The 82,178-nt window shown below is 60.2% G+C and carries 79 protein-coding genes, 4 tRNA genes, 1 other RNA gene and 3 pseudogenes; 49 read left to right on the top strand and 38 right to left on the bottom strand.

The features are described 5' to 3' along the window. Nucleotides 1–144 precede the first annotated feature (144 nt). Nucleotides 145–612 (top strand): peroxiredoxin family protein, encoded by a 468-nt coding sequence (locus tag NW808_RS00860; protein ID WP_414419974.1) that lies wholly within the window; start codon nt 145–147, stop codon nt 610–612. A gap of 44 nt (nt 613–656) precedes the next feature. On the opposite strand, the gene NW808_RS00865 is transcribed toward NW808_RS00860, so the two are convergent. After that, a complete protein-coding gene (locus NW808_RS00865; RefSeq protein ID WP_414419975.1) occupies nt 657–860 on the bottom strand; it encodes a TIM-barrel domain-containing protein in 204 nt (67 codons plus the stop codon). A 144-nt stretch (nt 861–1,004) separates the two neighbouring features. On the opposite strand from NW808_RS00865, the gene NW808_RS00870 reads away from it, so the two are divergent. After that, entirely contained in the window at nt 1,005–2,195 is a 1,191-nt protein-coding gene (locus NW808_RS00870; RefSeq protein WP_414419976.1) for a PQQ-dependent sugar dehydrogenase, read from the top strand. Between the two features lie 68 nt (nt 2,196–2,263). On the opposite strand, the gene NW808_RS00875 is transcribed toward NW808_RS00870, so the two are convergent. The 3 genes and pseudogenes from NW808_RS00875 to NW808_RS00885 form a co-directional block, all read right to left on the bottom strand. Then, nucleotides 2,264–2,713, bottom strand: a complete 450-nt coding sequence (locus NW808_RS00875) for a hypothetical protein (protein ID WP_414419977.1) — start codon at nt 2,711–2,713, stop codon at nt 2,264–2,266. A gap of 196 nt (nt 2,714–2,909) precedes the next feature. Continuing rightward, nucleotides 2,910–2,981: transfer RNA gene (locus tag NW808_RS00880), tRNA-Val, on the bottom strand. A gap of 502 nt (nt 2,982–3,483) precedes the next feature. Beyond that, nucleotides 3,484–3,765 (bottom strand): annotated as a pseudogene (locus NW808_RS00885) (DUF6679 family protein); the annotation flags it as partial. A 196-nt stretch (nt 3,766–3,961) separates the two neighbouring features. Between NW808_RS00885 and NW808_RS00890 the strand changes: the two are divergent. After that, a complete protein-coding gene (locus NW808_RS00890; RefSeq protein WP_414419978.1) occupies nt 3,962–4,822 on the top strand; it encodes a prephenate/arogenate dehydrogenase in 861 nt (286 codons plus the stop codon). A 31-nt stretch (nt 4,823–4,853) separates the two neighbouring features. On the opposite strand, the gene NW808_RS00895 is transcribed toward NW808_RS00890, so the two are convergent. Beyond that, nucleotides 4,854–5,234 (bottom strand): hypothetical protein, encoded by a 381-nt coding sequence (locus NW808_RS00895; RefSeq protein WP_414419979.1) that lies wholly within the window; start codon nt 5,232–5,234, stop codon nt 4,854–4,856. Between the two features lie 181 nt (nt 5,235–5,415). Next, nucleotides 5,416–6,345, bottom strand: a complete 930-nt coding sequence (rsmH, locus tag NW808_RS00900; RefSeq protein WP_414419980.1) for a 16S rRNA (cytosine(1402)-N(4))-methyltransferase RsmH — start codon at nt 6,343–6,345, stop codon at nt 5,416–5,418. Nucleotides 6,346–6,689: 344 nt separating this feature from the next. Between rsmH and aroA the strand changes: the two genes are divergently transcribed. Together aroA and NW808_RS00910 are read left to right on the top strand one after the other, a co-directional pair. Next, nucleotides 6,690–8,024, top strand: a complete 1,335-nt coding sequence (gene aroA, locus NW808_RS00905) for a 3-phosphoshikimate 1-carboxyvinyltransferase (protein ID WP_414420018.1) — start codon at nt 6,690–6,692, stop codon at nt 8,022–8,024. Nucleotides 8,025–8,038: 14 nt separating this feature from the next. Continuing rightward, nucleotides 8,039–8,371 carry a TIGR03792 family protein gene (locus tag NW808_RS00910; protein WP_414419981.1) on the top strand — a complete coding sequence of 111 codons (333 nt, stop codon included), beginning with the start codon at nt 8,039–8,041 and terminating at the stop codon, nt 8,369–8,371. Here the strand turns inward: NW808_RS00910 and NW808_RS00915 are convergent. Next, a complete protein-coding gene (locus NW808_RS00915) occupies nt 8,368–9,135 on the bottom strand; it encodes a DUF502 domain-containing protein (protein ID WP_414419982.1) in 768 nt (255 codons plus the stop codon). The two genes, NW808_RS00910 and NW808_RS00915, sit on opposite strands and share 4 nt — an antisense overlap. Before the next feature lie 278 nt (nt 9,136–9,413). Between NW808_RS00915 and NW808_RS00920 the strand changes: the two genes are divergently transcribed. The 3 genes from NW808_RS00920 (at nt 9,414) to NW808_RS00930 (ending at nt 12,649) form a co-directional block, all read left to right on the top strand. Continuing rightward, nucleotides 9,414–9,881, top strand: a complete 468-nt coding sequence (locus NW808_RS00920; protein ID WP_414405316.1) for an SRPBCC family protein — start codon at nt 9,414–9,416, stop codon at nt 9,879–9,881. Nucleotides 9,882–9,952: 71 nt separating this feature from the next. Continuing rightward, nucleotides 9,953–10,456: a GNAT family N-acetyltransferase gene (locus NW808_RS00925; RefSeq protein WP_414405317.1), complete on the top strand. Its 504-nt coding sequence runs from the start codon at nt 9,953–9,955 to the stop codon at nt 10,454–10,456. 87 nt (nt 10,457–10,543) lie between these two features. Continuing rightward, a complete protein-coding gene (locus NW808_RS00930) occupies nt 10,544–12,649 on the top strand; it encodes a thioredoxin domain-containing protein (RefSeq protein WP_414419983.1) in 2,106 nt (701 codons plus the stop codon). A gap of 1 nt (nt 12,650) precedes the next feature. Here the strand turns inward: NW808_RS00930 and NW808_RS00935 are convergent, their stop codons facing one another. Then, on the bottom strand, nt 12,651–13,079 hold the full coding sequence (locus NW808_RS00935; RefSeq protein WP_414419984.1) for a Fur family transcriptional regulator: 429 nt from the start codon (nt 13,077–13,079) through the stop codon (nt 12,651–12,653). A gap of 192 nt (nt 13,080–13,271) precedes the next feature. Between NW808_RS00935 and NW808_RS00940 the strand changes: the two genes are divergently transcribed. From NW808_RS00940 to NW808_RS00975, 8 genes are all read left to right on the top strand, one after another. Then, nucleotides 13,272–14,453, top strand: a complete 1,182-nt coding sequence (locus NW808_RS00940; RefSeq protein WP_414419985.1) for a metallophosphoesterase family protein — start codon at nt 13,272–13,274, stop codon at nt 14,451–14,453. A gap of 99 nt (nt 14,454–14,552) precedes the next feature. Continuing rightward, nucleotides 14,553–15,026, top strand: coding sequence for a hypothetical protein (locus NW808_RS00945; protein ID WP_414410504.1), 474 nt, complete (start codon nt 14,553–14,555; stop codon nt 15,024–15,026). Nucleotides 15,027–15,028: 2 nt separating this feature from the next. After that, nucleotides 15,029–15,607, top strand: coding sequence for a leucyl/phenylalanyl-tRNA--protein transferase (gene aat / locus NW808_RS00950; RefSeq protein ID WP_414393747.1), 579 nt, complete (start codon nt 15,029–15,031; stop codon nt 15,605–15,607). A gap of 79 nt (nt 15,608–15,686) precedes the next feature. Beyond that, the gene (locus NW808_RS00955; protein ID WP_414419986.1) at nt 15,687–15,863 is read left to right on the top strand and encodes a DUF3285 domain-containing protein; all 177 of its coding nucleotides are present in this window, start codon (nt 15,687–15,689) and stop codon (nt 15,861–15,863) included. Nucleotides 15,864–15,919: 56 nt separating this feature from the next. After that, the gene (locus NW808_RS00960; protein WP_414393744.1) at nt 15,920–17,053 is read left to right on the top strand and encodes a histidine kinase; all 1,134 of its coding nucleotides are present in this window, start codon (nt 15,920–15,922) and stop codon (nt 17,051–17,053) included. A 231-nt stretch (nt 17,054–17,284) separates the two neighbouring features. After that, on the top strand, nt 17,285–18,610 hold the full coding sequence (gene rodA, locus NW808_RS00965; RefSeq protein ID WP_414419987.1) for a rod shape-determining protein RodA: 1,326 nt from the start codon (nt 17,285–17,287) through the stop codon (nt 18,608–18,610). An 87-nt stretch (nt 18,611–18,697) separates the two neighbouring features. Then, entirely contained in the window at nt 18,698–19,891 is a 1,194-nt protein-coding gene (locus NW808_RS00970) for a cysteine desulfurase family protein (RefSeq protein ID WP_414405323.1), read from the top strand. A 24-nt stretch (nt 19,892–19,915) separates the two neighbouring features. Continuing rightward, a complete protein-coding gene (locus NW808_RS00975) occupies nt 19,916–20,509 on the top strand; it encodes a CPP1-like family protein (protein ID WP_414393738.1) in 594 nt (197 codons plus the stop codon). A 53-nt stretch (nt 20,510–20,562) separates the two neighbouring features. Here the strand turns inward: NW808_RS00975 and NW808_RS00980 are convergent, their stop codons facing one another. From NW808_RS00980 to lysA, 3 genes are all read right to left on the bottom strand, one after another. Then, a complete protein-coding gene (locus tag NW808_RS00980) occupies nt 20,563–21,309 on the bottom strand; it encodes an isoprenyl transferase (protein ID WP_414393735.1) in 747 nt (248 codons plus the stop codon). 5 nt (nt 21,310–21,314) lie between these two features. Next, nucleotides 21,315–22,238, bottom strand: a complete 924-nt coding sequence (cdaA, locus tag NW808_RS00985; protein ID WP_414393732.1) for a diadenylate cyclase CdaA — start codon at nt 22,236–22,238, stop codon at nt 21,315–21,317. 182 nt (nt 22,239–22,420) lie between these two features. Next, nucleotides 22,421–23,791 carry a diaminopimelate decarboxylase gene (lysA, locus tag NW808_RS00990; protein ID WP_414419988.1) on the bottom strand — a complete coding sequence of 457 codons (1,371 nt, stop codon included), beginning with the start codon at nt 23,789–23,791 and terminating at the stop codon, nt 22,421–22,423. Nucleotides 23,792–23,935: 144 nt separating this feature from the next. Here lysA and NW808_RS00995 point away from each other — a divergent pair. Together NW808_RS00995 and NW808_RS01000 are read left to right on the top strand one after the other, a co-directional pair. Beyond that, a tRNA-Tyr gene (locus tag NW808_RS00995) sits at nt 23,936–24,021 on the top strand. A gap of 4 nt (nt 24,022–24,025) precedes the next feature. Further along, a tRNA-Thr gene (locus tag NW808_RS01000) sits at nt 24,026–24,097 on the top strand. Here NW808_RS01000 and miaB read toward each other — a convergent pair. The 4 genes from miaB to NW808_RS01020 form a co-directional block, all read right to left on the bottom strand. Further along, nucleotides 24,097–25,458, bottom strand: coding sequence for a tRNA (N6-isopentenyl adenosine(37)-C2)-methylthiotransferase MiaB (gene miaB / locus NW808_RS01005; RefSeq protein ID WP_414393726.1), 1,362 nt, complete (start codon nt 25,456–25,458; stop codon nt 24,097–24,099). The genes NW808_RS01000 and miaB overlap by 1 nt on opposite strands. 162 nt (nt 25,459–25,620) lie before the next feature. Next, nucleotides 25,621–26,970: an adenylosuccinate synthase gene (locus tag NW808_RS01010; RefSeq protein WP_414393723.1), complete on the bottom strand. Its 1,350-nt coding sequence runs from the start codon at nt 26,968–26,970 to the stop codon at nt 25,621–25,623. A gap of 138 nt (nt 26,971–27,108) precedes the next feature. Beyond that, entirely contained in the window at nt 27,109–28,626 is a 1,518-nt protein-coding gene (locus tag NW808_RS01015; RefSeq protein ID WP_414419989.1) for a S41 family peptidase, read from the bottom strand. Nucleotides 28,627–28,762: 136 nt separating this feature from the next. Further along, on the bottom strand, nt 28,763–29,350 hold the full coding sequence (locus NW808_RS01020; RefSeq protein WP_414419990.1) for a Uma2 family endonuclease: 588 nt from the start codon (nt 29,348–29,350) through the stop codon (nt 28,763–28,765). Between the two features lie 317 nt (nt 29,351–29,667). Between NW808_RS01020 and NW808_RS01025 the strand changes: the two genes are divergently transcribed. Beyond that, a complete protein-coding gene (locus NW808_RS01025; RefSeq protein WP_414419991.1) occupies nt 29,668–29,808 on the top strand; it encodes a hypothetical protein in 141 nt (46 codons plus the stop codon). 174 nt (nt 29,809–29,982) lie between these two features. Here the strand turns inward: NW808_RS01025 and rnpA are convergent, their stop codons facing one another. After that, the gene (gene rnpA / locus NW808_RS01030) at nt 29,983–30,354 is read right to left on the bottom strand and encodes a ribonuclease P protein component (RefSeq protein ID WP_414393714.1); all 372 of its coding nucleotides are present in this window, start codon (nt 30,352–30,354) and stop codon (nt 29,983–29,985) included. 68 nt (nt 30,355–30,422) lie between these two features. Continuing rightward, a complete protein-coding gene (gene rpmH / locus NW808_RS01035) occupies nt 30,423–30,563 on the bottom strand; it encodes a 50S ribosomal protein L34 (protein WP_414393711.1) in 141 nt (46 codons plus the stop codon). 217 nt (nt 30,564–30,780) lie between these two features. Here rpmH and dnaA point away from each other — a divergent pair, with 217 nt between their 5' ends. Next, complete coding sequence (gene dnaA, locus NW808_RS01040) at nt 30,781–32,184, top strand: chromosomal replication initiator protein DnaA (RefSeq protein WP_414419992.1); 1,404 nt, start codon at nt 30,781–30,783, stop codon at nt 32,182–32,184. A gap of 83 nt (nt 32,185–32,267) precedes the next feature. Next, nucleotides 32,268–32,897 carry a hypothetical protein gene (locus tag NW808_RS01045; RefSeq protein WP_414411232.1) on the top strand — a complete coding sequence of 210 codons (630 nt, stop codon included), beginning with the start codon at nt 32,268–32,270 and terminating at the stop codon, nt 32,895–32,897. On the opposite strand, the gene NW808_RS01050 is transcribed toward NW808_RS01045, so the two are convergent. The 3 genes from NW808_RS01050 to NW808_RS01060 form a co-directional block, all read right to left on the bottom strand. Further along, entirely contained in the window at nt 32,894–33,715 is an 822-nt protein-coding gene (locus tag NW808_RS01050) for a class I SAM-dependent methyltransferase (protein ID WP_414405328.1), read from the bottom strand. The genes NW808_RS01045 and NW808_RS01050 overlap by 4 nt on opposite strands. Nucleotides 33,716–33,805: 90 nt before the next feature. Further along, nucleotides 33,806–35,692: an ATP-dependent zinc metalloprotease FtsH gene (gene ftsH / locus NW808_RS01055; protein ID WP_414419993.1), complete on the bottom strand. Its 1,887-nt coding sequence runs from the start codon at nt 35,690–35,692 to the stop codon at nt 33,806–33,808. An 80-nt stretch (nt 35,693–35,772) separates the two neighbouring features. Next, nucleotides 35,773–36,678 carry an SDR family NAD(P)-dependent oxidoreductase gene (locus NW808_RS01060; RefSeq protein ID WP_414419994.1) on the bottom strand — a complete coding sequence of 302 codons (906 nt, stop codon included), beginning with the start codon at nt 36,676–36,678 and terminating at the stop codon, nt 35,773–35,775. A gap of 129 nt (nt 36,679–36,807) precedes the next feature. Between NW808_RS01060 and NW808_RS01065 the strand changes: the two genes are divergently transcribed. Beyond that, the gene (locus tag NW808_RS01065) at nt 36,808–37,806 is read left to right on the top strand and encodes a ribose-phosphate pyrophosphokinase (protein WP_414393698.1); all 999 of its coding nucleotides are present in this window, start codon (nt 36,808–36,810) and stop codon (nt 37,804–37,806) included. Nucleotides 37,807–37,828: 22 nt separating this feature from the next. Here the strand turns inward: NW808_RS01065 and NW808_RS01070 are convergent, their stop codons facing one another. Continuing rightward, entirely contained in the window at nt 37,829–38,809 is a 981-nt protein-coding gene (locus NW808_RS01070; RefSeq protein WP_414419995.1) for a septal ring lytic transglycosylase RlpA family protein, read from the bottom strand. A gap of 239 nt (nt 38,810–39,048) precedes the next feature. Here NW808_RS01070 and purM point away from each other — a divergent pair, with 239 nt between their 5' ends. The 5 genes from purM (at nt 39,049) to NW808_RS01095 (ending at nt 45,047) form a co-directional block, all read left to right on the top strand. Beyond that, the gene (purM, locus tag NW808_RS01075; RefSeq protein ID WP_414419996.1) at nt 39,049–40,095 is read left to right on the top strand and encodes a phosphoribosylformylglycinamidine cyclo-ligase; all 1,047 of its coding nucleotides are present in this window, start codon (nt 39,049–39,051) and stop codon (nt 40,093–40,095) included. Between the two features lie 138 nt (nt 40,096–40,233). Then, nucleotides 40,234–41,244, top strand: coding sequence for an ABC transporter ATP-binding protein (locus tag NW808_RS01080; RefSeq protein WP_414419997.1), 1,011 nt, complete (start codon nt 40,234–40,236; stop codon nt 41,242–41,244). Next, complete coding sequence (locus tag NW808_RS01085) at nt 41,241–42,026, top strand: ABC transporter permease (RefSeq protein WP_414419998.1); 786 nt, start codon at nt 41,241–41,243, stop codon at nt 42,024–42,026. The genes NW808_RS01080 and NW808_RS01085 overlap by 4 nt, the downstream gene beginning before the upstream one ends. Nucleotides 42,027–42,050: 24 nt before the next feature. Beyond that, a complete protein-coding gene (locus tag NW808_RS01090) occupies nt 42,051–43,619 on the top strand; it encodes a GldG family protein (RefSeq protein WP_414419999.1) in 1,569 nt (522 codons plus the stop codon). A gap of 18 nt (nt 43,620–43,637) precedes the next feature. Beyond that, entirely contained in the window at nt 43,638–45,047 is a 1,410-nt protein-coding gene (locus NW808_RS01095) for a DUF4340 domain-containing protein (protein ID WP_414420000.1), read from the top strand. Here NW808_RS01095 and NW808_RS01100 read toward each other — a convergent pair. The 3 genes from NW808_RS01100 to rpsF form a co-directional block, all read right to left on the bottom strand. Then, nucleotides 45,044–45,577: a universal stress protein gene (locus tag NW808_RS01100; RefSeq protein ID WP_414420001.1), complete on the bottom strand. Its 534-nt coding sequence runs from the start codon at nt 45,575–45,577 to the stop codon at nt 45,044–45,046. The genes NW808_RS01095 and NW808_RS01100 overlap by 4 nt on opposite strands. A gap of 112 nt (nt 45,578–45,689) precedes the next feature. After that, nucleotides 45,690–46,085, bottom strand: coding sequence for a single-stranded DNA-binding protein (locus NW808_RS01105; protein WP_414411225.1), 396 nt, complete (start codon nt 46,083–46,085; stop codon nt 45,690–45,692). Nucleotides 46,086–46,154: 69 nt separating this feature from the next. Next, on the bottom strand, nt 46,155–46,445 hold the full coding sequence (gene rpsF, locus NW808_RS01110) for a 30S ribosomal protein S6 (RefSeq protein ID WP_414420002.1): 291 nt from the start codon (nt 46,443–46,445) through the stop codon (nt 46,155–46,157). A 194-nt stretch (nt 46,446–46,639) separates the two neighbouring features. On the opposite strand from rpsF, the gene NW808_RS01115 reads away from it, so the two are divergent. From NW808_RS01115 to NW808_RS01150, 8 genes are all read left to right on the top strand, one after another. Beyond that, nucleotides 46,640–46,888: an acyl carrier protein gene (locus tag NW808_RS01115; RefSeq protein ID WP_414393674.1), complete on the top strand. Its 249-nt coding sequence runs from the start codon at nt 46,640–46,642 to the stop codon at nt 46,886–46,888. 63 nt (nt 46,889–46,951) lie between these two features. Further along, nucleotides 46,952–48,217 carry a beta-ketoacyl-ACP synthase II gene (gene fabF, locus NW808_RS01120; RefSeq protein WP_414410485.1) on the top strand — a complete coding sequence of 422 codons (1,266 nt, stop codon included), beginning with the start codon at nt 46,952–46,954 and terminating at the stop codon, nt 48,215–48,217. A gap of 12 nt (nt 48,218–48,229) precedes the next feature. Beyond that, complete coding sequence (locus NW808_RS01125; protein ID WP_414393669.1) at nt 48,230–48,499, top strand: hypothetical protein; 270 nt, start codon at nt 48,230–48,232, stop codon at nt 48,497–48,499. A 92-nt stretch (nt 48,500–48,591) separates the two neighbouring features. Further along, nucleotides 48,592–51,060 (top strand): heavy metal translocating P-type ATPase, encoded by a 2,469-nt coding sequence (locus NW808_RS01130; protein WP_414420003.1) that lies wholly within the window; start codon nt 48,592–48,594, stop codon nt 51,058–51,060. A gap of 286 nt (nt 51,061–51,346) precedes the next feature. Next, a complete protein-coding gene (locus NW808_RS01135) occupies nt 51,347–51,943 on the top strand; it encodes a DUF4388 domain-containing protein (protein ID WP_414410483.1) in 597 nt (198 codons plus the stop codon). A 105-nt stretch (nt 51,944–52,048) separates the two neighbouring features. Further along, complete coding sequence (locus NW808_RS01140) at nt 52,049–52,618, top strand: GTP-binding protein (RefSeq protein ID WP_414410482.1); 570 nt, start codon at nt 52,049–52,051, stop codon at nt 52,616–52,618. Nucleotides 52,619–52,647: 29 nt separating this feature from the next. Then, entirely contained in the window at nt 52,648–53,076 is a 429-nt protein-coding gene (locus tag NW808_RS01145; protein WP_414393658.1) for a hypothetical protein, read from the top strand. A gap of 161 nt (nt 53,077–53,237) precedes the next feature. Then, complete coding sequence (locus NW808_RS01150; protein WP_414420004.1) at nt 53,238–54,164, top strand: fructosamine kinase family protein; 927 nt, start codon at nt 53,238–53,240, stop codon at nt 54,162–54,164. Nucleotides 54,165–54,215: 51 nt separating this feature from the next. Here the strand turns inward: NW808_RS01150 and glyS are convergent, their stop codons facing one another. The 3 genes from glyS to NW808_RS01165 all read right to left on the bottom strand — a co-directional run bounded on the left by glyS (nt 54,216) and on the right by NW808_RS01165 (nt 59,396). Next, nucleotides 54,216–56,408, bottom strand: coding sequence for a glycine--tRNA ligase subunit beta (gene glyS, locus NW808_RS01155; RefSeq protein WP_414420005.1), 2,193 nt, complete (start codon nt 56,406–56,408; stop codon nt 54,216–54,218). Between the two features lie 103 nt (nt 56,409–56,511). Then, complete coding sequence (locus NW808_RS01160; RefSeq protein WP_414420006.1) at nt 56,512–58,596, bottom strand: cation:proton antiporter; 2,085 nt, start codon at nt 58,594–58,596, stop codon at nt 56,512–56,514. A gap of 200 nt (nt 58,597–58,796) precedes the next feature. After that, nucleotides 58,797–59,396: a superoxide dismutase gene (locus NW808_RS01165; protein WP_414393646.1), complete on the bottom strand. Its 600-nt coding sequence runs from the start codon at nt 59,394–59,396 to the stop codon at nt 58,797–58,799. Between the two features lie 154 nt (nt 59,397–59,550). Between NW808_RS01165 and NW808_RS01170 the strand changes: the two genes are divergently transcribed. Continuing rightward, nucleotides 59,551–59,943 (top strand): hypothetical protein, encoded by a 393-nt coding sequence (locus NW808_RS01170; RefSeq protein ID WP_414420007.1) that lies wholly within the window; start codon nt 59,551–59,553, stop codon nt 59,941–59,943. Here NW808_RS01170 and NW808_RS01175 read toward each other — a convergent pair. After that, a complete protein-coding gene (locus NW808_RS01175) occupies nt 59,919–61,889 on the bottom strand; it encodes a transglycosylase domain-containing protein (protein WP_414420008.1) in 1,971 nt (656 codons plus the stop codon). The genes NW808_RS01170 and NW808_RS01175 overlap by 25 nt on opposite strands. A gap of 149 nt (nt 61,890–62,038) precedes the next feature. Here NW808_RS01175 and tyrS point away from each other — a divergent pair, with 149 nt between their 5' ends. Further along, nucleotides 62,039–63,295, top strand: a complete 1,257-nt coding sequence (gene tyrS, locus NW808_RS01180) for a tyrosine--tRNA ligase (protein WP_414420009.1) — start codon at nt 62,039–62,041, stop codon at nt 63,293–63,295. A gap of 70 nt (nt 63,296–63,365) precedes the next feature. Here the strand turns inward: tyrS and NW808_RS01185 are convergent, their stop codons facing one another. Further along, on the bottom strand, nt 63,366–63,965 hold the full coding sequence (locus NW808_RS01185; protein WP_414405352.1) for a hypothetical protein: 600 nt from the start codon (nt 63,963–63,965) through the stop codon (nt 63,366–63,368). 343 nt (nt 63,966–64,308) lie between these two features. On the opposite strand from NW808_RS01185, the gene NW808_RS01190 reads away from it, so the two are divergent. Together NW808_RS01190 and NW808_RS01195 are read left to right on the top strand one after the other, a co-directional pair. Then, nucleotides 64,309–65,439, top strand: a complete 1,131-nt coding sequence (locus tag NW808_RS01190; RefSeq protein WP_414420010.1) for a peptidylprolyl isomerase — start codon at nt 64,309–64,311, stop codon at nt 65,437–65,439. Nucleotides 65,440–65,546: 107 nt separating this feature from the next. Further along, complete coding sequence (locus NW808_RS01195; RefSeq protein WP_414420011.1) at nt 65,547–66,110, top strand: hypothetical protein; 564 nt, start codon at nt 65,547–65,549, stop codon at nt 66,108–66,110. 78 nt (nt 66,111–66,188) lie between these two features. Here NW808_RS01195 and NW808_RS01200 read toward each other — a convergent pair. Next, nucleotides 66,189–67,709: pseudogene (locus tag NW808_RS01200) on the bottom strand (DNA gyrase/topoisomerase IV subunit A); the annotation flags it as partial. A gap of 108 nt (nt 67,710–67,817) precedes the next feature. Between NW808_RS01200 and NW808_RS01205 the strand changes: the two are divergent. After that, nucleotides 67,818–68,072: a hypothetical protein gene (locus NW808_RS01205; RefSeq protein ID WP_414410472.1), complete on the top strand. Its 255-nt coding sequence runs from the start codon at nt 67,818–67,820 to the stop codon at nt 68,070–68,072. A 60-nt stretch (nt 68,073–68,132) separates the two neighbouring features. Here NW808_RS01205 and NW808_RS01210 read toward each other — a convergent pair whose 3' ends face one another. The 4 genes from NW808_RS01210 to tkt form a co-directional block, all read right to left on the bottom strand. Further along, a complete protein-coding gene (locus NW808_RS01210; RefSeq protein ID WP_414420012.1) occupies nt 68,133–68,822 on the bottom strand; it encodes a hypothetical protein in 690 nt (229 codons plus the stop codon). 3 nt (nt 68,823–68,825) lie between these two features. After that, nucleotides 68,826–69,155, bottom strand: a complete 330-nt coding sequence (locus NW808_RS01215) for a hypothetical protein (protein ID WP_414420013.1) — start codon at nt 69,153–69,155, stop codon at nt 68,826–68,828. Nucleotides 69,156–69,321: 166 nt separating this feature from the next. Continuing rightward, a complete protein-coding gene (locus tag NW808_RS01220) occupies nt 69,322–69,807 on the bottom strand; it encodes a hypothetical protein (protein WP_414420014.1) in 486 nt (161 codons plus the stop codon). A gap of 39 nt (nt 69,808–69,846) precedes the next feature. After that, a complete protein-coding gene (gene tkt, locus NW808_RS01225; RefSeq protein ID WP_414420015.1) occupies nt 69,847–71,847 on the bottom strand; it encodes a transketolase in 2,001 nt (666 codons plus the stop codon). A gap of 300 nt (nt 71,848–72,147) precedes the next feature. Between tkt and lipA the strand changes: the two genes are divergently transcribed. Together lipA and rnpB are read left to right on the top strand one after the other, a co-directional pair. After that, nucleotides 72,148–73,065 (top strand): lipoyl synthase, encoded by a 918-nt coding sequence (lipA, locus tag NW808_RS01230; protein WP_414393624.1) that lies wholly within the window; start codon nt 72,148–72,150, stop codon nt 73,063–73,065. 29 nt (nt 73,066–73,094) lie between these two features. Then, nucleotides 73,095–73,543, top strand: an RNA gene (rnpB, locus tag NW808_RS01235) — RNase P RNA component class A. A gap of 9 nt (nt 73,544–73,552) precedes the next feature. Here rnpB and NW808_RS01240 read toward each other — a convergent pair. Next, nucleotides 73,553–74,221, bottom strand: a complete 669-nt coding sequence (locus NW808_RS01240; RefSeq protein ID WP_414410466.1) for a TetR/AcrR family transcriptional regulator — start codon at nt 74,219–74,221, stop codon at nt 73,553–73,555. 283 nt (nt 74,222–74,504) lie between these two features. Here NW808_RS01240 and NW808_RS01245 point away from each other — a divergent pair, with 283 nt between their 5' ends. Next, the gene (locus NW808_RS01245; protein WP_414393620.1) at nt 74,505–75,371 is read left to right on the top strand and encodes an acyl-CoA desaturase; all 867 of its coding nucleotides are present in this window, start codon (nt 74,505–74,507) and stop codon (nt 75,369–75,371) included. A 90-nt stretch (nt 75,372–75,461) separates the two neighbouring features. Here the strand turns inward: NW808_RS01245 and NW808_RS01250 are convergent, their stop codons facing one another. Continuing rightward, nucleotides 75,462–75,722: a hypothetical protein gene (locus NW808_RS01250; protein WP_414410465.1), complete on the bottom strand. Its 261-nt coding sequence runs from the start codon at nt 75,720–75,722 to the stop codon at nt 75,462–75,464. A gap of 38 nt (nt 75,723–75,760) precedes the next feature. After that, on the bottom strand, nt 75,761–76,579 hold the full coding sequence (gene panB, locus NW808_RS01255) for a 3-methyl-2-oxobutanoate hydroxymethyltransferase (RefSeq protein ID WP_414420016.1): 819 nt from the start codon (nt 76,577–76,579) through the stop codon (nt 75,761–75,763). Between the two features lie 102 nt (nt 76,580–76,681). Here panB and NW808_RS01260 point away from each other — a divergent pair. Both NW808_RS01260 and NW808_RS01265 read left to right on the top strand, forming a co-directional pair. Next, nucleotides 76,682–76,768 (top strand) — tRNA-Ser (locus tag NW808_RS01260). Beyond that, nucleotides 76,768–77,517 carry a phycocyanobilin:ferredoxin oxidoreductase gene (locus tag NW808_RS01265; RefSeq protein ID WP_414411206.1) on the top strand — a complete coding sequence of 250 codons (750 nt, stop codon included), beginning with the start codon at nt 76,768–76,770 and terminating at the stop codon, nt 77,515–77,517. The genes NW808_RS01260 and NW808_RS01265 overlap by 1 nt, the downstream gene beginning before the upstream one ends. Here the strand turns inward: NW808_RS01265 and NW808_RS01270 are convergent. Continuing rightward, entirely contained in the window at nt 77,514–78,341 is an 828-nt protein-coding gene (locus NW808_RS01270; protein ID WP_414410462.1) for a hypothetical protein, read from the bottom strand. The genes NW808_RS01265 and NW808_RS01270 overlap by 4 nt on opposite strands. A 291-nt stretch (nt 78,342–78,632) precedes the next feature. On the opposite strand from NW808_RS01270, the gene prmA reads away from it, so the two are divergent. The 4 genes and pseudogenes from prmA to NW808_RS01290 form a co-directional block, all read left to right on the top strand. Continuing rightward, complete coding sequence (gene prmA, locus NW808_RS01275) at nt 78,633–79,520, top strand: 50S ribosomal protein L11 methyltransferase (protein WP_414410518.1); 888 nt, start codon at nt 78,633–78,635, stop codon at nt 79,518–79,520. Continuing rightward, complete coding sequence (locus tag NW808_RS01280) at nt 79,493–80,242, top strand: 16S rRNA (uracil(1498)-N(3))-methyltransferase (RefSeq protein WP_414393614.1); 750 nt, start codon at nt 79,493–79,495, stop codon at nt 80,240–80,242. Before prmA ends, NW808_RS01280 begins: the two co-directional genes overlap by 28 nt. A gap of 97 nt (nt 80,243–80,339) precedes the next feature. Next, a complete protein-coding gene (hisS, locus tag NW808_RS01285; protein ID WP_414420017.1) occupies nt 80,340–81,599 on the top strand; it encodes a histidine--tRNA ligase in 1,260 nt (419 codons plus the stop codon). Nucleotides 81,600–81,606: 7 nt separating this feature from the next. Beyond that, nucleotides 81,607–82,178: pseudogene (locus NW808_RS01290) on the top strand (hypothetical protein); the annotation flags it as partial.

Below are 82,178 nucleotides of genomic sequence, written 5' to 3' on the forward strand. Positions count from 1 at the left end.
GGTTCTGGGGCGCTGGGCCTGGTGGCCTTGTCAGCGCTTCACTACCCTATCCCACACTCACCCCCACCGTCAAGACCCATAAGGGGCTTTTGGGAACAGGCCACCGCTAGACTGAGAAAGTGAGTTCGGAGGGGATTCGGACAAATGGGGATTGAGATTGGGATGCCAGCTCCCGACTTTAGCCTGCCTGCGGTTGGGAAAGGGGTTCCTAAGGGGGCCCAGATTTCGCTGGGGGCCTATCGGGGCAAGAGCAAGGTGCTGCTGGCTTTTTACCCCGCAGACTTTTCGCCGGTGTGTACGAGCGAGATGCGCTGTTTTCGGGAGGACTGGGGAGCTTTTCGGGCGGCAGGGTGTGAGATCTTGGGGATCAGCAGCGACCCCATCTCTCGACACGAAGCCTTTGCCGAGCAGCTCAAGCTGGAGTTCCCTCTGCTGAGTGACGTGGACAGGAGGGTAAGCCAGCAGTACGGGGTGGATAGCTTGCTGGGGATACGGCGGGCCTATTTTGTAGTGGACAGCCATGGGATCCTACGCTACCAGCATGTGGAGTGGCTGCCCATCTTCAAGCGTGACAACCGCGAGCTGCTGGAAGTGGTGAGGGCAATTGAGTAGGGGCGGGATCCTTACTGGGCTGGACAGAACAGAATCTGCTGTGCCTAGTTGCTGTCGAGCAAGAGGAGAGGGTTTGGGGCCGAGGAGCTCAAGGATCCAGCCTGGTTATCGCCCGTCCAGACGGCCGCCCAGCGCCGGATCCTGGCAAAGCCGGAGCGAGTAAGGACAAAGGGGCACTGGTCGGAGTCGAGCTGTTGTAGACCCTTGCGGGAGGCGTGGGCCCTCAGGAGGCTGTAGAGGTTATGCACTCTTCGAGGAGCTTTGGGAAGTCTCGAGAGGGATCCACAGGTCTAATGGTTTAGGGACAGATTGCCGCCCTCAAGGCTAACCTAAAGCCGGGAGAGAACAACGCCTGCCCTTAGCTCTATTGCGAAAACGAGGCGGCAATCGCCATGAGGATCTCGGTGATAAAGCTTCTCTCCTCACTGCTGCTTTTGGGAGGGCTGTCCGCCCCTGTTGCCGTAGGGGCCTATCCGGTCAGCCCCAAAACGGTCATGTCTCTGCAACGGGGGGATCACGCTCAAGCGCTGCCTAGAGCCAAAACGAAGCAACGCTTTCGGGTGGTAACCTTGGCAACCGGCCTGGAGCATCCGTGGGGGATGGCTTTTCTGCCAGATGGAACCATCCTAGTTACCGAACGCCCGGGCCGCCTGCGGCGGGTTACCGACCGAGGGTTGGATCCCCAGCCCATAGCCGGGGTGCCGGAGGTGTTTGCCCGCGGCCAAGGGGGACTGCTGGATATCGCTTTGCACCCCAACTACGCGGAGAACGGCCGGATCTACTTGTCCTACGCGGCTCCCGGGCCGGGTGGAGGGGGGACACGAGTGGCGCGGGCCCGCCTAGGGAAAAAGGGACTCCAGGACCTGGAAGTGATTTTTGACATGGAGCGCAAGACGCCTGCCCAGCAGCACTTCGGCTCCCGCTTGGTCTTTGACGAAGAAGGGTTTCTCTACATCAGTACTGGGGATCGCGGAGAACGGGATCGGGCTCAGGATCTGGGGGATGCAGCAGGCAAGGTGTTGCGCCTTACCGACACGGGCGGGATCCCGAAAGACAACCCCTTTGTTGGGCAAGCAGGGGCTCTGCCAGCAATTTTCACCTATGGCCACCGCAACATTCAGGGAATGGCCCGCCACCCGGAAACAGGGGCTATTTGGATACACGAACATGGGCCCAAAGGGGGAGATGAGATCAACATCCTCGCTCCCGGCGTGAACTACGGCTGGCCTTTAATCACCCATGGCCGCGAGTACAGCGGCGAACCAGTTGGCAAGGGACTAGCAGCAGCTCCTGGATTGGCTTCGCCGCTGCTTCACTGGACCCCCTCCATTGCTCCCTCTGGCATGACCTTTTACACGGGAGACGTCTTTCCCGAATGGCGGGGCAACCTCTTTGTGGGAGCACTGGCTGGCCAGCATTTGGCACGGCTGGTTTTGGAAGGGAATCGGGTGGTGGCTGAGGAGCGTCTCCTAGAGGGAGCTGTCGGCCGTATCCGGGATGTGCGTCAGGGGCCGGATGGCTTGCTCTACTTGTTGACTGACGCCCCCAACGGATCCCTGTTGCGCTTGGAGCCAAGCTCTTGATTGAGGTCAAATAGCCCTGGTCCTGTAGGATTAGCCCCAACAGGGTTTCCCAACTCTCACTGCCGCCACTACAAGAACTTGACATCTTGCTTGATGGGGAGTGGCTCTCCTGTTTGGGCATCTGTGTTGTGGCAGGCAAAGCACTCCTCCGGAGTTAGCTTAATAACCTGACCTGAAGCCGGAAGAAAAAACATTCTCAGCTCTTTGGTTGGGATCAAGATAGTTTTGCTGTTTGGAGCCCCGCGCTTGTGCTTTTCGTCAGTGAAGGTTCTGACAACGCAAGATATTGGATAGTATTCGCTTTTCCGGAGCTTAGCTTCCAGAAGCGCTCTCCAGTGGGGGCTGTTCCCAAAAATCCATTGGCCCCTAGAAAATTTGAGGTCGAATACCTGGCTCCAAATTCTGCTGTAGAAGGTGATGATAGATGTCTTGACTTCGTAAGCTCTCGTTATCTCCTCTAAGTGGGATAAAAACTCGCTGGCAGTCAATGGCTGAGGAGGATTGGCAAAGGGTTTCATGAATCGATATCTTCTAGCTTCTGGTTACAGCAGTGGGATTCCCGTAGCTGCATAGTCCACCCAGCTCGAAGCACTTGCGCAAAGGGGGGTGTGTCAGAAGTTGCCCGTCAGACAACCAGTGGCCCCTCCTCAAGGGAGCCTGTAGATAGAAGCAACACCTTGCAGGGAAAGCTTGCCCGCCAAAGGGCGAAACTCATGGGCGGTACAAGATTCGAACTTGTGGCCCCTTCCGTGTGAAGGAAGTGCGCTACCGCTGCGCTAACCGCCCTTGCCTTTCTAGAGTTTGCTAAAGCTAATTTCTATTGTACCACTGCTGCTACAACACTCGACAAGAGAGGTGCTCCGCACCGCTGTTGCGAACGAGGACTAAAGCCCTTGACTGGGCGAAGAAGCAGTTGCTCTACAGGCCGAGATCGACCCGCGCGATGGGCAAGTGACCTCCCCTTGTCAGCTAGAGCTCTACGCAGAGGAGTTCTACGGCCTCCTTGCCATTTGCCCCTGTCCAGGACGATGTTGGGATGCCTTCCTGTCGATCTCCGGAAAACTTCAACCTAGTCGTGGTTACCCTCCCGCTGGCCTTCTGGGTCGTTCCGGAACCGATCTACCCGTTTGAGCTCCTCTCCGTTCGGGCGCAGCGGCCTCAGGGACTCCATTCCGCTCTCGCGAAGGGGAGAGGCCTCCCGCTCCAGGTCTTCCCCAAGGCGCTCGCTGCCGGCACGCTCTCCGTTAAGGGGCTCTGCGGCGCGAAGGGAGGGTGGTAAACGGAGAAGTTCAGCAGGAGGGCAATCCTCGGCTGTGGGCAGGTCGGAAGTGCTAAGCACTCCTTTTGGGATGGAAGAGAGGCGCTGGGCAACAGCCCCGATGCTCTCCAGACGAATCATCTCCTCCCAGGAGCAAATCTCCTCTTCATCTTCTGTTTCGTAGCGAACCAGGATGGTGTCCCCCTCGATATCGAGGATCTTGGCTCGTTCCAGCCAGCGTCCCTGATCGCGCAGGTAGATCCACACTTCCTTGCCTTCGCGGCTGAGTTGATAGATCCTACGGTGAAGCACGGTTCCCTCCTGCGATAAAAGATCCGGGCGAACTGTTGTGGGGGTTACCCAGTTCACCCTTCCATCTTAGCGGCTGGATCCCTCCCCTGTATGCCCTTCATGGGGCAGAATTAACTTTCTAATCCGGAAGAAATCCCAAAAGGCAGTCTCCCTCTGCCGCCGGCTTTGGCAAAGCCCTGATCTTCAAGGAGACAGTATGCGCATCGCTATTGTCGGGTTGGGGTTGATCGGCGGATCCCTGGCTCTTAAGCTTACCGAAGCAGGGTACTCCGTCTGGGGGATCAGCCGCAATCCGGCTACCTGTCAAGAGGCCCTAGAACGTGGAGCGGTTCAGGGCTGCGGAACCGAGTTGGCCCAGTTGACGCTTTTCAACCCTCAGGTGGTGGTGATCTGTACTCCCCTGGAGCAGGTGTTGGCCACCCTGGCAGCCCTGGTGCCCTATCTGTCGCCCCAGACAGTGGTAAGCGATGTCGGCTCCGTCAAGCAGCCAATTGTTGGGCCGGCAACAGCGCTATGGCCCCTATTCGTGGGGGGGCACCCCATGGCCGGCAAGACGTCACAAGGGATCCAGGGAGCGGAAGCTAACTTGTTTCTGGGGCGACCCTATGTGCTCACTCCCATTCCCCAGACGCAACCCCAAGCCCTTGCGGTGATGCAGGAGCTAGTGGCAGCAGTGGGTGCCGAAGTTGTCCTTGCCGATCCTGTCCGTCACGATCAGGCAGTAGCTTGGGTTAGCCATCTGCCAGTCATGGTGGGAGCTGGCTTAATTGCCGCCGTCAGCCAGGAGGAGAACTCGAATATTCTGGCACTGGCCCGCACTTTGGCCAGCAGTGGCTTTCGAGATACAAGTCGGGTTGGCGGTGGGATCCCGCAGTTAGGGCTAGAGATGGCTCGTTACAACCGGCAAGCGCTGCTAGCTGCTCTGCGTGGCTACCAAGCTGAGTTGAAGGCACTAGAGCAGCTAATCGAGGGCGAACAGTGGGAAGAGCTGCTCCAGAAGCTGCAGCGAGTCCGCCAGGAATGGCAGCAGTTTCCAGTAAATCAAGGGGCGCCCTAGGTGACTAGCTGCAGCTGCTGCAACTGGCTGCTCAATACCCAACTGGATAAAAGGGGCTAGCTTTGGCTTGCTGGGGGGTGTTTTGACTTTGCCCAGAATCTCTGCGGGTAGGAGCGATGGGAACCTCGATCACCCGCTCTGGCGCTAGAGAAACCATATCGGAGCGCTCGGCAATCTCTCGCAGAGAATTGACGATGGATTCTTGAGTGAGGAGAAACTGCTGCTCATGGCGTTGCAGCCGCTGCCAAACCTGGTAGTGCTGGCTCCATTGGCTTTGGGTACGCACTGTCCAACTATAGACACTTAGCACCGCTAACCCCGAGACGATGGCAATGCCGGTGGAAACCTGGTGCCACCAGATGAGATGCTCTCTCCAGGTGGGATCCCAACGGCGGGGATGGGCGGACTTCAAAGGTTGAGGGGAGCTGCCTTTGTAAGCTGCAGGAGACAGAGCCGTTTCAGAGTGAGGAGAGGGAGCCAAAGTTGCAGTTCTAGGCTGGAGGAGGAGAAAGCTGCAACCACGGCTTGTGTTTTGGCTAACCATAGAGTCTACACCTCACCCACCAAGCACTTGCTGCCAACTGGATCCCACTCTATCCGAGGCGGGCAGCTACTCGCAGTTTGGCAGAGCGGGCCCGGGGATTGCGTTGCTGCTCCCGCTCGGAAGGGCGCAGAGGTTTGGGGGTGAGTACCTGCCAGCGGGGATCGGTACGGAAGGCCCATTTCACTAGACGATCTTCCAGGCTGTGGAAGCTGATTACAGCCAACCTACCGCCGGGCTTTAGCCAAGCGGGAGCCTGGGCCAGCAGGGTTTCTAGGGCTTCCAGTTCTCGGTTCACGGCAATGCGCAGGGCCTGAAAGACCCGCGTAGCTGGGTGGATGCGGCCCCGCCTTGCCGCCGGCGGTACTGCCTGCCAGACTACCTGAGCCAGTTGGGTAGTGGTAAAAAGGGGGCGGGAGCGTTCGATGTGATGGGCAATGCGGCGGGCAAAGCGCTCCTCGCCATAGCGAACGAAAATGTCGATCAAGTCCTCGGCAGGGCGGCGGTTAACCCAATCAGCAGCGGTTTCCTGGGCGGCAGTGGGATCCATGCGCATGTCCAGCGGCCCCTCGGCGCGAAAGCTAAACCCGCGCTCAGGGCAGTCCAGCTGGGGCGAGCTCACCCCCAGGTCGGCCACGATGCCATCGAAGAGGATAGGCCGCCCTTCCTCGTCGCGCCAGCCGTGCCGCTGCGGATCGAAATTGGCGAAGTTGAGGTGCCAAAGCTGGATGCGCTCCTGGGGGATCCCTGCTGCTGCCAAGCGCGCCCGAGCTGCCTGCAAAGCCAGCGGATCCCGATCCAGCCCCACCACCCGTTCTGCTCCCCCCTGCAGTAGGGCCAAGGTGTGTCCGCCTCCTCCCAAGGTTACGTCCAAAAACGTGCCGCCCTGCTGGGGCTGCAGGTAGGCCATCACCTCCTCGGTCAAAACGGACTCGTGGTGATACGGAGAGCTCTCCCCGAGCTGAGTTTCCGGCAGGTCCATGAGGTCAGTGGCTGCAGAGGGGCAACCTCGATGATTCTATCCAGGCTTTTTCCCGGGCCACCAGGCCATCGGGAATCTGCAGGCAATCCTTGCTACCGCGCAGCTGAGCAGCCCAGACAAAGGCAGTCGACCATTTAGCCGAGCCTTACAATTTGGAGGCTTCCCGCTACAGCCTGTTAGATTCCCAGAAAAAAGGCCGAGGCCCGGCCTCAACCGAGAAATCCATGTTGTTAAGCTCATCCTGAAAGAGGAGGGCTGCTGTCAAAAGACAGGCTGTCTTTGCGGCAAGAGCGGTGTGGGTTCAACGTATCATTGAGACTGCCCCTAGTCTCCTTACGGCTGCCGTGCTAACCACTGCTGCTTCTCCCAACGTCCTGACGCTCTCCCCTGCCAGGGGCCTACGCGGCCAGATTAAGGTTCCAGGGGACAAGTCCATCTCCCACCGTGCTCTGATGCTGGGATCCCTGGCGGAAGGGGAAACGGTCATCCAGGGTCTGTCATTAGGGGAAGACCCCCGCAGCACAGCGGCTTGCTTTCGGGCTTTGGGAGTCGAGATCCCTGAGCTCAACAGCGAGTGTGTGCGCATCCGAGGAGTGGGTCTGGATCGCCTGCAGGAGCCGGCAGATGTCTTGGATGCCGGCAATTCCGGCACCACCTTGCGCCTGATGTTGGGGATCCTAGCTGGCCAGCGGGGGCACTTTTTTGCCGTCACTGGGGATCGCTCCCTGCGCTCGCGGCCTATGGGGCGGGTGGTGGAGCCGCTGCGGCAGATGGGGGCTCAGATCTGGGGGCGGGCGGGGGGCAACCTGGCACCTCTGGCTGTGCAGGGGGGATCCTTAAAGGGGATCCACTACCACTCGCCTGTGGCCTCGGCCCAGGTAAAGTCCTGCCTGCTGCTGGCGGGCCTGTTGGCAGAAGGCACCACTCAGGTTACGGAGCCGGTCCTTTCCCGCGACCACTCGGAGCGGATGTTGCGGGCCTTCGGAGCCGAGATCCAGGTCGATGTGGCGACAAAAACCGTGGCGGTGGTGGGGGGATCCCGCCTGGTGGGCCAGACGGTGCAGGTGCCCGGGGACATCAGCTCGGCAGCCTTCTGGTTGGTGGCGGGCTCGATTGTGCCCGAGAGCGAATTGCTGCTAGAGGGTGTGGGCCTCAACCCCACCCGCACCGGGCTGCTGCAGGTGCTGCAGGAGATGGGGGCCGACATTCAAGTGGAGAACCAGCGGGAAGTGACCGGCGAGCCTCTGGGGGATCTGCGCGTGCGCTCGGCCCGTTTGCGAGGCTGTAGCATCGGCGGCGAGCTGATTCCCACCCTAATCGACGAGATCCCGGTTTTGGCGGTGGCAGCAGCCTTTGCCGAAGGAACTACAGTCATTCGCGATGCAGCGGAATTGCGGGTAAAAGAAAGTGACCGCTTGGCGGCCATCGCTCAGGAACTCAGCCGCATGGGTGCCCAGGTAACCGAATATCCCGACGGCCTGGAAATCAAAGGAGGGATCCCCTTGCAGGGAGCAGAGGTGGACAGCCACGCCGACCACCGCATCGCCATGAGCTTGATGGTAGCTGCCCTGGCCGCCCAGGGATCCACCACCCTCAGCGGTGCCGACTGCGCCCGCATCTCCTACCCCGACTTCATTCCCACCCTGCAGCGGCTGACCAACCCTTCATTAGCGTCTTAAGACAACTTTTGCCGATGTCCGACCAGCCTATTGCCATCGAACACCTCTGCTTTCGAGTCCCCCCCGGCGGCCAGATGGCTTTCCTTCGGGAAGACGAGCGGATCTGGGGAGCGGCCCTGCGCCAACAGCCGGGTTTTCTGGGCAAGGAAGTCTGGCTTGACGCCGAGGATCCCGAACTGGTTCACCTCGTCATTCGCTGGGCTAGCCGCGCCGCCTGGAAAGCTTTCCCCCCAGAGCAGGCGGAAGCCTTGGATCGGCAGATGCAGCCCTTCTACGTGCGCCTGGAGCAAGCCAAAGAATACCAGCTCTGGCAGCCCAACCTCCTAGGAGAGGAACCGGCCAGCTAAGAAGCCTCAAAGCCCACCTCGGCAGCCGTTGAGTCCGTCCTAGCAGAGGCTGCCGCCCGCTCTTGTTCCACCAGCTCCCGCAAGCTGGGCATGGTTACCGCCAGACCTCCCTCGCGCCGCTGCAGCCCAGCCTCAAAGGTTTCCGGGGTCACGATCCCACCGGAGATGAGCATCTTAAAAGCATCCTCCACCGGCATGAACACCTCCACCACTTGATCTTCTGGCACGATCGCGTACCAGCCGGTGGTTGGGTTGGGAGTGGTGGGGATAAACACGCTAAGGGAACGCTGGGGCCCGCCCAGTCGGATGGGAGTTTGAATGCTGCCCGTTACAAAAGCCAAAGCCCAGATCCCTGGCCGGGGGTATTCTACCAGCACCACCCGCCGAAACCCCTGGTTGTTGGGAGCAAATAAGACACTGAGCAATTGCTTTAGGGTTTTGTACACCAGCCCTGCCACTGGGATGGCATGGAGCAGCTGCTCGCTTAGGTTGAGCAGCCACTGGCCGACAATGTTGCGGGCCATGAAGCCAATCAGCAAAATAAGCAAGATTGGCGTCAGCAAGCCCACCGCCAGGTTGATGAGGTTAACCAGGATGGGGTGCAGCCCTTGGATGGGGTTAAACGGCTTAGGAATGCTGGTCAGAAAACCGATGCTCCAGGTGGCCACTTCCACCATCAGCCAAATGGTGGTTGCTAGAGGAATCACCACCAGCAATCCCGCCACGAAGTAGTTTTTAAGATGCTGTTTCCACTGAGAAACCATGGTGAGGTCGTCCCGTCAAGTCAAACAGCTGAGTGCAGCGGGCCAATGCAGGTGAAGCTTGCGGGTGGCAATCATGATACCCCCCTTCTGCCTCACCTCATAATAGGCATCGACCGCACTTTGCTGGCCAAAGGCGCAAAGCCCCCGATCTTGCCTTGGGCTGATAATGCTATCTTAGGCCGATATAAAATTTTGTAAAGGCAGGGATCCCCCAGCGGCTTGGTGGCCAGGGCTGAGGGTGGCTTCCCCTTTCTGCTACATCTTGTGTGGGAGGCGCCATGGCGGAGTCAGATTGGTTAGAGCACACCTGTCAGGTGGAGGTGCCGGTTCCCATTGAACAGGTTTGGGAGCTATGGTCCAACCTGGCCCTCATGCCGCGTTGGATGCCGTGGATTCGCTCTGTGGAATTGCTGGATCACGACCTATCGCGGTGGACGCTTGCTACGCGCGGCTTTACCTTCAGTTGGATCTCCCGCACCCACACGGTGGTGAAACACCAACGCATCGCCTGGCAATCGGTGGAAGGGCTGCCCAATCGGGGGGCGCTGCGGTTTTATGATCGCAAGGGTAGTACCATTGTGAAGCTGTCAGTGGCCTACAAGATTCCAGGCATTCTGGGCAAAATTCTAGATGGCCTGTTCGTGGGTAAGGTAGTGGAAAGCACCATCCAGGCGGACTTGGAGCGCTTCAAAGCCTATGCCTTGGAGCAGGCGAGGCTAAGTTCTGACAGCGCCTCGGCCAGCTAGCTCCGCCTGGTTGGGCAAGCTGTCTTCTTGGCTTCTTGCTTGACCACTCTCGCTGCGGCAAAGATTTGAACATGCCCGATCCCCCTCCTCAGCCTCTTGTTGCCTCTTCTTCTCAGCCTGTTGACAACCGCAACATTCGCTTTTCTCTAGAGCGGGGCGAGCTGGACTTGGATCAGCTTCTGCTGCTATTGAACCGCAATGCCTTTTGGGCGCAAAACCGCCGTCGGGAAGAGATGGAGCGGGCCATTGCCCACAGCCATCCGGTGGTCAGCGCCTGGGACGGGGAGCGCCTGATTGGCTTTGGCCGCGCCACCTCCGATGGAGTTTACCGGGCCGTCCTCTGGGATATTGTGGTGGACTCCGACTACCGCCGCCAGGGCATTGGGCGCAAGCTGGTGGAAACCCTAATTAGCCATCCCCACCTGCAGTCGGTGGAGCGCATCTACGTGTTCACCACCCATCAGCGCGGCTTTTACGAGCGGATTGGTTTTGTGGAAAACCCCAGCACCACTTTGGTTCTCTATGGGCGATCGCTGGAGTTTTTAATCCCAGCCGCCAAACAGGAGCAGGTCTAATCCCCGGGGCAAGGGGGGACAGGGGTCTGGCTTGGCCTCGAGGGGAGGACGCGCTAGCCTGAGCAAAAAAGGTGAGAGGGTTTACCTATGGCCAATCGCCTCGCCACGTGTTCCAGCCTCTACCTGCGCAAGCACGCCAGTAATCCGGTGGATTGGTGGCCTTGGATCCCGGAGGCCCTGGAGAAGGCCCGGGCCGAGGATAAGCCGATTTTTCTGTCTATTGGCTACTCCAGTTGCCACTGGTGCACGGTCATGGAGGGAGAGGCCTTCTCCGACCCCGAGATTGCCGCTTTCTTGAATGCCCACTTTTTGCCCATCAAGGTCGATCGCGAGGAGCGGCCCGATCTGGACAGCATCTACATGCAGGCGCTGCAACTCATGAGCGGGCAGGGAGGGTGGCCTCTCAATGTCTTTCTCACACCCAATGACCTGGTGCCGTTTTATGCAGGCACCTATTTTCCCGTGAAGCCCCGCTTTGGCCGGCCAGGGTTTCTAACGGTGCTGCAGCGCGTCCTGCAGTTTTACCGGCAGGAAAAAGAAAAAATTGCGGAGATGAAGGGCCAGATTTTGACGGCCCTGACCACCCTCAGCGACCTAGTGCCAGAGGACCATATTCCACCCGACTTACTGCGCTCCGGGATCGCCAAGATCCAGCCCTTGCTCACCAACGCTGGGGCGGTGCAGCAGTTCCCCATGATGCCCTATGCCCAGTTGGTGCTACGCTCGGCCCGCTTCGACCCGCCGGAAGGGATCGACGGCTTGCCGACAGCTCTGGAACGGGCCAAGGAGCGGGCAATGGCCCTGGTGTTAGGCGGGATCTTCGACCATGTGGCCGGTGGCTTTCACCGCTACACCGTGGATCCCACCTGGACGGTGCCCCACTTTGAAAAGATGCTCTACGACAACGGGCAGATCTTGGAGTTCTTGGCAGAGCTGTGGGCCCACGGCATCCGGGACGCTGCCATCGAGCGGGCGGTGCGCCTGACGGTGGAGTGGGTGGCGCGGGAGATGACAGCTCCTGCTGGGTATTTCTATGCGGCCCAGGATGCCGATAGTTTTGCCCGGCGAGAAGATGCGGAGCCCGAGGAGGGGGAGTTCTATGTCTGGCGCTGGCAGGAGCTGCAAGATTTGCTCGATGAAGAAACCTTCCGCGCTCTGCAGCAGGCTTTCTTCCTGTTGCCAGGGGGCAATTTCCCCGACCGGCCCGGCTGCATTGTCCTCCAGCGCCAACAGGGGGGAGAGCTGCCGCCGGAAGTCGAGACCGCCTTGACCACTCATCTGTTTCGGGCTCGCTACGGCTCCACCGAGCGCAGGATCCCCCTCCCGCCGGCAGTAGATGCCCAATCGGCCCGCCAACACCCTTGGCCAGGGCGGATCCCGCCTGTTACGGACACCAAGATGATCGTCTCCTGGAACGGCCTGATGATCTCGGGGCTGGCACGGGCCTACCAAGTGTTTGGCGACGAGGAGTACCTGCAGTTGGCTCTGGGGGCTGCCCAGTTCATCCTTAGCCGCCAGCGCCATCCCGACACGGGATCCCTGCTGCGGTTGAACTACGACGGCACACCCCAGGTGCCTGCCAAATCTGAAGACTACGCCCTCTTCATCAAGGCCCTGTTGGATCTGCACCAGGCCTGCCTAGGTCGAGCAGGGGATCCCACTTCCCAGTACTGGCTGGAGGCTGCCATCCAGTTGCAGCAGGAGATGGACGCGCAACTGTGGGATACGGCCAGGGGAGGCTACTTTGTCAGTGATGCCCAGAGCGCCGCTGAACTCCTGGTGCGGGAGAAAGACTTCCAGGACAGCGCCATGCCGTCAGCCAATGGTGTGGCCATCGCCAACCTGGTGCGTCTGGCTGCCCTCACGGGCGATCTGGACTATCTGGAGCGAGCAGAGCAGGCCCTGAAAACTTTTGCCCATCTCATGAGCACCCAGCCGCGGGTCTGTCCCACTCTATTCCTTGGGCTAGACTGGTACAGCAACTGGGTGAAGGTGACCCTAGGAGCTGAGCACATTCCCACCTTCCAACAGCGCTCCTGGCCCACTGCCGTCTTTAGCTTGCCCGCAGAAGCAGAGCCCCTGCCGCCAGGGACGGTGGGCCTAGTGTGCTGGGGCAGCAAGTGCCTGGCTCCGGCTAGCTCGCTGGAACAAATCCAGTCTCAGATCAACAGGGGACAAAACCGCTCCTACTGACTTAGCTTCTTCCTGGATTTTCCACACCAAAGAACTCGATGCGATAGCTGTGGATGCGGGTGCCGGTCTTTTGCTCCACCTCAGCCAGCAACTCCGGCGGCAACTCTACCTCTACGTCGAGAATGCGGTTGCTATCTAGACAATTGACATGGCTGTGGGGGTGGGTACACCTGCCGTAGCGGCGCCCATCAGCGCGATCCAGGCACTCAATGATGTTGTGCCTAGCCAGAGCCTCTAGGTTCTGATAGACGGAAGTGTGGCCAATGGGCTTGCCTTGCCGATTAAGACGGTCGTAGATTTCTCGCGCCGAGAGGTGCTCGCCACATTGCCACAAGAGTTCCAAAATGTAGCGGCGCTGCCGGCTAAGACGAAGATTGCACTCCCGGCATCGCTCTAGCGCAGCTTCCAAGGAATCCAGAGGGCGAGGCATGGGAAAACCTCAAGCCATACCGAGTTCGAGATAGCGAATTGCCAATCCAACTTAGCCTAGCATCCGCGATTTGGCTTCTAGAAGCCACCCCAAAGCCTTCAAAAAACTGGCCGTCGACCTCTCCAGGCCGTGGCGCCAACAGCAGCCTGTCCATTTTCTACAATACCGCTGGGGTGTGGAGGAGGAGTTAGGATGCGGCGGCGCAAGCTGCTCCTAGGCTTGTTGGGGTTAGCCGTTAGCAGCGGATGGGCAGGGGCCTACTGGGCCAGTCGGCAGCCCCTGGCTTCTCAGCCAAAGCCGACAAGGGAAGCGCCACCTCTGCTGCCGCAGCCCACCCCTACGGCTGTCTCCCATCCCGAAGCTCCTCGCGGCTTCTACATCCCTCCCCGCCGAGATCTGCGCCTCGTGGTGATTAGTGACCTAAATAGCCTCTATGGCTCGGTGGACTATGACCCAGAGGTGGATCGGGCCATCCGCCTCATCCCCTACTTCCAGCCGGATATCGTCTTGGGAGGAGGGGACATGGTGGCAGGGCAGGATCCCCGCCTTTCTGAAGAGCGCATCCGCGCCATGTGGGCAGCCTTTGACCAACATGTGGCAGCTCCGCTGCGCGCTGCCCAGCTGCCCTATGGCTTTACCTTGGGCAACCACGATGCTTCCTGTGCCCGCAACGCCCGCGGTGGTTTTCTCTTTCAAAAGGAACGAGATCTGGCGCGCGAGTTTTGGAACGATCCCGCCCATGATCCTGGCCTAAATTTTGTGGATCGGGGCGATTTCCCCTTCTATTACACCTTTGAAAAAGATGGGGTTTTCTACCTAGTTTGGGACGCTAGCTGCAACTTCATTCCCTCTGAACAGATGGCTTGGGCAGAAGCAGCGCTAGCCAGCGAGCGGGCTCAACAGGCCAAGCTGCGCATCGTCATTGGTCACCTGCCCCTCTATGCCGTTGCCGTCGGGCGCGACAATCCGGGAGAAGTGCTGCTGGATGCTGAAGCCAAGCGAGCTCTGCTGGAAAGGTACCGCGTCCATACTTACATCAGTGGCCACCACCACGCCTACTATCCTGGCTACAAGGGACAGTTGCAGCTGCTTCACTGTGGCGCTCTCGGCTCTGGGCCCCGCCCCCTGTTGGGCAGCCCCCTGCCACCCCGCAAGACCCTTACCCTCATCGACATTGACTTCGCCTCCCCAGAGATTACCCACTACACAACCTACGACATGCGGGATCTAAGCGTGATCAACCAGGCTGAGCTACCTCGCTTCCTCACCGGTCACAATGGCTTGGTTCTGCGCCGCGATGTCCGCTGGGATAGCCTCACTCCCGAGGAAATTGCCATCTGCCGGGCTCGTCTTGGATCCCTCTGCCGGGATTAGGCCAGCCAAACAGCACCCGGCTGCTCTAGATTACTGGCTGGCAGGAGAGGCTCATCCTGGAAACTCACTAGGGGATCTATTGAAACTCAAGGCAAGAGCATGGCTTCCTTAAAACGACGGCGGCAATTTTGGCTTGTCAGCTGGATTGCGCTGCTGGCTGGCTTGATGGGATCCCTGCTAGCTGGGGTACAAGCGCAGCAGGATCTCACCCCGACCCAGCTGGCGCAGGCTCAGTACGTGCGCAGTTGCGGCACCTGCCACGTGGCGCTGCCCGCTCAGGTGTTGCCCACCGAAACCTGGCAACGGCTGCTGCAGGATCCCAACCACTACGGCCAGCAGATCCAGCCCTTGACCGGTGTGACTTTCCAACTGGCTTGGGGCTATTTACGGCCCAACTCTCGTCCGCTGCGGCAGGGGGAGCCAGTGCCCTATCGTCTAGCCGAGTCTCGCTACTTCCGGGCTTTGCACCTGCAGGTGGACTTTCCTACCCCAGTGCGAGTAAGTGGCTGTGTGGATTGTCACCCCAAGGTCGAGGCGGGGGATTTCGCCACCCTCTCGCCAAACTGGCAATGAGTATGCAGGTAGACATAACCGCCATTGTGGCCGGCTATGCCCAGGGCTACTTTCTCATGGCCGATGAAGAGACGGGATCCCTGGGGTGGTATGGCTGTAGGCAGCATGCGCTAATCCCTCTGGACGAGCGGTTTCACTGTCCGCGCTCCCTGAGGCCCCTAGTGCGCAGCGGTCGCTTTCAGGTGCGCATCAACAGCGCTTTTGAGCAGGTGGTGGAGGGCTGCGCTGCTCGACCAAAAACCTGGATTAGCTCGGAGTTAAAGCAGATTTACCTAGCTCTGCACCAAGCGGGGTTTGCTCACAGCTTTGAGACCTGGCAGGGAGAAGTTCTCGCAGGCGGGATCCTGGGCATTACCTTGGGGGCGGCTTTCATTGGCGAGTCGATGTTTTACCGCATTCCCAATGGCTCCAAAGTGGCGCTGGTGAAGTTGGTGGAACACCTGCGGGAGCGGGGCTTTCGCCTTTTTGACGCCCAGCTAATGAACCCGCACCTGGCCCGCTTTGGGGCTTTTCTCGTGGATGGCCAAGAGTACCGAAAGCTGTTGCAGCAGTGCCTAGGGATCCCTTGCCGGTTTGACTGATGAGCTGGTGGCCGCAGGTGTATTAACGGGGGCAGCTTGAGCTAGGGTAGAGGTACTAGCCTACGTTCCCGACCTCCCAATGTCCCAGCCTTCGCCAGCTAGCTCCTCGCAGAGCGAGAAGGGATCCTCGCCCAGCTATGTTCGCCTGGCCATGCGCAACATGGTGCGCAAAGGCAGAACCTCTCTCCTGCACTTCAGCTTGACCACGGTGGGGCTAGTGGCTGTGCTGGTGGGTCTGGCCTACCTGTTTCGCTAAGCTCAACGGCGTGGAGGGTGAGCTCAAGGTACCCGCCGCCCTTTGGACTTTGGCCTATGCAAACCTCGCTAGATTGCGCTTCTACCCGTTCCACCATTCGGCTGCTGTTGTTTGCCCAAGGCCGAGCCAACGTCGAAGAACTGGCAGAGCAACTCCGTCGGCACATCCAGAGCTTACCTGGCCAATACCCTGCCCATCTAAAAGTGGTGCCGCTAGAAGAGCACCCCTACCTGGCGGAGCACTACAAGCTGGTGGTGACCCCCGCTTTAGTGAAGGCAGAGCCCTTGCCAGCCCAGGTTTTGGCGGGGGAGGACTTGGCGACGCAACTGGAAGTGTGGTGGCCTCGCTGGCAGGGTCAGGCGGCTCTTGCCTCCCACCAACAAAAGGAGGGTCAGGATCCCACCCCTCCTCCCATCACCGAGGCGCTGCTCCAGCTGTCAGAGGAGGTGTTCTTGCTGCGGCAAGAGCGAGCCCAATTGCGGGAACAGCTGGATTTTAAAGACCGCGTTCTGGCGATGCTGGTTCACGATTTGCGCAGCCCCCTGACGGCTACAGCTCTAGCGGTGGAAACCCTGCAGCAAGCGCGCGAGGGATCCCTGGACAAGGCTCTGGAGCGGCAACTGTTCGAGCACGCCCGCCAGCAGTTGCGCAAGATGGACAGCATGATCACCGACATTCTTGAATCGGCCCGCGGCAGCGCTTCGGAGCTAAGGATCCGGGCGGTAGAAACCCAACTGGCTAGCCTATGCCAGCCGCTTATTGAGGAGCTGCAGCCCCGTATCCAGGCCAAGCAGTTGCAGTTTCAAGTCGATATTCCCCTGGATCTGCCCACGGTTCACGTGGATCCCGACAAAATCCGCCAGGTGATCTTTAACCTCCTGGACAACGCCATCAAGTACACCCCTGCCGGGGGATCTATTCGCCTTGCCATCCTTCACCGCACCAGTCAAAAGATCCAAGTGACGGTCAGCGATACTGGCCCTGGGATCCCTGAAGCTGAGCAAGAGAAGATCTTCTCCGAGGCTGTGCGCCTAGAGCGCGATCAGCAGCAGGAGGGCTACGGCATTGGCCTTTCCCTCTGCCGTCGCATCGTGCGTGCCCACTACGGCCAGATTTGGGTGGAATCTATCCCAGGTAAGGGCAGCAGTTTTCATTTCACCCTGCCGGTCTATCGCCTCAGTGGGCACTAGCTGGCCTCCGCTAAAAATTGGTCAAAACCAGGGCGGCCGCACGAGGAGTACCGTGTGATGGTGTGAATAAAGCCGTTATCGGCTTCAGTACCCGCCTGGATACCGAAACCTACGGGCAACTGGGGGCGAGGTTGTGGCCTAGCGTCCTGGGTCAGGGATGGCGGTCGATGCCGATTACTTGCTGCTGCCTGGTGGGGACAACTAAACTGGTGCCGGCGTGGCTCCCTAGGTATGACCCGCTTCCTGCACAGCGCTGAGCCGAAAGTGCCCCCCCGGGCAAGCTGGAAACAGCGCCTGCAGCAAATCTTGTCGCCTTGGCAGGAGTTTGACGGCATTTTGCTAGCTACGGTGCTGACCTTGACGGGCATCGGCATCATTGCCATCCGCAGCGCGGTCTGGGGGCGCCCCGTCAGCCATTACTGGCTGCAGCAGTTGATCATGGCTGGCATCGGCCTGGTGCTCTTGGGGATGGTGGCCCGGATCCCCTATGAGCGGCTGTTGCGCTGGCACTGGCTGACCTACTTCCTAAGCTTGGCGGGCTTGATTGCGGTGCTTTTTTTCGGCACAGCAGCAGGGGGAGCCGAGCGGTGGATCTCCATTGCCGGCGTTCAGGTGCAACCGTCCGAGTTTGCCAAGGTGGGGGTTATTATTACCCTGGCGGCCATTTTGCATCACTGGCCAATCAGGTACTTCAGCCAGATTTGGGTAGCTGTTGCCGTTGTCGCCCCTCCTTGGATTTTGATCTTTCTTCAGCCCAATTTGGGTACGGCCTTGGTGTTTGTGGCTATCTTGCTAGCCATGCTCTACTGGGCTGGAGCCAAGGGCAGTTGGATCCTTTTGCTGGTGTCGCCAGGGGTGGGAGCCATTCTCTACGGCCTGCACACCCGCCCCGAGCTGAGTTGGATGATCTGGGTTTGGTTACTCTGGTGTCTGGGCATGGCAAGCCTAGCCGCTTGGAAGCTGCCTTGGCGGTGGACAGGGGCAGTGACCTTTGGGGTTATTAACCTGCTCTCGGGGCAGATAGGCCAGGTGGCCTGGAACCTCCTCAAGCCCTACCAGCGGCGGCGGCTGGAGATCTTCCTCGACCCCACCCAAGAGCCCTGGGGATCTGGCTACCACCTCATTCAGTCTCGCATTGCCATTGGCGCTGGTGGGCTCTGGGGCCGCGGCCTCCACCAGGGCACCCAAACCCAACTGGACTTCATCCCCGAGCAACACACCGACTTCATTTTCTCCGCCATCGGGGAAGAGATGGGCTTTGTCGGCACCCTGACAGTGTTGATCCTACTTTGGATTCTGTGTGCACGGCTAATTTGGATTGCCCAAGGAGCTAAGGACAACTTCGGGTCTCTGATCGCCATTGGGGTGCTGGCGATGATCCTCTTTCAGGCAGTGATCAACATCGGCATGACCGTTGGCCTAGCTCCCATTACGGGGTTGCCTTTGCCTTTTTTGAGCTATGGCCGCTCGGCTTTGCTAGCCAACTTTCTGGCCATTGGCCTGGTGGAATCGGTGGTTCTGCACCGCCAACCCCCTAGCCTTTTCAGGAAAAAGTAACCTAGCCGTCGCGAGGGAGGACAAAGCCCCAGTAAGCTGCTGCCAACACTAAGATGGGGACAGCAAATCCTAGAAGCTGAGCTGCCCATGCCCAATCTGGATCCCGCCCTGTACTTCGATCACAGCGCCACTACCCCGCCGCGTCCGGAGGTGATCGAGGCCATGCGGCTGGCGATGCAGGAAAGTTGGGGCAACCCCTCCAGCTTGCACGGGTGGGGAGAACGGGCTGCCATGGCCATGGAACGGGCGCGGCAGCAGGTGGCTGGGCTGCTCAACTGTGAGCCGGAGGCATTGGTGTTTACTTCCGGCGGGACGGAGTCTAACAACTTGGCCTTATTTGGGGTGGCGCAGCGCTACTCCCAGCCGCAGCACCTAATCATCTCCAGCGTTGAGCATGCCTCGGTGGAGAATGCCGCCCGCCGCTTGCAGGCCCAGGGCTGGCAGGTGACCCGCCTGCCGGTAAATGCTGCCGGCCAGGTGGATCCCCAAGCGTTGCTCCAGGCACTCCAGCCCAACACCGTTTTGGTCTCCGTTGTCCATGGTCAGAACGAGGTGGGATCCCTGCAGCCCATTGCCGAGCTGGGGCAGATCTGCCGCCAAGCGGGGGTCCTGTTCCACACCGACGCGGTGCAGACGGTGGGGCGGATCCCCTTGGATCTGGCGCAGCTGCCGGTGGATCTGCTCTCCCTTTCTGGGCACAAGCTCTATGGCCCTCAAGGGGTGGGAGCGCTCTATGTCCGGCCAGGAGTAGAGCTGCAGCCGCTGCTAGGGGGGGGCGGGCAAGAACGGCGGCTGCGGCCCGGCACCCAAGGGATCCCTGCCATTGTCGGTCTAGGGGTGGCGGCGGCCCTGGCAGCCCAAGAGCTGCAGCAGGAGACGGCCCGCCTGCGACAGCTGCAACGGCACTTGGCACAATTACTAGCTGCCGTGCCCAGTTTGCGGCTAACTGGCCCTGCGGAGCTGGAGCAACGACTGCCCCACCACCTCAGTTACTGCACTACCGCGATTTCGGGGAACGTGCTGGTGCGGGAGATGAGCCGCCAGGGGATCGCTATCAGTGCCGGCTCTGCCTGCAGCAGCGGCCAACAGATCCCTAGCCGCATTCTCCTAGCCATGGGCTATTCTGAAGCCGAGGCCCTCGGGTCTATTCGCCTTAGCCTTGGCAGAGCCACCACTCAAGCAGCAGTTGAGCAAGTGGCCCAATCGCTGCGGGCGGTGCTCCTTTCTGTTTCCGAGCCAGCTCCCCAACCCCTTCCTGAATTGGCGGCTAGGTTAAGGTGATAGAGAGTTACAAGACTGGTCGCCATGGCTGAGATGAGTCCCTATCAAGTGCTGGGGGTCAGTGAAGAAGCCTCTTTTGAGGAGATCCAGTCGGCGCGGGCACGGCTTCTGGCCAGCTTGGCTGCCGATGAAGAGCAGCAAGAGCGGGTGGAACAAGCCTACGACGCCATTCTGATGCAGCGCCTGCGCCTGCGCAAAGAGGGCAAGATCCCTGTCCCGGATCGCATTCGCTACGCTGAACAGCGTCCTGCTCCTCCCGAGCCAGCGTTGAATTTACCCCGCCCCGTCCAGAAGAGTCGCTGGCTGGACACTCCTTCGGTAGCCGCTGTCCTTTGGCCGGCAGCGATTTTGGGAGGGTTGTTGGGTTGGGTTGTCCTCTCCCCTGAAGAGTATCCCTCCCTACAACTAGCGCTGGGGCTGATGACCTCTACCTATTTCCTGTACCGCAAGGAACGCCGCTTCCTTCGCTCTTTCCTCCTAGCGCTGGCAGCCTTGATCCTGGGGCTGGCGTTGGCCTATGCCCTTGCTTTGCCCCTTACTGGCGGCGATGCTCCTGGCATCCTGTTGGTGGGGATGACGTTTGGGTTGATGTGGCTGGTAACTAGCTTTTTGCGCTAGTGCCGCCTAAAGGAGCTCTCATCCCTCACCTTTTTCCAGAAGTGGGGGTTTTCTCATTTGCCAAATCGTCGCTGGCGCGACTGGTAGCTGAGCAGAGCCTGGTGAAAAGCAGCGCGGTCAAAATCTGGCCAAAGGATGGGGGTGAAGTACTGCTCAGTGTAGGCCATCTGCCAGAGCAAGAAGTTACTGAGGCGCATCTCGCCACTGGTGCGGATTAACAAGTCAGGGTCCGAGAGGCCGTTGGTGTAGAGAAACTGGGAGAAAAGGGCCTCGTCGATCTGATCCGGCTGCAGCAGTCCCTGTTGAACCAGGGTGGCAATGGAGCGGCAAGCCTCCAGAATCTCTTGCCTTCCTCCGTAGTTGAGAGCCACCGTCAAGCAAAGGCTCTCGTTGTGCTGGGTACACTCCACTGCCTGCCCAATGGCCTCCTGCAAAGAGGGGGGCAGGGCTGATAGCTGGCCAGCAAATTGGAGGCGCACCCCTTGCTCCATCATTTCCTCGAGCTCTTGCCACAGCACCTGCTCAAACAAGGTCATGAGAAAATCCACCTCTTCGCGGGCGCGGCCCCAGTTCTCAGTGGAGAAGGCGTAGACGGTCAGAAGGGGGATCCCCCAGTCGTGGCAGCAGCGAACCAGCTCCTTCAAGGCCGCCACCCCCCGCTGATGGCCGACGCTGCGAGGAAGCCCTCGCTTTTGCGCCCACCGCCCGTTGCCATCCATCACCACGGCCACGTGGCGGGGTAACAACTGCGGATCGAGATCGGCAGGCAACTGCAGAAGATGAGCAGGAGAAAGGGTCATGGAGGTTATCCTTTGGGAAGCGTTTTCTTAGGTTTGCGAAAGCGTTTTGCCAGTTCAATCAGGGATCTCCCCCAGCCCAACAGTCCGTTACAAACCCAAGGGTGGATCCCCAGTTTCCCCAGAGGAGCCTCTCGTTTTTTGGCTTGGCGGGAATGGCGCAGCCGCTCCAGCAGCAGCTCCTGTAACCTGGCACTGGTCAGGGGGCGCTCGATGCGTCCACCCTCTGCTAGAGAAATGGAGCCAGTTTCCTCTGAAACCACGATACACAAGCAATTGGCTTGCTCGGTAATCCCCATGGCGGCGCGGTGTCGTGTGCCCAGGTGCCTCCCAGCAGGCCGCTCCGAGACTGGCAGGATTACCCCTGCTGCCCGAATGCGATCCCGATGGATAAGAACTGCCCCGTCGTGGAGCAAGGTCGAGGTCTGAAAAATCGTCTGCAAGAGTTCCCGCGATACTCGTGCCTGAAGGGAGACCCCCTTGTCCGTAAACACCCGCGAGTCAATGGGCTGATCCGGCTCAATCACAATCAGAGCCCCCGTTCGACTTTGGGAGAGCTCCCGCACCGCTTGCACCACCTCCTCCACCAAGCCCTCCTCAGAATCTTCCTCCTCCTCGTCTGGCGAATCTGACCACTCCAGGGGAATGGTCTTTGCCAACTGCTCCAAGAGCTGCCGAAGCTCCGGCTGAAAGAGCACCCCCATGGCCACGGCCGCAGCCAGGAGCAGGCGATCCAAGATGAGGTGCACCAGCGGCAGCGAGGCTGAGGCCAGGTAAAGTACCAACAGTACCGTAAATCCCCGCAGTAGGACACCAGCCCGGCTCTTGCGGGTGGAATAGAGGGCCAAAGCCAAGAGCAGGACAGCCAGAGCCCCGTCCAAGAGGCTGAGAGGGTTAAATTGCTGTAGCCAAGCCCATAAGGCCGCCCGCATGCCGAAAAACCCCGTTCACGCTCCCCTCGTGCTCCAGACCTTCTGCCTGCGCTGTCCTGCAGTGAGAATCTTGCTGGACTTTGGTTCCCTGACCAGCCTACCATTGCTCTCCTCCCTGGCCTCCAGCTCTTCCCTGTTGAGACCAGCGGGCTAGATCCCCCTTGGCAGGTTGGGGCAGCCCCCTAGCGCCGTAACTGCTCTGGTAGGATATCCAGACGGATTAAATCGGCATAAGTTTCCCGCCGCAGGATTAACTGGGCCTTCCCTTGGTTAACCAGCACCGCTGCTGGCCGAGGAAAGCGGTTGTAGTTGGAGGCCATGCTGTAGTTGTAGGCCCCAGTGGCCAACACAACTAGGACTTCGCCGGGCGCTGGGTTGGGCAAAAGCACATCTTTCAAGAGCACATCTCCCGACTCGCAGTGTTTGCCGGCCACTGTCACCCGCTGGGTGGCCTCGGCCTCGGGGCGGTTGGCCAAGAGGGCGGTGTAGCGGGCCCCGTAGGTGATAGGCCGGGGGTTGTCGGACATGCCGCCGTCGATGGTGACGTAGAGGCGGCCTTCGGGAAGGTCGTCGCTGGGCGGGATCCACTTCTTGCCCCCCAAGGTATAGGCGGTTACCGCCGCTGGCCCAACCACAGAGCGCCCAGGCTCGCAGAGCACCTTGGGCAGTGGGATCCCGGCGGCGGTGAAACTCTGCTGCACTGCCATGGCCACCGCTTCCACCCACTCGGAGATGGATGGGGGATCGTCGGACTCGACGTAGCGGATCCCCAGGCCGCCGCCCACATTGAGCTCCTGAAGGGGCAGACCTCTGTCTAGCCCTTGCTGCCAAATGCGGGCCAGCACTCCTGCCAGATCCCGGTGTCCTTGCAGGTCAAAAATCTGAGACCCAATGTGGGCGTGGAGCCCGACGCAGTGCAGTTGGGGATGGGCTGCCAGAAAATCAAACACCTCCGGCAGTTGCCATTGGCCAATGCCGAATTTGCTGTCGGTTTGGCCGGTGCGGATGTACTCGTGGGTGTGGACGTCAATACCAGGGTTAACCCGCACCAACAGACGGGCCGGCCGGTCAGGGGTGGCCAGAGCGGCCAGCTGCTGCAGCTCGTGGAGGCTATCTGCCACCAGAGTGCAGCCTACCTCAAGGGCCATGGCTAGCTCCTCTGCCGACTTGGCGTTGCCGTGCAGGTAGAGATCTTCCCCCTTGGCCCCTGCTTGCAGGGCGGTGTACAGCTCGCCGCCAGAGGCCACGTCCAGACCTAGCCCTTCTTGCAGCGCCAAGGCGCAGATGGCCAGGCAGCTCCAGGCTTTGGTGGCATACAACACCCGATAGCTGCCGGCGTAGCAGCGGGCCCAGCTGTCGCGATAGAGACGGCAGGCCTGCCGCAGGGTCCATTCGTCCAGGATGTAGAGGGGGGAGCCAAACTGGCGCACGAGCTCCACCACGTCACAGCCGCCAATTTCCAGGTGGCCCTGGCTGTTGACGCGGCTGGTTAACGGCTGCAGCGACTGGTTGGGAGAAACCACAGAAGGGGGCGTGCCAAGGGTTGAAACCATAGTTGCCAGCTAAAAGACTGTCTTCCACCCTACCAAGTTTTCTCTCCAGTTTGGCCTCGGGGAGATCCCCTCTACCCCCCTGGGCAGAGATTGCTCCTGGGCATTAGTCTCTTTTTTCTGCTACCATGGAGGACCAGCGTCTATGGGTCGATGCCCGAGTGGTTAAAGGGGGCGGACTGTAAATCCGCTGGCTTACGCCTACGTTGGTTCGAATCCAACTCGGCCCACCATGCCGCCCACGTAGCTCAGTGGCAGAGCACCCCCTTGGTAAGGGGGAGGTCACGAGTTCAATCCTCGTCGTGGGCTTAGGCGCAAGCCCCAAGTTCTGCGGCTTGGGGTTTCTCTTCCCCAGGCTTGGCAATCTCGCCGCTGAGGGAAAAGGCCCGCGTGGCGGTGATGCGCACTGGCACCAGGGATCCCAGCAGTTGTTCAGGATCGCCGTCGAAGAAAACGATGCGGTTGCCGCGGGTACGTCCCATAGCTTGGCGAGGATTTTTGGGGTTGGGGCCCTCCACCAGCACCTCCTGCACCTGGCCCAGCAGGCGAGCGCTGCGGGCGGCAGCCACCTCGGCTACCAGGCGGTTGAGTCGTTGCAGGCGATCGCTTTTTTCCTCTTCCGGCACTTGGTCGGGCCACTCGGCTGCTGGCGTGCCAGGGCGGGGGGAGTAGGCAGCGGTATTGAGGAAATCGAAGCCGATATCCTTCACCAGTTGCAGGGTTTCCTGGAACTGGGCCTCTGTTTCGCCGGGGAAGCCAACGATGGCATCGGCGCTAATGGTGGCTTCAGGTATGTACTGGCGGATGAGCTGGATGAGCTGGCGGTAGCGCTCCTGGGTATAGCCGCGCCGCATCCGCCTGAGGACTTCGTCGCTGCCGGCCTGGAAGGGAATGTGGAAGTGCTCGCACACCTTAGGCAGCTCGGCACAGGTGGCAATGAGCTCTTCCGTGAAGTAGCGCGGGTGGCTGGTGGCAAAGCGGATCCGCTCGATCCCTTCCACTGAGTGGACAAAGCGCAGCAAGCTGGCCAAGTTGGTCTTGGGATCCAGATCCCGCCCGTAGGCGTCGATGTTTTGCCCCAGTAGGGTTACCTCGCGGTAGCCAGCTCGGGCTACGTCCTCCATCTCGGCGCGGATGGCCTGGGGTTGGCGCGATTGCTCCCGTCCCCGCACCAGCGGCACAATGCAGTAGGTGCAGCGCTCGTTGCAGCCGTAGATAACGTTAATCCAGGCTGTTACCCGGCTGTCGCGGCGGGGTTTGGTGATGTCTTCTGGGATCTCGACGGGCTCAGTGGCCACCACTTGGTTGCCGGCCTCCACCTGGGCCAGCAGATCCCCAAGGCGGTTGACGTACTGAGGGCCCATGACTAGATCGAGCTCGGGGACGCGGCGCAGCAGCCGCTCTCCCTCCTGCTGGGCCACGCAGCCGGCCACGATGAGCTTGATAGCGGGGTTTTTCCGCTTGCGCTGCGCCTGGATGCCTAGGTAGGAATACACCTTTTGCTCAGCGTTGTCGCGGATGGTGCAAGTATTAAAGAGAACCAAGTCCGCCTGCAGCGCGTCTTCGGCGCGCACATACCCCAGCGACTCCAGGATCCCGGCCATGCGCTCGCTGTCGGCCCGGTTCATTTGACAGCCAAAGGTGATGATGGAGTAGGTGGGAGCAGCCATGGGAAGACCGGAAGACAGGGCAAGCAATCTCTACCTTTGAGCTTAGCGGATCCTGGTGGGGCAGTAGCGGCAACCTCAAGGGTTCCCTCGACCCCTCGGGGCGGCCCAAGCTGGGGCTGGCTTTGCCAAAGCAGTGCTCCCCAGGGGACTAGCCGCCGAGCCTCAGTCCGGCATGAGGGCGTGAACCTGCTTGCTGCCATTGGGGTAGAGCAGGGCGCGCTTAGGGCCGTGGATGGGATCCTCGACAATGATGGTCTCGTCGCGGCTGGCCCCCAGCGAGACAATGGCAATCGGCACCTGCATCAACTGGGCCAAAAACTTCAGGTAGTCGTAGGCTTCGGGGGGCAAGTCCTCAACGGAGCGGCAGCCTTTGGTGGAGCACCTCCAGCCGGGCAGGGTTTTGTAGATGGGTTTGCACTGGGCAAAGACCCGAGCGTCACTGGGAAAGTGGTGGATCTCACGGCCCTGGTACTCGTAGGCCACACACACCTTGATTTCGTCCAGAGCATCCAGGACATCCAGCTTGGTGATGGCCAGGCAGTCGAGGCCGTTGATGCGCACAGCGTAGCGCCCGATGACGCCATCAAACCACCCACAGCGCCGCTGCCGCCCGGTAGTGGTGCCGACTTCGCCGCCGGCAGATTGCAAATAGGCGCCAATCTCGTCTTTCAGTTCGGTGGGGAAGGGGCCTTCGCCGACGCGGGTGGTGTAAGCCTTGGCTACCCCGATCACCCGGTCGATGCTGGTGGGGCCAACTCCAGCCCCCACGCAGGCGCCGCCGGCAATGGGATGGGAGGAGGTGACGTAGGGGTAGGTGCCATAGTCAATGTCCAGCAGCGTACCCTGCGCCCCTTCAAAGAGGATGTTCTGCCGCTCCTCGATGGCTTGGGTAAGAAGCAGGGCGGCGTCGGTAACATAGGGGCGCAGCCGCTCGGCATAGGCCAGGTATTGCTCGATAATCGGCTCGGGATCTAAGGGGGGCAGGTTGTAGATCTTCTCCAGCAAAACATTCTTGTAGGGAATGGCCCAACTGAGGCGCTCCCGCAGTTGGTCGGGGTACATCAAGTCCACGACGCGGATGCCCATGCGCTCGGCCTTGTCGGCATAGGTGGGGCCAATGCCTCGCCCGGTGGTGCCCAGCTTGTAGATGCCGCGCCGCTCTTCTTCGGCCACGTCGATGAGGCGGTGGTAGGGCAAGGTTACGTGGGCCGTTTCGGCAATGTAGAGGTTGTGGGTGGAGATCCCCAATTGGTGCAGCTGGTCGATCTCGGCCAGCAAGACTTCGGGATCGATCACCGTGCCGCTGGCGATGACGCAGCGCTTATCGGGGTAGAGAATGCCAGAGGGAATGAGGTGCAACTTAAAGGTCTGGCCCCCCACCACCACGGTGTGGCCGGCGTTAACGCCGCCTTGGTAGCGGACGACCACATGGGCTTTTTCGCTGAGGAGGTCGGTAATTTTCCCTTTTCCCTCGTCGCCCCACTGGGCACCAACAACTACAACGTTTGCCAAAGGCTTCTCCCCCAGTCGGTAATGTAAACAGCACAAAAACCCCTCTTCCGGGGCCGCTGCACTAATTTACCCCATTGCTCTGGCTGGTGTTGAGGGCCTTTGACAAAAAGGTTAACAATCGATTAACTTTTTGCTCTCTCAACTCCCCGGCTTGAACAGGCCAATGGCGGTAACCCGGTTAGAGCCCACCGCAAAGGCAAAAGACAGGCCGAGGGCGTCGTAGTTGACATAGTAGCGGTCGTCGCGCAGGTATTCCCGGCTCCCTTTGGGATAGGGCACGACCTCGTTGTAGCCATTTTCCCCGGGGCCGCCGTAGGTGGCAATGACTTCCGAGTAGGTGGAGCCGATGCGGATCCCTTCGCCAGTCATGGCTTCGGGGTGGGTGGTGTAGATGCGGTCGGCAAAAAAGCTATTGAGGACGCCCGGACGGCGGTAGGCAAAGAGGATGTAGTCCTGCAAGTAGAAGATCTTCAGGTCGCTGTTGGGCTGAAAGACGTTGGCCCGTGACTCGGCGGGGATGAGATCCACGTTGCCCAAAAGGTGGGTGTCGACGTTGCGGGTATCCATGCCTAGGACAAAGCGACCGACGCGGCCCTCTTGAACCAGGACGGTGGGGCGGGGCGGGGGGCTGGGCTGGCGGGGGGGTAGGGCCAGGGCCTCTAGAGCGGCCTTTAGCCAAGCGTCCTCATCTCCCTCTACCTTTTGCAGGGGCACCAAGCCCTGGGCTAAGGAGCGTCCATCGCCGGTCTTCCAGGTGGCCACGGCCAGCTCTACCGCTGCGCCAGAAGGAAGGGCAAAGAAGCGGGTCTGGCGCTCGCTGCCTTGGGCGGTCTGTCCCACAATAACGGTGTTGCCGCTAGCTCCCAACTGAGCTGCCAGGAGGGTGGCCCCCTGGCGGGTGTTGCCGTCGACAAGAACGACCAAGGGGATCCCGGCCGCTAGCGGCAGGTTTTCGCTGTTCCAGCGGGTGGACTGACCAAAGCGGTCTTCGGTAACCAGCAGCGGTTGCACGGAGCGAGGCAAAAATAGGCGCGCCACATCCGCTATCACTTGCGGGTCATAGCCCACCGACCCGCGCAGGTCGAGGACAATGCCCTGGCTGTAATCCTGGGTGTAGAGGGCTTGGCGGATCTGCTGGGCAGTGGCAGGGGTGAGCTCCGGCACTGCCAGATAAACCTGGCGCGGGCCAATCTGACGCGCCTGGAGAGGCGGGCGAGGACGGTTGAGCAGGTCCCTGAAGCTTTGCGGATCCCAGAAGCGATCGGCGGGATCCCCGTATTCGCGCAGGATCTCTCGAATCAGCTCGTACTCGACTTCGATAGGCGGGCGGGGATCCCTGTAGGTGCGGGTCAACAGGCGGCTGTAGAGGTCGTTGTAGTTGACCGCAGCAGCTTGCTTGCCCGCTTGCCAAGACTCGTTGATGAACAACTTCACCAGGTAGCGCAGATCCTGGCCCATTGGCGGGGAAGCGGCCGGGATCCTGGAAGCAGGGGACACCTCTGGGGACGGAGGAACTGGATCGACTCTCGGCTCCTCAACAGAGGGGACGACCGGCACCGGCGGCAAGCCTGGCTGTCCCATCACTTTGCCAGGAAGGGCTCCGCTGAGCGCCACGACCGTGCCCCATACCCGAATTGCCCGCGCAAACCCCTTCATGGTGGCCTGCCCTTGTTTGCAGATGCTGTGAATAGGATAAACTCTGGGCAATCTGCTCTACCCCTGTCGGCAGGGCCAAATGCTTGTTTTTTAAGCCATTAAGACACTACCAGTTGTTTCCCCTTTTGCGGATCCCTTAGCTCTCGGCAGACCAAATTTTGCGGATGGGCAGGGTGAAGCCGGGGAGCACGTCTTCTCCCGACAAGGTTTCTGGGTCTTCCACTAGCTCCGGCGCCTGTCCTGCCCGGTAGATCATCACCCGCTTGGCCTTGGGATCCAAAAGCCACCCCAAGCGACAGCCGTTGTCCAAGTACTCCTGCATCTTGGCCTGGGCTTGAACCCAAGAATCGGTGGGCGAGAGGATCTCCACCACAAAGTCAGGACACAGGGGCAAGAATCCCCGGCGGGTCTGGGGATCCAGAGCCTCCCACTTGTCCAGCGGGATCCAGGCCAGGTCGGGAGAGCGGTCGCTGCCTGAAGGCAGAGAAAACCCCGTGGAAGAATCAAAGGTTTTGCCTCGGCCTGATTGGCGATTCCAGAGGGTTAGCTCTGTGGTGATCTCTGCATTCCAGTGGCCAACTTCACCGCCAGTGGGGGACATGATCACCAGCTCTCCTCGGGCAGTGCGCTCTAGCTTTAGCTCAGGATTGGCCGCACATAGCCGGATAAAATCCTCTCGCGTCAGAGTCATCAAGGGGCTGAGATTGAGCGTCAAGGCCGTCATGGCATGAACTGGACATTCCCATGCAAAACTGGATTCCAGAATAACCCCCTGCTGAAGGGCAATAGGAAGCAATTGGGAGCCCTGGCTCTAAGTTTATAAAGTCTCAGTCTGGTTTGGCTCTGATTCAACGTTTTCCAGGTCTTGAGAGTAGGGGAGAGAGTCTTGCTCTGGGCAATTTCCTGCTCGAAGTGTGTCCGGGCTTGAGGATGGATCCCTGCTGCGATGGCTTGCTGCAATACCTGACGACGCACCTCTTCAGTGTGCCTGTCAAGCACCATTCTCAGAGCACAAAACCAGTTGGTGGCAAGCTCGTTGAAGTGGGCCAGCGCTGCTTCGGCAAGGGATCCCTCTGCACCCCAACGGAGGTATCGCACCAGGGTATCGGCGACCATGACCTGCACTTCAGTGCCATTGGGCAGTTGACCGACAACATTGCCTGCAAATACGGCGGGTGTTAGCGGATTGGGATCCCTGGCTGAGACTTCAGCCAGAGCATAGTTTTCGGCAACAACGACTGCGCCGGTTTACACCGGGCATAGGTCGAAGAGCTGGCATTCCAAAATCTCCTGGAAGGGGTTACTCTGCTCTCTAGGACAGCCAGTAGCAGTAGCCCAGCCTGCCCACCCAAGCCCCTAGGAATTCGCCTCTGGGCTAGCGAGTAAATCGGCCTTCTGGAGAAGGTAGCGCACCTCTGCTTGCAGCTCCGGCCACTTGTAGGTAAGCAAATTGGGCTTGGGGATAAACAGCAGCTGATAGCCGGGCTTTAGCTGGGGACAGAGAAGCCGTATGGCCTCCCGTAGGCGACGTCGCAGCCGATTTCGCCGTACCGCCGACTTGTCTACCTTTTTGCTAACCGCCAGCCCCACCTGGCTAGGGATCCCTTCACCTCCTGCCGGCATTGGCTGAAACAGCAGGGTCAAGCCCGCCGTGGAACGCCGCTGACCTGCCTGGTAAAGTGCCTGAAATGCCCGCCGATCCCGCAAGCGATAAGGAGCAGGTAGCATGGTGGCGGCTCCCAGATCCCACCCCAAGTTAACACTTGCTTGTGCCTCTAGCAGGGGAGTTGGGTGCCTCAGCAAGCAGCCAGGCGATAACGCCCCTTGGCCCGCCGCCGCTTCAAGACTCGCCGCCCACCTGGGGTGCGCATTCTGGCTCGAAACCCAGAAACACGAATGCGTCTGCGATTGGTGCCACGAAGGGTACGCTGAGGCATGGTGAGAAACTAACTCGCAACTTCAACACAGCCCACCGCGGCTGGCGAGGGGGCAATCCAGTTCACCTAAAGACAGTCACTGAGAAGCCATGCTAGCAAACCTATCGGAAAATGGGTAGATTGGAGGCCCCACGCCAAGCAGTTAAATTGGGAATCCCGAGAGTGGAGGCACTGCTTAGCTCTCGGGGTTTGTGGTGTGTCGCTCTGGGTGTGTGGCGTGGATATCTCCCTAGATCAGCTCTGGGATCAGGCTCTGGGCCATCTACAAGTGCAGCTCAGCCGGCCAACCTTTGAGGCTTGGATCAAAACAGCACGGCCTGAGTCGTTAGTGGGCAACCGCCTCACCATCTCCACTCCTAGCGAATGGGCACGAGGCTGGCTGCAGAAGCACTATGCCTCTACCATCACCGAGGTGGTGCAGCGGGTAGCAGGGATCCCTTTGCAGGTAGAGTTTTCCGTTGCTCCCCAAGCCTTGGCTGCGGAAGAGCCTCCTTCGACAGTTGAGAGGCCAAGCTCCTACTGCGCTGGCAGTTTCCCGGATTCTGTTCCTCGGGGGCTGGAGGGGGGCAGCAGCTTACCTATGCGGGCACCAGAGCTCAACCCCAAGTATTCCTTCTCGCGGTTTGTGGTCGGCCCCAACAACCGCATGGCCCATGCTGCAGCCCTGGCCGTGGCTGACAAGCCGGGGCGGGCCTACAACCCTCTGTTTCTCTGCGGTGGCGTAGGGCTAGGCAAAACTCACCTGATGCAGGCAATCGGCCACTACCAGCTAGAGGCCAATCCCCGGGCTAAGGTCTTCTACGTGTCCACCGAGCGCTTTACCAACGATCTCATCGACGCCATCCGGCGAGACAGTATGCAGTCTTTTCGGGAGCAGTACCGAGATGTGGATATTTTGTTGGTGGACGACATCCAATTTATTGAGGGCAAAGAGTACACCCAGGAGGAGTTTTTTCACACCTTTAATACCCTCCATGAATCGGGCAAGCAGATTGTGCTGGCCGCCGACCGCTCCCCTCATCTAATCCCGCGGCTGCAGGAGCGGCTCTGTTCTCGGTTTTCAATGGGCTTGATTGCAGAAATTCAGCCGCCCGACATCGAGACCCGTATGGCCATCCTCAAGAAAAAAGCTGAGTATGAGGGGATGAGCTTGCCGCTGGAGGTCATCGAATATATTGCCACCACCTACACCAGCAACATCCGCGAGCTGGAGGGTGCCCTCATCCGAGCCGTTGCCTACATCTCCATTTCTGGCTTGCCGATGAGTGTAGAGACGATTCGGCCCATCCTCAACCCTCCCAGCGAACCCAAGGAAATTACTCCCGATATGATTGTTGATGTAGTCTGTGAGGAATTTGGCATCGACCGAGAGAGCTTATTGGGATCTTCCCGCAGGCGGGACGTCAGTCATGCACGTCAAATCGCCATGTTCTTGATGCGCCAACATACCCGTCTCAGCTTGCCCAAAATTGGCGACTACTTTGGTGGAAAAGATCACACCACCGTTCTCTATAGCTGTGAAAAAATTAGTCAGTTGCAGCGGGAAGATTTGCAACTTGAGCGGCAACTGCAAAACCTGTCGCAGCGGCTGCGGATCATGGCCAACAGCCGAAACAAATAGTTTTCGGCCAGGTGGGGCTGGCAGGGAGGGGGGAAGTGGGCAGAGGGCTTTGCTTGGGTGTGTTGCTCCTTGGAGCTGGACTGATGCCCCGGTGGCCAGCCTGGGCCAATTTGACCTCAACCGCCCAGGGAGATACTTTGGGGCTGGAGGGCCAAATCGATAGCCCCGTGTTGCGCCGCTGGCTGCAAGGCCCGCCCAATCTCCTGGAAGAAATCCGCAATACTCCCGCTTTGCCCACCCGTTTGCAGGCGGGTTTTGAGTCGGCTTCTGCGTGGCGAATTGCCTTGCAGGACTTGCGCTTGGGGGATCGCCTCACCCTCAGCGGCGACTATCGCCAATCTTCTGAGAACCCAGTAGTCCGCCAGTACGGCTTAGAGGTGCGCTACTTTCTTGCCCCTATGGGATCCCGCTTCAATCTAGCCCCCCAACTGGGCTACCGCGCCTTGGAATTGGAACAAGAGAACCGCCGCCTCAGGGGTGTGAGCTATGGGGCCTTCGTTGTCTTGTCCCTAGCTCTCCAAGCTGCCGACTTAACCGCCAGCTACACCTGGCTGACCCCTCAGGAGCCAGGAGAAGTCCAGGTCACCCTGGCGGAGCTTACAGCTGCCTACGCTATCAGCCCTTCCTTTCGTCTTGCTGCCCGCTACAGCCTGCGCCACTCCACCCTAGCGCGGGAATCCAGCTTTGGAGTTGGCCTGGAGTGGATCCCTTAGCGGCGCACCGCCTGCACAAAAGCTACCCAGCCAAAACTGAGATAGCGCTCCAACTGCAGCCCTGCTGCTTCCAGGTGCTGGCGCAGCTCATCGGCAGAGAAAAAGCGGAGTCCTGTCGTCTCCAGCCAGCGCTGCACCACCTGCCCCCACCCCTGAACCTGCTGACTGTGCATGGACACCAGGACGCCTCCGGGACGCAAGATGCGAGCCACTTCCTCCAGACAGGGATCCAACGGCACCTCGTTTAAGGTGGCGCCGCTAATTACTGCCCCAAAGGCTCCAGAGGCCAGGGGAAGCTGCTCCGCCCGCGCCCGCACCAGGCTGTAGTGCTGCCATTGGGGCTGGGCTTGTTGGGCTGCCTCTGCCAGCACCCCCGCCGCATTGTCCAGACCAATCACCGTCCGCTGCGGATCCCTGGCTAGGAGGAGGCGGCTCCAGTACCCTCCTGCCGTGCCTAGGTCCAAGACCGGATCTGCCTCTCCCACCAGCTCGGCCAGCAATTGGCCTTCTCGCTCGCTGCCAAAGCTTTCCCCCGACAACAGCGACAGGGCCCAGGGCCGCCAGAGGCGGTCGTAGCCCCAGGCAAAGCCGGGCAGATGGGCAATGGCTTGGGCTGGAGTGAGGGGCAACGCTGGCGAGGTGGCTAGAAAATCCACTGCCCCGGAAGGGAGGATGGGGTAAACCTGGCCACAGCGAGAACAGTAAACCCGATCCACAGCAAATCCTGGCTCCCGCGCTGGCGGCAGGCTCAGCCCTTCCTGACCACAGCTGAGGCAGCGGTAAAGATGAGCTGGCAGAGCAGACGGAAAAGAGCGCATGAGAGAACCCGACTCAAAAGGGCAGTTGCCAGGCCACGACCCCGACAACTACCCCCTTAAGCTAGTCCATTCGGCAGTCAGAGGGGATCCCTAGGCTGTCTTTGGGCTGGGCAAGCCAATCTTCTCGGGAATGGGAACGTACTCTGCCACAATGGCCCGAAACTCGTCTCCATCCAGGGTTTCCCGCTCCACCAAGGTGTCGGCCAGACGATCCAGCAGGGCGCGGTGCTCGAGCAGGATCTGCTTGGCTTTCTGGTAGCAGCTTTCCAGGATTTGCCGCACCTGCCGATCGATCTTAGCCGCCACATCTTCGGAGTACTCGACGCGGTTCATCCAGCCGCCGCCCAAAAAGACTTCGTTGTTGGGTGGATCCCACATCAGCGGCCCCAACTCGGACATCCCAAAGCGGGTCACCATTTGCCGCACCAGGTTGGTGTTTTGCTGCAGGTCGTTGCTGGCCCCCGTCGTCACTTCCGAGTAGCCAAAGACAATCTCCTCGGCTGCCCGACCGCCAAAACCGACCACCACCCGATCCAACAGCCAGGCGCGGCTGTACATGCCGGAGTCAATCTGCTCCTCGTTGGGCAGTTGCTGGGCAAAACCGCCGGCACCCCCAGAACGAGGGATGATGGTCACCTTGTTCAACGGATCCGCATGGGGCAAGAGGGTCATCAACAGGGCGTGGCCGCACTCGTGGTAAGCAATCAGGCGCTTGCTCTTCCCGTCCAACAGCGGCGGCTTGGTCAGGCCGATGGTGATGCGGTCGAAGGCGTCGTCGATGTCCTGGTTGGTGATGGCCTTATGCTGGCGACGGGCCGCCAGGATGGCCGCCTCGTTGAGCAGGTTGGCCAGATCAGCGCCGGCAAAACCAGGGGTACGGCGGGCAATAGCTTCGAGGCTGACCTCTTCCGCCAGCTTCTTGTTGCGGGCGTGCACGCGCAAGATCTCGTAGCGGCCCTTAAAGCTGGGTCGATCCACCGTGATCTGGCGGTCGAAGCGTCCAGGCCGCAGGAGAGCCGCATCCAGCACATCCGGACGGTTGGTTGCGGCAATAACGATGACACCCGAGTTGCCCTCAAACCCATCCATTTCCGTCAGCAACTGGTTAAGGGTTTGCTCGCGCTCGTCGTTGCCGCCACCAATGCCAGCTCCCCGCTGCCGACCCACGGCGTCGATCTCGTCAATGAAGACGATGCAGGGGGCGTTTTCCTTGGCTTTCCTGAAGAGATCTCGCACCCGCGAGGCCCCCACGCCGACGAACATCTCCACAAACTCGGAGCCGGAAAGGCTGAAAAAGGGCACTCCTGCCTCGCCGGCAATCGCCTTGGCCAAGAGGGTCTTCCCCGTCCCTGGGGGCCCCACCAACAACACACCTTTGGGGATCTTTGCCCCCACGGCCGTAAAGCGCTCCGGCTTCTTCAGGAAGGTGACCACCTCCTGCAGCTCCTCTTTGGCCTCATCGATCCCGGCTACGTCGTCGAACGTAACACCAGTTTTGGCTTCCATTTGGAAGCGTGCCCGCGACTTGCCAAAGTTGATGGCCTGCCCAGGGCCACCCACTCCCCCACCTGCCCGGCGCAGGAGTAAGAACAGGCCCCCTAGAAGCATCAGGGGAATCACCAGGTTGCCTAGAATGGCCCAGAAGGCGCTGCCATCGCGGCTAGGCACCACCGTCACCTCGATCCCCTTCTCAGTAAGGCGGTCTACCAGTTGCGGCACAGTCGTAGGCAGTAGGTTGACCCGATAGCGGGTGGAGTGCTGCGTCTGGGGATCAATAGCCGTAACTTCTGCCACCAGGTTGTTGTCTAGAAGGCGCACATCGGTAACGCGCCCCTCCTCGACATAGCGCAAGAAGCGGTCGTAGGTAAGGGCAGAGGCCAAGGCGGCGTGAGCAGGATCTAGGCTAAAGCCCTGCCAGAGACAAAAGCCCAGCACAAGAGCCATCAACCAGCGCTGGGGGGAAAGCGGCTTGTTCATAAGGAAGAAGGACACCCCATCATTAAAAGTCCTTTAACAAACTTAACCTCTTGCTCCTACCAGGCACAACCCCACAGAGGCTAGGGGATCCCGGCGGCAGTAGGTTCCTTTGCCCTAGCGGGCACCGGGGCCGAGATAGGGAGGCCATAGACACGTCGCCACATAGCGTCAGCTAGAGCGGCCGGCATTAGCCGCATCAGCCCCAGAGCCAACTTGCCGCCTGTAAAAGCAGTGTAGCGGTCGGAAGGATGAGGGTCGGTCATGGCCCGTAGGATCGGCTCTACCACCTTTTCCACTGGCCAGGCCATTCTGTTAAAAGAGCGGGCCAGCTCGGCAGCTTTGCCCAAGATGGCCTTGTAGGGGCCGTTGGGATTGACAACGGCAGCAAAGGTCTCTTCGGCCACGCGGCTAAACTCGGTGGCCACCGGCCCCGGCTCGATCACAATAACTTTGATGCCAAAGGGAGCTACTTCCACCCGCAAGGCATCGCTGAGGGCCTCCACGGCAAACTTGGTGGCGTTGTAGACGCCGCTGAAGGGCATCGAGATCTGGCCAGCCACGGAGCTGAGGTTAAGGATGCGGCCGCTGCCCCGTTCCCGCATTTGGGGCAAGAGGGCGCGGGTAAGGGCGTGCAGGCCAAACACATTGACCTCAAACTGGCGCCGCATCGCCGCCACATCCACCTCTTCCACGGGCCCCATTTGGCCGTAGCCGGCGTTGTTGACCAGGATGTCCACTCGGCCAAAGTGCTCTAGGGCCTTTTGGGCCAGCGCCTCCACCTGGGCGGTATCGGCCATGTCGGTGGGCACTGCCAGCGCCTCTACTCCGTACTTCTCCACCAAGGTTTTGACCTCTTGCAGCAGCTTCGCGCGGCGGGCCGCTAGCACCAGGCAAGCTCCGCGTTTGGCTGCTTCCAGGGCGACGGCCTTCCCAATGCCGGCAGAGGCCCCCGTAATCAGCACCACCTGATTGGCAAGTGAAGGCATGGCTTTCCTCCCTGCAAACTTTCTCCATCCTAGAGGGACTTCAACCTAGTTGCTGAGGGGGGAAAAGCTGATGCTACGATAGCGAAGCATGCCTTCGGGCGCTACTACGGACGAGTTCAACACCGATCTGTGGTTCGCTCTGCCCCCTTTCTTCGTCCCTCCCCGCTGCCGCCTGTTTCTGAGAGCAACCGACTGAAGATATTTTCCGGCAGTGCCAATCCAGCCCTGGCCCAGGAGGTAGCTCGATATTTGGGCTTGGATCTGGGGCCAATCCTGCGCAAGCGCTTTGCCGATGGCGAGCTGTACATTCAAATCCAGGAGTCAATTCGCGGCGCTGATGTTTACTTAATCCAACCCACCTGCCGCCCAGTCAACGATCACCTCATGGAGCTGTTGGTGATCATTGACGCCTGCCGCCGCGCCTCTGCCCGCCAGATCACTGCCGTTTTGCCCTACTACGGCTACGCCCGCGCCGACCGCAAGACTGCAGGGCGGGAAGCCATCACCGCCAAGCTGGTGGCCAACATGATTACTCAGGCGGGAGCCCACCGGGTGCTGGCCATGGATCTGCACTCGGCCCAGATCCAGGGCTACTTCGACATCCCCCTTGACCACGTCTATGCCCAGCCGGTTCTTCAGGCCTACCTCAAGGAAAAGGGCCTGCTGGAGGAAGACATTGTGGTTGTGTCTCCTGACGTGGGCGGCGTAGCCCGGGCTCGGGCTTTTGCCAAAAAACTCAAGGAAGCTCCGCTAGCCATCATTGACAAGCGCCGCCAGGCCCACAACGATGTGGAGGTCATGAACCTCATCGGCGACGTGCGGGGCAAGATTGCCATCCTTGTGGATGACATGATCGACACGGCGGGCACTATCTCTGAAGGGGCAAAGTTGCTGCGCAAGGCGGGAGCCAAGGCAGTTTACGCCTGTGCCATCCATCCCGTCTTTTCCGATCCCGCTATTGAACGCCTGCGGGGTGGCCTCTTTGAAGAGGTGATTGTCACCAACACCATTCCTGTTCCTCCAGAGAAGCAGTTTCCCGGCCTCACCATCCTTTCGGTGGCCAGTGTCCTAGGGGAAGCCATCTGGCGTATCCACGAAGATAGCTCCGTCAGCAGCATGTTCCACTAACTGAGCTACCTTCGCCTCTACTCTAGCGGCGCCGCAGCACTTCCAGGCGCACTGGGGCAAGTCCTGCGCGGACCATGCCCAGGGCTTCTGCCGCCCGCAAGGAGAGGTCGATGATCCGACCTGGGATAAAGGGGCCGCGATCGTTGATGCGCACCACTGCCTGGCGGCCATTTTTCAGGTTGGTTACCCGCACCTCGGTCCCGAAGGGCAGAGTAGGGTGGGCTGCCGTCATCTCCTGCCGAGTGGGGTGCAGGTCGTACCAGGAGGCGATCCCTTCCTGCACTCGCTCGACCGTGAAAAGGGGACCCTGCTGAGCTGTCCTTTGCGGCGGCTGAGCAGCGGCCTTGGCAGGTAGAGTGGCAAGCTGCGGCAAGGCGGGAGCGGGGAGAGGAGGGGCATCCAGCAACAGCCGGCGCAGCCTATTGGCGGCCAAAAGGGCGGTATCCACTGGGCGTTGGCTATCCACCAGCAGCACGCCCTCGTCAATGCGCAACAGTTCCTGGTCGTTGACCTGAACGGCATAGAGGGGATCCCCGCCTTGGAACTCCGTCCAAGCTAGGGTGATGGTGGTGTCTTTCAAGGATCCCTGCGCCATTTGGTTGAGCTGGGCCACAAGAGAACTGGCCCGGAGCAGCGGCGGCTCCAAGCGAGGGTGCTCGATAAAGGTGACGATGGGCAAGTCCCGCACATAGACGGTTACTGCCTGCCGCCCGTCCATTGCGTAGGAGTAGAGGGTGGCAATGGGTTGAAGAGCAGACTGCCGCTGTTCGCCAATCTTGAGGATAGGCTCTGCAGGTAGCGGGGAGAAACTTGCCTGAGGGGAAAAGTCCTGCACGTTCAAGGTGCCAAGTTTTGCGGGAAGGGAAGCCTTGGACTGGGGAGCAAAGACCAGATCGGCGGTAGGGGAGAGCGAAGGATTTTCCAGCGCTAACTCTGTTGCGTGGGTGGGGGCGGATCCCCTGCGGGCTGACGCTTGGGCCTTTGCCTCACTCAGCAGGCCCATGGGCCAGCTCAAGGCTGTGACACAGAGACAGCTAACCAAGCCCAGCTTGGGGGCAGGAGCCAGTCCCTGTCCGAGCCATTTTTGAGTTCGCATGAGGCCGCGCTCCTCTTCAACTCGTCCAACTTCCAACGCGAGGGTTAAAACAACGGAAGTTAATGTACCATGGATTTTTGAGGTGACGGGTTTGCCCGCCCAGGCGCAAAAGCCCAAGCCCAGTTATCACAAGGCCTTTTGGCATCTTGGACTACCGATCAGCAGGGGTTGACATCGCTCGCGGACGCGCTTTTGTCCAAGGGATTCGGGAGCGCGTTGAGCGGTTTGGTGCAGGTTCCCCAGGAGTTTTGGGGGGCATTGGCGGCTTTGCCGGCTTGTTTGAGTTGCCAAAGGGCTACCTTGCCCCGGTGCTGGTTGCCGCTGCCGATGGAGTGGGGACCAAGCTGGAGATTGCCCAGCAGTGGGGGCAGCACCGCGGCGTCGGCATCGACCTGGTGGCCATGTGTGTCAACGATGTGCTGACGGTGGGAGCCAGGCCGCTGTTTTTCCTGGACTACATTGCCACTGGCAAGCTGGAGCTGGAAGCCCTTTGGCAAGTCGTCGATGGCATCTTAGCGGGCTGCCAGGAAGCCGGATGCCAACTGCTGGGAGGGGAGACGGCGGAGATGCCGGGATTTTACCTGCCTGGAAAGTACGACCTGGCAGGATTTTGTGTCGGGATCGTGGACAAGGCAGATATCCTAGACACGGCGCGGGTGCAGTTGGGGGATCGGCTGTGGGCCTTGCCCAGCAGCGGCCTCCACAGCAACGGCTTTAGCCTGGTGCGGCACATTGTGGCCGAGCGGCGCTGGCCTTGGGATTACCAACCCCCTGGCTGGGATCGACCGTTGGCAGAGGTGTTTCTCACCCCCACCCGCATCTATGTCCAAGCAGTGCAGAAACTCCAGGCAGCAGGGGTCAAGCTCCACGGCATGGCCCACATCACCGGCGGCGGCATCCCGGAAAACCTGCCCCGTTGTTTGGCTCCAGACCAGGCGGCGCGGATAGAGCCCCACAGTTGGCAAGTTCCGCCGGAGTTTCTCTGGCTGCAGGAACAGGGCCAGGTGGAAACCTTGGAGATGTTTAACACTTTCAACTTGGGGGTGGGCTACGTGCTGGTGATCCCTCCTGAGGAGGAGAATCGGGTGAGATCCTTGCTCCCCGAAGCCTTCCCCATTGGGGAGGTGGTAGCGGCCCGCCCTGGGGAGAGCCGGGTCTTGGGGCTGGAGGAGTGGGGATCCCTGGCGTCTTGAGTCCCCACCAAAAGGGGGATGGGGATCCCCTGTGCTCCTGCTGAGCGTCGCTATGCTAAGTTTGCAGATGGCCTCGGCGTCTGCCTTAGGCCTTCTAGGCCAACAACTGCCGCTAACTCTCTGGGCGAGGAAGCGCCAATGACCGGTTTACCCACGGCTCCAGTAGCCAGAGCTGCCATTGAAGTGGAGCACCTCAGCAAAACCTACGGCCGCTTTACCGCCATCCGCGATATTTCTTTCCAGGTCAATGCCGGCGAGATCATGGGGTTTTTGGGGCCCAACGGCGCTGGCAAGACCACCTCGATGCGCATTTTGGCAGGGTATCTACCTGCTACGGAAGGAACGGCGCGGGTGGCTGGGTTTGATGTGCACGAAAACCCGATGGCGGTGCGGCAGCGCATTGGATATTTGCCGGAAAACCCGCCCCTCTACCCCGATATGACGGTGGAGGCCTACCTGCACTTTGTGGCCCAGATCAAGCGGGTCAGTGCCGGTGACCGACCTAGGCGAGTAGACGAGGTCATCCGCCGCTGCAGTCTGGAAGACAGGCGCCACACCCTTATCCGCAAGCTCTCCAAGGGGTACAAGCAGCGGGTGGGCCTGGCCCAAGCTCTGGTGCACGACCCGCCGGTGATCATCCTCGACGAGCCCACCATTGGGCTGGATCCCAAGCAGATTATCGAAGTGCGCAACCTAATCAAAAGCCTGGCAGGAGAGCACACCATCATCCTCTCCACCCACATCCTGCCGGAGGTAAGCATGACCTGCGACCGGGTGGTGATTATCAACCGCGGCCAGGTGGCGGCTGTCGGCACGCCCGCTGAGCTGACGGCTCAGTTGCAGGATCGGCAGCAGGCAAAGCTGGTGGTGGGGGCAGCCGAGGAAGCGGCCATTCGAGCAGCCCTGCAGAACCTGATGCACGTGGAGGTGGTAAGTGTACAGCCCTTGGCCGCGGATCCCCCTCGCTGGCAGCTGCAGCTCAAGAGCAATGCTTCCGCAGAGGGCTGGATCCCAGAGGTGGCCAGGGCTCTGGTGCAGGCAGGGATCGACCTCTACGAGATTGGCCGTCCTCAGGCTTCTCTGGAAGAAATTTTCCTGCAGCTCACCACCCAAGAGGAAGCAGCAGGCGCGTTGGAGGAAGCGGCATGAACGGCGTGGTTGCCATTTTCCGCAAAGAGCTGCGCGGCTACTTCACCTCCCCCATTGCCTATGTGGTGGCGGCAGTGTTTTGGGGGCTGGCAGGGTTTTTCTTCGTCAACATCTTGGTGCGGGTCATCAATTTTTCCCAGCAGGTGGATCTGTTTGCCCAGTTTGGCCAGGAGAACCCTTTTGATGCTGCCACCATCCTGTCGCAGCAGTTTCTCAATCTGCTGGGCACCCTTTCCTTATTTCTATTGCCCATCTTCACCATGAGCTCCTATGCCGAAGAGCGGCGGCGGGGCACCATGGAGCTGCTGGCCACTTCCCCCATTACCAACCTGGAGGTGGCCCTGGGCAAGTGGCTGGCGGTGTGGGTGTTCTTCATTACCTTGCTGCTGCCGCCGCTGGTTTACCACGTGCTGGTGCTGAGCAGTTCTAACCCAGCAGTGGACTATCGCCTAACCCTGATGGGCTATGTGGGGCTTGCTTTGCTGGCCGGCAGCGTCATGGCTTTGGGGTTGTTCATCTCTTCCCTAACCGACAGCACCCTCATTGCTGCAGTGGCCACCTTTGGGCTCATCCTGCTGCTCTGGGTCATCGACGCTGCAGCGGGCCAGGAAAACACGTGGATTGCCGCTACCCTGCGGCATGTCTCGCTGCTGCAGCAGTACAGCAACTGGGTGCAAGGGATCCTCAGCAGCAGTAGCATCGTCCTTTTCTTCAGCATCATCCTGCTGGGGTTGTTTGCCACGGTGCAAGCGGTGGAAAGCCTGCGCTGGCAGCAGAGCTAGGGTTGTCCTGGGAGGCGTGCGCCGATGAAGGATTGGCGGGTACTTGCAGATTGGACGGGGATCCTTGGGCTGGGCGTCATCGCCATTGGGCTGGTGGTGGGAGCTGTCCTCACGGGCTGGACGGCTGTGCCGCTGAGCCTGCTGGCAGCAGGCCTGGCCCTAGTGGTGGTGTGGGGCCTTACCCACCAACGGGAAGTCGGCGTCTTCCTGGGCCTGCGCTCTACTCAAACCAACGCCAACATCCTGGTGGCGGTGGCGGCTATGGCCGTCATTCTGGTGCTAGTGAATGTGGTGGCGGTGCGCTACGACCTGCGCCTGGATCTCACCGAGGAGGGCCTGTTTACCCTGTCGCCTCAGACCCGGCAACTGGTGCAGGGACTGGCGCAACCTGTTAAAGTCTGGGCGGTAACCACCGCTCCCGATCCCAACCTGCGGGAACAGCTGGAGCGCTACCGCCGCCTCAACCCCGACCGCTTCCAGTTTGAGTTTGTCGATCCCAACCGCGATCCTCTCACCGTCCAGCGGCTGCAGGTAACCCAGAACAACACGCTGGTGGTGGAAGCTGGAAACAGCCGCCAGCAACTGCCCCAGCCACCCGCCCCTGAGTTGGAGAGTAAGCTCACCCCGGTGCTGGCCAAGGTGGTCAACCGCGGCGAGGTGGTGGCCTATTTTGTCCAGGGACATGGGGAAGTAAGCCTGGAAGCTCGAGAGGGCACCCCAACCCTGGCCCAGGCGGTGGCAGCTCTCAAGCAGGAGGGCTATCGAGTAGAGACCTTGAACCTTGTCCAGGCCGAGATCCCCGAGGAGGCAGATGTACTGGTGTTGGCGGGGCCGCAGCGGGCTCTGTTTCCTGGCGAGGTGGAGAAGCTGCAGGACTATCTCGCCAAGGGAGGGCGGCTGCTGGTCTTGATTGGGCCGCGGGTGGATGCCGGCCTGGATCCCTTGCTGCAAGAGTGGGGCGTGGTTCTAAAGGATGACCTCATCCTGGAGGTCAGCAGCATCAGCCAGCTTCTGGGGACAGGGCCAGCCGTAGCCTTGGTTACGGACTACGGGGATCACCCCATCACTGCCCCGCTAGCTGCCCAGCGGCTGATGACCCTTTTCCCTCTAGCTCGCTCGGTGGAAACCCAGGAGCGGCAAGGGATCCAAGCCACCCCTCTGCTGCGCAGCAGCCCCCAGAGTTGGGGGGAAACCAGCCCCAATCTGGAAGGCGGCCCGCTGCAGTTTGAGCCAGATCAAGACAAGCCCGGCCCCCTAACCCTCGGCGTAGCCCTAACCCGCCGCCTAGATAGCGAGAAGAAGGAGTCAGAATCCCAGGAGGCGCCGCCAGAGGCCCGCTTGGTGGTGGTTGGCAATGTCAACTTTGCCCTCAACGGCAACTTGCGGCAGCAGGGCAACCGCGATCTTTTCCTCAACACCCTCAACTGGCTTGCTGAGCGAACGGAACAAATCTCCATCCGCCCCAAGTCCATTACCGACCGCCGTCTCACGTTGACGGAACAAAACTTCCGCTGGCTGATCCTGGGATCAACAGTGCTGCTGCCGCTGGTGGCGTTGGGATCGGGAGCCGTGCTCTGGTGGCAAAGGCGGTAGAGCGGGAGGAGGACAAGCATGTTCAAGCGCAGCACTTGGATTCTCTTGGGCTTGGCAGTGGCTGCTCTTCTGGGGTATTTCCTCCTTGACAGCTTTCAGCAACTGCGCCAGCAGCAGCAGGCGGAGCGGGCGCGGCTCTTCCACTTTGCCCCCGCCGCCCTTGCCCGCCTCGAGATCCGACAGCAGAAAGACAGCCAGCCAGAAGTTATCCTCCTGGAGCGGACCCCGGAAGGAGAAAAGGGATCCCGTTGGCGCATCCGCCAGCCTATCCAGTCAGCGGCGCTGGACTTCCCGGTGGAGCAGTTGCTCAACACCTTCTCCCGCCTCACGCCTCAGCTAACCTTGGAGGAAGCTAACGATCTAGCTGCTTTTGGCCTGGATCAGCCACGCCAGCAGATTGCCCTCTTCCCCAAAGAAGGGGAGCCCTACCGGCTGGCCATCGGCAATGACAACTTCGACGGCTCCGGCTTCTACGCCCAGCCCGAAGGGGGAAAAGTAGTGCTTCTTGCCAGCAGCCAAAAGGGATCCCTGCTGCCTTCCCTCTTGGCTTTGCGGGACAAAACCCTGCTGAGCTTTGATAGGGCAGCGGTGAAGTCTCTCCAAGTGCAACTAGCCGAGGCAGAGGTTGTCCGTTTGCAGCGGCAGGAAGAGACTTGGCAGATCGTCGAGCCCCGGGTGCTGCCTGCTGATGACCTCAATGTCGACCGTCTGCTCAGTACGCTGTCTCGCCTGCAAGCGGTGGAGTTTCCGGCTGAAACCAAGACGGAGCTAGCTTCCTATGGTCTGGAGCAGCCTTCTGCCCAGCTAACCGTTGAGCTTAAGGACGGCAAAACCCTGAGCGTAGCCTTGGGCTCGGAAAAAGAGGGCCAAGTGTACGTCATCACCTCTGAGCACCCGGCGGTGGCTACCCTCCTCACCAGCACTGCCGACATCCTCCGCGCTGACCTAGAGGAGCTGCGGGATCACCGCCTCGCCCGCCTCAACCCCAACCAGGTAGGTCAAGTTACCCTGGAGTTGCTGGAGGAGCGAGTTACCCTCAACCCTCTGCCCCAGGAGAAGGGATCCCTGGAGGTGCGCTGGGAAAACCCAGAACGGCCCGGCCAGGTAGTCAACCTCAGCTCCCTCTTTGCCAGCCTCAACGCTGCCCGCGCCAAGGAGTTCGTGCCCGCAACCGATCCCGAGGCTCAAAAGGCCCTAGCTGCTCCCGACCTTACCCTTGACATTGCACCCAAGCCTGAGACGGAGCAGGAGCCTTTGACCCTGAGCCTAAGCTCTGCTGGCCTGCGGGCCTACGCTCGCAGCAGCCGCCAGCCCGATATCGCCGTGCTTGACCTTAGCACCTTCAACAGCATTGAAACAGAGGTCAAGCGTCTTCTGGAGGAGAAAGGGGCAGAGGAAGGAACGCCAACCCCCACCGCTTCGCCCTAGGAGGGCGGGGCAGCCACCTGGTTTGCCTGGGGCTGGGATCCCTTCTTCAGGGTCTCCCCCTGGATGGTGAGAACTGAGCAGGGGGCGCGGTGGAGCACGTAGTTGCTGACGCTGCCCAAAAACAGCTCGCTCAGCCCAGAGTAGCCACGGCGACCCACCACAATGAGGTCGGCTTTCCAGGAGCGGGCCAAGTTGCAGATAACCCGGCCAGGGCTGCCGTAGCTGAGGTTGCATTCAGCCCGAACTCCCTCCTCAGTCGCTTTTTCCGCCAGCGAGCGCAGATAGTTCATCTGGTTTTGCTCGAAAATGGCGCACTGCTCCCGGTAGGACTGCCACAGCTCGGCACTGAGAGCAGAGCTGTAATCCATGCCCAGAATCATAGGGGGCTCTGGGGCACCGGGCTCTTCCTGAGACAGAACATGGAGGATCATCATCTCGGCCTGCATGGCTTTTGCCACCTGCAGAGCCCCTTGAAATACCCCTTCGCTCAGCTCCGACCGATCCACTGCCACCAGAATCCTTTTGAACATACCGATTTCCTCGACCGCATGAGTCTCTCTTGGCAATAAGGAGCAACCTATCCTCCTGGGGGGCGGGCGAAACCTAAACCCCCTTACCTAGCCAAGTAGGAGATCCCTAGGGCTAGAACGGAACCTCGTCTGGGTTGAGCGGAGGGGCAGCATCTTCTTCCCCAGGCTCCCCGCTTGACTCGCCCATCTCGGTGAGGGAGAGAACGCGAGCAGAGCTGAGTTGATGAATGCGGCGGGCAGTAATCTCCGCCAGCTTTTCCTTGCGTCCATCTCGCTCCACCACATTCATGTGCAGCTGACCCTCTACCGTGATCTGATCCCCCACCCGACAGGTATCCACCACCCGCTGGGCCAGCTCCCCAAAAGAGGAAACCCGCACCTGGTAGGGCGGCTCCTCTGGGCGCAAGCTGGGGAAGCGCAAGAGCAAAGAGGCAACTGCCAAGTTGTCAGGTGTGTAGCGCAGCTCTGGCTCGCTCGCTACCTCCCCCATCAAAACAATCGAGTTCATAACAAAGCCACGGGAAGTTTGCTAGGGCCTTATATTTCTAGTCTGTGCTCTGGCCGGGATTCTGTCGACTCAATCCAGGCGCAGGGTCATGTAGCGCAGGACGTTCTCGTTGATGCGCAGATTCTTCTCCCAGGTGGCCACTGTCTTCGGCTCGGCCTTGTAGTTGACCTGGATGTACAGTCCTTCCTTAAACTTCTTCATCTCAAACCCGGCGAAGCGGCGCTTGCCACGGTTGGTCATTTCTAGCTCAGTTGCCCCGTTTTCTCGCAAGAGGGACTCCTGTTCGCTAAGGAGTTGGGCGAGGGGTTCCTCCGAGAGGTCGGGGCGCACAATCAGCATCGTTTCGTAAGCGCGCGGCATGGAAGCAGGTTCTCCTTGAGAAGCCAACTTGAGGTGCAGTTGACTATCCTAGCTGCTCTTTCTGGAACCGGAAAAGCCACCTCCCCCCTCTGCGGCCAAAAAAGCGGGTAGAGCTCCCGCAAGAGGAGAGCCCTTCTCCGATACAATAGGGGGTGCTTCGATAGCCATAGCTAAGAGACTCTAGGGTTCCAAGGATGAGCGCCGAGGAAGTTTACCAGCGTGTTCGCAAGATTGTGTCCGAGCAGCTGGGAGTGGAAGACGACAAAGTAACCCTGGAAGCCAATTTCCAGAACGACCTAGGGGCTGATAGCCTCGACACAGTCGAGCTGGTCATGGCCTTCGAGGAGGAGTTCGATCTAGAGATCCCCGATGAGGACGCTCAGGGCATTGCCACTGTGCAGGATGCCGTCAACTACATCCTCTCCAAGAAGAAAGCTGCCTAACCTGCGGGAGGATGGGGACCTTCCCCTGATTTAGCGTTGTCTACAGATCCTGCCCTTGCTCCTATGTCCGTTCCACTCCCCTCCAAGCGTCGCGTCGTCATCACGGGGCTGGGGGCAATAACCCCGCTTGGCAATTCTCCTGCTGAGTTTTGGCAGGGCTTGCTGGCAGGGCGCTCTGGCATTGGGCCAATTACCCACTTCGACGCCTCCCGCCACGAGTGCCGCATTGCGGGGGAGGTGAAGGGGTTTGATCCCCTCGACTACCTAGATCGCAAGGATGTCAAGCGCACTGACCGCTTTGTCCACCTGGCGTTGGCTGCCACTCAGCAGGCCCTAGAGGATGCCCAATTTCGGATTACCCATCTCAATGCTGAGCAGGTGGGGGTGGTGCTGGGCAGCGGCATCGGCGGCATCCGGGTCTTGGAAGAGCAGCAGACCATTTATCTCCAGAAAGGGCCAGATCGCTGCAGCCCCTTTATGGTGCCGATGATGATTGCCAATATGGCAGCAGGCCACGTGGCCATTCACTTTGGCGCCAAAGGGCCCAATTTCTGTACGGTAACAGCCTGTGCTTCCGGCTCCAACGCCATTGGTGATGCCTTCCGGCTCCTGCAGCGGGGAGAGGTACAGGCTGTGATTGCGGGGGGTACGGAGGCAGCCGTAACTCCTCTGTCGGTGGCCGGGTTTAGCGCCATGAAAGCTCTTTCCACCCGCAACGATGCCCCGGAGCAGGCCTGCCGGCCCTTTGACCGGGATCGGGATGGCTTTGTCATGGGGGAAGGGGCAGGGATCCTGCTGCTAGAGGAGCTGGAGCATGCTCGCGCCCGCGGCGCCAAGATCTATGCCGAGATCGTCGGCTACGGCCTCACCTGCGACGCCCACCACATCACCAACCCCGCTCCTGCTGGCGAAGGTGCCGCCCGTGCGATGCGGCTAGCCCTTAAAGATGCTGGGATCCAGCCTGACCAGGTGCAGCACATCAACGCCCATGCCACCGGCACGCCGGTGGGGGATGTTGCCGAGGTGCAAGCCATCAGGGCAGTTTTTGGTGAGCATGCCCCTCGCCTAGCCATCAGCGCCACCAAGTCCATGACCGGCCACCTGTTGGGGGGAGCAGGCGGCATTGCCACCGTAGCGACGGCCCTAGCCATCTACCACGGCTGGGTTCCCCCCACCCTCAACTTGGATAACCCCGACCCCGAGTGCGAAGGGCTGGACTTTGTCCCCCATAAGGCGCGGCAGATGGCTGTTGACGTGGCCTTGGTCAACGCCTTCGGATTTGGGGGGCACAACGTGACCCTGGCCCTGCGCCGCTATTCCGCCGACTAGGGGATCTTGCCCATGTCCACCCCCGAAGGCCCCTTGCCCTCGATTCGTCAGCAGGCCCTGGCTGCTCTGACTGCAGAGCTAACCCAAAGAGGCCACCCGCCTGAGTATGCCCAGCACATGGCGGCGGCGGTGATCTTTCAGGCCGATCTGGATCTCTGCACAGCCCAGTTGGCGCGCCTCCTGAGTTGGCTCAAGCAAAACCACCCCAATCTCTATCCAGAGGCAGTGCAACTGGTGGATGCCACCCGCGAGGAGTTTGAGCGGCGAGTTCAAAGGGGGTAGTGGCGGGGATCCCAGCGTTAGGATGGGGAGAGTACCCCTCATTCCTGATTTTGCCGATGGCGCCAAAAAGCGAGGTCGAGGGAGTCCCTGTAATGGCCCCTGCAGAGGCGCCGCACCCTGGGGAAGAAACCCAGCTAGCCGAGCCCGCTGTGGAGGATAGGCCTTTAGGATTGGCTGGGAACGGATCCCTGCTGCTCCAAGTAGGGGGGATGAGTTGTGCTGGCTGCGTCCGGACCGTTGAGCAGCTGCTCCTAAGCCAGCCTGGAGTGGTCAAGGCCAGGGTTAACTTGGTTACCGAGTCGGCCCTTGTGGAATTTGCCCCCGGGATCCAGCCTGACCCAGAGCATCTGGCTCGGATCTTGACAGAGGCGGGGTTTCCCAGCACTTTTCCCCAAAATCAGGCCCCCTTGGCAGCGGGCGAAAAGGCCCTGGACGCGCCCGCGGATCCCCTGGCCCGGCAGCGGCGGCAAACCCAAGACCAGATCCGCCAGGCCCTCGCCGCCGCTTTTTTGCTGCTTGTCTCTGCCGCTAGCCACTTGGATCTGTTCACCCGTTTGGGCTTGCCCGTTCTCAACGACGTCTGGCTGCACTGGGGGTTGGCGACGTTGACTTTTCTTGGCCCAGCTCGGGGCATTGTCCTGGACGGCTGGCGGGCGGCGCGGCGGCTAGCTCCCAACATGAACACGCTAGTTACCCTGGGATCCGGATCCGCCTACCTGGCCAGTTTGGTGGGGCTGTTGGCCCCGCAGGTGGGTTGGGAATGCTTCTTCGACGAGCCGGTGATGCTGCTCAGCTTCATCTTGCTGGGACGGGCGCTGGAACAGCAGAGCCGTCTGCGGGCTGCTAGCAGTTTGCAGGCTTTGGTGAGCCTGTGTCCCACCTCAGCTCGCCGGCTGCGAGCCCAGAAAGGGCTGGGATCCGACTGGGTATCCCAGGAAGGAGAATGGTGCCCCATTGAACAAGTCCAGGTAGGGGATTGGCTGCAGGTGCGCGCTGGCGAACAGATCCCGGTGGATGGAGAGGTTATTGCCGGCCAGGCCATGGTCAACGAGGGCATGCTCACCGGGGAATCCCTACCCGTGCTCAAACAGCCAGGGGATCCGGTTGTGGCCGGGACGGTCAACCAATCGGGAGTGCTGCTGTGTCGGTCTACGCGCACTGGGAAAGACACCATCCTGGCTCAGATTATCCGGCTAGTGGAGGAAGCCCAAGCCCGCAAGGCCCCCATCCAGGGCCTGGCCGACCGCGTGGCCGGCTACTTCACCTACGGCGTAGTGGCGCTGGCCCTTCTCACCTTCGCCTTCTGGTACTGGATCGGGATCCCTCTTTGGGGAAGCGAGATCCTGATGGGAGTTGGCCTCCACTCCTACCTGCACCTGGGGGATCACCCCCCTCCTTCAACTCCCCTGCTCCTCAGCCTTAAGCTGGCCATCTCGGTGCTAGTGGTGGCCTGCCCCTGTGCGTTGGGATTGGCCACGCCGACAGCCATTCTGGTAGGCACCGGCCTGGGAGCGGAGCGGGGACTGCTCATCCGCGGGGGCGACGTCCTGGAGAAGACTCACCGCTTGCAAACAGTCGTCTTCGACAAAACCGGCACCCTCACCCAGGGGGATCCGCACCTGACGGATTGCCTTGCCCTCGACCCCTCCCTGGATCCGGCTCGGCTGCTGCAGCTGGCGGCCACCGTGGAAAGCGGCACTTGCCATCCTCTAGCCCAAGCCATCCTGGGAGCCGCCCGCGAGCAAGGACTGCCCCTGCTTTCTGCCGACGAGTTTTACACCCAGGCGGGAGTGGGAGCCTCGGCGCGGGTGGAAGGAAAGCAGGTTATCTTGGCCTCCCTCGAGGGGCTGGCTACCCTGGGGATCCCGATTTCCCCTCCAGCGCAGGCCCAAGCCGAGGTGTTGCTGCAAGCTGGCAAAACGGTGGTGGGCGTGGCTGTAGAGGGATCCCTGGCAGGGCTGCTGGCGGCCCAGGATCCCTTGCGGCCTGATGCCCAGGCAACGCTGCAACAGCTCCAGAAAATGGGCCTACAGGTGGTCTTACTGACTGGGGATCGAGCCGAGGTGGCTCACCAGGTGGCCCAAGCTTTGCAGGTGCCAGGGATCCGCGTCATCGCCGAGGTGCAGCCAGCCGACAAGGCTCAAGTCATCCGAGATCTGCAGGCTCAGGGCCAGAGAGTTGCCATGGTGGGCGATGGCATCAACGATGCACCGGCTTTAGCCCAGGCCGATGTGGGCATTGCCCTGCACTCTGCTACTGCTGCCGCTCTGGAGACTGCCGATATCATCCTCATGCGCAACCGCCTCTGGGACGTAGTGGAAGCCATCCGTCTCAGCCGCGCCACCTTTCACAAGATCCAGCAAAACCTCCTCTGGGCTATTGGCTACAACCTGCTGGGGATCCCGCTGGCAGCAGGGGTGCTCCTGCCCGCCTTTGGCATTGGCCTGAGCCCGGCAATGGCTGGGGGTCTCATGGCCTTGAGCTCCCTCAGTGTAACCCTCAATTCGATTCTCTTGAGGAGAACATTTGTGCCCTGTGAATTTTCGAGTAGCTATAGCTAAAAAGTGTTAGAGGCTGCGAACAACCGAACATTGATTGTTAAATATTTGTTAATCTTCCGAGTTTTTACCGAGCTTCTGACATAGCAACTGCTGCATACAAGTTAGGAAAATTTAGCAAGTTCGACTAACTCTGACTAAAAAATGTATCAGCTTTAATCTTTTGCAACCTGGGCTTATGTAAGTCCAGACTAGCCCATGAGGGCACGCTTTGGTTTTTTGCCTAACAGAGCAAGATCCGTGAAAACACTGGAGAAACTGATCCTAGAGGGGCAAGGGGAGTAAAAGTATGGCAATGCTAGGGGATCTTCAGGAATTCTCCCTGAGCGACCTATTGCATTTGATGGAGAAGGGTAAGAAATCGGGGCAATTGTCTGTCTGGGCGCCCAATGGTATCTACCGCATCTGGCTTTATCGAGGCCGGGTGATTGCCGCTTTGCCCCCTGAAGAGAAGCATCGCTTGGAAAACCTGCTGACTGGCTCTAGGCTAGTGGACAGCCAGGTGATTAGCCAGTTGGTTGCCAGGAGTCTGGAGGAACCTCTGGGGCGTTGCCTGCAGCAGCAAGGGTTGATCTCCCCTGTAGATTTGGTCAAGCTCTTTCGCCATCAACTGCAAGTGGGGCTCTACTGCCTCTTTGCCTTGGAAGCGGGCCAGTTCAGCTTCTTACCCAACGTACCGTTGCCCTATCAAGAGATGACTGGCTTAAGCAAGGAGGCTTCGGCCGTAGTTTTGGAAGGGCTGCAGCAGCTGAAGCAGGATCAACGTCGGGAAGAAAACTTGCCCCAACCAGATAGCTACTTCTGGCGCACCAGCCTTGAGCTTCCTCTATTGAGCAAGCCTACCTTGAGGTGGCCTACAACGCTGTGCAACAGGAAACGGGTATGAGCGAGGCCTTGTTTAAACGCTTGATCGCTACCGGAGCTAGCAGTTTAGCTTCTTCCTAACCAATTGGGTTTGAGCGGGCTGGTCTTTGGTGGGGGGAAGCTAACTGTGGACAATATTCTCCGCATTGTTGTCACCGGGCCCGTGGGCGCTGGAAAGTCCACCTTTATTCGCACCATCAGCGAGATAGAGGTGGTCGACACCGATTGCAAGGCCACCGATGAGGTGGCAGAGCTAAAGCAAAGCACAACGGTCAGCATGGACTTTGGCCGCCTGAGAATTGGCGAAGAGGAAGAAGAGATGTGGCTGCATCTCTACGGCACGCCCGGCCAGGCCCGCTTTAGCTTTATGTGGGATATTTTAATCCAGCGCGCTCATGGCTACGTTCTTCTGGTGCCTGCCCACCTGCCTGGCCAGTTTCGCAATGCCCAGGCCATTCAAGCCTTTATGAGGTCCAGAACCCATGCTCCCTCAGTTATTGGGATCACCCACGTCGATCACCCCAATGCCTGGGATCCGGAAGACATTTTGCTGATCCTGAACAACCAAGACGGCTCAATTCCCCACACGACCTTAAATGCTCAAGAGCCGGCTTCTGTGGCCAACACGCTGCTCCTATTGGTTGAGCAACTGATGCCCCAGGTGGTTGTCCCAGCAGAAGATGCTAAGAAATGTTAAGCTAGGGGGAGTTGGGTCAGCTAAGTCTTATGGAGTCCCTCTACCTCAGCGGCGAGTTTTCCCGTAGCCTTGTCAACCCCCCTATCTACTCGGCCATTGCCCTGCTCAGCTTCTTTGCTATTATTTTCGGCATCATCTTTAAAGACAAGTTGGAATACCAGGTAGCCCTTTGGCAGCAGAACCGAGAGGGCCAGGGGCAGATCCGCTACCGCACGCCGGGGATCATCCTCAGCTACACCCTCTGCAATCTGTTTGCCTTTGGCTTTGTAGCTGCCTGTTTACACGTTTTTGGCCTATCTCTGGCTTTGGCGGCCTTGGTCGGCGGGATCCTTGTCTTCAGCACAGCAGGACTGATCTGGTGGCGGCTGGGATCCCTGCTGGAGCTGTTGGCAGTGGGGGGATCCCAAGCCATTGAACTCGACTTTTTGGATGCTGAGGCAGCGGTAGAAGGAGAATAGCAGCTTCTGGGCTCTCGCCAGGCGGCCAGAAAGGCGGCGGAGGTTATCACCCAAGCGAGAAATGGACGCGGCAGGCAGCTTTGCTACGCTGGTAGCTGGGTCGGTTGCCGGACTGACACCGATAGTTCATCTAAACACCTAGCCCAGCTAGCCCAGTATTGATGCAGAACTTTTGGCAGGCCGTTGCCCAGCACCTCTCTGAAGCCACAGGGGATCCCTTGCATCCTCTACACTACCGTCCCCTGGGCGGTGGCAGCATCAACGCCGCCTACCAGCTTTCCTGTGTGCTTCAGGCTTCTTCTGGCCAGGAAAGACGGGACTACTTTGTCAAGGTGGCGGGGGGGGGAGGAGAAAGAGCGCTGGAGATGTTTGCGGCAGAGGCGGCGGGCCTGCAAACCTTGGCGGCGGCCAATGCCGTGCGGGTGCCACAGCCGATTGCCTGGGGATCCTTTGATGGGCAGGCTTACCTGGTGCTGGAATACCTGGAGCTGAGTTCGCCCCGCCCCCAAACGGGAAGTTTGCTGGGATCCCAGTTGGCCCAGTTGCACCGCACGCTCTCCCCCAACGGCAACTACGGCTGGGATCGCAACAACACCATTGGTTCGACGCCGCAGATCAACAGTTGGCGGCAGAACTGGGTGGACTTCTACCGAGAACAGCGACTTCTCTACCAGGTCAAGCTGGCTTGTCAGCGGGGTTACCGCGGCGCCTGGGTGACGCAAGCCGAGCGGGTAATGGCGGAGCTAGAGACTTTCTTTCGCCACTACCGGCCCGTCCCGTCTCTGCTACACGGGGATCTCTGGGGCGGCAACTACGGCGCCTTGCCCGATGGCTCGCCGGTAATTTTTGACCCAGCCACCTACTACGGGGATCGGGAGACGGATCTGGCGATGACTGAGCTTTTTGGCGGCTTCCCGGCGGAGTTCTACCGGGCCTATCAAGAGGCCTATCCCCTGGACGAGGGGTATCCTCACCGCAAACCTCTTTACCAGCTCTACCACTGGCTCAACCATCTCAACTTGTTTGGAGAGGGCTACCTGGGCTCAGTGCAGCGGGCCTTGCAGCAATGCCTACGCTTTCTTGCATAGTCTTGTTCTACTCCCTCGCCTACGCTTAGTTACTGGGATAGCCAGCGGCAGCTAGCGGCTCTTCTCTGGCGCCGCTTCCCCAGCCATGACCACAGCCCCCATATCCCCCAGCAGGCGAGACTGGTTGCGCAATATCCCCAATAGGTTCAGCCGGTTGGCTCGCAGGCTGGGATCCGGATCCATGACCAAAACCGCCTCGAAGAAACGATCCACTGCAGGGGCTGCTGCCTGTAGGCTCTCCACCAGTGGGGTAAAGTCTCCTTGGCAAGCTGGCCCCACGCCCAGCCGGTAAACCCTTTGACAAGCTTCGTACAGCTCCTGTTCTGCCGTCTCCTGAAACAGCCTAGGATTCACTGCAGTCGCCGGATCCAACACGGCGTAGTCCAAGTTCCCTTGGGTGGCCAGGCGGGCGCAGCGGTTGAGGGTGGGGTAGAGATCTGCCAACTCTCCAGTCGCTCGCAGATGCTGCAGGTACTCGGCCCGCAGCAGGGTGAGAGGCAGGTTGCTCAAAGCCCGCAAGGTCAGTTCCGCTTTCTGGGGCTCCTTGCCATGGACAGACTCAGGATCCCCGACCACGGCTCTGACCAAGTCGTAGTCAATTCGCTTTTCCTCCTGCAGAAGGATTTGCAGCCGCTGGGCAAGAAACTCCTGCAAGGCCTTTAAGGTCCTTTCGTCTCCCGCCGCGTAGTCCCGCACCACCTGGCGCAGGAGCTCATTGACATCCAACCTCCAGTCAGCCTCCCAGGCAATCAATACCAGGCTGTTGGCAGCCCGCCGCAGGGCAAAGCGATCCGAAGAGCCCGTAGGGATCTGCCCCAGGTGGAACATGCCCACCAGGGTGTCTAGGCGATCTGCCCAGCCCACGACCCGCCCGGTCAAAGAGGTGGGCAGAGCCTCCCCTGCCCCCAAAGGCCAGTAGTGCTGCTCGATCCCTTCGGCCACGGCTTCCGGCTCGCCGTCCTGGCGGGCGTACTCGGCGCCCATGATCCCCTGCAGCTCTGGGAACTCGTACACCATTTGGGTAACCAAATCTGCCTTGCACAGGTAAGCCGTGCGATTCACCAAGGCCTGCTCTTGGGGATCCAAGTTCAAGGCAGTGGCAATGAGGCGGCTGATGTGGCGGATGCGCTCTACTTTGTCGCGCATCGATCCCAGCCCCTCGGCAAAGGTAACCGCCTGGAGACGTTCCACTCGCTGGGCCAAGGGGAGGCGGCGATCCTCCTCGTAGAAAAAGCGGGCATCGGCCAAGCGGGCCCGCACCACACGGCTGTTGCCTGCCGCAATCCGCTCCGCTTGCCGGGGGTCGCCGTTGGAGATGGTGATGAAGTAGGGCAGCAGTTTTTCCGGATCCCGCCCATCCCGCACGGGAAAGTAGCGCTGGTGGGCAATCATCACCGTTTCAATGACCGCAGGGGGCAAGCGCAAAAACTCCGGCTCAAAGCGCCCCAGAACTGCCGTTGGCCACTCCACCAACTGCACCACCTCCTGCAGCAGAGCAGAGGGGATCTGGGCCTGCCCGTTCACCTGCTTGGCTAGCCGGGTCACCTCCGCCTGGATGTGCGCTGCCCGCGCTGCCGGGTCGGGGTTTACCCCTGCTGCTTGCATCTGCTGAACGTAGCTCTCGGCCCGCTCCAAGACGACCTGCGGGGATCCCAAGACGCGGTGGCCACGGCTTACCCGACCAGCCACTAAGCCCAACGGAGGATTGCCGTCAGGGGTAGGCCAGAGCAGAGGCAGCACCTGATCGTCCCAGAGGGAGACCAGCCAGCGGATGGGGCGGGGAAACTTGAACTCCCCGTAGCCCCAGCGCATCAGCCGCTTGCCGCTCAAGGAGGTGATCCAGGTGGGCGCCAATTCCTGGAGCACCGCTGCTGTTGGACGTCCCTGCACCCGCTGCACGGCAAAGACAAAGGAGCCCTTCCCCACCTGCCGGATCTCTAGGCTGGCGGGATCCACCCCCTGTTTCTGGGCAAACTTTTCCCCGGCAGGGGTAAGCCGGCCGTCTTGGTAGGCCACCTGAACTGGCGGCCCCTTCACCTCCAGAAGGCGATCCGGCTGTTGGGTGGGCAGCCCCTGCAGCAGAACTGCCAGGCGCCGCGGCGTGCCGAAAAGCTGCATCTGCTCGGCCTGCAGATGGGCTTCTGCCAAAGAGGCCGGGATCCCCGTCCTCCACTGCTCTAGGGCCGAATCCACAAAACTAGCTGGCAGCTCCTCACAGCCAACTTCCAGCAAATAGGCAACCATAGGCTCCGCCCGGCGTAGCGACGTCTTTCCTCGGCGAGGGTGGGTGTTGATCGCGATTTCTCAGTCTAGCAGGGGAAGCGGGCTGCCGTTTGAGCCAGTCTCACTAGCCCCAGTACCAAGTGGAGTCTCCTGCCGCCAGAACACTCTCCTGCAAACGCGGCGGGTGGGCAGCAGGCAGATGCACCACGATCATGGGGAGGTCGGGACGATGGCGGGCGATGATCTCCGGCTCGCGGCTTAGGCGAAAGCGGCTGCGGGCTTCGCTGAGCACTCCCACCAACATATCCCCCGGCTGCAGGGCTTTGAGCACCTCGGCCACCAACCCCCCCTGCACCCGCTGTACCGGCAGATGGGCATAGCTTGCCGCCCCCGGGCCCGGAGAGCGCTCCCGCAGCGGTCGGGTTTGCACTAAGAGAAGCTGCAGCGCCGCTTTCAACTCCCCAGCCAGCGTCTGCGCCAGCCCAATCGTCTGCTGCAGGGATCCAGGAGACACTTCCAACTCTGGGGCTGCCAAAAGGATGCGCCGCGTCGTCTCGAGCGGAACAGGGAAGCGCGCGATTAGCACCGGGATCTCCACCTGCCGCACCACGGCGTCAATGATGCTGCCGAAAAAGTTCTCCGCATAGGTGGAGTAGCCCCTCCAGCCCAGGATCACCAAGGTCGCCTGCCGCTCCAGGGCCGAGCGAATGATCCCTTTTTCCACCGAGTCATCCACCCGGCGAATGGCTTCCACCCGCGCTGCAGCGCTGTGGGCTAGGGACTCGGCAAAGGACAACAACTGCTCTTGCCGGGCCAGGGCTGCTGGCGAGATCCCGGCGCGGTCAGACAGAACGTGCAGCGGCAGCAGCGTTCCCCCATCTTTTTTGGCCAGAATCAGAGCCAACCGCAGCAGGTTGCTCTCAGTCTCGGGGTTGACTACCGGCACCAGGACGCGGGATCCCCAGGCTGGCCTAGGCAAGTCGCTGGCTTCTGATGCCACCTCCCTAGGCTGGAGCTGCTGCCCCCAGCGGGCAACAATCCAAGGCGAGGCGATGCAGGTAACCAGGATCATGGCAATGGTGCCGTTCACCGTCAGCTCATCCACCAATTTCACGTTGAAAGCCACTGTGATTGCCGCCAGGGTAGCCGCCGCCTGGGCCATCGACAGGCCGAACATAACCATAGCGCTGGCAAAGCGCCAGCCAAACAGTTGCGCCGGGATCCAAGCCGCCAAAAACTTGCTCACCACCTCCGCTGCAATCATCACCCCGCCCACCAGCAGCGTGCGCGGATCCCCCAAGAGAATACCGGGATTGATCAGCATCCCCACCGAGATCAAGAAAAAGGGCACAAACAACGTGTTGCCGATGAACTGAATGCGGTTCATCAGGGGGCTGAGAGGGGAGATGATGGGGGTGATGGCCGTCCCTGCCAAAAAGGCTCCCACCACTGGCTCAATGCCAATCAACCCCGCTCCGTAGGCCACCAGGAACAAGGTGGCAATCACAAACGTAAACTCTGCTCCCTCATCGTGGCCAAAGCGCTGGAAAAACCAACGGCCCAGCCGGGGCACCCCCCAGAAGGTGGCAAAGGTGTAGAGGGCAATGGAAGGGATCAACGTCAGCCAAAATTGCGGCGTCAGCTCCCCTTGATGGGCGCGCACCACCACCGCCAGCACCAACAAGGCCAGGACATTCGTGATCAGGGTACCCCCCAGGGTTGCCGTTACCGTTTGCAGGCGCATCAACCCCAGCTCGGAGACAATGGGCAGCCCAATCAGGGTATGAGAGGCAAAGCAGGAGGCCACCAGCACCGCCGCCAGGAAGTCATACCCAATGGCCAGCATGGCTACCGTGCCAATGAGCATGGGCAACAGGAAGGTAAACGCCCCGAAGATGCTGGCCTTGCCGGCGTTGAGCTTTAAATCCTCCAGGCTGGTCTCCAGCCCGGCCATGAACATGAGAAACAACAGCCCCACCGTGCCCAACAAGACGATGGTCTCGTCTCGCTGCAGGATCCCCAAGCCGTAGGGCCCCACCACCAACCCGGACAAGATCAGGCCGATGATCCCCGGCAGGCGCAGTCGCTCAAATAGCAGCGGGGCCACCAGCATGATCGTCAGGATGATGAGGAATACCAGCACCGGGTTTTTCACCGGGCCGACTACGGCTAGAGGGATCCCTGAAATTTGCAGCCAGCTAGCCAGCATAGATACCCAAAGGACAGCAACCAGATGCCCGCCTGAGTCTATCAGATTCTTCCAGGTTCGAGGTGCCTTGCAAAAAGAGCAAAGGGATCCCCAGTTGCTGAGGATCCCTCGAATCCCATCAAAAGAGGTCTGCCTAGCCGGCAGAGGCGGAGCTAGTCTTCAAGGGGATCCCCTGTCCAGGGATCCCAGAACAGGTACACTCAGGCCGCCGCCAGCCGGGCGTTGGCAGCATCCCAGTTCACCAGGTGCTCCAGGTAGGCGGTGATGTAGTCAGGCCGCCGGTTCTGGTAGTCCAGGTAGTAGGCATGCTCCCACACATCCAGTGTTAGCAGGGGAACTTGGCCGTGGACCAGCGGGTTTTCCGCGTTGGGGGTTTTGGTCACTTTCAGGGTGCCGTTGTCCAGCACCAGCCAGGCCCAGCCGCTGCCAAACTGGGTGGCCGCCGCCGTTTTGAAAGCCTCCACAAACTTGTCGTAGCCGCCTAGATCAGCGTTGATCTTGTCAGCAATGGGCCCTGTCGGCGCGCCGCCCCCGCCCGGCTTCATGGATTCCCAGAAAAAGGTGTGGTTCCAAACCTGGGCGGCATTGTTGAAGATGCCCACTTTATCAGGATCCCCGAACGTAGTCTTCATGATTTCTTCCAGGGACTTGTTGGCCAGCTCGGTGCCTTCGATCAGCTTGTTTAGGTTGGCTACATAGGCCGCATGGTGCTTGCCGTGGTGGTAGGAGAAGGTTTCTGCCGACATGTAGGGCTGAAGCGCGTCGGCAGGGTAGGGCAGAGGTGGGAGTTCAAAGGCCATAGTCGTCTGTCCTCTGGGTCTTGTGCGAAAGATGCAAGAAAGGACGCCGGGAAGGCAAGCCTAAACCAGACAAAGGCGTTACCTTTCTTTGCAGTCTTAGTGTAACTCAGAACCCCTACGCTCTGGATCCCCCAGTCATGGCGGTGGGGATCTGGTGCCCCAGCGCCCTGTTTGCCTTGGCCTGAAAGCCCAAACCAGCGGGATCCCTGCCCCAGCAGCTCGATCAGCAGGGGGACAACATCAAAGCCGCGGTGATGGCGGCAATGGTAACTCCATTGCGGGTGAAGTTGAGGGTGTCGCGGCTGAGCTGGAAAAAGCGCTCGTCCCAGCGTTTGACTTCCGCCTCCAGGCGTTCTTCGGCACTGGCAATGCGCTCCTCTGCTTTGGCAATCCGTTCCTCAGCCTTGGCAATGCGCTCCTCGGTGCCGGCAATGGTTTGCAGCAGCTCTTGGTTTTGCCGGGCCAGTTGGGTGTTGGCCTAGACAGTGCGCTCGAGGCGGGTCAGCCGCTCCTCGCTATCGCTCATGGTTGGGGAGGGGGAAAGTAATCGGGGCTGGGGAAATCCTGGGGCGGGATCCCTTGCAGGGCCTCTGTCATAAAGCGCTTCCAGATGGGAGCGACAAAAGCACCTCCTGCCGTACCCGGGAGCATGGGAGAGTTGTTGTCGTTGCCAATCCAGATGGCAGTGGACAGTTGCGGCACATAGCCGATGAACCAAGCGTCGCGGAAATCCGAGGTGGTGCCCGTTTTGCCAGCCACCGGTCGCCCATCGTCCAGACGGGCTGCCGTCCCGGTGCCCTGGGTTACCACCCCTTTGAGGATCTGGTTGAGGGTGGCCACCGCCCAGGGATCCAAAACCTGCCGCGGCTGGGGTTTGGCCTCGAAGAGAACTTGGCCGTCGCGACCCACCACCTGGGCTAGGAGCGTCGGCTCCACCCAGTAGCCGCCGTTGGCAAACACGGCATAGCTGGCTGCCATCTCTAGGGGGCTGGCGCTGGCCGACCCCAGGGCAGTGGTTAAGTTGGGGGGCATCTCGGCGCTGAGGCCGGTGGCCTTGGCTGCAGCAATGACGTTGTGGATCCCGACTTCCTCTGCCAGCTTGACGGTGGGCACGTTGCGGGAGAGCTCCAAGGCGCGGGCAAAGGTGAGGGGGCCGTAAAAGGTGTTGTCATAGTTTTTCGGTCTGTAGGGAGGAGAGCCGGGATAGGTGACGGGGGTGTCGTAGAGGATGCTGTAGGGTGTGTAGCGGCCGCTAGCCAGGGCCGCATAGTACACGTAGGGCTTGAAGGTGGAGCCAGTCTGGCGAAAGGCTTGGGTGGCGCGGTTAAATTGGCCCCGCCGAGCGTTGATGCCGCCCACAAGGGCCTTGACGTAGCCTGTGCGGGGATCCACCGCCGCCAGAGCCATCTGGTCGGCTCGGCGAGTGGCGGTAAGGCGAGGCCCGTCTTCGTTGACGATGCGCTGGGCAATGCGCTGCAGCCGCAGGTCGATAGTGGCCTGAACCCGCAGCCCCCCCTGGAGGATGGCCTGCTCGCCATAGCGGCGCCGCAGCTCTGCCTCAATGGCGTCGGTAACCGCCGGCGCGTTGCTTTGGAAAGAGGTGATGCGGCCAAAAGTCAGCTTCTGCTCTCGCGCTGCCTGCGCCTCTTCTGGGGTAATCCACTTGAGCTGCACCAGGCGATCCAGCACCAGCCGTTGGCGCTGCTTGGCTGCCTCCAGGTTGCGAAAGGGGCTGAAGATTTCTGGCGCCGGCAGGATCCCGGCCAGCATTGCTGCTTCCGCCAAGTTGAGCTCCGCCGCATCTTTGTTGAAGTAGCTGCGGGCTGCCGCCTGAATGCCGTAGAGATTGTGCCCCCAGTACACCTGGTTGAGGTACATCTCTAGGATCTCGTCTTTGGTGAAGACCTGCTCCAGCCGCAGCGCTAGCACAATCTCGGCCACCTTGCGGCTGAGGGTGCGCTCCGGCTTTAGAAAAAGGTTTTTCACCAACTGCATCGTCAGGGTGGATCCACCCCCCGCCGAGCCCCATCCCCCCTCGACGCTGCCCAAGAGTGCCCGGCCCAAGCTGACCGGGTTGATGCCGGGGTGGGTGTAGAAATGGCTGTCTTCAATAGCCAGCAGCGCTTTCTTCATCTCCGGGGAGACTTCTTCGAGGGAGATTACCTCCCGGTTGGCTTCCCCGTGGAGGCTAGCAATGGGCTCGCCGTGGATATCGACAATGTGGGTGGTGGCCACCGGCACGTAGTTCCGCAATTGACGCACATCGGGCAGGTTGCGGAAGCTAATGGCCAACCCCAACAAGCCAGCAGCCGCTGCCGTAGAGCCCAAAAGCAGGGATCCCAGCAACAGGTTGCCCACCGTGCCAGCAACCTGAGCAAGCCAGGAGAAGCGGGTGGGCGGGATGTCATCGGCGTACTCGTCGTAGTCCAGGTGGGGAAAGGGGCGGCTGGAAGAGTGCCGCGGAGCTCTCGAGGGCCTGGGACTGTAGGTCACGTCAAAAACTCCGTCACTTCAGCGTTGCGGAGAACCCCAAGTTTGCCCAGTTTGCCCCATTATAGGGCGGCGCTTCCTGGGCCGGCAGGGGATCCTCGCCGCCTCTAGGCAAGGGAATAAAATGGCTCATGTTGCCTCTCAGTGCAGAGATGGAGCCAACTCCTATCTCTTCCGCTCTAGAGGATCCCCGCATTGCCGAGATCACCCAGCGGGGGGTAGCCGAGATCTTTCCAGGGGGAGCGGCAGCTCTGGCAGAGCGCCTAGCCAAAACCGATCGCCCCTTGCGGGTCAAGCTGGGCATCGATCCCACGCGGCCGGATCTGCACCTGGGCCATGCGGTGGTCTTGCGCAAGTTGCGCCAGTTCCAGGATGCCGGCCATGTGGCTATTTTGCTCATCGGTGACTTTACGGCTCTAGTAGGAGATCCCACCGGCCAATCGGAGGCCCGTCCCCGCCTGACCCCAGAAGAAGTGGAGGAGAATGCCCGCACCTATCTGGAGCAGGCTGCCAAGATCCTGGACTTTGAGACCCCTGGCCGGCTGGAGGTGCGCCGCAACAGCGAGTGGCTAGCCCGCCTCACCCTCAGCGAGCTCATTGAGCTCCAAGCCCAGATGACAGTGGGGCAGATGTTGGCCAAAGAAGACTTTGCCCAGCGCTACCGCTCGGGAACACCCATCTACCTACACGAATTTCTCTACCCTCTCCTGCAAGGCTACGACTCGGTGGCGCTGGAGGCGGACGTGGAGTTGGGGGGAACCGACCAGCGCTTTAACCTCCTAGTTGGCCGGGAGCTACAGCTTTGGAAAGGGCAAACCCCGCAGTTTTGCCTAACGGTGCCTCTTTTGGAGGGCTTGGATGGCTACCAGAAGATGTCCAAGTCCAAGAACAACTATGTGGGCCTGACCGAGGATCCCCTTACCATGTACTCCAAGCTGGAGAAGGTGCCGGATCACCTGGTGCAGCGCTACTTCGAGTTGCTCACCTCAGTGCCTCTTTCGGAGCTGCCGGCGGATCCCCGTCAGCGCCAGATTCTCCTAGCCAAAACCCTAGTGGCTCAGTTTCACTCCCCTGAGGTGGCAGAAGAGGCCCAGCGCACCGCCCAAGCCCTGGTGTTGCAAGGTGAACTTGTCGAGACCGCCTCCATCCCCACCTTTGCTGTCGAGGGCTTGTCCTATCCGGTTAAGCTCAGCTACATCCTGCGCGAGTCCGGCCTGTGCAAGAGCGCTGCCGAGGCCCGTCGGCAGATTCAAGGGGGCGCTGTGCGGCTAGATGGTCAAAAGGTGGAGGATCCCAACCTGGAGTTTGCCAACGCTTCGGAGCTGGCGGGGCGGGTTTTGCAGGTGGGCAAAAAGGCTTTCCGGCGGCTGGTGGTGGGTAATTCCCTCACCGAGCACGGGCAGGCTTGAAGCCAAGGCCAGGTTTTTTGAAGGGTGGTGAAGTTGGGAGAGTTGTTGAGAAAACCGACTCTGGCCTGGATCAGCTTGATCTGGCCTCGGCCAATGCCTCAGTGAGCTTTTGTCTTACCAGCTCTTGGGCTTGCAAAATATTGGGATCTGCTGCCCATTCTGGCGCTTCCCTGACCGGGTCATCTTCGGAAGTAAACTCCAAATCATAAACCTCGCTGCGGTAGATGGGGCTGAAGCATTCCCAAGCCCGCAAACTGTAGAAGTAGGGAAATAGCCGCACGATGCAATCGATATCCAAAGCCTCGGCAAAGCGGCGAAAAGCCTCTTCTTCTGAGACCGGAAAAGGCGCATAGTGCTCGGAGACAAACCACTTCAAAAACTTGCGGGCCTCTGGAACAATTTGCTCAGGGGCCATGGATTCCAGCACTGCCGCGTTGAAGCAGTTAACCAAAAGGTGCTCCAGCAGCACGGCGTTGTACTCGGCAAAGCAGGTTTGCTCGCGGCTTTCCACCGGCTGCCAGGGCATGTTGCCGTTGGCGGCAATAAATAGGTGCACCAGGTCGTGGGAAGGGTTGGTTTGAATAAAGCCATGTCCCTCTAGTTTGGCGCCGTCGCAGCTAAAGAGCTGGAATTGAGGGCTCCAGTAGAACTTCAGTTGCTTTGCCGCCATGCTCTAGCCGTCCTCTTGTCCAATGACGGGATCCCTTCCTCTAGAGCCTACACCTGAATTGACAAGCTGTTATGCACTATAGGCCATGGAAGAAAGCGCTGGCCTCATTTGACAATCAGCCGGAGATCAAGCTCTCCATCATTGGCAAAGTCGGAGCCGCCTTCGCACAAGACAGACTTCAGCCCCCCTATTAGGATCCAAGCGGCTGGTCGAGCTAGAGTCAGCTGAGCCTACTTCCGCCGCTGCCGCTACGAGGCAAGGGCTCTGACCACGCAGCGCTTGCCGCCGGCGAGGGTAGAATGCCAGGCTGAGAGCAAAAGCAGCATTGGCAATGGGTGAAGACATGACACAGCGTGCTCAGCAGGGATCCCCAGTTGGAGGCAACGCCGATCGGTGGGAGGGGGGGAGGAAATCGCTCCGGCTGGTTTTGGCCGCTGTATTGCTTTGGGCGGTTTGGCTGGGTGGGATCCCGGCGCTGGCGCTGCCCCAAGGGGATGCCATTACCGATCCGCGTACTCTCTTGCGGCGGGCCCTGCCCATCCAGGACAGTCGGATTTGGGAAATCGATGAAGCCATCACCAAAATCGAGGCGGACCTGAAGTACAACCGCTGGTCAGCCGTGCGGGGGGATGTGCGCCAGGTGGAGCGGCTTCTGGACCGCTATACGGATCCCCTGCTGGCGGAGTTGCCCCCTGAGCAAGCTGCTGCCGCCTCTGAAGAAATTGCCGCTCTGCGGCAGGAGTTGCAAACCATCAACCAGGCCACGGAGCGCAAACCCAAGGGCAAAGAAGAGGCTCGCGCCGCCTACGACCGTCTGGTGGACAAGCTGGGATCCCTGGAGAGCAAGTGGGTGGGGGCTTTCCCCTACACAGTGCCTGCTGAGTATGCCGACAAACCTCAGCTCTTGGGGCGGGCAGAGGTGGAGCTGAACACCACCGCTGGGCGTATGGTGATCACCCTCGATGGCTATAGTGCTCCAATCACTGCCGGCAACTTCGCTGACTTGGTGCAGCGGGGCTTCTACGATGGCCTGACCTTTGATCGAGTGGAGAAATTCTTCCTTGTGCAAGCCGGGGATCCCCCTGGCCCTGCCGACGGCTATGTGGATCCGGCCACGGGCAAAGTTCGCACCATTCCTCTGGAGATTCGCGCCAAAGGTGAATTAATGCCCCGCTACGGCCAGACTTTTGAGCAACTGGGCCTCTGGGATGTGGAGCCGGCTTTGCCTTTTTCTGCCGAGGGAACAGTGGCTATGGCTCGCTATCTAGAGGATCCCAACAGCGCCTCTTCTCAGTTCTTCATCTTCATGGCCGAGCCGGATCTCACCCCCGCCGGCCTCAACCTCATGGATGGCCGCTACGCTGTGTTTGGGTATGTTACTGAAGGCACCGAGGTGCTGCGCAAAATTAAGCTGGGGGATCGCATTCTAAGCGCCCGCATCATCTCGGGCAAAGAAAACCTCAAAAATGCCTAAAGCCGTTTCCGCAAGCGAGGGGAATCCCCAAGAGGCAGTATGATCGGTAGGGCTGGCAAGCCCCAGCTTGCAGGATGCCCTTGCCTAGGAGACAGGGGGAAGCGACTGTGAGGTACTTCAGCAGGCAAGTCCGTCGGGGTCAATCCTCGCTAGGGCAGGAGCGCTGGGCTCTTGTCGAGGCCCGCCTTGAGCAACTGCTTAGAGCCGCTGAAGCCAACTTGCAGGCCAATGCCGAGTTGCGCCAACAGCAAGAGAAGCTGCAGCGCCAACTGGAGGCCGAGTGCCGCCAAAGCCAAGCTCTGCGCGACGCAATCGTTGACCTGCGCGCTAGCGTCATGGAGCTGCGGGAGGGACAGGCCTTCTGGCAGAGCCAGGTAGACGAGCTGCGCACCTGTCTGCGGGATCTGCTCAAAGAACACAGTGAGCTGGTGCAGATCATTGCCCAGCAGCAGCACATTCTCAAGGATTGTAAGGAAGTCATCCGCGCCATTCTGGAACACATGCGGGACGACCACCGCGACTTTCGCTCTGCCCTCAACATCTTGCTGGAGGAACTACACCAGACCGTGCGCTGCTTAGTTCTCCAGTCAGGTGGCTCCCTTCCCAAATCTGTCCGCCATCCTGAAGCGCCAGAGGTCGATCCCGCCGCCGACAAAACCTCCTTGGCCTAGCGCCCTTCTGCAACGGCTAGAGCGGACAGAGCAGGTGCAACTCCCTAAGCCGTTCCCCCCTGACTACCAGTGCTACGCTTGTTCTGCCTCCAGCTCAGCCTTGGAAAGAATCTGGGTTCGCCGGGGATCGCCGAAGGTTTTCTTCAGGTGGCGCAGCTCTTTCTTTAAGTAGTTCAAGAGCTTGCGGCGGTCGCTGAGTAGCCCCTGCAATTCTTCAATGCGGGCCTGTAACTGGGACTGCTCTTGCTGCAACCGTTCCCGTTCCAAGGCCGTCAGGCGGCGCAGAGGCATGGCTAAGATGGTCTCCGCCTGCTGAGGGGTACAACCCAAGCGGGCCTGCAGTTGGGCTTTGGCGGTGGCGCCATCGGATGCTTGCTGCAGCAGGTCGATCACCCCCTGCAGATTGGCCAGGGCCAGCACCATCCCCGCCACTTCTTCTACCTTGCGCTGTAGCTGCTGCAGTTCGGCGCGGAACAGGCGGTTGAGGGTGGCTTCGCGAAACTGTAAAAAATGCTGCAAGATTTGCTTCAGGTTAAGCTGCTGCGGCTTGCCATCCACCAAGGCCAGCAGGATTACCCCAAAGTTGCTCTGCAAAGGGGTCAGCTCATAGAGCTGCTGCAAAACCTCCTGGGGATTGGCCTCCCGCTTAAGCTCCACCACCACGCGAATGCCTTTGCGATCCGACTCATCCCGCAAGTCGGCAATGCCGCTGAGACGACCCTGGGCAACCAGTTCTGCCACTTTCTCAATCCAGGCGGCTTTGTTCACCTGGTAGGGAAACTCGGTGATGACCAGGGCGGGCCGCCGGTAGCGTCCTTTGCCCGGCTGAGCCTCCTCAAAGTGGGCCACTCCCCGCAGGGTGATGGAGCCACGCCCGCTGAGATAGGCTTCGCGGATCCCTTGGCTGTCGACAATCTGGCCGCCGGTGGGAAAGTCCGGCCCCGGGATCCAGCGCAACAGCTCCTCGGCGCTGAGGTTGGGACGGTCAATCAGAGCCAGCAAGCCGTCCACCACTTCTCCCAAGTTGTGGGGCGGAATACTGGTGGCCATGCCCACGGCAATCCCGGAAGCGCCATTGAGGAGCAAGATGGGCAGGCGGGCTGGCAAAACGGTCGGCTCGATGTGGGATCCGTCGAAATTGGGGGCAAAATCGACGACCTCTTCCGAGAGCTGCTCCAGAAGCACTCTGTGGCTCAGGGTCGACAGTCGGCACTCTGTGTAGCGCATGGCTGCCGGCGGGTCGTTGTCCACCGAACCGAAGTTGCCGTGTCCCGCCACCAGGGGATAGCGACTGGCAAAGTCTTGAGCCATGCGCACCAGCGCTTCATAAACTGCCTGATCCCCGTGCGGGTGGTATTTCCCCAGCACCTCCCCCACCACCCGAGCGCATTTGCGGTAGGGGCGATCCGGCGTCAGGCCCAGCTCGTGCATGGCGTAGAGGATGCGGCGATGGACTGGCTTGAGGCCATCCCGCACATCTGGCAAGGCCCGCCCTACGATCACGCTCATGGCGTATTCCAGGTAGGAGCGCTGCATCTCCTCCCGCAAATCGGTTGCAATCACCCGCCCTGGACGGGATCCCGGTAGTTGCCGAGTCATGACCCAGCGGAGCCTCTAGCGCTGTTTCGTCTCCAGAAAGTGCCCTGCAGGGAATGCTAGCCTAGCCTGTGAGAGCTGGCGTCCAGATGGCAAGGGAGTGGCAGAGCTATGCAGCCCAAGACCCTTGGGTCGGCCCTAAAATTGATGGTAGCTGCTGCTGCTATTAGCGCCGCCATCAAATACGGTGGCCCCTACCTGGCCTTGCCGAAGACTCTGCCGGTAATGGTCACCATGATTGCTTCCCCTGCTGTGGTTATGGCCGCCCTTCTGTGGCGCTGGCAACAGCGCTCTTCCCTCTCCCCAACCCTTACCCAAGACCTTCAGGGCTCGCCACCAACGGCAGGGTTTGAAGACCTGGACTGACCTTCCCCCTAGCGGAGACAAACGATAGGCCGGATCGCTACTGCTGGGTAAGGCGCAGGGTTACTGTCGGGCTAGTTTGGCTGCCAGAAGTAGCCGTGAGGTTGACCTGATACACCGTGCCGGCGGCCGGAATGGGGGTCGGACGGTGATGGTAAAACGGCCCTGCCCATCGGCCTGGACAGTTTGGTTCATCACCGTCTGCTGAGCGCTGAGAATGCCCTCCAGTGAAGTTGAGGCCGTTACTGTTACCCGCACCGAAGCATTGGGAGCTGTGGTGCCTTGCAGCGTAAAGGAAGGGCCGGCAACCCGATCCCCGTCCCGCAAGTTAGTAATCTGGGGCACTAAGCTGGGGACAGTGGTAGTTGCGGAAACTTCTTGGGCGGCAAGACGCTGGATACCGCCGCCAGCCCCCTCGATCCAGCGAGCTGGCTGTTCTGCAGTCATAAAGCGCACCTGGCCGTTGTTTTCCAAACGCGCAATGACGATCCCTTCGCGGGTAGCATCTTTCGGTTCAACGAGGACGTTGACCACGTAGGTGCCTCTGGAAACTTCCCGGGCCTGTAGAGTTTGCACCCGCCGTCCATCCTGAACGAGGTAAACGGTTACTCGGCTAGAGGGAGTGCCTTTAACGGTTACCAGCAAGATCTCGCCTGCTGACAGGGGGCGATGGCCGGCGTTGTGATCTACTAGATCAATGGAGGCACGGACAGGGCTGCCCACCGTGAAGCTCCAACTGACGCGGCGGGTCACTCCCTAGGTGTTGGTGAACTCCAGCAAGACTTCGTGACGCCCTGACGGCAGGGGCTGAGGGGGACGGTAGGTAAAGAAATCGCGCGTGATCACTGCTTCCGAGGTAACCTCTCTGCCATTCAGGAAAACCCTCACCGTTTCCGGGCGTACGCTGACCCCATTTTGGCTGCGAAAAGAAGCCGAGATTGGAGAGGTAGGCTCAACATCGGTGGCCGCCTGAGCTGGGCTGGGATCCGTAACTTGCTGGGCCTTTGCTGGCAAGCTTGCCAACCCCACAATCGCCGCGCCAGCCACCAGAACCCTGCGGAACCAGGGACACCGCTGATTGCTCATGAGACCGTCCAAAGGAAAAGTTGAGTTGGGGCAGCTTTACCCCTGCCTAGCCAGAAGCTGGATCCCAGCCTCCTCTCTGCATCCTGTTCCAGCTGGCAACCTCTGTCAATACACTTGAGCCTCTGGGGGGCTTTGCTCTCTGGAGATGCAGGGATTCCCACCAACATCAATTGACGAAGATGGCGCCTGTCTCTTGCAGGTCTAGGCAGTGATCGCCCGAAACGTCGTTGACTAGGCGCACCTCCACGGTGATTACATTCGCGGGATCCACACTCACCTGGTAGCCCACCGGCCCCAACATGGGCGTGTTGATGGCCAGGCAGTTGGGGAGGGTCAGGTTGCTCAAGCGCAGCGTTTCGCCCGGCTGCAGTTCCGAGATACCCTGGCGCGGATCGGTAAAGCCGTACTCCAAAGGCAGGCCAGTGCGGTTGCGGACTACCACCTCAACAGGTGGGGTGGGGTTGAAGCGAGCCACTGGCCGGTCAAAGACCGCTTGATCCACACCCACTGCCAGGCGCGGCAGCGGCACTGTTTGGAAGGCAGGCTGAGCGGCAACCCAGGGGGATCCCTGGAGCAGCACCCCGCTGATCCCGCCAGCCAGTAGGGCTGCTACCCTCCCACCCTTGCTTTTGCCTAGTTTTGAGGCGCTCATACGCTACAGGCTAGGGATCCCTGCTGGGCGTATCAAGGGTTAGCCTAGGAGACGACGGGCAGTATTGAGCACATTCTCCACCGTGAAGCCAAACTTCTCCATACACACGGGGCCAGGGGCAGAAGCGCCGAAGCGGTCAATGCCAATGGCTACCCCCTCAAAACCCAGGTACTTGTGCCAGCCAAAGGTGGAGCCCGCCTCGATGGAGATGCGCTTAGTAACGCTGGGGGGTAAGACAGAGTCCCGGTAACTCTGAGGCTGGGCCTCAAACAGCTCCATGCAGGGCATGGAGACCACGCGCACCGCCCGGCCTTCCTGCTTCAGTTGGGCAGCAGCCTTCACCGCCAGCTCCAGCTCTGAGCCGGTGGCGATCAAGATTAGCTCCGGGTTGGGGGCATCCACCACCACGTAGGCTCCCTTGGCCACTCCCTCCACAGAGGTACCTTCCACGGGATTGACCGCCTGCCGGGTAAACACCAGCACCGAGGGGGTGGACTTGGACTCGAGGGCTACTTGGTAGGCTCCTACCGTCTCGCGAGCATCAGCAGGGCGGATGACGTAGAGGTTGGGGATAGCCCGCAGGGAGGCCAGTGTCTCAATAGGCTGGTGGGTGGGGCCGTCCTCTCCCAGGGCAATGGAGTCGTGGGTCATCACATGGAGCACCCGCGCCCGCGAGAGGGCTGACAGGCGAATGGCCGGCCGCATGTAGTCGCTGAAAACCAAGAAGGTGGCGTCGTAGGGGATAAGGCCGCCGTGCAGGGCCATGCCGTTGGCGATAGCTCCCATAGCGTGTTCCCGGACTCCAAAGCGGAAGTTGCGCCCGTGGTAGGAGCCGGCCTGAAATTCTGGGATCCCCTTTAGGTAAGTCATGTTGGAGTGGGCCAGATCGGCGGATCCGCCCAGCAGCTCAGGTACCGCCTTGGCCAAGGCGTTAAGGCAAAGACCTGAGAGATTGCGGGTGGACTCCCTGCCGATTTCGGCAATTGGCGCTAGGGCTTCTTTCCAGCCCACAGGCAGCTCGCCCGCCATGATCCGTTTAAACTCAGCAGCCTCTTCTGGGTAGGCCTTCTCGTAGGCGGCAAAGCGCTCGTTCCACTCGGCCTCGGCCCTGGCCCCTCTTTCAATGGCCTGGCGGAAGTGGGCCAGCACTTCGTCGGGAATGTAAAACTCAGGCTCCAGCGGCCAGCCCAGGTTTTGCTTGGTGAGCTTCACCTCCTCTGGCCCCAGCGGTGCTCCATGGACACTCTCAGTGCCGGCTTTGTTGGGGGAGCCGTAGCCAATGGTGGTCTCGACAATGATCAGGGAAGGCTTGTCGGTAACTTCTTTGGCTTTCTGGATAGCGTCGGCGATCCCTTTCAGGTCGTGGTTGCCGTCCTCCACTTTTTGCACATGCCAGCCGTAGGCCTCGTAGCGTTTGCCCACATCTTCGGTAAAGGTAATTTCCGTTCTGCCATCGATGGAGATGTGGTTGCTGTCGTAGAGCATGATCAGCTTGCCCAGCTTGAGGTGGCCAGCTAAAGAGGCCGCTTCCGAGGCCACCCCCTCCATGTTGCAGCCGTCGCCCAGGATCACGTAGGTGTAGTGGTCAACAATCGTGTGGCCAGGCTTGTTAAAGCGGGCCGCAAGGTGAGCTTCAGCAATGGCCAGCCCTACTGCATTGGCCACCCCCTGCCCTAGAGGACCCGTGGTCACCTCCACGCCGGGGGTTTCAAAGTTTTCCGGGTGGCCGGGGGTTTTGGATCCCCACTGGCGAAACTGCTTGAGATCTTCAAGACTGACGTCAAAGCCGGTCAGATGTAGCAGAGCATACAGCAGCATGCAGCCGTGGCCTGCCGAGAGGACAAAGCGATCCCGATCCACCCACTTGGGGTTGCGGGGGTTGAACTTCAGAAACTGCTGCCAAAGCACATAGGCCATGGGTGCTGCCCCCATCGGCAGGCCAGGGTGGCCGGAGTTGGCCTTCTGAACAGCATCCACCGCCAAAAAACGAATGGTGTTGATGGCAAGTTGTTCCAGAGAGGGAGGAGCAGCAACAACCATGTGGGATCCCTATCGCTCGACACTCGCTTTCCAGTATGCCTTGGTACTCCCGCCAACCAAAGCCAGGGAATGCCTATGAAAAGGTTTGCAAAGGCGCTACCTGCCCCCGCTTTGGCCCCCTCAGCAAGCTGCACCGCCTTGGCAACCGCGTAGCGGGACAAAGCCCTTGGCTTCGTATCGGCCAACCCTAGTCTAGTACAAGTTGGTAATCAAAGTGCTTGTGGGCTTTCGCCCTGCCCTCAAGGCGGATAAGCTAAGAGATACACGAGTTGCCGTTGGCGGCTAGTTGGAGGGTTTTCTTTGAGTGCCGTTGCTTCCCCTAGTGGCAAACCAGCCTGGCTGCGGGCCAAGGCACCTCAGCGGGTAGGCTCCGTCAAACAGCTGCTGCGGGACTTAGGTCTGAACACCGTCTGCGAAGAGGCCTCTTGTCCCAACCTAGGAGAGTGCTTTGCCAACGGCACCGCCACCTTCCTAATCATGGGCCCAGCCTGCACCCGCGCCTGCCCCTACTGCGATATCGACTTCACCAAGCGCCCTTTGCCTTTGGATCCCACCGAGCCGCTGCGAGTGGCAGAGGCTGTGCAACGGCTGGGGTTGCGTCATGCCGTGATTACCTCCGTCAACCGGGACGATCTCCCCGATGGGGGAGCCAGCCAGTTTGTTGCCTGCATTACCGAAATCCGCCGCCGCATGCCCCAGACAACCATCGAGGTCTTGATCCCGGACTTGTGCGGCAACTGGCAGGCCTTGGAGCAGATTCTCGCTGCCCGCCCCACGGTGCTTAACCACAACACCGAAACCGTGCCCCGCCTCTACCGGCGGGTGCGCCCCCAGGGGAACTACGAGCGCTCCCTTAAGCTGCTAGAATTGGCGCGGCAGTGGGATCCTGGCCTTTACACCAAGTCGGGAGTAATGCTGGGGCTAGGAGAAACTGCGGCAGAGATTTTGCAAGTGATGCAGGATCTACGGCGGGTAGGCTGCGACATCCTCACTCTTGGCCAATACTTGGCGCCCAGCCCCAAGCACCTGCCCGTGGAGCGCTACGTGCCCCCAGAGGAGTTTGACCACTGGCGACGGGTGGGGGAAGAGCTGGGCTTTTTGCAGGTGGTGTCCTCCCCGCTTACCCGCAGCTCCTACCATGCCGAGGCTGTCCAAGAGCTGATGCAGCGCTTTCCCCGACAAGGAACTGTAGGCCCAGGGAGGGATTTTCTACGCTAGGGGGATGCGGTAGGATTGAAATGAAGAGATAGGAGGGGCAGGCGGCCGCGTCCTCGCTGTCGCCACTAGACAGCAGGATGAGGAAAGTCCGGGCTTTCAGAAGAACACACCGCTGGGGAAAGCCCAGTGCGGGAAACCGCGAGGATAGTGCCACAGAAACATACCGCCGATGGCTGGGAGTCCAGCACAGGTAAGGGTGCAAAGGTGGGGTAAGAGCCCACCAGCAGCGTCGTGAGGCGCTGGCTCGGTAAACCCCGGTGGAAAGCAAGGCCGCAGCCGCAGGACTATGGCTGTTCTTCGCCCCTGTCGGCTGCACCGAGGTCACGGTACTCAGCCAAGTGGTTGGGGAAGGGTGGTCTCGGTGGTGGTGAGCCGCTAGAGGGTGATGGCAACATCACTCCCAGAGAGATGGCCGCCAGTGGGGGCTGCTCTTCGGAGTACCCCACTACAGAACCCGGCTTACAACCTCCTCATCTCTTCTCTTTTTTTAGGTTTCCTTCATCCCCCTCAAGGCCGCCATCCACAGCTTTACACAGATATCGAGAAGAGAGGCGGCGCTGATGTCATTTTCAGAAGTGCCTTTGTCCCCTGGATTAGAGGAGGGCTGGTTACCGTCGTCGGCAGGCAAGCCAGCGGTAACGGCCAACACAGCTGTCCCCAGAATCATCAGGTGGAGAACCCCAGCAGCTGCGTGAAGGCGCTCCGGGTCAATTGCCTGGAGTTCGGGGCTGGGGATCTGCTGCAGGTAGCCGGCTAGCTGCTCTTGGGCCTGCAGGAAGCCTGCTCTCAAGGCGCGGCGATGCTCCTCGGAGTAGAAGCCTGCTTCTCCCACCAATGAGCGCACCAGCTCAGGGTTATTGGCTAGAGCCTGGAAGCAGGTTTGGACATAGCGCAGGAGAATGGCTTGCAGCTCAGAGCTCTGGAAGGTGGCAGGAGCCGCCGGCAGGGGTAAGTCGGCAATCCCGGAGAAAACTCCCAGCTCACCGAATACGGCTAGGAGGAGTCCCTGCTTGCTGCCAAAGTGGCGAAACAGGGTTACTTCGTGAACCCCCGCCAAGTCTGCAATTTGGCGGGTGGTAGTCTGGGCAATGCCCTGTCGGACGAATAGCTCTCGAGCTGCCTTTAGCAGCCTTTGCCGGGAAGAAGGACGTGCCATGGTAGGGGATGGGGTAAGGAGCCAAGAGAAGATCCTGAAGACGAGAAGCAATCTGCAAGTATCGCTTGCACTTGGGGTGAAATATCGTTAAGCTTAACCTCAGGCCAGATGACATCGTCTGCTCTGTTGCCCTCTTGCTGCTGTCCGCTTGCCTTGCTAAAACTTGCCCTGGCAAGGGTGGGGAAGGCACACTGCGTTTCCTAGTGCTGGGGGCGACGACTGTTCAGGGAGCGATTGGACTCTGCGCCACTTTACTTCATCTACCTTGAGGTTTAGCTAGTTCATGGCAATCTCTCTTTCCCCCAAGTCCTTGGGCAACTCCGACGGCTCCGCATCCCAAAAGTCTTTCCGCTTTGCTTGGGAATTTGCTCTTTTTTTCCTAGTTCTCCACGCCATTGCTTTGGTGGGCGGCATTCTTTTCTTCTCTTGGCCTGCTTTGGGAGTGGCCCTATTTTTCCACTGGTGTTTTGGCAGCTTGGGGATTTGCCTAGGGTATCACCGCCTTCTCAGCCATCGCAGCTTTCAAGTGCCTAAGTGGCTGGAATACGTCTTTGCTACGCTCGGTACTCTGGCTCTTCAAGGAGGGCCAATCTTTTGGGTAGGTGGCCATCGCCAGCATCACGCATTTACTGAGGATGAGGAAAAGGATCCCTACTCGGCCCGCAAAGGCTTTTGGTGGAGCCACATGCTTTGGCTAATCTACCAGCGAGAAGAATTTTTCAACCCTGAGAAGTATTTTGCCTTTGCGCCCGACTTGGCTCGGGATCCCTTTTACCGCTGGCTGGACAAATATGGGTTGCTGCTGCAACTGCCGCTAGCTGCCGTGCTCTATCTGTGGGGAGGTTGGTCGTTCGTTATCTACGGCATTTTTGTACGGACGGTGCTGCTGCTGCACTGCACCTGGCTGATCAATTCGGCCAGTCACTTTTGGGGCTATCGAACTTTCGAGAGCAACGACAATGCCCGCAACCTTTGGTGGGCTGCCCTTTTGACCTACGGCGAAGGCTGGCATAATAACCACCACGCTGATCCAAAGTGTGTAAAAGCAGGCTTGCGTTGGTGGGAAATTGACATGACCTACTGGGTCATTTGGGTGCTGGCGCAGCTAGGCTTGGCCCGTAAGTTGCACCTACCAGCTCAAAGCCAGTAACCCTCCGAGGCACTCCTGCCCCAGAACTTTCCCAGCTAAAAATAGGCCAGGGATCCTTTTCTGGGATCCCTGTTCGGCAAGCAGAGGAAACTAGCCCTCTAGAGGGCTATACTGCCATGGTCCATAGTGGTCAAGGATACGCTGAATTTGCTCTATATCAGCCTCTGGCCCTTGGTAAATGTGCAGCGCCTCAATTTGGCTAGCGGAGTAGTTAAAGCTGGGATCTTTTTTCCATTCCAGCTGTGTTTCTACCCCGGGAACACAAGCCAAGTGGGCAGCTAGCTCCCGATAAACCATCAGGGGCATAGAAGGGTAGCGAACGGCGTAGCGTTTTAGTCCAGCCGGAATCACAGGGTTACCTTACGGGGTCTTTGCTTAGCTCTGCTTCCTTATTTGTTGGATAACACAGTCTGGCCACAGGGATAAGAGGGGGGAAATACTTTCTGGCGAACATCCTTAGCAAAAGCTTCCACTGCTTCCCGGATTACCTGTCTTAAGTTGGCGTAGGCCTTAGCAAAAGGTGGGATCCGCTCGCTTAGGCCTAGGAGGTCATGGGTGACTAGGATCTGGCCATCACAGCCTGGGCCAGCCCCAATTCCCAAAGTTGGAATCCGGAGTTGCTGGGTAATTTGGGCAGCTAAGTCCGCCGGCATGTGTTCTAGAACTAGGGCAAAAGCCCCGGCTTGCTCTAGGTTTAAAGCTTCCTGGCGCAGCCGCTCCGCCTCTTCCGGCGTTTTCCCTTGCTGGCGGTAGCCCCCCAGCTGGTGTTTGGCCTGGGGCGTGAGGCCGATGTGGCCTAGAACGGGGATCCCTCGCTGCACCAGAAAGGCCACCGTCTCAACCATGGCCGGGTAGCCCCCTTCCAGCTTCACTCCATTTACCCCCGCCTCCTTCATCAGCCGTCCTGCCGAGAAGAGGGCCTGTTCTTTGCAGACTTGGTAGCTCAAGAAAGGCAAGTCGGCCACCAAAAAGGCCCGTTCTACGCCGCGGCGCACCGCCTGGGCATGGTGGATCATCTGCTCCAGGGTCAAGGGCAGGGTGCTGCTATGGCCCAGGCTGGTCATAGCCAGGCTATCGCCCACCAGGATTAGGTCAATCCCAGCCTGATCCAAAATCTGGGCTGTGACGTAGTCGGCAGCTGTGAGGGCCACCAGCGGTTGACCGGTCTGCTTAGCCTGGCGGAAGTGGTGAATGGAGAGGGCAGCCATACTTCCTATGATCTCATCGAGTCGCATCCTCCGCATTCTGGGGGCGAGGATCCGGTCAGGATAGCCCGTTTGCCGCTAAGATAGTAAAGCGCTATGCAAACTGGAAGGGTGACAGAGTGGTTGATTGTGGCGCTCTCGAAAAGCGTTGTGGCCGCAAGGTCACCGTGGGTTCGAATCCCACCCCTTCCGTGTTCACGGCTCCTGCGTTACAGGCTCAACTGCATCCCCTCATCCAGCGCCTCTCGGAGGCGATTTTAGAGCTATGGGGATCCCACTTTGCCCTGGCCCCTTACGACCTGCCAGAGGATCTGGGCTACGTAGAGGGCCGCTTAGAGGGCGAGAAACTGCAGATTGAAAACCGCTGCTACCAGGGGGGGCCCTTCCGCAAGCTGCACCTAGAGCTGGCCCAGGCTGGCCAAAGCCTGGATATCCTCCACTGTGTTATGTTTCCACAGCCGCAGTACCCGCTGCCCCTGTTTGGCTGTGACATTGTGGCTGGTCGCGGCCAGGTGAGCGCCGCCATCGTCGATCTCTCACCGGTCACTCCCACTTTGCCGGATCCCTACATCCGGGAGCTGGAAGCTGTAGGAGCTCATTTAGCCCCTTTCCAACACCGGCGCCAGTTGCCACCTTGGGGCACGATTTTTTCCCCCTACTGCCTATTCATACGTCCTAGCGATGCAGCAGAGGCCGAGCGCTTTTTGCACTTTGCTTGCCGTTACCTGGAGATTCACTGCCACCTGGCGCAACAGATCTCCCCGCAGACGGATCCCCAGCAGATCCTGCTCCACTACCAAGGGCAGCAGCGCTACTGCAGCCAACAACAGCAGAACGACCGCACCCGCCGTGTTTTGGAAAAAGCCTTTGGCGCCGCCTGGGCTGAGCGTTACCTGAGCACCGTCCTTTTCGATTCGCCTCCCAATCCTGTGCAGATCTAGACGGGATCCCCCTGCAGCCGCTGCTGGATGTTCAGGGCCAATTTTTGCCTCAGGAATTCCGGCATGGTTAGAGTTGAGTCGGGACCTAGCAAGTAGAAAATAAAGCGCGCTCGGTTGCGGCGAAACATCAAATTGAGGTTAACAACGGTTAAATCCTCCTGCGCCAGGGCCCTCATCACCCGGTAAAACACGCCCAGTTGGTTGTCTACATCCACCAACAGCGTGGGCAGGTGAAACACTGGGTCAAAGTAAAAAGAAACCTGTACGTCTTTCAGGCTGGCTTTGAGATCGAACTCCAGCGCCAGGGTTTCGTGAACAGGAAACACCCCCGCCAGACACTCGTGAATGGCTCGCTCTAGGTTGAGCTTGGCTTGAGAGGAAAGGCTGTGGCCATCACGGGAGACCGTGAGGCGGATAAATACCAAGTGGGGCGAGTAGATCTGCCCGTAGAGATGGATGCCGTGCAGCGAAAGATTGAAGGCCGTCAACACCCCAAATAGGTCGCTGAGCAGAGAAGGCCGGTTGCGATAGGCTAGACAAACCACCGTCTTGCCCCGCTCGTCCTGCATCTGCACCACTGCCCTACGGGTTTGATAAAGGGCATAGGCCAGACGCAAGTTTTGCACCTGGATCTCACTGCTAACAAACTGGCTGTAAAAAGGTGGAAAACTCTCGTTGAAGCGCCGCATCAGAGCGGTTCGGGTCAGCGGGATCGAGTTCTTGGCAGGGCCGACCCTGGGCAAGGGGGGAGCCTCAGCCCCACTTTCCCTAGCCATCTCGAGGGAGGGTGGAGTGTCTTGTTCTGCTGACTGCTCAGCTGCCATCTCTCTCACCCCTTCCGCTCGACAAAGCACAACCCGACTCCACTCACCCGCACGGAGCTTTAAGGGGAGGCGAAGCGCGCGTCCAATTAAACTCTATCTCACGGGATCAAGGAGGGCATCAAAAACCCCCCAGCAGGGGGAGCTGCAGGGCAGCGGGTGATCCTAAATTAGAACAAGAACTGGTTTGGCCAAGCCAACGGCATCCCTTTGGCAGCCTTTTTGTTTTCCCGTTCAAGAACTCCCGCCGTGAGCAGGACTGTTGCCGATCCCTCCTCGCGTTCCTCTGCCCAGGTGCCGGATCCGGGTGGAGCCTGGTGGGATCTCCACATCCTCGCCTCCCCTGTGCAGGAAGACCAGATCTTCTGGCGGCTGGAGAGCTTTGGCTGTCAGGGCATGGCCAGCCAGGCTTATGGCGAAGACCAAATTAGCATTCACGCCTATTTGCCCTGCTTCCGCGCCACTCTTTTGGACTTGGCGGCTCTGGCGCTGCGCCTGCGGCAAGATGCCCTCGTGGCCGGCCAGCCCCTTCCCAAGCTGCACTGGGAACGAATGGAAGCAGAGGATTGGAGCAACAGTTGGAAGCAACACTGGCGGCCTGAGCCAGTGGGAGAGAGGCTGCTCATCTGTCCAGCCTGGCTGGATCCACCCCCTCACCCTGGCCGTCTCCTGCTGCGGCTGGATCCGGGCATGGCCTTTGGCACAGGCACCCATCCGACCACCCAGCTTTGCCTGGAAGCCCTGGAGATGCGCCTAGGAGCGGGTACAGAGGGGGTGACGGTAGCCGATGTGGGCTGCGGTTCGGGCATTCTGTCGGTGGCGGCAGCCCTCTTAGGGGCCAAGCGGGTTTATGCTGTGGATGTTGACCCGCTGGCGGTGCAGGCAGCACTCCACAATCGCGACCTCAATGGCCTTACAGACCGGATCGAGGTGGCTCAGGGCAGTCTGGAACGCATTCCGGAGATGGTGGATGGACTGGTGTGCAACATTCTGACCGACGTGATCCTGGATATGATCCCGGGGTTTGGCCTAGTGGTGAAGAAAGGGGGCTGGCTTATCCTCAGCGGCATTCTCCTCGAGCAGGCCAGGTTGGTTACGGAGATGTTGGAGGCCAACGAGTGGTTGGTTGCAGCCCTTTGGCGACGGGGGGAGTGGTGCTGTCTGAACGCACGCGCTCTCTAAGTTCCCTGCCCCGCCTAGCTATCGACCCGGCCCAGCGGGATCCCACCGGTGGGATCTATTTAACCAGCCCGCAGCGGCACTACCTGCAGCGGGTGCACCGCCTTCGGGGGGGGGATCCCTTTTTGGTTTTGGACGGCTCCGGCAAGCTGTGGCTGGCCCATTGGCAGCCCCAGAAATGCCAAATTGTGGCTGAGGTAGAGGCCCCGCCGCGGGAATTGCCCGTTTACCTGCATCTGGGCTTAGCAGTGGTCAAGGGGCCGGGATTTGACGAGGTGTTTCGCCAGGTTACCGAGCTGGGGGTAGCGCGCATTACCCCTCTGCTGACGGAGCGCACCGTGGTGGAGCCGGGATCGGGGCGGCAGGAACGCTGGCAAAAAATTGTGCGGGAGGCAACAGAACAGTGTGAGCGGCTGCACTGGCCTCAAATTGACCTGCCTACTTCCTGGAGCCGCTGGCTGGCTGAGCTCAAGGCCAACTGGTGGGGCATAGCGGTTGCCCGCCAAAACGCCCCCCCGCTGCTGCAAGTCCTGCCGCCTCTAAGGGGTGCCGTCGTGGCGCTGGCTATTGGCCCAGAAGGTGGCTGGACAGAGACGGAGCGCCGCCAAGCGGAAGCCCACGGCGGAGTGCCTGTTTCTTTGGGCCCTACGATCCTGCGATCCACCACCGCGGCGGTGGCCGCTGCCAGCCAAGTTGCCGCTTTCTACGCTAGCTTGAGCCCTTGAGCCGAGGCTAGCTCTGCCCCCCGCCAGCAGGGCGATATTATGGCATTGACACGAACCCTTGCTTCCCAGGGCGGGGCTCTGGGTGAGAGGAACAGACATGGGAAAAATCCAGGCGGTGCGGGGTACCCGCGACATCCTGCCTCAGGAGGTAAGGCTGTGGCAGCAGGTGGAGGCCAGTGCCCGCGAGATCTTGGGGCGGGCTAACTACCAGGAGATCCGCACCCCCATTTTGGAGCTGACGGAGCTTTTTGCTCGCAGCATCGGCAGTGCCACCGACGTGGTGGGCAAGGAGATGTTCTCCTTTAGCACCCGCGGTGAGCAGGAGGTGAGCTTGCGTCCCGAGAACACTGCTGGTGTGGTGCGGGCCTACATTCAGCATGGGCTGCAGATGGCGGGCGATGTGCAGCGCCTCTGGTACTGTGGGCCGATGTTTCGCTACGAGCGTCCCCAAGCGGGGCGGCAACGCCAGTTCCATCAGTTGGGGGTGGAGCTCCTGGGCAGCCGCGATCCCCGCGCCGATGCCGAGGTTATCGCTCTGGCCTGGGATCTGCTGCGGGCGGTGGGGGCGGAAAATCTCACTCTGCGGCTCAACTCCCTTGGGGATCCGCAGGACCGGCTGGCCTATCGTCAAGCCCTGGTGGACTACCTCACCCCCTTGAAGGAAGAGCTGGATCCGGACTCCCAGGAGCGTCTTGGCCGCAACCCCCTGCGCATTCTCGATAGCAAGGATCCCCACACCCGCGCCATTGTTGAGAAAGCGCCCAAGCTGCCCGATTACCTTAGCGCGGACTCACGCGCCTTCTTCGAGCAAGTGCAAGCCCATCTCAAAGCCCTAGACATTCCCTATGAGCTGGATCCCTACCTGGTGCGCGGCTTGGACTACTACACCCACACCGCCTTCGAGATCGTCTCGCCGGAATTGGGCTCCCAGAGCACCGTCTGCGGGGGCGGCCGCTACGACGGCCTAGTGGAAGAGCTGGGCGGACCGCCGACCCCGGCCGTAGGCTGGGCCATCGGCATGGAGCGGCTGGTGTTGCTGCTGCAAAAGAAGCAGCTAGAGGGGGTGGCCAGGCCGCTGGACGTTTACGTGATCTCCCGCGGAGCCAAGGCAGAGGCCCAATCCCTTCAGGTTGCCCAGGCCCTGCGCCAAGCTGGTTTTTGCACCGAGCTGGATCTCAGCGGCAGCCCCTTTAGCAAGCAGTTCAAGCGGGCTAGCCGCAGCGGCGCCACTTGGGCTGTGGTCCTGGGAGATGCGGAAGCAGTGGCCGGCGAGGTGCAGCTGAAGCACTTGCCCACAGGACAGCAGCAAACCCTCCTGCAAGCTGAGCTGGTGAAGTATTTGCTCTCCCAGAGGTGACCGCACAATGCTGAGTTTTTGGGTACGGCGCAACGGACAAGAAGAATGGCAGCCAGTACCAGCCGAAGGAGCCGTTCTGGAGGAAGACACGTACACCGTCCTGGCCCATTGTCCCCAGCCCTACTTCACCATTACTGTGGAAGTTCGCCACCGCCCTTTGGCAGCAGAGGATGAGCAGGCCCCGGCGGAGGCGAAGACCTCGAAAAGAGATCTCTTGCTCCTGCAAACCCGTTCGGTGCGCACCAACGAGGAGGGGATCGCCATTGTCTTGCCGGCCACTCGTCTTGCCCCTGGTTCCTGGGAACTGCACTGCCGCGATGCCGACTTGATAGCTGAGCTGTTTGGCGAGAAGGAGCTGAAGAATTGTCTGCGTTTCCAGGTCGTGCCTGCCCCGGCTCAGTCAGAACCAACAGCCGCCTTGGTGGCCCAGCCAACAGAGCCCGAATCCGCTCCTCAGCCCAAAGAGCCTGCCCCCCCACCCGAGCTGTTTTCCCTCATGCACAGCGAACTGGAGGGATCACCAGAGGAAGTACTGGTGTTGAAGGGGGGAATTGGCTGCAGCTGCGAACTGCAGGTACG

This window comes from Synechococcus sp. W70.1 (assembly GCF_047461515.1).
Lineage (GTDB): Bacteria > Cyanobacteriota > Cyanobacteriia > Thermostichales > Thermostichaceae > Thermostichus.

Coding starts and splice junctions, on each gene's coding strand:
- NW808_RS01270 (WP_414410462.1), bottom strand. CDS start 78,341: ATGGCAGCTGAGCAGTCAGCAGAACAAGACACTCCACCCTCCCTCGAG.
- NW808_RS01070 (WP_414419995.1), bottom strand. CDS start 38,809: ATGGGCCTGCTGAGTGAGGCAAAGGCCCAAGCGTCAGCCCGCAGGGGA.
- NW808_RS01220 (WP_414420014.1), bottom strand. CDS start 69,807: ATGAGCGCCTCAAAACTAGGCAAAAGCAAGGGTGGGAGGGTAGCAGCC.
- NW808_RS00910 (WP_414419981.1), top strand. CDS start 8,039: ATGTCCGACCAGCCTATTGCCATCGAACACCTCTGCTTTCGAGTCCCC.
- tkt (WP_414420015.1), bottom strand. CDS start 71,847: ATGGTTGTTGCTGCTCCTCCCTCTCTGGAACAACTTGCCATCAACACC.
- cdaA (WP_414393732.1), bottom strand. CDS start 22,238: ATGCGGGCGGCCTTATGGGCTTGGCTACAGCAATTTAACCCTCTCAGC.
- aat (WP_414393747.1), top strand. CDS start 15,029: ATGCAGGTAGACATAACCGCCATTGTGGCCGGCTATGCCCAGGGCTAC.
- NW808_RS01090 (WP_414419999.1), top strand. CDS start 42,051: ATGAAGGATTGGCGGGTACTTGCAGATTGGACGGGGATCCTTGGGCTG.
- NW808_RS00920 (WP_414405316.1), top strand. CDS start 9,414: ATGGCGGAGTCAGATTGGTTAGAGCACACCTGTCAGGTGGAGGTGCCG.
- NW808_RS01205 (WP_414410472.1), top strand. CDS start 67,818: ATGCAGCCCAAGACCCTTGGGTCGGCCCTAAAATTGATGGTAGCTGCT.
- NW808_RS00960 (WP_414393744.1), top strand. CDS start 15,920: ATGCAAACCTCGCTAGATTGCGCTTCTACCCGTTCCACCATTCGGCTG.
- lysA (WP_414419988.1), bottom strand. CDS start 23,791: ATGGTTTCAACCCTTGGCACGCCCCCTTCTGTGGTTTCTCCCAACCAG.
- panB (WP_414420016.1), bottom strand. CDS start 76,579: ATGGCTGCCCTCTCCATTCACCACTTCCGCCAGGCTAAGCAGACCGGT.
- NW808_RS01145 (WP_414393658.1), top strand. CDS start 52,648: ATGGAGTCCCTCTACCTCAGCGGCGAGTTTTCCCGTAGCCTTGTCAAC.
- NW808_RS00940 (WP_414419985.1), top strand. CDS start 13,272: ATGCGGCGGCGCAAGCTGCTCCTAGGCTTGTTGGGGTTAGCCGTTAGC.
- NW808_RS00970 (WP_414405323.1), top strand. CDS start 18,698: ATGCCCAATCTGGATCCCGCCCTGTACTTCGATCACAGCGCCACTACC.
- rodA (WP_414419987.1), top strand. CDS start 17,285: ATGACCCGCTTCCTGCACAGCGCTGAGCCGAAAGTGCCCCCCCGGGCA.
- NW808_RS01215 (WP_414420013.1), bottom strand. CDS start 69,155: ATGAGCAATCAGCGGTGTCCCTGGTTCCGCAGGGTTCTGGTGGCTGGC.
- NW808_RS00915 (WP_414419982.1), bottom strand. CDS start 9,135: ATGGTTTCTCAGTGGAAACAGCATCTTAAAAACTACTTCGTGGCGGGA.
- NW808_RS00875 (WP_414419977.1), bottom strand. CDS start 2,713: ATGAAACCCTTTGCCAATCCTCCTCAGCCATTGACTGCCAGCGAGTTT.
- NW808_RS00860 (WP_414419974.1), top strand. CDS start 145: ATGGGGATTGAGATTGGGATGCCAGCTCCCGACTTTAGCCTGCCTGCG.
- NW808_RS01020 (WP_414419990.1), bottom strand. CDS start 29,350: ATGACGGCCTTGACGCTCAATCTCAGCCCCTTGATGACTCTGACGCGA.
- tyrS (WP_414420009.1), top strand. CDS start 62,039: ATGGAGCCAACTCCTATCTCTTCCGCTCTAGAGGATCCCCGCATTGCC.
- NW808_RS00980 (WP_414393735.1), bottom strand. CDS start 21,309: ATGACCCTTTCTCCTGCTCATCTTCTGCAGTTGCCTGCCGATCTCGAT.
- ftsH (WP_414419993.1), bottom strand. CDS start 35,692: ATGAACAAGCCGCTTTCCCCCCAGCGCTGGTTGATGGCTCTTGTGCTG.
- glyS (WP_414420005.1), bottom strand. CDS start 56,408: ATGGTTGCCTATTTGCTGGAAGTTGGCTGTGAGGAGCTGCCAGCTAGT.
- NW808_RS01015 (WP_414419989.1), bottom strand. CDS start 28,626: ATGAAGGGGTTTGCGCGGGCAATTCGGGTATGGGGCACGGTCGTGGCG.
- fabF (WP_414410485.1), top strand. CDS start 46,952: ATGTCCGTTCCACTCCCCTCCAAGCGTCGCGTCGTCATCACGGGGCTG.
- NW808_RS00870 (WP_414419976.1), top strand. CDS start 1,005: ATGAGGATCTCGGTGATAAAGCTTCTCTCCTCACTGCTGCTTTTGGGA.
- NW808_RS01135 (WP_414410483.1), top strand. CDS start 51,347: ATGGCAATGCTAGGGGATCTTCAGGAATTCTCCCTGAGCGACCTATTG.
- NW808_RS01045 (WP_414411232.1), top strand. CDS start 32,268: ATGCCCCGGTGGCCAGCCTGGGCCAATTTGACCTCAACCGCCCAGGGA.
- NW808_RS00925 (WP_414405317.1), top strand. CDS start 9,953: ATGCCCGATCCCCCTCCTCAGCCTCTTGTTGCCTCTTCTTCTCAGCCT.
- NW808_RS00935 (WP_414419984.1), bottom strand. CDS start 13,079: ATGCCTCGCCCTCTGGATTCCTTGGAAGCTGCGCTAGAGCGATGCCGG.
- NW808_RS01085 (WP_414419998.1), top strand. CDS start 41,241: ATGAACGGCGTGGTTGCCATTTTCCGCAAAGAGCTGCGCGGCTACTTC.
- NW808_RS01095 (WP_414420000.1), top strand. CDS start 43,638: ATGTTCAAGCGCAGCACTTGGATTCTCTTGGGCTTGGCAGTGGCTGCT.
- rpsF (WP_414420002.1), bottom strand. CDS start 46,445: ATGCCGCGCGCTTACGAAACGATGCTGATTGTGCGCCCCGACCTCTCG.
- NW808_RS01240 (WP_414410466.1), bottom strand. CDS start 74,221: ATGGCACGTCCTTCTTCCCGGCAAAGGCTGCTAAAGGCAGCTCGAGAG.
- NW808_RS00945 (WP_414410504.1), top strand. CDS start 14,553: ATGGCTTCCTTAAAACGACGGCGGCAATTTTGGCTTGTCAGCTGGATT.
- NW808_RS01050 (WP_414405328.1), bottom strand. CDS start 33,715: ATGCGCTCTTTTCCGTCTGCTCTGCCAGCTCATCTTTACCGCTGCCTC.
- NW808_RS01130 (WP_414420003.1), top strand. CDS start 48,592: ATGGCCCCTGCAGAGGCGCCGCACCCTGGGGAAGAAACCCAGCTAGCC.
- NW808_RS00890 (WP_414419978.1), top strand. CDS start 3,962: ATGCGCATCGCTATTGTCGGGTTGGGGTTGATCGGCGGATCCCTGGCT.
- NW808_RS01115 (WP_414393674.1), top strand. CDS start 46,640: ATGAGCGCCGAGGAAGTTTACCAGCGTGTTCGCAAGATTGTGTCCGAG.
- NW808_RS00975 (WP_414393738.1), top strand. CDS start 19,916: ATGGCTGAGATGAGTCCCTATCAAGTGCTGGGGGTCAGTGAAGAAGCC.
- NW808_RS01105 (WP_414411225.1), bottom strand. CDS start 46,085: ATGAACTCGATTGTTTTGATGGGGGAGGTAGCGAGCGAGCCAGAGCTG.
- NW808_RS00930 (WP_414419983.1), top strand. CDS start 10,544: ATGGCCAATCGCCTCGCCACGTGTTCCAGCCTCTACCTGCGCAAGCAC.
- hisS (WP_414420017.1), top strand. CDS start 80,340: ATGGGAAAAATCCAGGCGGTGCGGGGTACCCGCGACATCCTGCCTCAG.
- NW808_RS01125 (WP_414393669.1), top strand. CDS start 48,230: ATGTCCACCCCCGAAGGCCCCTTGCCCTCGATTCGTCAGCAGGCCCTG.
- rnpA (WP_414393714.1), bottom strand. CDS start 30,354: ATGCTACCTGCTCCTTATCGCTTGCGGGATCGGCGGGCATTTCAGGCA.
- NW808_RS01245 (WP_414393620.1), top strand. CDS start 74,505: ATGGCAATCTCTCTTTCCCCCAAGTCCTTGGGCAACTCCGACGGCTCC.
- rsmH (WP_414419980.1), bottom strand. CDS start 6,345: ATGGACCTGCCGGAAACTCAGCTCGGGGAGAGCTCTCCGTATCACCAC.
- NW808_RS01190 (WP_414420010.1), top strand. CDS start 64,309: ATGACACAGCGTGCTCAGCAGGGATCCCCAGTTGGAGGCAACGCCGAT.
- NW808_RS01060 (WP_414419994.1), bottom strand. CDS start 36,678: ATGCCTTCACTTGCCAATCAGGTGGTGCTGATTACGGGGGCCTCTGCC.
- NW808_RS01185 (WP_414405352.1), bottom strand. CDS start 63,965: ATGGCGGCAAAGCAACTGAAGTTCTACTGGAGCCCTCAATTCCAGCTC.
- NW808_RS01165 (WP_414393646.1), bottom strand. CDS start 59,396: ATGGCCTTTGAACTCCCACCTCTGCCCTACCCTGCCGACGCGCTTCAG.
- NW808_RS01150 (WP_414420004.1), top strand. CDS start 53,238: ATGCAGAACTTTTGGCAGGCCGTTGCCCAGCACCTCTCTGAAGCCACA.
- NW808_RS01160 (WP_414420006.1), bottom strand. CDS start 58,596: ATGCTGGCTAGCTGGCTGCAAATTTCAGGGATCCCTCTAGCCGTAGTC.
- NW808_RS01100 (WP_414420001.1), bottom strand. CDS start 45,577: ATGTTCAAAAGGATTCTGGTGGCAGTGGATCGGTCGGAGCTGAGCGAA.
- miaB (WP_414393726.1), bottom strand. CDS start 25,458: ATGGCTGCTCCCACCTACTCCATCATCACCTTTGGCTGTCAAATGAAC.
- rpmH (WP_414393711.1), bottom strand. CDS start 30,563: ATGCCTCAGCGTACCCTTCGTGGCACCAATCGCAGACGCATTCGTGTT.
- NW808_RS00955 (WP_414419986.1), top strand. CDS start 15,687: ATGTCCCAGCCTTCGCCAGCTAGCTCCTCGCAGAGCGAGAAGGGATCC.
- NW808_RS01080 (WP_414419997.1), top strand. CDS start 40,234: ATGACCGGTTTACCCACGGCTCCAGTAGCCAGAGCTGCCATTGAAGTG.